Source organism: Streptomyces sp. NPDC005374 (assembly GCF_042872225.1).
In the GTDB taxonomy this organism is placed as follows: Bacteria; Actinomycetota; Actinomycetes; order Streptomycetales; family Streptomycetaceae; genus Streptomyces.
Window position 1 is genome coordinate 1 of sequence record NZ_JBIAKA010000011.1, and the last position, 113591, is coordinate 113591.

General features: G+C 70.7%; 99 protein-coding genes, 1 tRNA gene, 1 other RNA gene, 2 pseudogenes and 1 riboswitch (1 of these 104 running past the window's edge). Of the genes and pseudogenes, 49 read left to right on the forward strand and 54 right to left on the reverse strand.

Features of this window, described 5'->3' with window-relative positions:
- Positions 1-733 precede the first annotated feature (733 nt).
- From ACFYRX_RS26955 to ACFYRX_RS26965, 3 genes are all read right to left on the reverse strand, one after another.
- Positions 734-3304 carry a DUF262 domain-containing protein gene (locus tag ACFYRX_RS26955; protein WP_389104673.1) on the reverse strand — a complete coding sequence of 857 codons (2571 nt, stop codon included), beginning with the start codon at positions 3302-3304 and terminating at the stop codon, positions 734-736.
- Positions 3305-3772: 468 nt separating this feature from the next.
- Positions 3773-4762 (reverse strand): ABC transporter permease, encoded by a 990-nt coding sequence (locus tag ACFYRX_RS26960; protein WP_389104675.1) that lies wholly within the window; start codon positions 4760-4762, stop codon positions 3773-3775.
- A 9-nt stretch (positions 4763-4771) separates the two neighbouring features.
- Positions 4772-6433, reverse strand: coding sequence for an ABC transporter substrate-binding protein (locus ACFYRX_RS26965; protein WP_389104678.1), 1662 nt, complete (start codon positions 6431-6433; stop codon positions 4772-4774).
- A 246-nt stretch (positions 6434-6679) separates the two neighbouring features.
- On the opposite strand from ACFYRX_RS26965, the gene ACFYRX_RS26970 reads away from it, so the two are divergent.
- From ACFYRX_RS26970 to ACFYRX_RS26980, 3 genes are all read left to right on the forward strand, one after another.
- Positions 6680-9130, forward strand: a complete 2451-nt coding sequence (locus tag ACFYRX_RS26970; protein ID WP_389104681.1) for a glycoside hydrolase family 2 protein — start codon at positions 6680-6682, stop codon at positions 9128-9130.
- A 149-nt stretch (positions 9131-9279) separates the two neighbouring features.
- Positions 9280-11043, forward strand: coding sequence for a dipeptide/oligopeptide/nickel ABC transporter permease/ATP-binding protein (locus ACFYRX_RS26975; RefSeq protein WP_389104683.1), 1764 nt, complete (start codon positions 9280-9282; stop codon positions 11041-11043).
- Positions 11040-11888, forward strand: coding sequence for an ABC transporter ATP-binding protein (locus ACFYRX_RS26980; protein WP_389104686.1), 849 nt, complete (start codon positions 11040-11042; stop codon positions 11886-11888). Before ACFYRX_RS26975 ends, ACFYRX_RS26980 begins: the two co-directional genes overlap by 4 nt.
- A 24-nt stretch (positions 11889-11912) precedes the next feature.
- Here ACFYRX_RS26980 and ACFYRX_RS26985 read toward each other — a convergent pair whose 3' ends face one another.
- The gene (locus ACFYRX_RS26985; protein ID WP_389104689.1) at positions 11913-13157 is read right to left on the reverse strand and encodes an ROK family protein; all 1245 of its coding nucleotides are present in this window, start codon (positions 13155-13157) and stop codon (positions 11913-11915) included.
- A gap of 208 nt (positions 13158-13365) precedes the next feature.
- Here ACFYRX_RS26985 and ACFYRX_RS26990 point away from each other — a divergent pair, with 208 nt between their 5' ends.
- Positions 13366-14841, forward strand: a complete 1476-nt coding sequence (locus tag ACFYRX_RS26990) for a cellulase family glycosylhydrolase (protein WP_389105527.1) — start codon at positions 13366-13368, stop codon at positions 14839-14841.
- Positions 14842-15368: 527 nt separating this feature from the next.
- Here ACFYRX_RS26990 and rnpB read toward each other — a convergent pair.
- From rnpB to ACFYRX_RS27015, 5 genes and pseudogenes are all read right to left on the reverse strand, one after another.
- Positions 15369-15776: RNase P RNA component class A (gene rnpB, locus ACFYRX_RS26995), an RNA gene on the reverse strand.
- 133 nt (positions 15777-15909) lie between these two features.
- A pseudogene (locus ACFYRX_RS27000) lies at positions 15910-16692 on the reverse strand (DMT family transporter); the annotation flags it as partial.
- 19 nt (positions 16693-16711) lie between these two features.
- Entirely contained in the window at positions 16712-17527 is an 816-nt protein-coding gene (locus ACFYRX_RS27005; protein ID WP_389104691.1) for an AraC family ligand binding domain-containing protein, read from the reverse strand.
- 48 nt (positions 17528-17575) lie between these two features.
- Positions 17576-18154: a Uma2 family endonuclease gene (locus ACFYRX_RS27010; RefSeq protein WP_389104694.1), complete on the reverse strand. Its 579-nt coding sequence runs from the start codon at positions 18152-18154 to the stop codon at positions 17576-17578.
- Between the two features lie 139 nt (positions 18155-18293).
- Positions 18294-19724, reverse strand: coding sequence for an RNB domain-containing ribonuclease (locus tag ACFYRX_RS27015; protein WP_389104696.1), 1431 nt, complete (start codon positions 19722-19724; stop codon positions 18294-18296).
- Between the two features lie 75 nt (positions 19725-19799).
- Between ACFYRX_RS27015 and yaaA the strand changes: the two genes are divergently transcribed.
- Together yaaA and eda are read left to right on the forward strand one after the other, a co-directional pair.
- The gene (yaaA, locus tag ACFYRX_RS27020) at positions 19800-20582 is read left to right on the forward strand and encodes a peroxide stress protein YaaA (protein ID WP_389104698.1); all 783 of its coding nucleotides are present in this window, start codon (positions 19800-19802) and stop codon (positions 20580-20582) included.
- Between the two features lie 74 nt (positions 20583-20656).
- Positions 20657-21301, forward strand: a complete 645-nt coding sequence (gene eda / locus ACFYRX_RS27025) for a bifunctional 4-hydroxy-2-oxoglutarate aldolase/2-dehydro-3-deoxy-phosphogluconate aldolase (protein ID WP_389104701.1) — start codon at positions 20657-20659, stop codon at positions 21299-21301.
- Here the strand turns inward: eda and ACFYRX_RS27030 are convergent.
- Genes ACFYRX_RS27030 through ACFYRX_RS27040 form a run of 3 tightly spaced genes read right to left on the reverse strand, consistent with a single transcriptional unit; the run spans position 21284 to position 24078 of the window.
- The gene (locus tag ACFYRX_RS27030) at positions 21284-22486 is read right to left on the reverse strand and encodes a bifunctional RNase H/acid phosphatase (RefSeq protein ID WP_389104704.1); all 1203 of its coding nucleotides are present in this window, start codon (positions 22484-22486) and stop codon (positions 21284-21286) included. The genes eda and ACFYRX_RS27030 overlap by 18 nt on opposite strands.
- A 12-nt stretch (positions 22487-22498) precedes the next feature.
- A complete protein-coding gene (locus ACFYRX_RS27035) occupies positions 22499-23242 on the reverse strand; it encodes a zinc ribbon domain-containing protein (protein WP_389105529.1) in 744 nt (247 codons plus the stop codon).
- Complete coding sequence (locus ACFYRX_RS27040) at positions 23239-24078, reverse strand: Nif3-like dinuclear metal center hexameric protein (protein WP_389104707.1); 840 nt, start codon at positions 24076-24078, stop codon at positions 23239-23241. The genes ACFYRX_RS27035 and ACFYRX_RS27040 overlap by 4 nt, the downstream gene beginning before the upstream one ends.
- Positions 24079-24275: 197 nt before the next feature.
- Here ACFYRX_RS27040 and ACFYRX_RS27045 point away from each other — a divergent pair, with 197 nt between their 5' ends.
- Positions 24276-25508, forward strand: a complete 1233-nt coding sequence (locus ACFYRX_RS27045) for a hypothetical protein (RefSeq protein ID WP_389105532.1) — start codon at positions 24276-24278, stop codon at positions 25506-25508.
- Between the two features lie 97 nt (positions 25509-25605).
- Positions 25606-25758: a hypothetical protein gene (locus tag ACFYRX_RS27050; protein WP_389104710.1), complete on the forward strand. Its 153-nt coding sequence runs from the start codon at positions 25606-25608 to the stop codon at positions 25756-25758.
- A gap of 77 nt (positions 25759-25835) precedes the next feature.
- On the opposite strand, the gene ACFYRX_RS27055 is transcribed toward ACFYRX_RS27050, so the two are convergent.
- The 3 genes from ACFYRX_RS27055 to ACFYRX_RS27065 are packed head-to-tail and all read right to left on the reverse strand — an operon-like array spanning position 25836 to position 28753.
- A complete protein-coding gene (locus tag ACFYRX_RS27055; protein ID WP_389104713.1) occupies positions 25836-26774 on the reverse strand; it encodes a 3-oxoacyl-ACP reductase in 939 nt (312 codons plus the stop codon).
- Between the two features lie 14 nt (positions 26775-26788).
- A complete protein-coding gene (locus ACFYRX_RS27060; RefSeq protein WP_389104715.1) occupies positions 26789-27865 on the reverse strand; it encodes a Zn-dependent alcohol dehydrogenase in 1077 nt (358 codons plus the stop codon).
- Positions 27866-27895: 30 nt separating this feature from the next.
- Positions 27896-28753, reverse strand: coding sequence for a MaoC/PaaZ C-terminal domain-containing protein (locus ACFYRX_RS27065; protein WP_389104717.1), 858 nt, complete (start codon positions 28751-28753; stop codon positions 27896-27898).
- A 694-nt stretch (positions 28754-29447) separates the two neighbouring features.
- On the opposite strand from ACFYRX_RS27065, the gene ACFYRX_RS27070 reads away from it, so the two are divergent.
- The 4 genes from ACFYRX_RS27070 to ACFYRX_RS27085 all read left to right on the forward strand — a co-directional run bounded on the left by ACFYRX_RS27070 (position 29448) and on the right by ACFYRX_RS27085 (position 33435).
- Positions 29448-30374, forward strand: coding sequence for an ABC transporter ATP-binding protein (locus ACFYRX_RS27070; RefSeq protein ID WP_389104720.1), 927 nt, complete (start codon positions 29448-29450; stop codon positions 30372-30374).
- Entirely contained in the window at positions 30374-31090 is a 717-nt protein-coding gene (locus ACFYRX_RS27075) for an ABC transporter permease (RefSeq protein ID WP_389104723.1), read from the forward strand. Before ACFYRX_RS27070 ends, ACFYRX_RS27075 begins: the two co-directional genes overlap by 1 nt.
- Positions 31091-31104: 14 nt before the next feature.
- Positions 31105-32448 carry a sensor histidine kinase gene (locus tag ACFYRX_RS27080; protein ID WP_389104726.1) on the forward strand — a complete coding sequence of 448 codons (1344 nt, stop codon included), beginning with the start codon at positions 31105-31107 and terminating at the stop codon, positions 32446-32448.
- Between the two features lie 354 nt (positions 32449-32802).
- Positions 32803-33435, forward strand: coding sequence for a response regulator (locus ACFYRX_RS27085; protein WP_389105534.1), 633 nt, complete (start codon positions 32803-32805; stop codon positions 33433-33435).
- Between the two features lie 4 nt (positions 33436-33439).
- On the opposite strand, the gene ACFYRX_RS27090 is transcribed toward ACFYRX_RS27085, so the two are convergent.
- Entirely contained in the window at positions 33440-34222 is a 783-nt protein-coding gene (locus ACFYRX_RS27090; protein WP_389104728.1) for a hypothetical protein, read from the reverse strand.
- Between the two features lie 29 nt (positions 34223-34251).
- On the reverse strand, positions 34252-34791 hold the full coding sequence (locus ACFYRX_RS27095; protein WP_389104730.1) for a SigE family RNA polymerase sigma factor: 540 nt from the start codon (positions 34789-34791) through the stop codon (positions 34252-34254).
- Positions 34792-35128: 337 nt separating this feature from the next.
- On the opposite strand from ACFYRX_RS27095, the gene ACFYRX_RS27100 reads away from it, so the two are divergent.
- Positions 35129-36868 (forward strand): MFS transporter, encoded by a 1740-nt coding sequence (locus tag ACFYRX_RS27100; protein WP_389104733.1) that lies wholly within the window; start codon positions 35129-35131, stop codon positions 36866-36868.
- A gap of 232 nt (positions 36869-37100) precedes the next feature.
- Positions 37101-37751, forward strand: coding sequence for a class I SAM-dependent methyltransferase (locus ACFYRX_RS27105; protein ID WP_389104735.1), 651 nt, complete (start codon positions 37101-37103; stop codon positions 37749-37751).
- Between the two features lie 13 nt (positions 37752-37764).
- Here ACFYRX_RS27105 and ACFYRX_RS27110 read toward each other — a convergent pair whose 3' ends face one another.
- On the reverse strand, positions 37765-37980 hold the full coding sequence (locus ACFYRX_RS27110) for a chaplin family protein (RefSeq protein ID WP_389104738.1): 216 nt from the start codon (positions 37978-37980) through the stop codon (positions 37765-37767).
- A gap of 118 nt (positions 37981-38098) precedes the next feature.
- Between ACFYRX_RS27110 and ACFYRX_RS27115 the strand changes: the two genes are divergently transcribed.
- The 4 genes from ACFYRX_RS27115 to ACFYRX_RS27130 all read left to right on the forward strand — a co-directional run bounded on the left by ACFYRX_RS27115 (position 38099) and on the right by ACFYRX_RS27130 (position 41396).
- Positions 38099-39022, forward strand: coding sequence for an N-acetylmuramoyl-L-alanine amidase (locus ACFYRX_RS27115; protein WP_389104741.1), 924 nt, complete (start codon positions 38099-38101; stop codon positions 39020-39022).
- Positions 39023-39108: 86 nt separating this feature from the next.
- Positions 39109-39948 carry a hypothetical protein gene (locus tag ACFYRX_RS27120; RefSeq protein ID WP_389104744.1) on the forward strand — a complete coding sequence of 280 codons (840 nt, stop codon included), beginning with the start codon at positions 39109-39111 and terminating at the stop codon, positions 39946-39948.
- Positions 39949-40051: 103 nt separating this feature from the next.
- Positions 40052-41062, forward strand: coding sequence for an LLM class F420-dependent oxidoreductase (locus ACFYRX_RS27125; protein ID WP_389104746.1), 1011 nt, complete (start codon positions 40052-40054; stop codon positions 41060-41062).
- 40 nt (positions 41063-41102) lie between these two features.
- Entirely contained in the window at positions 41103-41396 is a 294-nt protein-coding gene (locus tag ACFYRX_RS27130) for a hypothetical protein (RefSeq protein WP_389104749.1), read from the forward strand.
- 179 nt (positions 41397-41575) lie between these two features.
- On the opposite strand, the gene ACFYRX_RS27135 is transcribed toward ACFYRX_RS27130, so the two are convergent.
- The 3 genes from ACFYRX_RS27135 to ACFYRX_RS27145 are packed head-to-tail and all read right to left on the reverse strand — an operon-like array spanning position 41576 to position 44771.
- On the reverse strand, positions 41576-42646 hold the full coding sequence (locus tag ACFYRX_RS27135) for a prenyltransferase (protein ID WP_389104752.1): 1071 nt from the start codon (positions 42644-42646) through the stop codon (positions 41576-41578).
- Entirely contained in the window at positions 42643-43377 is a 735-nt protein-coding gene (locus ACFYRX_RS27140) for a class I SAM-dependent methyltransferase (RefSeq protein WP_389104754.1), read from the reverse strand. Before ACFYRX_RS27140 ends, ACFYRX_RS27135 begins: the two co-directional genes overlap by 4 nt.
- Positions 43371-44771: a glycosyltransferase family 4 protein gene (locus tag ACFYRX_RS27145; protein ID WP_389104757.1), complete on the reverse strand. Its 1401-nt coding sequence runs from the start codon at positions 44769-44771 to the stop codon at positions 43371-43373. The genes ACFYRX_RS27140 and ACFYRX_RS27145 overlap by 7 nt, the downstream gene beginning before the upstream one ends.
- 230 nt (positions 44772-45001) lie before the next feature.
- Here ACFYRX_RS27145 and ACFYRX_RS27150 point away from each other — a divergent pair, with 230 nt between their 5' ends.
- Positions 45002-45655 (forward strand): TetR family transcriptional regulator, encoded by a 654-nt coding sequence (locus ACFYRX_RS27150; RefSeq protein WP_389104760.1) that lies wholly within the window; start codon positions 45002-45004, stop codon positions 45653-45655.
- Between the two features lie 210 nt (positions 45656-45865).
- Here the strand turns inward: ACFYRX_RS27150 and ACFYRX_RS27155 are convergent, their stop codons facing one another.
- The 3 genes from ACFYRX_RS27155 to ACFYRX_RS27165 are packed head-to-tail and all read right to left on the reverse strand — an operon-like array spanning position 45866 to position 48502.
- The gene (locus ACFYRX_RS27155) at positions 45866-46729 is read right to left on the reverse strand and encodes a tetratricopeptide repeat protein (protein ID WP_389104762.1); all 864 of its coding nucleotides are present in this window, start codon (positions 46727-46729) and stop codon (positions 45866-45868) included.
- A 39-nt stretch (positions 46730-46768) separates the two neighbouring features.
- Positions 46769-47041, reverse strand: a complete 273-nt coding sequence (locus ACFYRX_RS27160; RefSeq protein ID WP_389104765.1) for a ferredoxin — start codon at positions 47039-47041, stop codon at positions 46769-46771.
- A gap of 3 nt (positions 47042-47044) precedes the next feature.
- Entirely contained in the window at positions 47045-48502 is a 1458-nt protein-coding gene (locus ACFYRX_RS27165; protein ID WP_389104768.1) for an aldehyde dehydrogenase, read from the reverse strand.
- A gap of 184 nt (positions 48503-48686) precedes the next feature.
- Between ACFYRX_RS27165 and ACFYRX_RS27170 the strand changes: the two genes are divergently transcribed.
- From ACFYRX_RS27170 to ACFYRX_RS27200, 7 genes are all read left to right on the forward strand, one after another.
- Complete coding sequence (locus tag ACFYRX_RS27170; RefSeq protein WP_389104771.1) at positions 48687-49712, forward strand: MBL fold metallo-hydrolase; 1026 nt, start codon at positions 48687-48689, stop codon at positions 49710-49712.
- A 229-nt stretch (positions 49713-49941) separates the two neighbouring features.
- A riboswitch (cobalamin riboswitch) is annotated at positions 49942-50081 on the forward strand.
- A 114-nt stretch (positions 50082-50195) separates the two neighbouring features.
- Positions 50196-51392, forward strand: a complete 1197-nt coding sequence (locus tag ACFYRX_RS27175) for a prenyltransferase/squalene oxidase repeat-containing protein (protein ID WP_389104774.1) — start codon at positions 50196-50198, stop codon at positions 51390-51392.
- A gap of 32 nt (positions 51393-51424) precedes the next feature.
- Positions 51425-52033, forward strand: a complete 609-nt coding sequence (locus ACFYRX_RS27180) for an SCO2322 family protein (protein WP_389104777.1) — start codon at positions 51425-51427, stop codon at positions 52031-52033.
- Positions 52023-53138, forward strand: a complete 1116-nt coding sequence (locus tag ACFYRX_RS27185) for a CbiQ family ECF transporter T component (RefSeq protein ID WP_389104779.1) — start codon at positions 52023-52025, stop codon at positions 53136-53138. Before ACFYRX_RS27180 ends, ACFYRX_RS27185 begins: the two co-directional genes overlap by 11 nt.
- The gene (locus ACFYRX_RS27190; protein ID WP_389104782.1) at positions 53135-54871 is read left to right on the forward strand and encodes an ABC transporter ATP-binding protein; all 1737 of its coding nucleotides are present in this window, start codon (positions 53135-53137) and stop codon (positions 54869-54871) included. The genes ACFYRX_RS27185 and ACFYRX_RS27190 overlap by 4 nt, the downstream gene beginning before the upstream one ends.
- On the forward strand, positions 54868-55695 hold the full coding sequence (locus ACFYRX_RS27195; RefSeq protein ID WP_389104784.1) for an ECF transporter S component: 828 nt from the start codon (positions 54868-54870) through the stop codon (positions 55693-55695). The genes ACFYRX_RS27190 and ACFYRX_RS27195 overlap by 4 nt, the downstream gene beginning before the upstream one ends.
- Before the next feature lie 285 nt (positions 55696-55980).
- Positions 55981-56400: a transglycosylase SLT domain-containing protein gene (locus tag ACFYRX_RS27200; protein ID WP_389104787.1), complete on the forward strand. Its 420-nt coding sequence runs from the start codon at positions 55981-55983 to the stop codon at positions 56398-56400.
- Between the two features lie 12 nt (positions 56401-56412).
- Here ACFYRX_RS27200 and ACFYRX_RS27205 read toward each other — a convergent pair whose 3' ends face one another.
- Positions 56413-57663 carry an alpha/beta hydrolase gene (locus ACFYRX_RS27205; protein WP_389104790.1) on the reverse strand — a complete coding sequence of 417 codons (1251 nt, stop codon included), beginning with the start codon at positions 57661-57663 and terminating at the stop codon, positions 56413-56415.
- Between the two features lie 103 nt (positions 57664-57766).
- Here ACFYRX_RS27205 and ACFYRX_RS27210 point away from each other — a divergent pair, with 103 nt between their 5' ends.
- Positions 57767-58465 carry a YoaK family protein gene (locus tag ACFYRX_RS27210; RefSeq protein ID WP_389104792.1) on the forward strand — a complete coding sequence of 233 codons (699 nt, stop codon included), beginning with the start codon at positions 57767-57769 and terminating at the stop codon, positions 58463-58465.
- A 17-nt stretch (positions 58466-58482) separates the two neighbouring features.
- Here ACFYRX_RS27210 and ACFYRX_RS27215 read toward each other — a convergent pair whose 3' ends face one another.
- Positions 58483-59316: an alpha/beta fold hydrolase gene (locus tag ACFYRX_RS27215; RefSeq protein ID WP_389104794.1), complete on the reverse strand. Its 834-nt coding sequence runs from the start codon at positions 59314-59316 to the stop codon at positions 58483-58485.
- A 115-nt stretch (positions 59317-59431) separates the two neighbouring features.
- Here ACFYRX_RS27215 and ACFYRX_RS27220 point away from each other — a divergent pair, with 115 nt between their 5' ends.
- A complete protein-coding gene (locus ACFYRX_RS27220; RefSeq protein ID WP_389104796.1) occupies positions 59432-61708 on the forward strand; it encodes an ATP-binding protein in 2277 nt (758 codons plus the stop codon).
- Positions 61709-61817: 109 nt separating this feature from the next.
- Here the strand turns inward: ACFYRX_RS27220 and ACFYRX_RS27225 are convergent, their stop codons facing one another.
- From ACFYRX_RS27225 to ACFYRX_RS27240, 4 genes are all read right to left on the reverse strand, one after another.
- Complete coding sequence (locus tag ACFYRX_RS27225) at positions 61818-62237, reverse strand: hypothetical protein (protein WP_389104799.1); 420 nt, start codon at positions 62235-62237, stop codon at positions 61818-61820.
- Positions 62238-62366: 129 nt separating this feature from the next.
- Positions 62367-62831: a pyridoxamine 5'-phosphate oxidase family protein gene (locus ACFYRX_RS27230; RefSeq protein WP_389104802.1), complete on the reverse strand. Its 465-nt coding sequence runs from the start codon at positions 62829-62831 to the stop codon at positions 62367-62369.
- A gap of 376 nt (positions 62832-63207) precedes the next feature.
- The gene (locus ACFYRX_RS27235) at positions 63208-63831 is read right to left on the reverse strand and encodes a DUF6461 domain-containing protein (RefSeq protein ID WP_389104805.1); all 624 of its coding nucleotides are present in this window, start codon (positions 63829-63831) and stop codon (positions 63208-63210) included.
- Between the two features lie 38 nt (positions 63832-63869).
- Complete coding sequence (locus ACFYRX_RS27240) at positions 63870-65039, reverse strand: steroid 3-ketoacyl-CoA thiolase (protein ID WP_389104808.1); 1170 nt, start codon at positions 65037-65039, stop codon at positions 63870-63872.
- Between the two features lie 227 nt (positions 65040-65266).
- On the opposite strand from ACFYRX_RS27240, the gene ACFYRX_RS27245 reads away from it, so the two are divergent.
- The 3 genes from ACFYRX_RS27245 to ACFYRX_RS27255 all read left to right on the forward strand — a co-directional run bounded on the left by ACFYRX_RS27245 (position 65267) and on the right by ACFYRX_RS27255 (position 71594).
- The gene (locus tag ACFYRX_RS27245; protein ID WP_389104811.1) at positions 65267-66505 is read left to right on the forward strand and encodes a cytochrome P450; all 1239 of its coding nucleotides are present in this window, start codon (positions 65267-65269) and stop codon (positions 66503-66505) included.
- Positions 66506-66570: 65 nt separating this feature from the next.
- Entirely contained in the window at positions 66571-67407 is an 837-nt protein-coding gene (locus ACFYRX_RS27250) for a hypothetical protein (protein ID WP_389104814.1), read from the forward strand.
- Positions 67404-71594: a caspase family protein gene (locus ACFYRX_RS27255; protein ID WP_389104817.1), complete on the forward strand. Its 4191-nt coding sequence runs from the start codon at positions 67404-67406 to the stop codon at positions 71592-71594. The genes ACFYRX_RS27250 and ACFYRX_RS27255 overlap by 4 nt, the downstream gene beginning before the upstream one ends.
- A gap of 63 nt (positions 71595-71657) precedes the next feature.
- Here ACFYRX_RS27255 and ACFYRX_RS27260 read toward each other — a convergent pair whose 3' ends face one another.
- Positions 71658-73706 carry a bifunctional glycosyltransferase 87/phosphatase PAP2 family protein gene (locus ACFYRX_RS27260; RefSeq protein WP_389104820.1) on the reverse strand — a complete coding sequence of 683 codons (2049 nt, stop codon included), beginning with the start codon at positions 73704-73706 and terminating at the stop codon, positions 71658-71660.
- Between the two features lie 256 nt (positions 73707-73962).
- Here ACFYRX_RS27260 and ACFYRX_RS27265 point away from each other — a divergent pair, with 256 nt between their 5' ends.
- Complete coding sequence (locus tag ACFYRX_RS27265; RefSeq protein WP_389104822.1) at positions 73963-74634, forward strand: O-methyltransferase; 672 nt, start codon at positions 73963-73965, stop codon at positions 74632-74634.
- Between the two features lie 10 nt (positions 74635-74644).
- On the opposite strand, the gene ACFYRX_RS27270 is transcribed toward ACFYRX_RS27265, so the two are convergent.
- From ACFYRX_RS27270 to ACFYRX_RS27285, 4 genes are all read right to left on the reverse strand, one after another.
- On the reverse strand, positions 74645-75037 hold the full coding sequence (locus tag ACFYRX_RS27270) for a hypothetical protein (RefSeq protein WP_328746916.1): 393 nt from the start codon (positions 75035-75037) through the stop codon (positions 74645-74647).
- Positions 75038-75195: 158 nt separating this feature from the next.
- Complete coding sequence (locus ACFYRX_RS27275) at positions 75196-75813, reverse strand: hypothetical protein (protein WP_389104826.1); 618 nt, start codon at positions 75811-75813, stop codon at positions 75196-75198.
- A 5-nt stretch (positions 75814-75818) separates the two neighbouring features.
- Entirely contained in the window at positions 75819-76514 is a 696-nt protein-coding gene (locus ACFYRX_RS27280) for a hypothetical protein (RefSeq protein ID WP_389104829.1), read from the reverse strand.
- A gap of 506 nt (positions 76515-77020) precedes the next feature.
- A complete protein-coding gene (locus ACFYRX_RS27285; RefSeq protein ID WP_389104832.1) occupies positions 77021-79060 on the reverse strand; it encodes a DHA2 family efflux MFS transporter permease subunit in 2040 nt (679 codons plus the stop codon).
- Positions 79061-79220: 160 nt separating this feature from the next.
- On the opposite strand from ACFYRX_RS27285, the gene ACFYRX_RS27290 reads away from it, so the two are divergent.
- Positions 79221-80264 carry a peptidoglycan-binding domain-containing protein gene (locus ACFYRX_RS27290; protein ID WP_389104835.1) on the forward strand — a complete coding sequence of 348 codons (1044 nt, stop codon included), beginning with the start codon at positions 79221-79223 and terminating at the stop codon, positions 80262-80264.
- A 134-nt stretch (positions 80265-80398) separates the two neighbouring features.
- On the opposite strand, the gene ACFYRX_RS27295 is transcribed toward ACFYRX_RS27290, so the two are convergent.
- Both ACFYRX_RS27295 and ACFYRX_RS27300 read right to left on the reverse strand, forming a co-directional pair.
- Entirely contained in the window at positions 80399-81067 is a 669-nt protein-coding gene (locus ACFYRX_RS27295; protein WP_389104838.1) for an HAD-IA family hydrolase, read from the reverse strand.
- 186 nt (positions 81068-81253) lie between these two features.
- Complete coding sequence (locus ACFYRX_RS27300) at positions 81254-81835, reverse strand: TMEM165/GDT1 family protein (protein ID WP_389104841.1); 582 nt, start codon at positions 81833-81835, stop codon at positions 81254-81256.
- Between the two features lie 345 nt (positions 81836-82180).
- Here ACFYRX_RS27300 and ACFYRX_RS27305 point away from each other — a divergent pair, with 345 nt between their 5' ends.
- The 4 genes from ACFYRX_RS27305 to ACFYRX_RS27320 all read left to right on the forward strand — a co-directional run bounded on the left by ACFYRX_RS27305 (position 82181) and on the right by ACFYRX_RS27320 (position 86131).
- Positions 82181-82825, forward strand: coding sequence for an HNH endonuclease family protein (locus ACFYRX_RS27305; RefSeq protein WP_389104844.1), 645 nt, complete (start codon positions 82181-82183; stop codon positions 82823-82825).
- 71 nt (positions 82826-82896) lie between these two features.
- Complete coding sequence (locus tag ACFYRX_RS27310) at positions 82897-84546, forward strand: alkaline phosphatase D family protein (RefSeq protein ID WP_389104847.1); 1650 nt, start codon at positions 82897-82899, stop codon at positions 84544-84546.
- 329 nt (positions 84547-84875) lie between these two features.
- On the forward strand, positions 84876-85325 hold the full coding sequence (locus tag ACFYRX_RS27315; protein WP_389104850.1) for a DoxX family protein: 450 nt from the start codon (positions 84876-84878) through the stop codon (positions 85323-85325).
- Between the two features lie 242 nt (positions 85326-85567).
- Positions 85568-86131: a DedA family protein gene (locus ACFYRX_RS27320; protein ID WP_389105537.1), complete on the forward strand. Its 564-nt coding sequence runs from the start codon at positions 85568-85570 to the stop codon at positions 86129-86131.
- Between the two features lie 40 nt (positions 86132-86171).
- On the opposite strand, the gene ACFYRX_RS27325 is transcribed toward ACFYRX_RS27320, so the two are convergent.
- The 3 genes from ACFYRX_RS27325 to ACFYRX_RS27335 all read right to left on the reverse strand — a co-directional run bounded on the left by ACFYRX_RS27325 (position 86172) and on the right by ACFYRX_RS27335 (position 88238).
- Positions 86172-86402 (reverse strand): DUF2277 domain-containing protein, encoded by a 231-nt coding sequence (locus ACFYRX_RS27325; RefSeq protein ID WP_389104853.1) that lies wholly within the window; start codon positions 86400-86402, stop codon positions 86172-86174.
- Positions 86403-86472: 70 nt separating this feature from the next.
- Complete coding sequence (locus ACFYRX_RS27330; RefSeq protein ID WP_389104856.1) at positions 86473-87021, reverse strand: dihydrofolate reductase family protein; 549 nt, start codon at positions 87019-87021, stop codon at positions 86473-86475.
- 56 nt (positions 87022-87077) lie between these two features.
- The gene (locus ACFYRX_RS27335) at positions 87078-88238 is read right to left on the reverse strand and encodes an MFS transporter (RefSeq protein WP_389105539.1); all 1161 of its coding nucleotides are present in this window, start codon (positions 88236-88238) and stop codon (positions 87078-87080) included.
- Between the two features lie 166 nt (positions 88239-88404).
- On the opposite strand from ACFYRX_RS27335, the gene ACFYRX_RS27340 reads away from it, so the two are divergent.
- Complete coding sequence (locus ACFYRX_RS27340; RefSeq protein ID WP_389104859.1) at positions 88405-89370, forward strand: YihY/virulence factor BrkB family protein; 966 nt, start codon at positions 88405-88407, stop codon at positions 89368-89370.
- 207 nt (positions 89371-89577) lie between these two features.
- Here the strand turns inward: ACFYRX_RS27340 and ACFYRX_RS27345 are convergent, their stop codons facing one another.
- Positions 89578-90003: a DUF6003 family protein gene (locus tag ACFYRX_RS27345; RefSeq protein WP_389104861.1), complete on the reverse strand. Its 426-nt coding sequence runs from the start codon at positions 90001-90003 to the stop codon at positions 89578-89580.
- Between the two features lie 168 nt (positions 90004-90171).
- Here ACFYRX_RS27345 and ACFYRX_RS27350 point away from each other — a divergent pair, with 168 nt between their 5' ends.
- Positions 90172-90504 carry a hypothetical protein gene (locus tag ACFYRX_RS27350; protein WP_389104864.1) on the forward strand — a complete coding sequence of 111 codons (333 nt, stop codon included), beginning with the start codon at positions 90172-90174 and terminating at the stop codon, positions 90502-90504.
- Between the two features lie 45 nt (positions 90505-90549).
- On the opposite strand, the gene ACFYRX_RS27355 is transcribed toward ACFYRX_RS27350, so the two are convergent.
- Positions 90550-90621 (reverse strand) — tRNA-Val (locus ACFYRX_RS27355).
- A 220-nt stretch (positions 90622-90841) separates the two neighbouring features.
- Here ACFYRX_RS27355 and ACFYRX_RS27360 point away from each other — a divergent pair.
- The 4 genes from ACFYRX_RS27360 to ACFYRX_RS27375 all read left to right on the forward strand — a co-directional run bounded on the left by ACFYRX_RS27360 (position 90842) and on the right by ACFYRX_RS27375 (position 94135).
- Positions 90842-91612 carry a DUF4097 family beta strand repeat-containing protein gene (locus ACFYRX_RS27360; RefSeq protein ID WP_389104867.1) on the forward strand — a complete coding sequence of 257 codons (771 nt, stop codon included), beginning with the start codon at positions 90842-90844 and terminating at the stop codon, positions 91610-91612.
- A gap of 78 nt (positions 91613-91690) precedes the next feature.
- Positions 91691-93067: a hypothetical protein gene (locus ACFYRX_RS27365; protein ID WP_389104870.1), complete on the forward strand. Its 1377-nt coding sequence runs from the start codon at positions 91691-91693 to the stop codon at positions 93065-93067.
- Positions 93068-93107: 40 nt separating this feature from the next.
- Positions 93108-93326 (forward strand): zinc ribbon domain-containing protein, encoded by a 219-nt coding sequence (locus tag ACFYRX_RS27370; protein WP_389104873.1) that lies wholly within the window; start codon positions 93108-93110, stop codon positions 93324-93326.
- A 44-nt stretch (positions 93327-93370) separates the two neighbouring features.
- The gene (locus tag ACFYRX_RS27375) at positions 93371-94135 is read left to right on the forward strand and encodes a DedA family protein (protein ID WP_389104876.1); all 765 of its coding nucleotides are present in this window, start codon (positions 93371-93373) and stop codon (positions 94133-94135) included.
- Positions 94136-94197: 62 nt separating this feature from the next.
- Here ACFYRX_RS27375 and ACFYRX_RS27380 read toward each other — a convergent pair whose 3' ends face one another.
- From ACFYRX_RS27380 to ACFYRX_RS27390, 3 genes are read right to left on the reverse strand one after another with little or no spacing between them, the layout of a single operon-like run.
- Positions 94198-95040, reverse strand: coding sequence for an HAD family hydrolase (locus tag ACFYRX_RS27380; RefSeq protein ID WP_389104878.1), 843 nt, complete (start codon positions 95038-95040; stop codon positions 94198-94200).
- Positions 95040-97520, reverse strand: a complete 2481-nt coding sequence (locus ACFYRX_RS27385; protein ID WP_389104880.1) for a phosphoribosyltransferase — start codon at positions 97518-97520, stop codon at positions 95040-95042. Before ACFYRX_RS27385 ends, ACFYRX_RS27380 begins: the two co-directional genes overlap by 1 nt.
- A 24-nt stretch (positions 97521-97544) precedes the next feature.
- Positions 97545-98708, reverse strand: coding sequence for an HpcH/HpaI aldolase/citrate lyase family protein (locus tag ACFYRX_RS27390; protein ID WP_389104883.1), 1164 nt, complete (start codon positions 98706-98708; stop codon positions 97545-97547).
- 205 nt (positions 98709-98913) lie between these two features.
- Between ACFYRX_RS27390 and ACFYRX_RS27395 the strand changes: the two genes are divergently transcribed.
- Positions 98914-99696, forward strand: a complete 783-nt coding sequence (locus tag ACFYRX_RS27395) for a TerD family protein (RefSeq protein WP_389104886.1) — start codon at positions 98914-98916, stop codon at positions 99694-99696.
- Between the two features lie 16 nt (positions 99697-99712).
- Here the strand turns inward: ACFYRX_RS27395 and ACFYRX_RS27400 are convergent, their stop codons facing one another.
- From ACFYRX_RS27400 to ACFYRX_RS27425, 6 genes are all read right to left on the reverse strand, one after another.
- A complete protein-coding gene (locus tag ACFYRX_RS27400) occupies positions 99713-100450 on the reverse strand; it encodes a Tellurium resistance (RefSeq protein ID WP_389104889.1) in 738 nt (245 codons plus the stop codon).
- 112 nt (positions 100451-100562) lie between these two features.
- Complete coding sequence (locus ACFYRX_RS27405; RefSeq protein WP_389104892.1) at positions 100563-101711, reverse strand: DUF475 domain-containing protein; 1149 nt, start codon at positions 101709-101711, stop codon at positions 100563-100565.
- 127 nt (positions 101712-101838) lie between these two features.
- Positions 101839-102414, reverse strand: coding sequence for a TerD family protein (locus ACFYRX_RS27410; RefSeq protein WP_389104895.1), 576 nt, complete (start codon positions 102412-102414; stop codon positions 101839-101841).
- 99 nt (positions 102415-102513) lie between these two features.
- Positions 102514-103089 carry a TerD family protein gene (locus ACFYRX_RS27415; RefSeq protein WP_389104898.1) on the reverse strand — a complete coding sequence of 192 codons (576 nt, stop codon included), beginning with the start codon at positions 103087-103089 and terminating at the stop codon, positions 102514-102516.
- A 124-nt stretch (positions 103090-103213) separates the two neighbouring features.
- Positions 103214-103672 carry a peroxiredoxin gene (locus tag ACFYRX_RS27420; RefSeq protein ID WP_389104901.1) on the reverse strand — a complete coding sequence of 153 codons (459 nt, stop codon included), beginning with the start codon at positions 103670-103672 and terminating at the stop codon, positions 103214-103216.
- A 121-nt stretch (positions 103673-103793) separates the two neighbouring features.
- Positions 103794-104225: a DUF3052 domain-containing protein gene (locus tag ACFYRX_RS27425; protein ID WP_232646584.1), complete on the reverse strand. Its 432-nt coding sequence runs from the start codon at positions 104223-104225 to the stop codon at positions 103794-103796.
- A gap of 343 nt (positions 104226-104568) precedes the next feature.
- Between ACFYRX_RS27425 and aceE the strand changes: the two genes are divergently transcribed.
- Together aceE and ACFYRX_RS27435 are read left to right on the forward strand one after the other, a co-directional pair.
- Positions 104569-107301, forward strand: a complete 2733-nt coding sequence (aceE, locus tag ACFYRX_RS27430) for a pyruvate dehydrogenase (acetyl-transferring), homodimeric type (protein WP_389104904.1) — start codon at positions 104569-104571, stop codon at positions 107299-107301.
- 87 nt (positions 107302-107388) lie between these two features.
- The gene (locus tag ACFYRX_RS27435; protein ID WP_389104907.1) at positions 107389-108126 is read left to right on the forward strand and encodes a potassium channel family protein; all 738 of its coding nucleotides are present in this window, start codon (positions 107389-107391) and stop codon (positions 108124-108126) included.
- A gap of 338 nt (positions 108127-108464) precedes the next feature.
- Here the strand turns inward: ACFYRX_RS27435 and ACFYRX_RS27440 are convergent, their stop codons facing one another.
- Both ACFYRX_RS27440 and ACFYRX_RS27445 read right to left on the reverse strand, forming a co-directional pair.
- Positions 108465-108776: a small hydrophobic protein gene (locus ACFYRX_RS27440; RefSeq protein ID WP_389104909.1), complete on the reverse strand. Its 312-nt coding sequence runs from the start codon at positions 108774-108776 to the stop codon at positions 108465-108467.
- Between the two features lie 274 nt (positions 108777-109050).
- Positions 109051-110670 (reverse strand): MFS transporter, encoded by a 1620-nt coding sequence (locus ACFYRX_RS27445; RefSeq protein WP_389104912.1) that lies wholly within the window; start codon positions 110668-110670, stop codon positions 109051-109053.
- A 66-nt stretch (positions 110671-110736) separates the two neighbouring features.
- Here ACFYRX_RS27445 and ACFYRX_RS27450 point away from each other — a divergent pair, with 66 nt between their 5' ends.
- The 3 genes from ACFYRX_RS27450 to ACFYRX_RS27460 are packed head-to-tail and all read left to right on the forward strand — an operon-like array spanning position 110737 to position 113566.
- Positions 110737-111375 (forward strand): TetR family transcriptional regulator, encoded by a 639-nt coding sequence (locus tag ACFYRX_RS27450; protein WP_389104915.1) that lies wholly within the window; start codon positions 110737-110739, stop codon positions 111373-111375.
- Positions 111376-111429: 54 nt separating this feature from the next.
- Positions 111430-112650, forward strand: a complete 1221-nt coding sequence (locus ACFYRX_RS27455) for an alpha/beta hydrolase (RefSeq protein ID WP_389104917.1) — start codon at positions 111430-111432, stop codon at positions 112648-112650.
- A 58-nt stretch (positions 112651-112708) separates the two neighbouring features.
- The gene (locus ACFYRX_RS27460) at positions 112709-113566 is read left to right on the forward strand and encodes a DUF4429 domain-containing protein (protein WP_389105542.1); all 858 of its coding nucleotides are present in this window, start codon (positions 112709-112711) and stop codon (positions 113564-113566) included.
- A 1-nt stretch (position 113567) separates the two neighbouring features.
- Here ACFYRX_RS27460 and ACFYRX_RS27465 read toward each other — a convergent pair.
- Positions 113568-113591, reverse strand: a pseudogene (locus tag ACFYRX_RS27465) (aldo/keto reductase) (its annotated part continues 450 nt past the right edge of the window); the annotation flags it as partial.

Consider the following 113591-nt stretch of genomic DNA (forward strand, 5'->3'; position numbering starts at 1 on the left):
GCCCGCCGAATACGAAGCCAACTACTACCGAGCGACCACGAAACCCCAGGTCACAGTCAACATCTGAGATCTCTATTGAACCCGGAACGGTTCACCTCGACGAGCTGGTCACCACAAGTCGACCGCCCGTCACTCCGGCCGGCAAGAAAGCACGGAACAGGGCGTCGCCCCTCGGAAACAACCTGCCGTCGACGAATCTCCCGGACATTGCACACCCTCGTCTTGTCACGGCCCGTCGCCAGTGATCTTCACGGACACGATGCCGCGTCTGGCCGGCCGGGACACCACGGCGTCGGCCATGTCGTTCGTCGGGACGCAGATCGCGACGGACTCGCGGGCCACGCATGCACATGGTCTGCCACCACGTCGAGTTCCTGGTCCCAGGTCCCAGCAGGACGCAGCAGCAGCCGGGGGCCATGGACTACCGACCGGTAGACCGACAGGTCGTCGGTTTCGCCGTCGAGGTCGTCGTGGTCCGTGGCCTCCAGCTCTCCGGTAGGTCCTCCGTCGCCGGAGGCTCGGGACCACAGCCGAAGTCGGCGGATCGTCAGCACGGCGGCCGATACCAGGCAGGGCGTTCGGCATGACGACGGCTCAGTGACTCCACGAACCGTGGGCCTCCCTTGCGTGGCGTTGCGTTTGCCGGCCCCCGGCCGGACCGCCACTCCACCGCCCGGGCCGGTGCGAGCCGGGTAGTGCTCGCACCGGACGGTCCCCTCGTTCCCCCGGCGTCTCAGACGGGATCCCGGTCCTGCCAGCGGTCACGGAACCAGGTGAGCGTCTCGGTCAGCAGCTCTCGGTTGCCGCTCTCCGTCAGGTGCGCCAAGCGGAAGTTGGGCCGCAGTTCCAGCTTGCCCTCGGGGATGTCGACGCCCTCCAACTCGTTGAGCCGCGCCAGGAGTTCGGCGCGCAGTGCACGGTCAGTGAACGGCTCCCGGGTCGCCATGTGCTGGAACACCACTTCGGCCGTACCGCCCCGGCCGCCGCCCGGGTAGAGGGTCAGCGGCCAGACGCCACGTCCCGGGAGGCCCGCCTCGCCCAGCATCAGGAAGGCGCTGGTCGTAACCTTCCCCGTGCCGTAGCCGACCCAGCCGCCGAGTTCTTCCCATCGCGCCAGCACCTCACTCACGGCGCTCACGGTCTTCGCGCTGTCGTCCGCCGCGAGCTGCCGGAGGAACCGCGCGGCCCGGGTCTGCGCGGCCTGGCCCCCGGCGACGGGCCGTGCCACCTCCCCGACCGCCTCCGGCTCACCCTCCGCGTCGGCGACGAGCAGCGCGAGGTCGTCGCTGGTGAGCCGCTGGGCGGGATCGGCGGCCCCGTTGATCGTGAAGTGGATGCCGTCGGCTGTCAGCAGCGCGCGGACGTCGCCCTGGTCCTGGGAGCCCCAGCGGAAACCGTCGGCGACCTTGCCCTCCGCGTTGAGCACCCGGTACACGTTGGCCACGCCGGCGGTACCGGCAAGGTGGTTGCCCACGGCCTGGGCCCCGGAACCGATGAACCCCGCCAGATCGCCGTACGACGTCCAGGTGCCGTGCGGAAGCGCGGCGAGAACCTGGTGGGCCAGATGCCAGTCGCGGCTGCGCTCGGCACGTCCGACACCGCGCAGCGGAGCCGGCCACAACCTGATCGCCCGGTCGGCGAGATCGTCGGCCCGGGCCAGGATCTCCTTCACACCCCAGCGGTCGGTGGCGGCGATACGGCGGTTCATCTCCAGGTGGCTGCCCTGCAGCAGCCCTTGTTTCCTCTCGAAGGGGTGGTTGGACAACTCCGAGTTCACCGCGGTCAGGGTGAGGTTCCCGAGGGAGTGGATCAGCCGGGAGTGCAGGTCCTCCGCGCTTTCGCCGTCACCGGTCTCCTCCTCCAGCACGCTCATCCACTCCGGTCCGGGAGACTGGGGCATGACGTGCTCGATGGTGAGCTGCGCCGAGGCGAAGTCCACCGGCTCGGGGTGCCCGTAACTCTCCTCAAGGCGTTGCAGCACCCGCCTGCGCTGATGCGGGAGGCCGTACCGGTAGAAGGGCGCCTCCCGGACCTTCGTACGCAACTCCTCGTCGTCGGGCCAGAACCGGTTTTCCGCGGAGAGCAGTTGGTGCAGACCGTCCGCGACCGGGACACCCTGCGGGAACTGTGCGGGGACGGCCTGGAAGATCCTGCTCAGGTTGTTCGGCGGCACCCGGCAGATCGTCCGGCGTACGAGGAAGCTCTCGATGTACTCCATCGCCCGCGCCGTCTCCGCGGCGTCCGACTCCCCGCGTGCCCGGCGGTCGAACAGCAGCATCAGCGCGGGGTAGGCCACCACCGCCTGCCAGTGCTGCAGCCGGGTCAGATGACCTCGGACCAGCGGATCGGGTTCGTTCTCGGGGCGGACGATGCGGCGGAAGTGGGCGCTGCGGCGGTGGAGTTCCCTGATGTACGCCTCGATGTCGGCCTCGCTCACCTCCGGGCGCTCGAAGCGCTGCTGCTGCGCGGCATACAGATCCTGGCGGCGGACCCGGTCGTCGCCGTCGAGCACCAGTTGCAGCCACATGAGCTGTTCCAGCTCGCCGTTGCTGAGGCTGTCCTGCATGGGCAGCCAGTACGTTTCGTACACCTGCTCGCCGAGCGTCGGCAGCCGCATGAACAGGTAGTTCCGCAGCAGGTCCGCCTGACTGAGCTTCAGCCCGGTGTTGTTGAGGGACTCGAAGATGCGGTGGACGTTGTCGCCGCGTTCTGCGGTCACGGACACCAGCGTGAGGCGGGACGTGATCGCCTGCTCGATACGGAGCACGTTCTGGAACGCGGTCGGATCGTGCGCCTCGACAAGCTTGCGGCGGAAGAAGCGGTAGGCAGCGGCGACCCTGTCCCCCGCGCTCTGCTCCTCCTGGGCCACACGGATGTGAGCGGCGTACTGTGCGCGGTCCGCCTGCGTCGGCAGCAGACGGAAGTAATCGCTGCCGCGCTTGCGCTTGTTGATGAGGTACTCCTCGTCAATGCGCTCCGCCTCCTCCGGATGCGTGTCGGCGATGTGATCACGGATGGCGGCCAACGCCAAGGAGAGTGTGGTCAACCGCTGCTGGCCGTCGACAACGAGCCAGCGGGGAAAGGTCACTTCGTTCTGCGGGGAGGGCGCGAGCACGACCGAACCCAGGAAGTGCGTGCTCGCCATCCCACCGGACTCCAGCAGTTCGGCCTGCTCGAGGATGTCGCCCCACAACTGCGCCAGTTGCTTCTCCGTCCAGGAGTACGTCCGCTGGTAGAGAGGAACCTGGAACTGCTGAGCCCGTCCCTGCACAAGGTCGGCGAACAGAGTTTCTTTGGCCTGCATGACGTCTTGCACCCTCCGTCGCTTCACCCGGTTCACACCTGAGGCAGAGGAGCCCATAGTGCCTCAGTCGGCATGGGAGTCATGGCTGGTTCGCCCTCTGAGATCAGCGCACTGTGCGATGTTGAGAGTCGTGGCGCCTCGGGAGATGCGCCCCAACTGCAGGGTTCTCTTCACCTACCTGCTGAACGTCGACCACTGATCCATCAGCGCTGAAAGGAGCGTCCCGTGAGATTGGCAGCGGAGTCCGTCCGATTCCTGAACGAGGAAGCACGTGCCCCTCGTGGGCTTCCTGAGGTCGACCCGGTCGAGTTCCCGTCAGAGGCGGGAGACCTGGTCGAGCGGTTCGGTTCGCACCCCCGAGCTGCCAACAGGCCCGGCTGCCATGCGCCGACCCCCGCGCGATCACTCGATCAGGACCCCTCTTCGAGCAGGGCAGGCCGGCTCCGTGATCGATGAGCGGATGGCGACTCAGCCGCTGGTCCGGGTGCGGGGGTCGATGAGGCCGTAGAGCAGGTCGACGGCGAGGTTGGCGGCGAGCACCGTGACCGTGATGACCAGGAAGATGGCCTGCATGAGCGCGTAGTCGTTGTTCTGTACGGCCTGCAGCAGTTTCGACCCGATGCCGGGGTAGGCGAAGACCTGCTCGGTGACGATCGAGCCGGCGACGACGAAGCCGAGGGAGATCGCGAATCCGGCGACGGACGGCAGGACCGCGTTCCGCGCCGCGTACCGGATCATGACGCGTCGCTCGCTCAGGCCTTTCGCCTTGGCGGTGAGCACGAAGTCCTCGGCCATCGCGGAGACCATCATGTTCCGCGTGCCCAGCACCCAGCCGCCGACCGACGAGATCACGATCGTGGCCGCGGGCAGGATGCCGTGGTAGAGCGCGGACATGATGAAGTCGGTGTAGGGGCCGGGGGTGATGGCGACGTCGTACCCGCCCAGGAGGGGAAGCCAGCCCAGCGCCGACCCGAGGACGGCGACCAGGATGAGTGCCAGCCAGAAGTACGGCACCGCGGACAGTACGGTCGTCGCCGGCACCAGCGAGTCCAACCAGGTGCCGCGCCGCCACCCCACGAGCACGCCCAGCACGATCCCGGCCACGACCGCCAGGACGGTCGCGATCCCGACCAGAGCGATGGTCCAGGGCAGTGAGGTGGCGATGACCGTCGAGACGGGGGTCGGGAAGTCGCTCACCGAGATCCCGAAGTCACCGCGCAGCAGGTTGCCCAGGTACGCGATGTACTGCCTGAGCAGCGACTCGTCGGTGTGAGCACCGAGCAGAAGCTCGTACGCCCGGCGCGCGGCCGGGTCGACGCCGCCGCCGTGTTGTTGCAGCTTCGCCATGAGGATGTCCGCCGGATCGCCCGGCATCATCCGCGGGATGAAGAAGTTCAGCGTCACCGCCGCCCACAGGGCGACCAGATAGAAGGCGAGTTTGCGCAGGTAGTACCGCATGGGCCGGCCTCACTTCCCGGCGGGCTTGAGGCGCAGGTAGACCTCCGCGCTGTCGGGGTTCTGCCAGACCGCCGGGAAGGCGTAGGGGTCGCCGGCGGTCGGCCAGCCGGTGAACTTGGCGTCGTGGTAGACGCTGATCGTGCCCTGGGTGAGCACCGGGATGTACGGCATGGACTGCTCGATGCGGGTCTGGATGGTCTCCAGGTACGGCTGCCGCGCGGCGGTGTCGGTGGGGTTGATGTGCTTGAGCCCGTCGAGAGCCCGGTCGATCTGCGGATCGGAGAAGCGGCTGAAGTTCGAGCCGGGTTTGGCGCCGACCTTGGCGGTCTGCGCGGTGCTGAGGAAGTAGGTGTAGAGGTAGTACGGGTCCGGCGCGGGCCCCTGGTAGAGAGAGTCGATGATCAGCTGGTAGGAGCCGCGGTCCCTGGAGTCGACGAACTCGTTCCAGGACAGCTGCTGCGGGGTGACCTTGATGCCGGCCTTCTTGAGCTGCTGGCCGATCATGTTCACCGCGGTGATGTAGTCGGTCCAGCCGGAGACGGTTTTCACCGTCAGCGCCAGCGGCTTGCCGTCCTTGGCGTAGATCCCGTCGGAACCCTTGGTGTAGCCGGCGCTCTCCAGGATGTGCTGTGCCTCGGCCACGTCCGGCTTCTTCGGCGCGATCGCGTTCCGCAGCTTGCCGGAGATGAGGGCCCGGTCCCGGGTCGGCAGCAGGAGGCTGGGCGAGATGTCACCGGCCGTGTCGTCGAACGCCAGCGCGTTGAGCTGGGTCCGGTCGATGGCGTGGTAGATCGCCTGACGCACGGCCGGGTCGGTCTGCGGGCCCTGGCAGCCGAGATCGGCGTTGCTGCAGGTGTCCAGGACGATCTGGTTCACCGGGGTGATGACGGATTTGTAGCCGGGGTAGTTCTTCGCCACGTCCTTGACGCCCGGCACCGGCCCCGTCTGCCAGTCGATCTGCCCGGACTTGAGAGCGGTGACGCTGGACTGGTTGCCGGAGAGGGCGGGGTAGCGGATCCTCTTCACCGCGGGCTCCCCGCCCCAGTAGGCCGGGTTCGCCTTCAGCGTGTACGCCTGCGGCTTGAAGTCGTCGAGCAGGTACGGACCGGTGCCGACCGGGTCCTTCACGACAGCGACGGCCGGATCGGCGAGGTCCTTCCACTTGTGCTCGGGCACGATGTAGGTCTTGCCCAGGACCGACGGGCCGTCGACGAATGACGGTTTGTCGAACGCGATGGTCACGTGAGTGTCGTCGACCGCTGTGGCGTGACCCGCGTATCCGGCGTTGTTCATCCCCTTGTGCTTGGTGATCATGTCGAGGGTGAACACGACGTCGGCGGCGGTGAACCGCGCACCGTCGGACCACTTCACCCCGTCCCGGAGGGTGATCGACAGCTTGGTGCCGTCCGCGTTCCAGGAGAACGCCTTGCCCAGCCACGGCGTCGGAGCGTCTTTGCGGACGATGTTGTAGAAGAACAGCGTCTGGAAGATCGTCCCCGTCCCACCGATGGCCGTCGGCGCGAACGGGTTGAAGTTGATCTGATAGTCGCCGGCCTGCCCGGTGTACGCGATCAGCGTCGGGCTCTTGCCCTGGTTCGGCGTGCCTGACGACTGGCATCCCGCGACGGCCAGGGTCGAGGCGACCAGGATCGCTGCGGCACGCGTTCTCACGCCGCGATGTGTCGACAACATGGTGAAGTCCTCTCGTCGTGGCGCTCGGTGGGGCAGCGATGACGCAAGCACGCGACATTATTAAGTTGACAAAGAAAGCCGTCAATACTAATGACGCAAAGCCGCTGCCTCGCCCACGGCACCGGAAAGTTCGGCTCACATCCCTGCTGTTGACTTACTTAAATCGCCTACGTAAGCATTGCAGTCGTCTCATGGCCGTGCCGACGACCACCGGGGAGAGCGCGGATGATCAGGATGACGTTGCACGACGGCTGGAGCCTGCGGGCCGTGGGAGAGCAGGTGACGGAGACCCTCGCGAACCGGCAGGTGCCGGCCCAGGTGCCGGGAAGCACCCACCTCGACCTGCTGGCCGCCGGCCTCATCCCGGATCCGTACCTGGATGGCAACGAGGCGGCGCTGACCTGGATGCATCGCGTCGACTGGCAGTACACGACCACCTTCGAAGCCTCAGGGCCACGACCTGGCGAGCGAACGGATCTCGTCTTCGAAGGCATCGACACCATCGCCACCGTCGAGTTGAACGGGGACGTGCTCGGACACACCGCCAACATGCACCGCAGCTACCGGTACGACGTCCGTGGGTCGCTGCGCGAGGGCGTCAACGAGCTGACCGTGTCGCTGGGATCAGCGCTCACCCACGCCGAAGCGGCGGAGGCCGGGCTCGGCTGGCGGCAGCGTGCCTACCCCCATCCGTACAACGCCATCCGGAAGATGGCGTGCTCTTTCGGCTGGGACTGGGGGCCGGACCTGCAGACCGCCGGTATCTGGAAACCCGTGCGGCTGGAACGGTGGACGGCCGGGCGCCTGGCCCAGGTGCGCCCGCTCGTCACCGTGGACCCCGACGGCGGCGGCCGCGTCGACGTACACGTGGACGTGGACAGCGCCGACGACCGCGCGTACACCGTGGCCGTCACGATCGGCGACGACCAGGTACGGACAGCGGTCCGCGGCACCGCCGCGCGTGCCACCGTCCTCGTGCCGAACGCCCGGCTGTGGTGGCCGCTTGGCTACGGCGACCAGCCGCTGTACGACCTGACCGTCACGCTTCTGGCCGACGGGGAGCCCGTCGACACGAGCCGGCACCGGATCGGGTTCCGCACCGTCACCGTGGACACCGAGCCGGACGAGACCGGTACGCCGTTCACCTTCGTCGTCAACGGAAAACGGGTCTTCGCCAAGGGCGCCAACTGGATCCCGGACGACCACTTCCTCACCCGCGTCACCCCGGAGCGGACGGCACGCCGGATCGACCAGGCCGTCGACGCGAACATGAACATGCTGCGGGTCTGGGGTGGCGGCATCTACGAGACCGACGACTTCTACGACGCCTGCGACGAACGCGGTGTGATGGTCTGGCAGGACTTTCCCTTCGCCTGCGCCTTCTACGCCGAGGAGGAGCCCCTGCGCCACGAGGTCGAGGCCGAGGCCCGGGAGAACATCACCCGGCTCGTCACCCACCCGTCGCTCGTCCTGTGGAACGGCAACAACGAGAACCTTCCCGCCTACACGGACTGGGGCTGGCAGGACGGCCTGAAGGGGCGCAGCTGGGGGCTCGGCTACTACACCGAGCTGCTGCCCGGGCTCGTCGCCGAACTCGACCCCACCCGCCCCTACGCACCCGGCAGCCCTTACAGCCCCGGCGACCTGCCACCGAACGACGCCCATCACGGCACCCGCCACGAATGGGATGTGTGGAACGCGGTCGACTACACCCACTACCGCGACCAAGTGCCGCGGTTCTGCGCCGAGTTCGGCTTCCAGGGCCCACCCACCTGGACGACTCTCCGGCGCTGGATCCACGACGAGCCGATGACACCCACCTCCCCCACGCTCCTGCTCCACCAGAAGGCCGAGGACGGCAACGGCAAACTGCACCGCGGTCTGGAGCCCCACCTGCCGGTACCGGCCGACCTGGAGCGGTGGCACTGGGCGACCCAGCTCAACCAGGCCCGCGCCGTCAGGTTCGGCATCGAACACTTCCGCTCGTGGTGGCCACGCACCGCCGGGGCACTCGTCTGGCAGCTCAACGACTGCTGGCCGGCCGTCTCCTGGGCCGCGGTGGACAGCGACGAACGACCCAAACCCCTCTACTACGCGATCAAGCAGGCGTTCGCGCCGCGGCTGCTCACCGTGCAACCACGCGACGGCAGGCCCACACTGATCGCGGTGAACGACCACGACCAGCCGTGGACGGGCACCGCGCTCGCGACGAGGCAGACCTTCGCCGGCGAGGTGCTGGCCACCGCCGAACTGCCCCTCAGCGTGCCACCCCGGTCCACCGCCCAACTGGACCTGGCCGACGACCTGCTGAAGCCCGCCGACCCGCGCGGCGAAGTACTGGTCGCAGCCTTGGGCGATGCCCGCGCCCACCATCTGTTCGGCGAGGACCGCGACCTCGACTACGACCCGGCGCCGTTCACCGCCCGCGTCCTGCCCGTGGCCGGTGGCTACAGGATCGACGTACGAGCAACCTCCTACGTGCGCGACCTCGCCGTGCTGGCCGACAAGGTCGCGCCCGACGCGGTCGTGGACGACATGCTCGTCTCCCTGCCGGCGGGAGATTCCGTGAGTTTCCTCGTGCGCACGTCGACGAAGCTGCACGAGCCGGCCGCCTTGATACATCGGGACGTGCTGTGCTGCGCCAACACCGTGGCCACGGCCGTCGAGGACCTCTGAGGGATGGCGAGTCGGCCTGTCGCGGGCGCCGATCAGCCCCCGCAGCGTGCGGGGACGGCGCGGGGCGCGGCTGGGTGGGGCGGGGCCGGAGTGAGGCAGTCGAGTGCCCGCATCGCAACTTCTGTCAGGACCTCTAAGGCGGCACACAGATGACGAACATCAATCCCGACGTGCAGCCGCGCCTCCACAACGGCTGGCGCGTGCGCTGGTCGCCCAAGCTGGCCGTCGGAACCGTCCTGATTCTCGCGATCACCCTGTTCGGTCTCGTCGGCCCCCTGCTGGTCGACGACCCGGACCGGATCGACAACATGGGTCTGACCTCGCCGAGCGGCGGGCATCTGCTCGGCACCACCCAGACCGGTCAGGACGTACTCGCCCAGATGGCCTACGCCACCCGGGGCTCGCTCTACACAGGTGTCCTGGTCGGCGTCCTGGCCACCGTCCTGGCAGCGCTGTTCGGCATCGTCGGGGCCTACCTCGGTGGCATCGTCGACGAGGCGTTCTCGCTGTTCTCCAACGTGATGCTGGTGATCCCCGGCCTGCCCCTGATCATCGTGATCTCCGCGTTCGTCCCGCCGGAACAGCGCGGCGCCTGGACGATCGCGCTGGTGCTGGCGATCACCGGCTGGGCCGGGTCGGCCCGCGTCCTGCGCGCCCAGACCCTGTCCCTGCGCAACCGCGACTACGTGCTGGCCGCCCGTGTCGCCGGCGAAAGACCCTGGCGGGTCATCGGCGTCGAGATTCTGCCGAACCTCCTGCCCCTGCTCGCCTCCCAGTTCGTGTTCTCGGTGATCGCCGCGATACTGAGCGAGGCCGGCCTGTCGTTCCTGGGCCTGGGCGCATCCTCCTCGTCGACCCTCGGCACGATGCTCTACTACGCGCAGAACGGCTTCGCCCTCCAGCGTGGCGCCTGGTGGTGGTTCGTACCGCCAGGGCTGATCATCGCCCTGTTCGGCTGCGGTCTCGCCCTGGTGAACTTCACCATCGACGAGATCATCAACCCGACGCTGCGGAACCTCCCGCGGCGGGCACACGCGGTGGCCCACTCCGCCGGCGGCCTCACGCCGGATCCCGAGGACGACGTAGTGCTCAGCCTGACCGGCCTGTCCGTGGCCTACCAGGGCGAACAGCCGGTGCAGGCAGTACGGGACGTGTCCCTCACGCTGCGGCGGGGTGAGATCCTCGGCCTGGTCGGCGAGTCGGGCTGTGGCAAGACCACCCTCGCGTACGCGGTGAACCGGCTGCACCTGCCACCCGCCGAGGTCACCGGCGGCTCCGTGACCTTCCACGACCGTGAGGGCGGCGCGCTCGACGTGCTCGCCCTGTCCCCGGACGAGCTGCGCGCTTTCCGGTGGTCGAAGCTGTCCATGGTCTTCCAGGGCGCCATGAACGCACTCAACCCCGTCATGACCATCCGGGCACAACTGGAGGACGTGCTCACCACCCACCGGCCGGCGATGTCCCGCGCGGCCAGGAGGGCCCGCTGCGCCGACCTGCTCACGCTGGTCGGCGTCGATCCCCGGCGCCTGCGCTCCTACCCGCATGAGCTCTCGGGCGGGATGCGGCAGCGGGTGATGATCGCCATGGCGATGCTGCTCGATCCGCAGGTCCTCATCCTGGACGAGCCGACCACCGCACTCGACGTGGTCGTGCAGCGGGGCATCCTTCAGGAGATCATGCGTCTCCGCGACGACATCGGCTTCGCCGTCCTGTTCATCACTCATGACCTTCCCCTGCTGCTGGAGGTCGCGGACCGGATCGCGGTCATGCTCGACGGGCAGATCGTCGAGAACACACCGGCCGAAGCCATTCGGGACCGGCCACGGCACCCGTACACCCGCCGACTGCTCGACTCCTTCCCCAGCCTCACCGGCGAGCGCGGGGCGTTCGTGCGATCCGGAGGCGCGTCATGACGGTGCTGGAAGTGGCCGACCTGATCAAGGACTTCCGGATCCGCGGTGGCCTTCACCCCACCCGGCTGCGGGCCGTCGACCATGTCTCGTTCACCCTCACCCCGGGCCGCACGGTGGCACTGGTCGGCGAATCCGGATCGGGCAAGTCCACGATCGCCCGGATCATCGCCCGCCTCGAACGGCCCACCGGCGGCCGGGTCACCCTCACCGGAGCCGACGGCGCACCGGTCCCTGGTCGCGACTACCGCCATCACGTGCAGATGGTGTTCCAGGACCCGTTCGCCTCGCTGAACCCGTTCCACACCATCGCGCACCACCTGGCGCGCCCGCTGCGCCTGCACGGTCGCGCCCGGACCCGTACGGAGACCTGGTCCGCGGCAGCGGAACTGCTGGAGCGGGTCAGCCTGCCCGCCGCCACCGTCGCACACCGCCGGCCACACGAACTCTCCGGCGGTCAGCGCCAGCGCGTGGCCATCACCCGAGCACTCGCGCCCGGTGCGACCGTCCTTGTGGCCGACGAGCCGGTCTCCATGCTGGACGTCTCGATCCGGCTGGATGTGCTCAACCTGCTGGCCCGACTGCAGCGGGAGGAGAACCTCGCCGTCCTCTACATCACCCACGACCTGGCGACCGCGCGGCACTTCGCCGACGACATCCTGGTCCTCTACCGGGGACGAGTCGTCGAGCGAGGCCCCGCGGACAAGGTGATCCGCACCCCGCAACACCCCTACACCAAGCTGTTGGCCGCGGCGTCACCCAACCCGGCCGCACGGGGCCGGTTCGTGAACATCGACCCCGCGGAGGTGATCAGGGCAGGCGGCATGCCGCCGTACGAGCACAACTAGGCAGACATGTCAGGGGGGTTGGGTTCACCCGTGCCGGCGGGCAGCGGGCTGTACCCCGCCCTGCGGGTGGGCGAGGGTCAGCTCGCTCTGCAGGACCAGGACCGCCCCACCGATCGCCGCCGCGTCCGAGCCGTTGACCGACGGCACGACCCGCACCGGATGCACCCGGCGCGCGAACGTGCGCCGGTCCACCTCCTGTTGGATCACCGACTGGTAGATCGAGCCCGCCACGGCGAAGCTCGGCCCCGCCAGCACGATCGTGTCGACGTCGAACAAGGCGGACATCGTGACGGCGGCATACCCCAGATGGCGGGCCGACCGCTCCACGAGGTCCCGGGCCTCGGGGTCACCGGCGTTCGCGGCGGCCGCGATCCGCGCGAACTCCGTGAGAAAGCCGTCGTCGGTCGGGCCGAGCGCCAGCCGCTGGGCCAGCTCCGGCATCGCCATGGCCTGCCGGACCAGGGCGGAGGGGCCGGCGTAGTTCTCCAGGCAGCCGACGTTGCCGCACGTGCACTCCTCGCCATTGACGTCGATGGAGATGTGGCCGATCTCCACGCTGTTCGAGGAACTGCCGCGATACACCTCGCCGGCCACCACGACCCCGCCGCCGATGCCGGTGGCCATGTAGATGCAGCCATAGGTGCTGCGCGGGGCGACCGCTCCCAGCCAGTACTCGCCGATCGCGGCCGCGGCGGCGTCGTTGTCGAGCAGGACGGGAAGTCCGAGGCTCTCCGCGAGCCTCGGTGCGACCGGGTGGCCGAGCCACTCCTCGGTGGGCTGCGGGGTCAACAACGTACCCGCGTGCCGATCCTGCGGGCCGTAGCCGACCAGGCCGACGCCCAGCACCTTCTCGCGGTCGACCGCGGCGGTGGCCAGCAGCGCCTCCACCTGGGACGCCACCAGCGGCAGCGCCCGCTCCGGCGGCATCACCGCGGTCCCCTGGAACGATGTCCGGGCCACCTGACGGCCGGTCAGATCGACCACCACGATCACGCACGTGTTGCGTTCGAGTTGAACTCCGACGCTGTACCGGGCCTGCGGGTTGAGCTGGACGAGCGTGCGCGGCTTGCCGCCCGTCGGCGCGCCGCGGCCGACTTCGACGACCAGGCCGTCGGCGATGAGTTCACGCACGACCTCGGAGATCGTCGCACCGGTCAGACCCGTCGCCGCCGCGAGCTCCACCCGGCTGGTCGCGCGCGCCGACCTGATCACATCGAGGACCAAGCCGCGCGTCTTCAGCCGGCTCGCCCAGAGTGGACTGGTCGCCACGTGTACTCCTTAGTTCCGTGCTTTGCCAGCTTAGTTTACTTAGGCCGCGCAGGACCTTTCGCTCCGGCCGCCTCCCGGTCTCCAGAAGCCGGTCGCAGGCACCTTGACTTTCATAAGTCGCCGAATTAACGATGGATGCATCGCTCCCATCGCTTCCATCGGTCCCTTACGGCAACGAGGAGATCAGGTGAAACGTCGTCAAGCCTTGATGGCCACCGGCGCCGCCGGTGCGCTGATCCTGGGTGGCCTTGCCATCGCCACCCTGCCCGCGTCGGCAGCCGACACCGGCTGCTCGGTCACCTACACGGTGCAGAGCCAATGGTCGGGCGGGTTCAACGCGGACGTGGCCATCACCAACCTCGGCGCCGCCGTACGGGGGTGGAAGCTGACGTTCGACTTCCCGGACTCCGACCAGAAGGTCACCAACGGCTGGAGCGCCACGTGGGCACAGTCCGGCGCCCATGTGTCCGCCGCCAGCCTCGACTGGAACGGGGCGCTGGATACCGGCAAGTCCGCCTCCATCGGGTTCACCGGTGCGTGGAAGAGCGCCAATCCGAAACCCGCGTCGTTCGCGCTCAACGGCGTGACCTGCACCGGCTCGGTGACAACCCCGACCCCCACCCCCACCCCCACTCCGCCCGGTGGCCCCGGCGGGCCGGCCCCGAAGCTGAAGGTCTCCGGCAACAAGATCGTCACCGACAGCGGCAAGCAGTACCGGCTGCTGGGTGTGGACCGCTCCAGCGGTGAATACGCCTGTGTGCAGGGCAAGGGGCAATGGGACAGCGGCCCGGTCGACCAGGCGTCCGTCGACGCGATGAAGACCTGGAACATCCATGCGGTACGCGTGCCGTTGAACGAGGAATGCTGGCTCGGCATCAACGGCTCGCCCAGTGGAGCCACCTACCAGCAGGGCGTCAAGGACTACGTCAACCTGCTGGTGGCCAACGGCATCACCCCGATCCTCGACCTGCACTGGACCCGGGGCGCCTATACCAACGGGCCGGACTGGCACTGCAAGGACGCCACCGCGACCTGCCAGAAGCCAATGCCGGACGCGCAGTACGCCCCTCAGTTCTGGACCGGTGTCGCAGGCGCGTTCAAGGGCAACGACGCCGTCGTCTTCGATCTGTTCAACGAGCCGTACCCGGAGGTCGCCAGCGACTGGGACAAGACCCTCGGCTGGACGTGCTGGCGTGACGGCGGCACCTGCACCGGCCTGCCCTACGAAACGGCCGGCATGCAGGACCTCGTCGACGCGGTCCGGGCCACCGGCGCGACCAACGTCCTCATGCTGGGCGGCCTGGAGTGGGCCAACGACATGCGCGAGTGGCTGACGTACAAGCCGACCGACCCGCTGAACAACCTCGCCGCGTCCTGGCACTCGTACAGCTTCAACGCCTGCGCGACCGAATCCTGCTGGGACAGCCAGGTCGCGCCGCTCGCGCAACAGGTGCCGGTCGTCATCGGCGAGTTCGGCCAGGACAACTGCGGCTTCGACTACATGCAGCGGTTGGTGGACTGGGCCGACGCGCACGGCATGGGTTATCTCGCGTGGACCTGGAACCCGTGGGGCTGCAGCACCGGTGGCGTGCTCATCAAGGACTGGGCCGGCACCCCGGAGCCCGGCGTCGGCGAGGGCCTGAAGGCCCACCTCCTCAGCCAGGACCCCTACACGACCCCGTAACCGCCGAGCACCCAACGGCTGCCCCAACCGAAGACGAAGCCGCCCCGGCCGGATGTGCCCATGGCACACCTCGGCGGGGGCGGTTTCGCCCAGACCACCACGAGTGCGTCGCGGGCGGTGGGGCGTGTACAACGCGGCCCTGGCGATGCCGGAGTCGGGGATCTGAACCGCTGCCGACACAAACGCCGCGGACGCCTCTCGCATGGGGGAAGATCCTGAAGTGGTTTCGCCGAGCCGTGGCGCCGCCGCATACGCGGCCGACGGCGATCCTGCTCGGTCGAATGCACGCCGGCCCCTCAAGTCGTGTCAGGCCTACACGATTCTGTAGCTGCGGCCTCGACCACCCCGTCCAAAACACTGATCACACCGACCTGGTGCAGGCGTCCGACGGTTCGTGGTGGCCGTACGACTCGGTGTGCGACCAAGTGGGGACCGGCCCCGGACCACGAACCCCCCACCGCAGACCACCTCCTACCTCAAGGCAGCTGCAAACCCGAACCAGCCCGAGGCAAAGCCGCAGGTGGCGGCAGACGAGCAGGGCTGTACGCCGGGTTCTGTCGCCCGGCTGCCTCGCGGCGGCCGGGGAGACGGCCATCCATCTAGGACCGGCGTTGCCGCCGGTCTCGTGCGGTCTACCCGGGGACTCGGGCGGGCAGCCCTCGAACGTCCCCGCAGGGCCACCATTACAGCGGCCCCTTTTGACCTTGCTCCGGGTGGGGTTTACCTAGCCGCCTGAGTCGCCTCAGGCGCTGGTGGTCTCTTACACCACCGTTTCACCCTTACCGAGGACCGAAGTCCCCGGCGGTTTGTTTTCTGTGGCACTGTCCCGCGGGTCACCCCGGGTGGCCGTTAGCCATCACCCTGCCCTGTGGAGCCCGGACGTTCCTCGGGGAGTCCTCCCAGGGAGGATTCCACGCGGCCGTCCGCCCGGCTCGTCTGCCGTGGGGACCATGGTACCGGGGACTCGGGGCACGACGGTTCCGCGGTGACCTTGACCGGGCCCGCCGTGGCCAGCACCGAGCCCGTCAGGATCAGGGCGAAGGCCACGCCCACACCGAACGTCAGCGGCTCGGAGAGGAACAGCACGCCCGCCACCACCGCCACCGCCGGGTTGACGTACGTGATCACTGTCGCCCTCGTCGGACCGACCTCCTTGATCAGCTCCAGGAAGGCGACGAAGGCCACCGCCGTGCAGATCACTCCCAGGCCGGCGAGAGCGGCGAGGACCGGGGCGGAGGGCATCGAGGAGGGCCAGGTCAGTGCCGCGGCCGGGGCGTACACCAGGGCCGCCAACGCCAGGCAGGGGGCCGTGAGGTGGAGGGACGGGATGTCCTTCAGGTGGCGCGCGGCTATCAGCGGTGCCGTCGCGTAGCCCAGCACCGTCACCAGCACCTCCGCCATCGACTTCGCGTCGCCCCCGGTGAGGTGCGGGACGGTCAGGACACCTACTCCCGCGAGGCCCAGGCCCAGGCCCGTCACCCGCCGCACGCCCAGGCGTTCCGTGTCGCCGAAGAAGCGGGCCAGGACCACGCCGACTATCGGTACGCCCGCGATCAGCAGGCCGGCCGTGGAGCTGGAGAGGTGGCGTTCCGCGTCCGTCAGCGTGTACCAGGGGCCCATGATCTCTATGACGGCGAAGGCCAGCATGGGGCGCCAGTGCGACCGTACGGTCGACGGCAGGCCGCCCTGCCGGAACGCGAACGGCAGCAGGAGCAGCGCGCCCAGGGCGCAGCGCACGAACACCACCATCGCTGCCGACAGCGGGGCGTCCACCGCCACTTTGATCATCAGGTAGGGAATGCCCCAGACCACTCCCATCAGGGAGAACAGGAACCAGCCGCGTGCAGTCATGCGGACATCGTCGGTGCCGTCAACGGCTCGCGTCTTGAACGCTGTTGCGGTACGCCGCCGGAGTCACCCCCAGGACGCGGCGGAACCAGCGCGTCAGGTGTGCCTGGTCCGCGAAGCCGACCAGGGCGGCCACCTCCGATGGGCGCAGGCCGGATTCCAGCAACCCCCTGGCCCTGCCGACCCGGTGCTGGGCCAGCCAGGCGTACGGCGGTATCCCCATCGTCGTACGGAAGGCTCTGAGGAGTTGGTAGCGGGACAGGCCCAGGTCCGTGGCCAGGTCGGCGAGGGACGGGGGTGACAGGAGCTCGTCGGCCAGGCGGTCGCGGACCGCTCTCGCCACCGCCTCCGCTCCGGGGATCACGCAGGTCGTCACGCGGGCCGTGGAGTGGCGGCAGGCCAGGGCCGCCAGGAGCCAGGGGAAGCGGGACTCCACCTCCAACGGGTCGGGGCAGACGCTGAGTTCGGAGTGGGCGGAGAGGAGAGCCGCGGCCAACTCCGGGTCGTCCAGGAGTGGTTCGCGGAAGTGGGGGAGGTCGACGTCGGCCGACATGAGGTAAGGCGCCGCGTACAGGGCGCGGTACGCGTAGCCGTCGGTCGTGGTGCCGGGGCCGCCGGTGTGGATCTCGCCCGGGGCCAGGACGACGATCGAGCCGGGGCCCGTGCGGATGTGGCCGCCGCGGTAGTCGATGAGCTCCGTGCCGCCCACGCAGACGCCGATCGTGTACTCGTCATGGGCGTGCGGGGCGTAGACGTGGCGGTCGAAGCGGGCGGTCAGGAGGTCGAGCGGGGGGCCGCAGCGGCCAAGTCGTGCCCGCGTCCACAGTGCCTGCTCCATGCGACGCCGCCCCCTGTCCAACGTTTTCAGGGTGCAACGCCGCAGCGCTCACAGAAAGTCCGCTGTCTCCATGTCGAAGGCGAAGGGCTCGGGGAGGGTGATCGGCTTGCCGAAGGGCCGGGTACGGAGTTCGCGGTAGTCGTCCCTCTCCGGGTCGCTGAACAGCGTGACCGAGGCTGCGTCTCGGTCGACCAGAAGGTAGAGGGGAATGCCACCGCGCGCGTAGCACCGGCGCTTGGCCTCACGGTCTGCCTTGGGCTTGGTGGACGTCACCTCCAGGACCATGGCGACGCCGTCGCAGGGCATCCAGGAGTCGGCATGCGCGAAAAGGTCGAGGTCAAGAGGCGCGAACGTGACATCCGGGACCACGTGGTTCTTAGGACAGGCCTCTCCGCTCTTCAGCAGGAGCCCCTTGTTTCCGGAGAAGTCCATGTCCGTCCGGGACCGCTTGATCACTTGCCTCACGAGCCTGCTGATGTACTTCTCGTGATCCCCGTCCGGCGGCGGCGTCACAACGATCTCCCCCTCGATAAGCTCCGCCCGGAAACCCTCCGGAGCGTCCAGAGCGAGGAAGCCCTCCAGCAGGACCTCTTCCTGCGTGAGCGGCTCGTGGGCCATGGCAGTCATGTCACGCCCCTCCTTCTGTCGCTCGCCAGGCTGGGACATAGGAAGATCACCTGTCCGGGAGATCGGGAACCGTTCCCTCGATCGTGGCACACGATCACGAGCGACGTCAGGCGCAGCGCCCGCCGACCGACCGACCGACTCAAGCAGGAGCGAACCGCACCGTCGGCGCCCCCGGATCCGCCTCCGTGAGCCGTACTCGCAACCGCTCCCCCAGTTGCAGCCCCGCCCCCTCCAGCCGCCCGATCACCGCCGGTGTCTCCAACTGCACCGTCCCCGTCGTCGGGTGGTGCTCGTCCAGGTCCACCACGCAGCCGTCGAACACCTCCCCCACCCGGTCCTTCAGCAGGGCCGCCTCGACGAGGTCGACGCACTCCCGTTCGGCCTTGTTGGCTCGCCGCGAGCCCTCGGCCATCTCACCCGGCAACGCGTCCAGCGCGGCCCGCACCCAGTCCGGCACCGGCTCCCCCGCCACCGCCGCGAGGCAGATCTCCGACGCGTAGCGGTCGACAAGGCGGCGAAGAGGGGCCGTGCAGTGGGCGTAGGGAGCGGCCACGGCCGCGTGGGTGGTGAGGGGCGGGAGCTCGCCGTCCCGGAAGACCGTGTAGCCGGCGCCGCGCAGCAACGTCGTGCACTCCAGGAGGAAGGCCGCGTGATGAGGGGTCGCCGGGTCCAGGGACCGCACCAGCGCCGCGTACGACATGTGGTGCGGCCAGTCGATGTGCAGCGCGTGGGCGGTACGGCGGAGGCGGCCGACCGCGCCGTCCGGGGCGGCGGGGAGCGTGCGGAGCACTCCCGTGCCGTACTCGAGCATCAGGTCCGCCGCGGCCATGCCGGTGAGCAGGGAGATCTGGGCGTTCCAGCCGTCGGCGGGCACTCCGGCGCGGTACGTCAGCTCGTACGTGCCGTCCCGCTCGACGATCTCCTGCTCGGGGACCCGGAGCGAGATCCCGCCGCGCTCGACCTCCAGCGCCTCCCGCAGTCGGCCCACTTCCGCCAGCAGCACCAGCGGTTCCTCGGCCGTGCCGGAGTCGATCGCCTGCTGTACGCCCTCGTAGGCGAGCTTGGCCCGGCTGCGGACCAGGGAACGGCGGACGTCGGCCGCGGTCGTACGGCCGTCCGCGTCGAGGTCGATGGTCCACAGGGCGGCGGGGCGGATCCGGTCCGGGAGCAGGCTCGCGGCACCCTCGCTGAGTACCGGCGGATGCAACGGAACGCGTGAGTCCGGGAAGTACAGGGTCATCACGCGCCGGTGGGTCTCCGCGTCCAGCGCCGATCCGGGGACGACGAAGGCGGCGACGTCGGCGATGGCGTACCGGAGGCGGTAGCCGGTGCCCCGCCGGGAGAGGTGCATCGCCTGGTCGAGGTCCAGGGAACCGGGCGGGTCGATGGTGAAGAGGGGGAGGTCGGTGGCGTCGTCGTAGGCCTTCGGCGGAGGGACCCGTTTCGCCTCTGCCACGGCCTCTGCCGTCACCTCGGGCGGGAAGTCCGACGGCACGCCGAGTTCGGTGCGCAGGGCGGTGAAGGCAGCCCGTAGCGGGACGGCGGTCGCGCGTATGCGGCGGCGGGGCATACAGCGAGCGTAGGGCCGGGCGCGCCGACGGGCACGCCGTACGCTGTGGCGGAGTTCAACAGAAGGAGATCTTCCGTGCTGGTCCTGCTGCCTCCCTCCGAAGGCAAGGCGTCCTCCGGTCGTGGCGCCCCGCTGAAGCTGGAGTCGCTGTCGCTGCCGGGGCTCAACGAGAGCCGGGAGGCGGTCCTCGACGCGCTCGTGGAGCTGTGTGCCGGGGACGAGGAGAAGGCGCGCGAGGTGCTCGGGCTGAGCGAGGGACTGCGGGGCGAGGTCGCGAAGAACGTCGGACTCAGGACCGCGGGAGCACGGCCCGCCGGGGAGATCTACACGGGTGTGCTCTACGACGCCCTCGACCTGGCGTCCCTGGACGCGGCCGCGAAGAGGCGGGCCGGTCGTTCGCTGCTGGTGTTCTCGGGGCTGTGGGGTGCTGTCCGGGTGACCGACAGGATCCCCTCCTACCGTTGCTCGATGGGGGTGCGGCTGCCGGGGCTCGGGGCGCTGGGCACGCACTGGCGTACACCGATGGACGGCGTTCTCACCGAGGCCGCCGGGAACGGGCTCGTCCTCGATCTGCGGTCCTCCGCCTACGCCGCCGCGGGGAAGCCGAAGGGTGAGGTCGCGGGGCGGACCGCGACCGTGCGGGTGCTGCACGCGCCGACCGGGAAAGTCGTCAGCCACTTCAACAAGGCGACGAAGGGGCGGATGGTACGGAGTCTGCTGTCGGCGGGGCTCGCGCCGAAGAGCCCGGCCGAGCTGGTGGAGGCGCTGCGGGAACTCGGGTACGTCGTGGAGGCGCAGGCGCCCGCGAGGGCGGGGCAGGCGTGGGCCCTGGATGTGCTGGTGGACGAGATCCACTGAGGCCCCCCTCCGGCTGCATTGCAGAGGGCGCAATGCCCTTTGCGCAGCACGCATCGCTTCGGCAGGATGACGCCATGGCCTCCTCCTCCCTGCCGCTGCTCGACATCGCGCCCGTCGTCCCCGTCGTCGTCCTGGCGGACGCGGCCGACGCCGTGCCGCTCGCCCGGGCGCTGGTCGCCGGAGGGTTGCCCGCGATCGAGGTGACGCTGCGGACACCGGCCGCACTCGACGCGATCCGGGCCATTGCCGGTGAGGTGCCGGAAGCGGTCGTCGGGGCCGGGACGGTCATCACGCCGGCCCAGGTGAGCGACTGCGTGGCGGCCGGGGCCCGTTTCCTGGTCAGCCCGGGGTGGACGGACGTACTGCTGGAGGCGATGCGGGAGTCGGGGCTGCCGTTCCTGCCCGGGGTGTCGACCACGTCGGAGGTCGTGGCGCTGCTGGAGCGGGGCGTGCGGGAGATGAAGTTCTTCCCCGCGGAGGCGGCGGGCGGTACGGCCTATCTGAAGTCGCTCGCCGGGCCGTTGCCGGGGGCGCGGTTCTGCCCGACCGGCGGGATCGGGCCCGGCAACGCGGCCGAGTACCTGTCCCTGCCCAACGTCGGTTGTGTGGGCGGGACGTGGATGCTTCCGGCGGACGCCGTCGCCGCGCGGGACTGGGGGCGGGTGGAGACGCTGGCCCGCGAGGCCGCCGCGCTCAGGACGCTACGGGCGCAGGTGTGACGTGTCGTTGAGCAGTCGCACGCTCGCGTTGCCGTCGGCGTAGTGGGCCACCACGGACACGGAGGCCGCCGAGAGTTCCATGCGGAACAGGGACTCGGGCGGGGCGCCCAGCGCGAGGCGTACGAAGGTCTTGATCGGGGTGACGTGGGTGACGAGCAGAACCGTGCGGCCCGCGTACGCCGCGACGAGTTTGTCCCTGGTCGCCGCGATCCGGGTCGCCGTGGCCGCGAAGCTCTCGCCGCCGCCGGTCGGCCTGGCCTCCGGGTCGGACAGCCAGGTGTTCAGGTCGTCCGGGTAGCGCTCGCGCACCTCGCCGAAGGTGAGGCCCTCCCAGGCGGCGAAGTCGGTCTCGATCAGGCCGTCCTCGACGGTGACCTCGAGACCGAGCCGGTCGGCCACGGCGGCGGCGGTCTCCCGGGTACGGGTGAGGGGGGACGCGAGGATGTGCTGGATCGTGCCTCGCCGGGCCAGGGCTTCGGCGGCTCTCTCCGCCTGTTCCCTGCCGACGGCGGAGAGGGCGGGGTCGGTACCGCCGCTTCCCGAGAACCGCTTCTGGGGGGTCAGCGGGGTCTCGCCGTGCCGCAGGAGCACGAAGGTGGCGGGCGCCCCCATGTCGGCCGGGGCCCAGCCGGGGGCGGCGACGGCCTGGGCGGACGGCAGGTCGGTCCCGGCCTTGGCCGCGATCGCCTTGGCAGCCCGCACGTCGGCGTCCGCCTTGGCGGAAGAGGGCTCGTGCGTCGCCCCCTCGGCAGAAGTCGGCTTCCGTACCGAACTTGCCGACGTCCCCGAGTCCATTGCCTCGTTGGCCAGCCGGTCCGCGTGCTTGTTCCGCTCGCGCGGGATCCACTCGTACGTGACCTGCCCGGGTGGGTAGATCCGCCCCGCTTCCAGGGCCAGCGGCTTCATGTCCGGGTGCTTGATCTTCCAGCGGCCCGACATCTGCTCGACGACCAGCTTGGAGTCCATGCGGACGTGCACCCGGGCCGACGGGTCCAGATCGCGGGCCGCACGCAGGCCGGCCAGCAGCCCCCGGTACTCGGCCACGTTGTTGGTGACGACGCCGAGGTATTCGTACGCCTCGACCAGCGTCTCCCCCGTCACCGCGTCCAGCACCACGGAACCGTACCCGGCAGGCCCGGGGTTGCCCCGCGAGCCGCCGTCGGCCTCGACGATGAACTCCCGCACGCCTGAAGCTCCTTACAGACCGGACTCGGACGTGCGCACCAGGATCCGGCGGCAGTTCTCGCAGCGCACCACGGTGTCCGGCGCGGCGGCGCGGACCTCGTTGAAGTCGGTGATCGCGAGCTCCTGGCGGCAGCCCTGGCAGGTGCGCTGGTACAGCTTGGCCGCGCCGACGCCGCCCTGCTGCTCGCGGAGCTTGTCGTAGAGCTTGAGGAGGTCGGCGGGGACGGTGCCCGCGACGACCGAGCGCTCCTTGGTCGCCGTGGCGGCGTCGGCGTCCAGCGCCGCGAGCGCCGCGTCCCGGCGGGACGTCGCGTCGTCGATCTTCGTCTGGACGGAGGAGACGCGGTCGGTGAGTTCGGCGACCCGCTCCTGGGCGGACTCGCGGCGCTCCATGACCTCCAGGACGATGTCCTCCAGGTCACCCTGGCGCTTGGCGAGGGAGACGATCTCGCGCTGGAGGTTCTCCAGGTCCTTGGGCGAGGTCACGGCACCGGAGTCCAGGCGCTGCTGGTCGCGGGTGGCACGCTGGCGGACCTGGTCGACGTCCTGCTCGGCCTTGGTCTGCTCGCGGGCGGTGTCGCTCTCCTCGGTCTGGGCGGCGACCAGCAGGTCGCGCAGCTGGGTGGCGTCCTTGGTGAGCGCTTCGATCTCGGCGTGCTCGGGCAGCGACCTGCGCTTGTGCGCGAGCTGCTGGAGGCGGCTGTCTAGGGCCTGGACCTCGAGGAGGCGGATCTGGTCGGCGGGCGCGGCGTTCAGTTGGGGGCTCCAGGTGAAGGGGAGTGACTGGTCCAGGGGTCGGTGACCGTCTTGGAGACGTGCACGCGCAGGTCCCAGCCGTGGCGGTCGGAGATCTCGTCGAGTTGGGCGGCGGCCAGCTCGCACCAGGGCCACTCGGTGGCCCAGTGCGCCGCGTCGAGCAGCGCGAGAGGGCTTCGGGCGACGGCTTCGGAGACCGGGTGGTGGCGCAGGTCCGCGGTGAGGAAGGCATCGACGCCGGCCGCCCGGACCTGGTCGAAGAGGCTGTCGCCGGAGCCTCCGCTGACGGCGATCGTCCGTACGACCGCCTCGGGGTCTCCGGCGACGCGGATGCCCTGCGCGGTGGCGGGCAGGCGTGCGGCGGCCCTCGCGGCCAGCTCGCGCACGGTCGTCGGGGGGTCCAGCTCGCACACGCGCCCAAGGCCCCGGCGACCGGACGGATCCGTCGGATCCGGTACGAGGGGCCGTACGACACGGAGGTCCAGGGCGCCTGCGAGCGCGTCGGAGACACCCGGGTCGGCGGTGTCCGCGTTGGTGTGGGCCACGTGCAGGGCGATGTCGTTCTTGATCAATGTGTGCACGACGCGGCCCTTGAAGTGCGAGGCCGCCACGGTCGTCGTGCCGCGCAGGTAGAGGGGGTGGTGGGTGACCAGCAGGTCCGCGTCCAGCTTCACCGCCTCGTCGACGATCTCCTGGACCGGGTCGACGGCGAACAGGATCCGCGTGACCTCCTGGTCGGGATCGCCCACGACGGTGCCGACCGCGTCCCAGGACTCGGCCCGCTCGGCGGGCCACAGATCCTCCAGCGCGGCGATGACTTCAGACAGACGGGGCACGGGGAAAGGCTACCTGCCTGTTCTTCCCGGTAGAACCTGTGCCGCCGGTCCGCGGGAACCCGTGCCCCGGCGAGCACAGTCGTCCCGGTTTCCTCAGGCGAATCGTTCCTGGGCCATCCCTTTGTGTGAAGCGAAAGCCTGCCGATCCCACGCCTGTGCGTGCGAAAACTAGTTTCGTGGCCGGAGGTGACCAGACGATGACGGCCTGTGCCATCGAGCCCACGGCGGCGGACGAGGACGGGGACGATGACGGGGAGAGCCCGCGGACGGATTGCGTGATCACCGTCGACGGCTCCTACGCGGCCCGCCTCGCCCGGAACGGCGACTCCTGGTTCCCGGAGCGCTGGACCCTGGACGGCCCCGAGCCGTACGCGGTGCCGCTGCCCGGCAACCAGCCCGAGGAACCCGGCACCGAAGTGCACCCGATGGGCGACGGACGGGTGTTGATCAGGCGGTTCGCGGACGGGCGGCACAACTTCTCGCTGCTGTACCCGACCGGCCCCACCACCGGCGAGCTGCCGCTGGGCGCGGTCGAGTGCCCGGACCAGGAGACGGTTCTGCGGCTGCTGCCGCCGGCGCCGGGCGGCGAGAAGGCGTACGCCCTCGCCGTGGGCCGTCGCTCCAGTGCCGTGTGGCTGGTGGCGGGCGGTGCCTTCGGGCCCGAGCACCTCGCGGAGATCCCGGGGCGCTGCTCGGGCGGGGTGTGGCTGGACAAGGCGGGGCGGATGCTCGTGCTCGACCGGGAGGTGGGTGGCCGCACCAAGGCGATCGTGGTCGATCTGGAGCGGGGCGGGGAGGTGTCGCCGCTGCTGCAGATCGCCGACGGCAGCGACGACCGGCTGCTGCTGGCCGACCCGGACAGCGGGCTGCTGCTGATCTCCTCGGACGCCCCCTCGCCGGGGCGTGAGCGGCTGGGGTGGGGGGTGCTGGGCAGCACGCTGCCGGTGCGTTTCCCGGAGTGCCTGCGGGTGCCGGACTGTGCGGTGACGCCGTTCGCGATCCAGCCGGGGCAGGTGCTGATGCCGGAGAGCTGCGGGGTGGCACTGCGTGTCGACGGCCCGATGGGCAGCTGGGTGGGTGTGTGGCGGCCCGCGGCCCGGCAGGTCGAGCATCTCCCGGCGCCCGAGGGGTGGTTGGCGGGCACGGGCCTGTGGACCGAGGAGGGCGAGCTGCTGCTGCCGTACGCCACGGCGGACGCGCCGTGCGGGGTGGCGCGGTGGGCGGCGGCATCGAGGAACGGGGCCCTCGGCGGGGAAGCCGGGGACCCGGGGGAAACGGGGGCGGGGGACGCGGGCCCGGAGGATCCGGAAGGGGACGGTGACGGCGGCGGCAGGGGCGCCGGGTCGCCGGAACCGGGTCCTCCGGAGCCTGTCGTGGCACGTCCGGTGCCCTTGCAGCAAGCCCCGTTGGGCAATCTTGTAACGAAGTAGTGCCGGTTGGTCCGGCCGTCTGGATCAGCCCTGTGGTCGGCTGGTTAAAATCGCCCCGCTGTAAGAAAGATCATGTTGACGGGGTGAATTACTTCCGATGAGCGACGCCAGCACGAACCAGAGGACTGCCGACGTCCAGGAGCCCACCGGCCACGGTAAGCACCGGGGTCCGGTCTCGGTCCAGGACAGCGAGTCGGCCCCGCGTGGCCGTCACCGCAAGTCGGCCGAGCAGACCGAGGTCGCGGCCTGACGGCAGACGACACACACGGCCCCGCCTCTCGTGAGAGGGGCGGGGCCGCTTCGCGTCCACCGAGCCGGAAACCCGGCCTACTCCCGTTTGAGTCCCAGCACTTCCGCCGCCGCGAACGTCTCCCCCGCCGGCCGTCGCGCGTAGTGCGGGGTGAGCAGCGCGTCCAGCTCGTCGTAGGTGAACGCGTCCTGCTTGCTGTCGAACTTGGCCTGCACCCGCGGCCGTTCGACGACCACCACCATCCCTCCGTGCACGACGAGCAGCTGGCCGTTGACGCGCTCGGCGGCGGGCGAGGCCAAGTAGCCGACGAGCGGGGCGACATGCTCGGGGGCGAGGGGGTCGAGTCCCGACTCGGGCTGCTCGAAGCCGGCGAAGACGTCCTCGGTCATCCGGGTGCGGGCGCGCGGGCAGATGGCGTTGGCGGTCACGCCGTACTTGGCGAGCGCGAGCGCCGTCGAGGTGGTGAGCCCGACGATCCCGCCCTTGGCGGCCGCGTAGTTGGGCTGTCCGGCGGAGCCGGCGAGGAAGGCCTCCGAGGAGGTGTTCACGATACGGCCGTACACCGGACCGTTCGCCGCCTTGGACCGCTCCCGCCAGTGCGCGGCCGCGAACCGGGTCGTGTTGAAGTGGCCCTTGAGGTGGACCCGGATCACCGCGTCCCACTCGCCCTCGGTCATGGAGAAGACCATGCGGTCGCGGAGGATCCCCGCGTTGTTGACGAGGATGTCGAGCCTGCCGAACTCGGCGATCGCCGACTCGACCAGTTTTCCCGCCTGATGGTGGTCGGCCACGTCTCCGGTGTGGGCGGTCGCCCGTCCGCCCGTGGCCCGGATCTCCTCGGCGACCTGCTCGGCGGGGCCCGCGGAGGCCGCACCGGAACCGTCCCGGCCCGACTGTCCGTAGTCGTTGACGACCACGGCCGCGCCGAGCCGGGCCAGTTCCAGCGCCTCGGCCCGGCCCAGCCCCCGGCCTGCGCCGGTGACGATCGCCGTGAGTCCCTCGAGTGGCAGTGGCATCGCCATCGCGGCCCTCAGATCTCGATGCATGTGCGCAGGGAGGTACCCGTGCGCATCTGGTCGAGTGCCTCGTTGATCTCGCTCAGCGACACCCGGTGGGTGATCAGGCCGTCCAGGTCGACGCGGCCGGCCCGCCACAGGGCGATGGTCCGTTCGTAGGAGCGCAGGACGTCGCCGCCGCCGTACATGGACGGCAGGATGCGCTTCTCGTCGAAGAACAGCTCGAACATGTTGAGCTGGAGGTTGTCGTCCATGGCGCCCGCGCCGACGACGACGAGGGTGCCGCCGCGCCGGGTGGTGTCGTACGCCGTGCGGGCGGTCGCCGACCTGCCGACGACCTCGAAGACGTAGTCGAAGCCCTCGCCCGCGGTGACCTGCTGCTTGGCGTCGGCCAGTTCCTCCGGGGAGACGGCCCGGGTGGCGCCGAACTTCAGGGCGGCCTCCCTGCGCGAGGCGACCGGGTCGACGGCGACGATCTCGGCGGCGCCCTTGAGGCGGGCCCCCTGGATGGCGGAGATGCCGACACCGCCGCAGCCGATCACGGCGACCGACGAACCGGCCTCCACGTCGGCGGTGTTGAGCGCGGCCCCGAGTCCGGTGGTGACCCCGCAGCCGATCAGCGCCGCTATGTCGAAGGGCACGTCGTCGGGGATCGGCACCGCGCAGCCGGCGTCGACGACGACCTCCTCGGCGAAGGTGCCGGTGCCTGCGAAGCCGAAGATGTCCCCGGTGGGGCGCCTGAAGTTGGGGGTGCCCGCGTTCATGAAGCCGGCCAGGCACAGTTCGGTCTGGCCGCGCTTGCAGGCGGGACAGACTCCGCAGGCGGGCAGCCAGCAGACGACGACCCGGTCGCCGGGCTTCAAGTGGCTGACGCCTTCGCCGACTTCGAGGATCTCACCTGCCCCCTCGTGCCCGGGGACGAAGGGCGCGGGCTGCGGGAGGACCCCGCCCATCGCGGACAGGTCCGAGTGGCACAGCCCCGTGGCCCGTACCCGGATCCTGACCCGGCCCGGGCCGAACCCCACCGCCTCGACGTCGTCGAGGACTTCGAGCTTTTCCTGACCGATCTCGTGCAGTACGGCTGCGCGCATGGTGCGGCTCCCCTCAGGGTCATCCAGGGTTCAGGAGTGTTCGACGATGGTGTCGGCGAGGACGGGCGCGTCGTCCCGCTCGATCGCGCCGACGGCGACCCGGGTGGACCCGGCCATATGCCACATACGGATCCGCAGGGTCTCCCCCGGATACACGACCCCGGCGAACCGGGTGACGTAGGACCGCACCCGGGTCACGTCCCCGCCGAGCAGCGTGTCGACGACCGCCTTGAGCGTCATGCCGTAGGTGCACAGCCCGTGCAGGATGGGCCGTTCGAACCCGGCGACCTTGGCGAACTCCGGGTCGGCGTGCAGCGGGTTCCAGTCGCCGGAGAGGCGGTAGAGCAGGGCCTGGTCCTCGCGGATCCGGCGCTCCACGATCCGGTCCGGCTCGCCCACCGGGGGTTCCAGGCGGGCGGAGGGGCCTCGGTCGCCGCCCCAGCCGCCCTCTCCGCGTACGAAGATCTGGGCGTCGTTCGTCCACAACGGGCCCTCGGCGTCCGCCACTTCGGTCCGCATCACCAGGACGGCGGCCTTGCCCTTGTCGTACACGGCGGCGATCCGGTTGGTCGCGGTGGCGGTGCCCGTGGCCGGGAGGGGACGGTGGGTCACGAGACTCTGCCCGCCGTGCAGGACGCGGGCCAGGTCGACCTCGATGCCCGGCATCGACAGTCCGCTGATCACTCCCGGCGAGCCCGAGCCGGCGACGGTGGCGAAGCTGGGCAGGACGTGCAGCCGGGATTCGAGGGTGTAGCGCAGTTCGTCGGGGTCGGTCGCGGGGGTCCCGGCGCCGATACCGAGGTGGTAGAGCTGGACGTCCTTCGAGGTCCAGGAGATCTCGCCGGTCCGGGGTTCGGCGGCGAGGGCTGTGGCGGCATCGATGGGCATACGGCTCCTGACAGTGGCGGAGTCAAGACCCCGGTGCGGCCGTCCGCACCGTCGGCCGCACCGAGGTCGTCGCGGGCCGATCTAGAACGCGTTCCAGTCCGGCGACCTCTGTATAGCCGAGCACACCGCACTTGTGAAGGCTCCTGACGGGGTGTCAGGTCTGTCGGCCCCCATCGGTCTCCAGCTCTGCCGGTGCCCCCTGCTTGGCCGTCCCCAAGGTCCTTCGGGCCCAGGTGTGGCGGCCTCCATCGGTCTCCAGGTCTACCGGTCCCCCTGGCTTGTCCGTCCCCAAGGCCCTTCGGCCCCAGGCGTGTCGGTCCCCTGGCCTGTCCGTCCTGAGGGCGTGTCCAACGCGGGCTTGTCGGTTCCCGGACCCGTCGGTTCCAGGTCTGTCGGTCCCGAGGAGTGTCTGTCCGGGGTCTGTCGGTCCCAGGTGTGCCGGCCTCCCGGCCAGTCCGGCCCAAGGACGCGTCCAGCCCAGGCCTGTCGGTTCCCGGGCCCGTCGGCTCCAGATCTGTCCGTCCCGAGGACGCGTCCATCCCCAGGACTGTCCGTCCCCAAGGCTGCCGGTTCCCGGGCCCGTCGGTCCAAGGGCTGTCCGTCCCTCGCGTCCGGCACCCGTGACATTTGTCCTGCCGGATTCCGTACAAGCGCATCTGCCGGGCGGGCGGGGCGAGTTCGTAGCGTCGACGTCATGACAGCGACCAGCACAGCCATCGCCTTCGCGGGGGCGGTCAAGACCTTCGGCGCCGTGCGCGCCGTCGACGGGATCGACCTGGAGATCGCATCCGGCGAGACCGTCGCGCTGCTCGGCCGCAACGGGGCCGGCAAGTCGACGACGATCTCTCTGCTGCTCGGCCTGAACGAGCCCGACGAGGGCACGGTACGGCTCTTCGGCGCGGCCCCCTCCGACGCGGTGCGGACCGGCCGGGTGGGCGCGATGCTCCAGGAGGCGCGGGCGGTTCCGCGCGTCACCGTCCGCGAGCTGGTCGCCTTCGTGGCCGGCCGCTATCCGGCACCATTGCCCGTCACCGAGGCTCTGGAGCTGGCCGGGATCACCGAGCTCGCCGGGCGGCGCGTGGACAGGCTCTCCGGCGGCCAGACCCAGCGCGTGCGGTTCGCCGTCGCCCTGGCCGGCAATCCCGCGCTGATCGTCCTGGACGAGCCCACCGCGGCCCTGGACGTGGAGGCACGGCACGCCTTCTGGGCCTCGATGCGGGGGTACGCCCGCCGGGGCCACACCGTCCTGTTCTCCACCCACCATCTGGAGGAGGCGGACGCGTTCGCCGACCGGATCGTGGTCGTCGACCACGGCCGGATCGTCGCGGACGGCACGGGCGAGCAGCTGCGGCGGTCGGCGGGCGGCAGTCTCGTCGCCGTGGACGCGGCCGGCCGTGACACCGCGGGCTTCGGGCTGCTTCCGGGCGTCCGGTCGGTGGAGGTGCGCGCTGGACAGGCCCGGCTGCGCACCGACGACTCCGACGCGACGGTGATCGCCCTGGCCCGGCTGGGGGCCATCCGGGGCCTGACGGTCGCCCCGGCCTCGCTGGACGACGCGTTCCTGGCACTCACCGCACAGCAGTCCCCGCAGGTCACCTCGTCGGTCCCGGAGGCGGTGTGATGCTCGACTACCTGCGGCTGGAGACCCGTCGGACCCTACGGGACACCTGGTTCGTGATCGGCGGGATCGCGATGCCCGTGATGATGTACCTGCTGTTCACCAACCTCGGTGCCGACGAGTCCGGTTGGAGGACCGGCGCGATGGTGGGCATGGCAGCGTACGGCGCGGTCGGCTCGGCGTTGAACACCGGCGGCGGGGTCGCCGAGGACCGGGCGATCGGTTGGCTGCGGCAGCTGCGGGTGACACCGATGCCGCCGCGCCAGGTGGTACTCGGCCGGGCCTTGACCGGTTCGGTGACCGTCCTGCCCGCGATCGTGGCGGTGCTCACGGCGGGCGGGCTGGTCAACGGCGTACGGCTCGCACTCTGGCAGTGGGCGGCGATCGCGGTGCTGCTGTGGCTGGGCTCGGTGCCGTTCACCCTGCTGGGTCTCGGCAACGGCTACCGGCTGACCGGGCAGACCACCAGCGTGGCGAACATGGTCTGCAACCTGGGCCTCGCGGTGCTCGGCGGCCTGTGGTTCCCGGTCGCCCTCTTCCCCGACTGGCTGCGCACGCTGTCCGCGTACACCCCCACCAACCGCTTCGCCCAGCTGGGCGCGTCGGTCGCGGCGGGACACGCGCCCACTGCCGGTGCCGTCCTGGTGCTGGGAGGGTGGCTGCTGCTGTTCGGTTCGTACGCTGTCCTGTCGTACCGGCGGCACGCCGGGAACGTGTGAGCGGAGGAACGGTCATGTCCTGGTCGCGCAGACTCTCGTGCCGCGTGGACGAGATCCGCGAGGGGGCCTGGGGAGCCCGGGAGCACCAGCGGTACTACAAGGCGAACAAGAAACGCCTCAATGCCGAGTACAAGGCCGCGCAGAGGGCCGGGGAGATTCCCGCGAACGCGGTCGTGGGCAGTAACGGCTTCGGACTGCTGCCGTGGCTGCTGCTGGGGATGGGAGCCTTCTCCAATCTCTTCCACGGCGAGACCCCCAACGCCTGGATCGGCGCCTTCGGACTGCTCGCCTTCAACTCGCTCTACATCTACGTCGCCTTCCGTGCCTTCCACCAGAAGACCCGGGACGCGCTCTCCACGCGGGTGGCACTGGTCCTGATGGGGCTGGTGACCTGCGGTCTGGCGATCGGATACGGCGGCAACTGGCTGCTGTTCTTCCCTCTGTTCGGGCTCGCGACGGGCGCGGTCGTACGGTTGCCGCACCTGCGCTGGGTCGGTGCGACGGTGACCGTGGTCGCGGGCGCCGCCTCCGTCCTGCACGACGGCTGGGGCGGCCTCGACACCGCGTACGGCACGTGGATCTCCACGATGGTGACGGCCGCGATCATGTCCCTCTCGGAGGCGGTACGGCAGTTGCGGGAGGCCCGCGAGGAACTGGCCCGGCGTGCGGTCGAGGAGGAACGGCTGCGGTTCTCCCGCGATCTGCACGACCTCCTCGGCCACACGCTCTCCGTGATCGTGGTGAAGTCGGAGGCGGCCCGCCGGCTCGCCCCACGCGACCTGGACGCCGCGCTCCTCCAGGTCACCGACATCGAGTCGGTCGGCCGCCAGGCGCTCACCGAGATCCGCGAGGCGGTCACCGGCTACCGCGAGGGCAGCCTCAGCACAGACCTCGACCGGGCCGCCTCGGCGCTGCACGCCGCGGGCATCGAGCCTGTCGTACGGCGTTCCGGACCCCCGCTCGCCGCCCAGACCGAGGTGCTGCTCGGCTGGGTGGTGCGCGAGGCGGTCACCAATGCCGTACGGCACAGCGGGGCTCGGCGATGCGAGATCTCCGTGGAGGGCTCGGCGGAACGGGTGCGCCTGCGCGTCTGGGACGACGGGCCGGGTGCGCCTGCGGGTACGGGGACGCCCGCTGCTGAGAGCGACCGCGCGGAAGAGCCGGTCACGGCTCCCGCTCCCGCTCCAGGCATTGGCGGCACCGGTCTCAAAGGGCTCACGGAGCGGCTCGCCGCGGCCGGCGGTCGGCTGGAGGCCGGGCCGGGGCCGCGCGGCGGGTTCGTGGTGCGGGCCGAGTTGCCGGTCGAGTCGGTGACGCCCGTGGGGTCGGCGGGGGCCGGGGCCGATGCACCTCGATGACCGGGCGAGACCCATGTGCGAGGACCGGGCCGGATGCGGCCGGGGACCTGCCCGGATGATGCCGCATCAGCCCAGCCGCTCCTCGGCCACTGGCCGCTCTCGCCCGCCTTCCGCTCCTCGGCCGCTCCCCGCCCCGTCCATATGCTCACCGGCTCCCCGTCCGCTCTGCGCCGATCCAGCCCGCACCTCAACTCCCCCGACCACTCCCCGCCGATCCCGACCACGCCCCGCCGATCCAGCCCGCTGCCCGAAAGCCGTCCGCTCTTCAGTTCTCAAGGACCCTGCGCGTCAGCGCAACGGAGTTGCAGCCCCGCCGCTCCCGGTCGTGCGCCCTACGCTTGGGCCGTGAACGAGATGCCGCGGGATCACCGGCCCGCCAAGTCCATCCGCGTACTGCTCGCCGAGGACCAGGGCATGATGCGCGGGGCGCTCGCGCTGCTGCTCGGGATGGAGCCGGACATCCTGGTGGTGGCGCAGGTCGCGGCGGGGGACGCGATCGTGGACGCCGCGCTCCTCCACCGCCCGGACGTGGCGCTTCTCGACATCGAACTGCCGGGCATGAGCGGTCTGGATGCCGCCGCCGAGCTCCGCGACCAGGCGCCGGACTGCCGGGTGCTGATCCTGACCACCTTCGGCCGGCCCGGTTACCTCCGCCGCGCGATGGAGGCGGGCGCCGCCGGTTTCCTCGTCAAGGACGGCCCCGTGGAGGAGCTGGCCGCCTCGATCCGCCGGGTGCTGACCGGCGAGACCGTGATCGATCCCGCGCTCGCCGCGGCTGCCCTCAGTGCCGGCCCGAACCCCCTCACCGCCCGTGAGTGCGACGTCCTGAAGGCCTCCACGGACGGCGCGACGGTCGCCGACATCGCCGAACGGCTCCACCTCTCCGAGTCCACCGTCCGCAACTACCTCTCCTCCGCCATCGGCAAGACCGGCACCCGCAACCGGATGGAGGCGGTACGGGCGGCCCGGCAGCAGGGGTGGCTGTGAGCGCCTACCCGATCACCTCCGTCGTCCTGTACTCGGTGCTCTTCGGTGCCAGGCACACGAACCAGTCGTAGGGCGAGCCCTGCGGGGAGCGGATCGCCGGGATGTCGGTGCCGGCCCCGGCGGCGGCCCGCTCCACCACGGTCGCCGTCCCGTTCGTCCAGGTGCAGTTGACGCGGTGGGCGGTCTTGGCGACATAGCCGATGACCAGGCGCACGTCCGCCTTGCCGTCGGGGTCCAGCGGGAGAGAGCCGGAGGTGAGATCCGTTCCGGTCATGGTGTCCGACTCGGGGACGGTGTTCTCCATGACCTTGGTCGTCTTGTCGCCGTAGCCCCGGTACACGAAGTAGGTGATCGTGCCGATGAGGTCGGAGGCCTTGCCGCCGTCCGGCGGAGTTTCGCCGTACCGGGCCATCGCACTGCGCAGGGTCTCGGCCTGGGCCTCGTCGTGAGGGGCGTCCCAGACGTTGATGAGGACCTTCCACTTCGTGCCGCCGTCGGTTCCGGTCGCCAGCGTGGAGCGGTGGGGCTTGTCGTGGAAGACATGCGACGGAGTCGGCTTCGACTGGGTGGCCGGCGGCGCCACCTGGCGCCCGCCCCCATCCGGCAGCCCCGCCACCGCGAGCGTCGCCGAGGAGCCGGCGAGCACCAGTGCCGTGGCCGCGGCGACCGCCCAGCGGCGGGCCCGGCGCCGACGGCCGCCGCGGATCACCGCCTCGTAGGGGGCTATGCCGATCTCGACCCCGTCGGCGGCGTCGGCCAGCAGGAGGGCGATGTCGCTGTCGCTCATGTCGTGGTTCCTCTCGCGGTCCGCGCTCATCACTTACGCCCTCCGTGCGTCACCATGTCGGCCAGTCCGGGTATGGCGCGAAGTTTCGCGATCCCCTTGGCCGCGTTGCTCTTCACCGAGCCGACCGAGCAGCCCATCGCCTCGGCCGTCTGCGTCTCGGTCAGGTCCTCCCAGTACCGCAGGACCACCGCCTCCCGCTGCCTGGGCGGCAACTGGGCCAGCGCCTTCAGCAGGGCGCTGCGGTCGTCGGCCTGGGCGATGCGGTCACCGGTGTCGGCGACCTCCCGCACGAACCCCGAGTCGTCCTTGGGCGCCAGGAACTCCCTGAGCTTCCTGCGGTGCTTGCGTGCGTGCGCGTTGACCATCACGCGCCGGACATACGCCTCCGGATCATCCGCCGAGCCGACCCTGCGCCAGGCCACGTAGGCCTGTTCGAGCGTCGACTGGACCAGATCCTCCGCGGCGTGCTGCTCCCCCGTGAGGAGAAATGCCGTTCGCATCAGCCGTGGCCAGCGGCCGATGACAAAGCTCTGGAACTCCTCGTCCCGAGCCTCTTTCCGATCCCCCATGGGCACCTCCTAGATGTCTAAAGGAGTCCATGAGCTGCCAGGACCGTTGCCTCACCCGCAGAGAATCTTCTCCAGCCCGATGGCCACCGGTGACTCACCCCCGTGCCCCGCTCACCCCTGTGACCCGCTCACCCCCGTGCCCCCCTCGCCCCCGTGCCCCCTCACCCCTGTGACCCGCTCACCCCGCGCCCCCTCACCCCCGCGCCCCGCTCACCCCGGTTTCCCCAAGAGAACATAAAGAAATCGTTAGTAAGCCGAAGCATCGGAATAGTTGCCCATGCATACGTAGTTCAAGCCACACGTAACCCGATCTTCCAGGCCCGGAGGCCTCCCTCACATGACGCACACACCGACCGACCAGCCGCCCACCCGGAGAGCGTCCGGCGCTGTCGTCCCGGTGCTCGCCTTCGCGGGCATCGTGGTCGCGGTGATGCAGACCCTGCTCGTCCCGGTCATCAAGGACCTGCCGCAACTGCTGGACACCGCGCCCAGCAACGCCACCTGGGTCCTGACGTCCACGCTGCTCTCGGGCGCCGTCGCCACCCCGATCATGGGCCGCCTCGGCGACCTGTACGGCAAGCGCCGCCTGCTGATCCTCAGCCTCGCCGTGATGGTGGTCGGCGCCCTGGTCAGCGCGCTCACCAGCGACCTGCTCACCATGATCGCCGGCCGTACCCTCCAGGGCTTCGCCATGGGAGCGATCCCCCTCGGCATCGGCCTGATGCGGGACATGCTGCCGCGCGAGAAGCTCGGTTCGGCGATGGCCCTGATGAGCTCCTCGATCGGCGTCGGCGGCGGTCTCGCCCTGCCGCTCGCGGCCCTGATCGCCCAGCACGCCGACTGGCACGCCCTCTTCTACGGCGCCGCGGGCCTCGGCGCGCTCGCGATCGTCCTCACCCTCCTCGTCGTACCGGAGTCCCCGGCTCGCGCCGAAGGCACCTTCGACGTCGCCGGTGCGATCGGTCTCTCCGCCGGCCTCGTCCTCTTCCTCCTGCCGATCACCAAGGGCAGCGACTGGGGCTGGACCTCGGGCACCACGCTCGGTCTCTTCGCCGCTTCCGCGGTCGTCCTCGTCCTGTGGGGCGTCATGGAGCTGCGCCTGAAGGCCCCGCTGGTCGACCTGCGCACCACGGCCCGCCCTGCCGTCCTCTTCACCAACCTCGCGTCGATCATGGTCGGCGTCAGCTTCTACGTCGTCTCGCTCGTCCTCCCCCAACTGCTCCAGCTTCCGAAGGCGACCGGCTACGGCCTCGGCCAGTCGATGGTCACCGCGGGTCTGCTCGTGGCCCCGCTCGGCCTGACGATGATGTTCACGGCGCCCGTCTACGCCCGGCTGTCGGCCAAGTACGGCCCCAAGGTCACCCTGATCCTCGGCATGCTGATCATCGCGATCGGCTACGGCGCCGGGCTCGGCCTGATGAGCGCCGCCTGGCAGAGCCTCGTGATCGCGGTGGTCCTGGGCGCCGGTATCGGTCTCGCCTACTCCTCCCTGCCCGCGCTGATCGTCGGCGCGGTGCCGGCGTCGGAGACAGGGGCGGCGAACGGCCTCAACACGCTGATGCGTTCCATCGGTACGTCCGTCTCGAGCGCCGTGATCGGCATGGTGCTGGCGAACACGGCGAACAACGTCGGCGGCGTCGCCGTACCGACCATGCACGGCTTCCGGGTGTCCTTCCTGATCGCGACCGGCGCGGTGGCGATCGGCCTGCTGATGGCCCTTTTCCTGCCGAAGCCGAACCGGGCGCCGCAGCTGCGGGCCAGCAGCGAGGAGGACGCCAACCTGGAACGCGCCGAGGAGACGCTCAGCGGTTTCCGCGGCCGCGTCCTGGACTCCGCAGGCACTCCGGTCCCGCGGGCCAAGGTCACGCTGATCGACCGGCGCGGCCGACAGGCGGGCGCGACGCTCTCCGCCGAGGACGGCAGCTACACCCTCGTCGTTCCGGCCCGGGGCGCCTACGTCCTCGCCGCCCGCGCCAGCGGCCACGGCCCGCTCGCCTCCTCCGCGACCCACGCCGGAGACGACAACGCGGTCGACATGGACCTGTCGCTGCCGTCAGACACGGCCGCGGTTCACTGACCCAGCCCTTCCTCCGCCCCGCCCCGGGTCCCTCCGCCGAGTACGACGGCCGAGAATCCTGGCGGGGCGGAGTCGGCAACAGGCTCCCCGCACCAAGGTGAACAAGCTGGACATCTCCAACGCCCCCTGACCGCTGTCCGCCACCCCCCGCCGTACCCCCTGTCGCCCGCCGACCAGGGGGTACGGCAGCATGTGGGGCCCAGACACCCGTACGACCGGAAGGCCTCCGCCCATGACCGCGGCACCCCAGCCCGAGATCCTGGCCGCGTTCGAGGCCGCCAAGGGATTCATGCCGCCGGACGAAGGGCTGGCCCTCCACTCGGCGGCCCTGGAGGCCGGGCGGCTCGGGCTGCCGCTCCTCGAAGTCGGTACGTACTGCGGGCGTTCCGCGATCCTGCTCGCCGACGCCGCCCGCGCGGCCGGGGTCACGGCGCTGACCGTGGACCACCACCGTGGCAGCGAGGAGCAGCAGCCCGGCTGGGAGTACCACGACCCGGACACGGTGGACCCGGAATTGGGAGTGATGGACACGCTTCCGGCGTTCCGTAGGACGCTGTACCGGGCCGGACTGGAGGAGCACGTCGTCGCTCTGGTCGGGCGCTCCCCGCAGATCGCCCGGGTCTGGAACTCCCCTCTCGCCCTCGTCTTCATCGACGGCGGCCACACCGACGAGCACGCGAGCGCCGACTACGAGGGCTGGGCGCGGCACGTCGCGGAGGGCGGGCTGCTGCTCATCCACGACGTGCACCCGGACCCGAAGGACGAGTTCACCGGCCAGGCGCCGTACCGGATCTATCTGCGGGCCCTGCGGTCGGGGGCGTTCACCGAGGTCTCCGCCACCGGAACGCTGCGCGTGCTGCGGCGGGTGAGTGCGGGGATCTGAGGCGCTGCGGTCCTCAGGGCTTCACGTTGATGTCGATGTCGACCGGGGTCTGGATGACATTGCCCGTTCCGACGCCCGGCTGACCGTAGATGTAGTCGACGGCACAGGCGTCCTCCGGCGGGGTGCAGGGGAACGGGGCGGCCTGGGCCATCGGCGCACCCAGTACGACCGCCCCGGCGACGGCGACGGTGGTGAGGACGCTGGACATGACACGCACAGGTGATCTCATGGGCGATTCTCGGCATATCGGTCGGCCGTGAGCGACATCGGCGGTGCCGTTCGGATGAAGCGACCGCTCGCCGACCACCGCCCTGCCGTGCCGGTGACTGGCCGCTAGGGTGGCTGTCGTGTCGTACGTAGGCCCGGACTTCGATCCTCCCCAGCCCCGCCGTCCCCGGCGCCGTCCGTTCGCCGTCGCGCTCGCCGTGCTCGTGCCGGGCGCGCTGCTCGGGTGGCTCGTGCACGCGGGGGTGGGCGGCGCGGCCGACGGAGGCGGCGCCGACGGGAGCGGGGTGGCCGTGTCCACGCCGGCGGCCTCCGCGGTCGCTCCCCCGACCGTCTCCTCGACCACCGCCGACGACAAGGGCGCCGCCGCCACCCCGCTCAGGGGCAAGGTCGTCGTCATCGACCCGGGGCACAACCTCACCAACTTCCGGCACACCGCCGAGATCAACCGCAAGGTGGACATCGGCACGAACCGCAAGGAATGCGATACGACGGGGACGTCCACCAACTCCGGTTACGCGGAGGCCAAGTTCACCCTCGATGTCGCCCACCGGCTGCGCGCGCTGCTGGAGAAGCAGGGCGCGACCGTCAAGCTGACGCAGGACGGCGACCGTCCCTACGGTCCCTGCGTGGACGAGCGGGCCCGGATCGGGAACAGGGCGAAGGCCGACGCGGTGGTGTCGATCCACGCGGACGGCGCGGCCGCCGGACAGCGCGGCTACCACGTGATCCTCCCGGGCGCCGTCCACAAGGGCATCGCCGACACCCGCCGGATCGTCGCCCCCTCCGCCACGCTCGGCAGGTTCGTCGCGGCCGGCTTCCGGCACGTGACGGGCAGCGGGCCCTCCAACTACGTCGGGGACGGCACCGGTCTGGTGACCCGCACCGACCTGGGCGGTCTCAACCTGTCGACGGTCCCCAAGGTGTTCATCGAGTGCGGCAACATGCGCGACGGCAAGGACGCCGCCCAACTCACCAGCGGCGCCTGGCGGCAGAAGGCCGCGCAGGGAATCTCTGAGGGAATCGTGAGATTCCTGCGCGGGTGACGATCAGGGCTCCGATCCCGTCGTACGCTCCGCACGGGCGGACGATAGGGTCTACCGACGACGAGACGACCTACGAAGGACTTGAAGTGAATATCCGCTCCCTCACTCGAGGCGACGGCGTGGTGATCGGAGCAGCGGTATTGCTGCTCATCGCGTCGTTCCTCGATTTCTACTCGGTCGACGGGGCCTCCGACGACGCCGATCTCCCGAGCGCCTGGGCGAGCGGTCCGTTCGTGATGGGAGTCGTCCTCGCCGGCATCATCGGTGCCGCCCTCGTCGTAGCGGCGCGTGGCCTGCCGCAGCTGCCCAAGCCGGCGGGGCTCGACCTCGGCCAGGTGGGCACCGCGTTCACGGTCTTCGCCGCCTGGAGCGCGCTCGGCAACGTGTTCGACCCGCTGAGTGCCGCGGACTACGGCTCCAGTTCGGACACCATCAGCGCCGGCATCGGCCTGATCCTTTCCCTCGTCGCGACCGTGGTCATGGCCGGCGCAGCGGTCGCCTCCCCGCTCGTCCCGGCCCTGAAGGCTCCCCTGGTCCCGGCTCCGAAGCCGCCCCAGCCGCAGCCCTACGGCGCCCAGCCGCCCGGCGGTTACGGCTACCCGGGCGCCCAGCAGCCGGGCCAGCCCGGACAGCAGGGCCAGCCGGCGCAGCCCTACGGCGGTCAGCCGCAGCCGGGGCAGCCGTTCGGCGCGCAGCCCCAGCCGCAGGCCCCGCAGCCGCCGGCCGCGGAGTTCTCGCCGTTCTGGTTCGCCGTGCCGGTGCCGCGTCCGCTGTTCGCGGAGGACGGTTCGCCGACGCCGATCGCCGAACTCGCCCCGGGTACCTGGTACCTGGCCGTCGAGCAGCGCGGCCCGAGCCTGGTCGCCCAGACGCAGGACGGCCGCCGTGGCGTGCTCCAGGACACGAGCGGCATCCAGCGCGGCTGAGCCTCTCCAGGTCGTACGACGGCCCCTCGCCCCTTCCGGGCGGGGGGCCGTTGCCGTACATTCGCGAGCGGCCCGAACAACTGACATACCGTCAGGAGGCGTCGTGCGACTCGGACTTGCGCTCGGCTACTGGGGCCGCGGCCCCGCCCCCGGCCATGTGCCGCTGGCCCAGGAGGCGGAGCGGCTCGGCTACGACTCGGTGTGGACGGCCGAGTCCTGGGGGTCGGACGTGTTCACGCCGCTCACCTGGATCGCGGCGCACACCTCAACGATCAAGCTGGGTACGGCGGTTGCCCAGATGGCGGCCCGCTCCCCGACCACCACCGCCATGCACGCCCTCACCCTGGACCACCTCTCCGGCGGCCGGGTGATGCTCGGCCTCGGACTGTCCGGCCCGCAGGTCGTCGAGGGCTGGTACGGCCGCCCGTTCCCGAAGTCGCCGCTGACCGCGACCCGGGAGTACGTCGAGGTCGTACGGCAGGTGCTGCGGCGGGAGGCGCCGGTCGAAGTGGACGGCCGCTTCCATCCGTTGCCGTACCGGGGACCGGACGGCACGGGTCTCGGCAAGGCGCTGAAGCCGATCACCCACCCGCTGCGCACGGACCTGCCGATCCTGCTGGGCGCCGAGGGCCCGAAGAACGTCGCCCAGACGACCCGGATCGCCGACGGCTGGCTGCCGTTGTACTGGTCGCCGACCCGGCCCGAGGTGTACGCGGACTCGCTCGCCGACGCCCCGGAGGACTTCCTCATCGCGCCCATGACCCAGGTGCGGGTCTGCGACGACGTCGCCGAGGGGCTGCTGCCCGTCAAGACGATGCTCGGGTTCTACATCGGCGGCATGGGCCACGCGGCCCGCAACTTCCACGCCGACCTGATGGCCCGCATGGGGTACGAGGAGGAGGCGCGCAGGATCCAGCGGCTGTTCCTCGAGGGCCGCCGCGAAGAGGCCGTGCTCGCCGTCCCGGACGCCTTCGCCGACGAGATCTCCCTGGTCGGCCCCCGCGAACGGATCGCCGAGCGGCTGGAGTCGTGGCGCAAGGGCCCGGTGACGGACCTGCTGGCGCTCGCGCCCGATCCGCACAGTCTGCGGGTGCTGGCGGAGCTCAACGCGTGACGCCAGGTTTCACCCGGGAAATCGCGGCCATTCGAACACCATGTCCACTCACACACGCGGTGGTGCCAATTCCGCCGGGACGGTCATAGCGATCGTCGCCGACATCATGGCCCTCATCCTGGGCCTGTGGATCCTGATGTACCTGCTGGACGCCAACCCCGGTAACGACTTCGTGCAGTTCATCCACGATGCCGCCCGTTGGCTCGCCGGCTGGTCCTACGACCTGTTCACCTTCGACGAGGCCTGGGCACGCGTGGTCGCGGGCTACGGCCTGGCAGCGGTCGTCTACCTGTTCGTCGGCCACGCCATCGCCAACCGGGCCCACCGCCACTGAACGCTCCGCTGGAGGTAGCGGGGAGTTCTGCGAGAGGGCGAGTGCGGGTTGTGTGTGGTTGCTCGCGCCGTTCCCCGCGCCCCTGAGTGGGTGCCGCTAGGCCGACCCAGGGGCGCGGGGAACTGCGCGACCGGCCACGAATCACCCGCACCCGCCGACGAACAAGACCCCCCGAGCTCTCAGGCGCAGCAGTCCGGGTCAAGCCCCACCGGCAGGCGGTCGCCGCCGAACACCGCGCAGGTGGCCTCGTGCCCCCCGAGCGCGGCGACGGCCAGCAGCAGGGACCCGGCGGTCCACGTGGTCAGCTCCCGCGGCCAGATCGCCGAGTCCTCGAACACGTACCCGGTCCAGTACAACCCGCTCTCCGGGTCCCGCAGATGCTGGATCGACTGCAGGATCTCCAGCGCCCGGTCGGACTCGCCCGTCACCCACAGGGCCAGGGCGAGTTCGGCCGACTCGCCGCCCGTCACCCACGGGTTGGGGACGACGCAGCGCACTCCGAGTCCGGGTACGACGAAGCGGTCCCAGTCGGCCTCTATCCGGGACTTGGCCTCCGCGCCGGTCAACGCGCCGCCCAGGACCGGGTAGTACCAGTCCATCGAGTAGCGGCCCTTGTCGAGGAAGCGTTCCGGGTGCCGGCGGATCGCGTGCCGCAGCGCGCCCACCGCCAACTCCCAGTCCGGCTGGGCCTCTTCGCGCTGCTCGGCGATGGCGAGGGCGCAGCGCAGCGCGTGGTGGACCGAGGACGACCCGGTCAGCAGCCCGTCGGGGACCGCCGTGCCGTCGCCCTCCCGCTTCCATCCGATCTGCCCGCCCGGCTGCTGGAGTTCGAGCACGAACTCGGTCGCCGCGTACACGGTCGGCCACATCCGGTCGAGGAACGTGTCGTCGCCGGTGGACAGGTAGTGGTGCCACACTCCTACGGCTATGTAGGCGACGAAGTTCGTCTCGCGCCCCCGGTCGGTGACGTCCGCGAAGTCCCCGTCCTGGTACGCCGCGTACCAGGAACCGTCCTCGTTCTGGTGCCGTGCGAGCCACTCGTAGGCCCGCTCGGCGGCCTCGTGCTCGCCGGCCGCGTCCAGCGCCATCGCGGCCTCGGTGTGGTCCCACGGGTCGAGGTGATGTCCCCGGAACCACGGGATCGCCCCGTCCTCCCGCTGCACGGCCAGGATCCCGGCGACGGTGACGGCGGCCTCGTCGGCGGTGAGGACTCCGGGCAGGACGAGGTGTTCGGTACGGGGAGTGGTCACCGCGCGTCCACGACGGGCAGGTGCGGCTTGGTCGCGTAGGCCACGAAGCTCTTGCCGATCAGCGGATTCAGCGCCTGCTCGGCGACCCGGGTCGCCAGCGGCTTCTTCATGATGTCCCAGACCAGCAGCTTGTGGTACGCCTGCACCGGCAGCGCCTTGTCGTTGTCGACGCCGAACGCGCACTTCAGCCACCAGTACGGCGAGTGCAGGGCGTGCGCGTGGTGGGTGCCGTACGGCTTGAGGCCGGCCTCGCGGATCTTCGCGAGCAGTTCGTCCGCCTTGTAGATGCGGATGTGGCCGCCCTCGACCTCGTGGTAGGCGTCGGACAGCGCCCAGCAGACCTTCTCGGGGCCGTAGCGCGGGACGGTGATGGCGATCCGGCCGCCGGGCTTCAACACCCGGACCATCTCGGCGAGTACGCCCTTGTCGTCGGGGATGTGCTCCATCACCTCGGAGATGATCACGACGTCGAAGGACTCGTCGGGGAAGGGCAGGGCCAGGGCGTCGCCCTCCATCGCCGTGGCGGTGGCGCCCTCGGGTGCCTCGCCGGCCTCCTTCATCGCCGCGAACCACTTGGCGACCTCGCTGATCTCCTCGGCGTTCTGGTCCAGTGCCACGACCTGCGCGCCCCGCCGGTAGCACTCGAACGCGTGCCGGCCGGCCCCGCAGCCGAGGTCCAGGACGCGGTCGCCCGGCGCGAGCGGGAACCGGGAGAAGTCGACGGTCAGCACGTGGCCCTGCTTTCGGGATAGACACCGGTGTCTGTGGTCGGGGGTGCGAGTTCGGCGCCCCGGGAGGCGGCGGAGCGGCCGGGGGCCTTGGCCGCGGAGTCGGCGATCGCCTCGCGGTACCGGGACACCGTGCCCTCGGCGGCCTTCGCCCAGGTGAACCTCGTCAGGACCCGCTCACGGCCGGCCCGGCCGAGTCGGGCCCGCAGGTCCGGGTCGCCCAGGAGGCGGCTCAGGCCCGCCGCCAGTGCCCCGGCGTCCCCCGGCGGCACGGCGAGGCACGTCTCGCCGTCACGGCCGGCCACCTCGGGGATCGCGCCGCCCGTCGTCGCGACCAGCGGGGTGCCGGTGGCCATGGCTTCCGCGGCCGGCAGCGAGAAGCCCTCGTAGAGGGAGGGCACGCAGGCGACCTCCGCCGAGCGGACCAGGTCGACGAGTTCCGCGTCCGAGATGCCCTTGACGAAGTCGACGGCGCCCTGGAGGCCGTAGCGCTCGATCGCACCGGCGACCGGGCCCTCCTCGGGCCGTTTGCCGACGACCACGAGGTGCGCCCCGGGGTGTTCCGTGCGCACCTTGGCGAGCGCCTCGACGAGGAAGACCAGGCCCTTGAGGGGGACGTCCGCGCTGGAGGTGGTGACGATCCGGCCGGGGACGACCCGCACGGACGGATCCGGCGAGAACTGGTCGGTGTCGGCGCCGATGTGGACGACGTGGATACGGTCGTCGCGCACGCCCAGGTGGTCGGCTATCTCCTGGCGGGAGGTGCCGGAGACGGTCAGCACGGACGGCAGTCGGCGGGCCACCCGCTTCTGCATGCGCGTGAACGCGTACCAGCGGCGCTTGGACCAGCGCTGCTGCCGGCTCTCGGCGGCGTCGATCTCCAACTGCCGGTCCACGGTGATGGGGTGGTGGATGGTGGTCACCAGGGGCGCGCCGATGTCGCCCAACAGGCCGTAGCCGAGCGTCTGGTTGTCGTGGACCACGTCGAACTCACCGGTGCGGGCCCGGAGATGGCGTCGGGCCCGCAGGGAGAAGGTGAGCGGCTCGGGGAAGCCGCCGGTCCACATCGTGGCGACTTCCAGGGCGTCGATCCAGTCCCGGTACTCGTCGCGTTTCGGAGTGCGGAAGGGGTCCGGGGAGCGGTAGAGGTCCAGGCTCGGCAGCTCGGTCAGGCTCAGCTTCTCGTACCCGGGGTCGAGGACCGGGTAGGGCTGGGAGCCGATGACCTCCACCCGGTGGCCGAGGCGGGCCAGTTCGCGCGACAGGTGTCGTACGTAGACGCCTTGGCCCCCGCAGAACGGGTTCCCCTTATAGGTGAGGAGCGCGATACGGAGCGGTCGCTCGCCGTCGGCGGCCAGGTCCTCGAAAGACCCCGCCTGACTGGCCTCAGCGGTCACTCTGCGCCCCCTTCTGCCTGCACTGTCCCGCGAGATTACGACGAGACGGTAATCTAGAACAAGTTTCAGACTTGATCGTTCAGGAGGCTCTGAATCTACCGGCAGGTAGGGGCCCTGTGAGGGGTGGATCAGGTGATTCACGCCACGAACGCCGAGACCGCCCCACGACCCGGCACCCTGCCATGCTGTGTGATCGCAAACCCTCACGGGCCGTCACGGAAACGGGTTCCATGACCACGGAGACCAAGGTGGACAAGGTGGCCAAGTCGGGCAGAGTGGAAGCCAGTACCGCACGATCCGACGCCGCGCCGCTGACCGAGCGGCAGGAGGCCCGGCGCCGCCGGATCCTGCACGCGAGCGCGCAGCTGGCGAGCCGGGGCGGGTTCGACGCGGTGCAGATGCGGGAGGTCGCGGAGTCCTCGCAGGTGGCGCTCGGCACCCTCTACCGCTACTTCCCGTCCAAGATCCATCTGTTGGTCGCCACGATGCAGGACCAGCTGGAGCACATGCACGGCACGCTCCGCAAGAAGCCGCCGCAGGGGGAGACGGCGGCCGAGCGGGTGGCGGAGACGCTGATGCGGGCCTTCCGGGCGCTTCAGCGCGAGCCGCACCTGGCCGACGCGATGGTCCGCGCGCTGACCTTCGCGGACCGCAGCGTGAGTCCGGAGGTCGACCAGGTCTCCCACCAGACCACGCTGATCGTCCTGGACGCCATGGGCCTCGAGGACCCGACCCCCGAGCAGCTCTCGGCGGTCCGCGTCATCGAGCACACCTGGCACTCGGCCCTGATCACCTGGCTCTCGGGCCGCGCCTCCATCGCCCAGGTGAAGATAGACATCGAGACGGTCTGCCGACTCATCGACCTCACGGAGCCGAAGGACTGACCCGGCCGGCCGGGTCGGCACCGGCACGTCCGCCGAGGCCCCGGGCGTCCTGTCGGGCCCGGCCACTCAAGCCCGGCTCGCCTCCCGCTCGACCACGTCGACGTATGCGACGGGCAGCGGGGCAGCCGTGACGCGCATCGGGCCCGCCCGTCGCTCACCGTCCAGCAACCGACGAGCCCGGTTCAGCCCTCTCCGCGCGGCCGACGTCCCCTACCCCACGGCCGAAAGACCGCTCCAGCTCCGCCCGATCGCCGCCTCGCCCGCCCACCGCTCCAGGAGCTGACGGGCCTCGTCCTCGGGGGCGGCGAGGGAGACCTGCTGGGCGCCGGCGTCGACGGCGCGTCGCTGTTCGTGGGTGCCCTCGCTGCAGCAGGCGCACAGGAGGCGGACGCTGCTGGCGGGCTCGGCGCCGAAGCCGTGCTCGGTGAACAGGTCGACGAGTGCCTCCAGGTCGGCCGCCTCGCCCGCCGCCACCGTGACCTCCAGGGTGGGCAGTTGAGACGCCTCGAAGAGCAGGAGTTCGTCGAAGACGGGGTAGGTGGAGCCGTCGACGACCCGCTCGCCCTTCGGTTCGCCGTCGTGGACGACGATCTCGCCGTAGCGCCGTCCGCCCGAGACGGGCACGCTGACGACCCGGCCGCGGGTCGGGCACAGCCGCTCGATCCAGACGACCTCGCGCTCGCCGCCGGAGTCGAGCCGTACGCAGGCGACGCCGAAGCGGCCGTCGATCTGCCCCTCGCCGTCCGGGAGTTCGATGCCGAAGCCGGTCCAGGCCTCCCGTGCCGTCGCCCAGTCCCGCTGGATCGTGGCGGCGATGCCGAGGTTCCAGTACGCCGGGTCGCCCTCGCCGCGCGGGGCCCGGGCCGCGGCCTCACGGCCCAGCTCGTACGCCTTGGCCCAGTTGCGCAGGAACTTGTGGGCGAGCGCGGCGTCGTACCACCACACCGCGCTCGCGTTCAGGTCCGGGTAGTGCGCGAGCACCCGCTCGTATAGTTCGGCGGCGCGCAGCCACTCCTCGGCCTCCCAGGCCGAACGCGCCCGCTCGATCAGCTCCTTGGCCTCGGACTTCTCCATGCCACCCCGCTCCTACGACGACCGCAGGAGCGTATGTCCTCACTCCTCGGGCGGGAACACCGGCTCCCCGCTGCCCAGCAGGGAGATCATGATGGCCTCGACCGGGCAGTTCTCGGCGGCCGCGAGGATCTTCTCGTTGGCGTCGGTCTTCGGGTCCGCGGGGTGCGACTGGCGGGCGGTGTCCAGGCGGAAGCCGTCGGGGGCGGTGTGCACGCACTGCGCCGAGCCGATGCAGAGCGAGCGGTCGACCTCGACGTGCCAGCGGTCCCCTGTCCCCACGTCCGGGTTGGCCCGCGTGGGAGGCGCCTCCATCTCTCACGCCTCCCAGCCGGCCGGCAGGTGGATCATCTTGTGCTCCAGGTACTCGCCGTATCCCTCCGGGCCGAACTCCCTTCCCAGGCCTGAGTTCTTGTAGCCGCCGAAGGGGCCGAGCATGTCGAGGCTGAAGGTGTTGACGGAGTAGGTGCCGGTGCGGACCTGCTTCGCGATCTCGATGCCGCGGGCGGTGTCGGCCGTCCACACGCTGCCGGACAGGCCGTAGTCGGAGTCGTTGGCGATCTTCACGGCCTCGGACTCGTCGCCATAGGGCAGCAGGCAGATGACCGGGCCGAAGATCTCCTCGCGGGCGATCCGCATCGAGTTGTCGACATCGCCGAAGAGTGTCGGCTCGACGTACCAGCCGCGGTCCAGGCCCGCCGGGCGTCCGCCGCCGGTGAGGATCTTGGCGCCCTCCTCCTGGCCGATGCGGATGTAGTCGAGGTTGCGGCGCTGCTGGCGTTCGGCGACCAGCGGGCCGACCTGGGTGGCCGGGTCGAGCGGGTCGCCGACGACCAGTGAACTGGCCGCCGCGGCAAGGGCTTCGGCGAACTCGTCGTAGCGGGAGCGGGGCAGCAGGATGCGGGTCTGGGCCACGCAGGCCTGGCCGTTGTTCATCCAGGCGTTCGGAACGATCCCGGCGACGGCCGCCTCGACGTCCGCGTCCGGCAGCACGACCGCCGCCGACTTGCCGCCCAACTCCAGTGTCACGCGGGTGAGGTTGCGGGCGGCGACCTCCATCACGCGCTTGCCCGCGCCCACCGAGCCGGTGAAGGAGACCTTGTCGATGCCGGGGTGTCCGACCAGGTACTCGCTGACCTCGCGGTCGGCCGGGAGGATGGACAGGACGCCCTCCGGCAGCCCGGCCTCCTTGGTGATCTCGGCGAGGATGTAGGCGTCCAGCGGCGTCTCGGGGGACGGCTTGAGCACCACCGTGCAGCCGGTGAGCAGCGCGGGCGCGAGCTTGGCGGCGGCCACGAACTGCGGGACGTTCCAAGGCACTACGGCGGCCACGACCCCGACCGGCTCGCGGCGCACGAGGATCTTCCCGAGGACTCCGTCGCGGGTCTCCTCGTAGGTGAAGTTCCGGGCGACCGTGATCGCCGAGTCCCAGACCATCATCGCGCCGAGAGCCTGCGCGAGGACGCTCCAGGAGTACGGCGAGCCGTTCTCGGAGGAAATCATGCGGGCGATCTCCTCATGCCGTACCAGGATGGCGTCCTTGATCCTCGACACGACCTCGATGCGCTCGTCGAGGGACATCCGCGGCCACGGTCCCTCGTCGAAGGCGGTGCGCGCGGCGGCGACCGCCGCGTCCACGTCCGCCCGGGAGGCGTGCGGCACCCGTCCGATGACCTCCTGGGTGTGCGGGGAGATCACCTCGATGACGTCCGTGCCCAGGGGGTCGGTCAACTCCCCGCCGATGAACAGCTGTCCGTGTTCCAAGAGCTCGGCCATGGCGACTGCCTCCCTGAGGCGGCTTACTGACGATCCATCAGATACGGAACTGATACCAGTTCCAGTCGGAGGAGTCCACGGCCCGCGCACCACGGCTGTTGGTGACCTCGGGCTCCCATCGAAACCTGTTCTAGTTATAGTGTCCGGAACGCGGGGATGCGGGGAAGCGGGGATTGGGGAGCCCATGGCGCAGGTGCACGACCACGGCGGCGGTGTCCGGTCCGTCCAGGTCCCCATCCCCGACAACCCCCTCGGCCACACGCTCGTGTACGTCGTCGACACCGACCGCGGGCCGGTGCTGGTCGACACCGGCTGGGACGACCCGGCGTCCTGGGACACCCTCGCCGAGGGGCTGACCGCGTGCGGGACCGACGTCGGCGAGATCCACGGCGTGGTCATCACCCACCACCACCCCGACCACCACGGTCTGTCGGGCGCGGTGCGGGAGGCCTCCGGCGCCTGGATCGCCATGCACGCGGCGGACTCCGCGATCGTGCGCCGGACCCGGGAGACCCGTGCCGAGCGCTGGTACACCTATATGACGGCCAAGTTGGAGGCGGCGGGCGCCCCCGAGGAGCACGTGGCTCCCCTGCGCACCGCCCGTCGCCGTGAACTCCCCGGCTTCTCCCCCGCGTTGCCCGACCGCGAGATCGTCCCCGGTGAACTCCTCGACCTCCCGGGTCGCAGGCTCCGCGCGATCTGGACCCCGGGGCACACACCCGGCCATGTCTGCCTGCACCTGGAGGAGGATCACCCGGCCCAACTCCCGGGCCACGGCCGCCTGTTCTCCGGCGACCATCTGCTCCCCGAGATCACCCCGCACATCGGCCTGTACGAGGACCCCGACGACACCACCGTCACCGACCCCCTCGGCGACTACCTCGACTCCCTGGAACGCGTCGGCCGCCTCGCCCCCGCCGAGGTGCTCCCCGCCCACCAGCACGCCTTCACCGACGCGGCCGCCCGGGTACGGGAGTTGCTCGCCCACCACGAGGAACGCCTCACCGACCTGCACTCCCTCCTCGCCAAGCCCCTCACCCCCTGGCAGCTCGCCGAGCGCATGGAGTGGAACCGGCCCTGGGAGCAGATCCCGTACGGATCGAGGACCATCGCGGTCTCGGAGGCCGAGGCACATCTGCGGCGGCTGGTGAAACTGGGCCGGGCGGAGGCGGTGACGGGGAGCGAACCGGTGACGTACGTGGCTGTTTAGGCGACGTGCGCGCAGCGCCGGCATCAGGGGCGCGGGGAACTGCGCGACCAGCCACAGCGGCGCCGCAGTCCGACGACTTCCCGATCCGGCACCCCCGTCCGCCGCCGTCGAGGCCCTCGCTCCCCACGCCGCTCCCAACACCCGGCACCCGGCACCCCGCACCCGGCGTCGAGTTCGCCGAATCGGGCAGGCGTCGCGCCATGGCCGCACAGGCGGCTCTCAGCGGCCTCCCTACGGGCGAGTAGAGTGGCCGGGTCGTCATCACACCCGTACAGGGGGAAGCCGGTGCAAATCCGGCGCTGACCCGCAACCGTAAACCGCCTTCCACCCGCGGTGAGCCGGACTGCCCCGCACGGTTCGTGACCGGCTCACGTGCACCGGCAACCGGCCGGTGCGCGGCACCGTCGAGGTATACGGAGCCGAGCCGCCCGGGGGTCCTCCCGTGCTGTCCGGCTCCTTCCGTGAGAAGGGCATCCGCCGATCATGCACGTCCGCCGCAGCGCCGCGGTCCTGGCCGCCACCGTCGTGATCGGCACGGCCGCGCCCGCCGTCGCCGCCTCCCCGTCCCCGGTACCGGTCCCGTCCGGGTTGTACGGCAGCACCGATCCCACCTACGACGGGGTCTGGCGCCAGTCCCTCGCCCTGATCGCCCTGCACCGGGTGGGTGTCGGGCCCGCCGCCGCGGCCGTCGGCTGGCTGGCCGGGCAGCAGTGCGCGAGCGGGGCGTTCGCGGCCTACCGCGCCGATCCGGCCAAGGCCTGCGACGCCAAGGTCATGGTCGACACCAACAGCACCGCCGCCGCCGTCCAGGCCCTGTCCGCGCTCGGCGGGCACGACCCCGCGGTCAGCAAGGCGGTGACCTGGCTGAAGTCCGTCCAGAACAAGGACGGCGGCTGGGGCTACACGCCTGGCGGGGCCAGCGACGCCAACTCGACGTCCGTCGTCATCGGCGCGCTGAACGCCACCGGTGCCGACCCCGCCGAGGTCCTCAAGGACGGCAAGTCGCCCTACGAGGCCCTGCTGAAGCTGTCCCTGCCGTGCGCCGACGGGGGCGCCTTCGCCTACCAGCCCGACAAGAAGGGCCGGCTCACGGCCAACGCGGACGCCACGGCGGCGGCCGTCGTCGGTGCGCTGGGCCTGGGCATGGCCTCGGCGAAGCCCGGCACCGCGACGGACCTCACCTGCGCCGACGCGGCCCGTCCCACCCCGGAGCAGGCGGCGGCCAACGGCGCGGCGTACCTGGCGAGGACGGTCGCGAAGGAGGGCTACCTGAAGTCCGTCCTCCCCGGCGCCGAGGACCAGCCCGACTACGGCAACACGGCCGACGCGGTCGTGGCGCTGGCCGCGCGGGGCGGGACCGCGGCGGCCGCGGGACCGCTGCACTGGCTGGAGCGGAACTCCGCGAAGTGGGCCGAGCAGAGCGGCCCGGCGGCCTACGCCCAGTTGATCCTCGCCGCGCGGGTCGGTGGCGCCGACCCCCGCGACTTCGGCGGCACGGACCTGGTGAAGCAACTGACCGCGACGGGACCGACACCGGCGCCGGCGCCGACGCCCACGCCGGCCGCCAAGTCGCAGGACGACTCCGGCACGTCCGTCTGGTGGATGGTCGGCGCGGGTCTCGCCGCCGGGGCCGGCATCGGCTTCCTCCTCAGCAACCGCAACAAGAGGAAGCAGCCGTGACCCGCCGGGGACCGGCGGTAGGACCCCTCCTCGTGGGACTGCTCCTCCTGGTGGGACTCCTCCTGTCGGTCACGACCCCGGCCCACGCCGCCGGCTACCGCTACTGGTCCTTCTGGGACCGCACCGGCCCGACCTGGACCTACGCCACGCAGGGCCCGTCGACCTCGGTTCCCTCCGACGGAGACGTCCAGGGCTTCCGCTTCGCGGTGAGCGCGGACTCGGGTGATGTCCGAAAGCCCCGCGGGACGGCGTCGTTCACGGCGATCTGCGCGGACACACCGGCTAGGGACGGCCGTAAACGCGTGGCGCTGGTCATCGACTTCGGGACGGCTTCGGACGCCCCCTCCGGCGAGACGCCCCCGGCGGGCCGCACGGAGTGCGCGGTGGTCCCCCGGGAGGCGACGACGGCGGAGGCCTTGGCGGCGGTGGCCAAACCCCTCCGTTACGGCTCCGACGCGCTGCTGTGCGCGATCGCGGCGTATCCGGAGGCCGGGTGCGGGGACCAGGTGACGGGGAAGGGGAAGGGGCCGGCCCGGTCGGACGGGGGCCCGTCCGTTGGCTTGTTCGCGGGCCTGGCGGCGATCGCCGTACTGGGAGCGGCGGCGGTGTGGCAGACGAGGCGGCGCAGGAATGCCGCCTAGCCCAACCGCTCAGCCGGCGTCCCCGCACCCCGTTCAGCCCGCGTCCCTGCACCCCGGGGCCTGGTGGCTCTGGTCCCTCTCCCTCGGCATCGCGGCCACCCGCACCACCAACCCCCTCCTGCTGACCCTCCTGATCGTCACCTCCGCGTACGTGGTGGCGACCTGCCGCCGCCGGACCCCCTGGTCCCACTCCTACGCCGCCTTCGTCAAGCTCGCCCTCGCCGTCCTCCTCGTCCGTCTTCTCTTCGCGATCACCCTCGGCTCCCCGATCCCGGGCACCCATGTGCTCGTCACGCTCCCCCAACTCCCGCTGCCCGACTGGGCCCAGGGCATCCGCCTCGGCGGCCGGGTCACCGCGGAGTCCCTCGTGTTCGCCCTCTACGACGGCCTGAAACTGGCCACCCTCCTGATCTGCGTAGGCGCGGCGAACGCCCTCGCCAACCCGCACCGCCTCCTCAAGTCCCTCCCCGGCGCCCTCTACGAACTCGGCGTCGCGGTGGTCGTGGCGCTCACCTTCGCCCCTCACCTCATCGCCGACGTCCAGCGTCTGCGCGCCGCCCGCCGTCTGCGCGGCCGCCCCGACTCCGGTGTGCGGGGCCTTCTCCAGGTCGGACTCCCGGTCCTGGAGGGCGCGTTGGAACGCTCGGTCGCCCTCGCCGCGGCCATGGACGCCCGTGGCTACGGCCGTACGGCACAGGTTCCGCCCCGAGTACGCCGTACGACGACCGCCCTCACACTCGGCGGCCTGCTCGGCGTCTGCGCGGGAACGTACGGCCTGCTCACCGCCGAGGGCGGCACGTACGGCATCCCCGTCCTCCTCGCCGGCCTCGCCGCCGCTCTCGCGGGTCTGCGGCTGGGCGGTCGCCGTACTCCGCGCACCCGTTACCGCCCGGACCGCTGGAACCTCCGTTCCTTCCTGATCGCAGGGTCCGGCGTGGCCGTGGCGGCGGCGATGTTCCTCGCGGGCGTCACCGATCCGGCGGCCCTGCATCCCGGCGTGGTTCCTCTGGTCGCCCCCACCCTCCCCGTCCGGCCCGCCGCAGCCGTCCTCCTCGGTCTGCTGCCGGCGTTCCTCGCCCCCGCCCCCAAGGAGCCGTCGTCGTGATCCGCTTCGAGGACGTCTCCGTGACGTACGACGGCGCTGCCGAACCCACCGTGCGGGACGTCGACTTCGAGGTGCCGGAAGGTGAACTGGTCCTGCTCGTGGGCCCCTCAGGTGTCGGCAAGTCCACGATCCTCGGCGCGGTGAGCGGGCTCGTCCCGCACTTCACCGGCGGCACCCTGCGCGGGCGGGTCACGGTGGCCGGCCGCGACACCCGTACCCACAAGCCCCGCGAACTGGCCGACGTGGTGGGGACGGTGGGCCAGGACCCCCTGTCCCACTTCGTGACGGACACCGTGGAGGACGAACTCGCCTACGGCATGGAGTCGTTGGGCGTACCGCCGACGGTGATGCGCCGCCGGGTGGAGGAGACCCTGGACCTCCTGGGCCTGGCCCCGCTCCGCGACCGCCCCCTGGCCACCCTCTCCGGCGGCCAGCAACAGCGTGTGGCGATCGGCTCGGTCCTCACCCCGCACCCCGAGGTCCTGGTCCTGGACGAACCGACGTCGGCCCTGGACCCCGCGGCGGCCGAGGAGGTCCTGGCGGTCCTCCAACGCCTCGTCCACGATCTCGGCACCACGGTCCTCATGGCCGAACACCGCCTGGAACGCGTCATCCAGTACGCCGACCAGGTCGCCCTCCTGCCCGCCCACGGGGAACCACCGGTGCTCGGCACCCCGGCCGAGATGATGGCCGTGTCCCCGGTGTATCCGCCGGTGGTGGACCTGGGACGGCTGGCGGGCTGGGCCCCGCTGCCACTGACGGTGCGGGACGCGCGCCGCAGGGCGGGGGAACTGCGGGAGCGACTCGCCACCCGCGTGCCGACAGGCAACGTACCCGCGGCCGCCGACGGCGAGGCAGCCCCACAGGGGCCACCCGCACCCGACCACGAAACCCTCACGGGTGGTGCGGGTGGGAACAAAAACCCGGCCGAAGGCCGGTTCCGCCGACCCCGCCGCCCCAAGCCGCCCGCACCCACCACCTCCCACCTCGCCGAGGCCCGCACCCTCTCCGTCCGCCGAGCCCGCGTCCAAGCCCTGAACCACATCGACCTCACCATCCGCCCCGGCGAGATCATCGCCCTCATGGGCCGCAACGGCGCCGGGAAATCCACCCTTCTCAACACCCTGGTCGGCCTCGTGGAACCCTCCGCCGGAACAGTCCGGGTCGGCGGCGCCCAGCCACACCGCACCACCCCCCGCGACCTGGTGAAACGCGTCGGACTCGTCCCCCAGGAACCCCGCGACCTCCTGTACGCCGACACGGTCGCCGCCGAATGCAGGGCCGCCGACACCGACGCCGACGCGCCGAGCGGCACCTGCCGCGCGCTGGTCGACGACCTGCTCCCCGGAGTGACCAACGAGACCCACCCCCGGGACCTCTCCGAAGGGCAGCGCCTCGCCCTCGCCCTCGCGGTGGTCCTGACCGCGCGTCCGCCCCTCCTGCTCCTCGACGAACCGACCCGTGGCCTGGACTACGCGGCGAAGGCCCGCCTGGTCGCCCTGCTGCGGGACCTCGCCGCCACCGGTCACGCGATCATGCTGGCCACCCACGACGTGGAACTGGCCGCCGAGCTCGCCCACCGGGTGATCCTGCTGGCCGAGGGAGAGGTGATCGCCGACGGCCCGGCGGCAGAGGTGCTCACGTCCTCCCCCTCGTTCGCCCCGCAGGTCAGCAAAGTCCTGGCCCCGCAGCGGTGGCTCACGGTCGCCCAGGTGAGGGAGTCCCTGGCATGACGCACGCCCCTGGCACGACCCGGGCCGTCCGTCTCGGCCCCCGCTCCCTCATCACCCTCGCCCTCGTCAGCGCCGTGGGAGTCGTCGCCTTCGGCTGGCCCTTCCTCGCCCCGCCCACCTCCCAGGTCGGCACCCACACCCAGGACGCCCCCTGGCTCTTCGCCGGCCTGCTCGTGCTGCTCGTCGCGGTGGTCGCCGCGGCGATCGCGGAGTCCGGCCTGGGCCCCAAGGCGGTGGCGATGCTCGGCGTGCTCGCTGCGACCGGTGCCGCACTCAGGCCGATCGGCGCCGGTACCGCCGGGATCGAGCCGATGTTCTTCCTGATGGTGCTCAGCGGCCGGGTTCTCGGCCCGGGTTTCGGTTTCGTGCTCGGCAACGTCACGATGTTCGCGTCGGCCCTGCTCACGGGCGGGGTGGGCCCGTGGATGCCGTTCCAGATGCTGGCGATGGGCTGGTTCACGATGGGCGCCGGGCTGCTGCCGGGCCCGGATCGCGTGAGGGGACGCGCCGAGGTCCGCCTCCTCGCGACCTACGGCTTCCTCGCCGCCTTCGCCTACGGCACCGCGATGAACATGGCCGGCTGGCCCTTCATGGGCGCCCTCGCCTCGAACATCGCCTTCGACCCGGATGCCGGGGTCCCCGCGAATCTGGCCCGCTTCGTCACGTACTGCCTGGCCACGTCCCTGGGCTGGGATCTCGGCCGGGCCCTGGTCACCGTCGTCCTGACGCTCACCCTCGGCCCGGTCCTCCTCAGGGCGCTGCGCCGGGCCACCCGCCGTGCGGCCTTCGAGGCCCAGGTCACATTCGAGGCGCCCGAGCGGTGAAGCACCCCACATGACCCAGCTCACCTACTAACGGGAACAGTAGGAACATTTCAGACATAACATCCCAGTCGCACCCCTTCTGACCTGCACTTTGAGAGCCGGGTCACACGGTCGACCTTTCCCGGCGATTCGACCACAACTAGTAAAAGGGGTCATTGCGGACGCTCTCCGAGCCTGTTTCTCTGGATCACGTCGCACGGCGCCGACAAGCCCACGGGCCTCGGCGCCGCCGCATGTCCCCCGGGACTGCGAGCGACGCCCCTGTCCCCGAAGAAAAGGTTCTCCGTGTCCGTCTCCCGTATCGCCCGCCGCATCGCTTCCCCGAAGAAGGCCATCACCACCGTCGCGATGGCCGCCGCCACCGCCGGTCTGGTACTGACCGCGGCGCCGGCCCAGGCGGCCACCACCAACTCCTCCGCCCAGGCCAAGGTCATCGCGCACAAGATGATCCCGAACGCCGCGCAGTACAACGCGTTCAGCAAGATCGTCGAGCACGAGAGCGGCTGGGACGTCGACGCCACCAACTCCTCCTCCGGCGCCTACGGCCTGGTCCAGGCCCTGCCCGGCTCCAAGATGGCCTCCGCCGGTTCGGACTGGAAGAGCAACGCCAGGACCCAGATCAAGTGGGGCCTGGACTACATGAACTCGCGCTACGGCAGCCCGACCGCCGCCTGGGCCTTCTGGCAGGCCAACGGCTGGTACTGAGCCGACCCCGGTTCACCGCCGTACGCCGTCGAAGAACCGCACCACCTGGGGGGCCGAGACCGCCGCCGAGCCGAAGTGGTCCACGGCCCCCTGATCGACCACCCGCACCCTCGTTCCCTGACCGGCGAGGGTGCGGGCGCATGTCCGGGTGTTGCCGATGGGCACGTCGGTGTCGCCGTCACCGGCGTACAGCCGCACCGGTACGTCCGGCTTCCAGGCGCAGGTGTGGTCGGCGGCCCGCATCGCGTCCAGCACGGCGCCGGACGGGTGCCGCAGACGGTCGTAGAAAGCGGGCGTGAGCAGCCGCCGCACCGAGGGTGCGAGTCCCCGTACGACGTCCTCCTGGTCGTGGCTCCCGTCGAGAAGGCTCTCCACCCGGCTCGCGTACGGCGCCCGGAAGGCGTCGGACGGGTCCTTGTAGAGGGGGTGCAGACGGTTCTGCGCGACCAGCCAGTACGTGATGTAGAGGACCCCGCTGACGTCGTTGACGCGGCCGTCGAACAGGGCGGGCATCTCCTGGCCCTCCAGGTCGTACGGTCCGCTGACCGGCGCCAGTGCCCGCAGCCGGAAGTGCCGGTCGACGCCCTGTTGCAGTGCCTTTCCGAGCGCCATCGCGACCTGGCCGCCCTGGGAGAAGCCCGTCGCGTACACGTCCCCGGTGAGCGGGCGACCGAGCCGGTCCGCGGCCGTACGGGCGGCGCGCAGCATGTCGACGGAGGCGGTGACGGACGAGGCGGTGTCCATGTACGGATGCGGGCCCGGGCCCCCGCCGAGGCCGAGGTAGTCGGGAGCGGCCACGGCACGTCCCGCGCTCGCGTTCAGATACGACGGCACCCGCCCGAAGTCCTCGCTCGCCGAGGGCGCGTAGTCACGGTCGACCATCGTGCCGTGGGTGTCGGAGACCAGGTCGAGATGGTGGGCGCCGCCCTTGGGCAGCGTGAGCAGCCCGGTCGCGGTGGTGGGTCCGCCGTACGGGTCGGCGGTCCGGTATGTCAGCCGGTATCCCCGTACGCCGTACCGCACGGAGTCGGCGGCGACGTCCTGCCCGCCCAGGAACGCCCGGACGGCCCCCGCGTCCCGGTCGGCGACCGGGGTGACGGAGACCAGCTCACCGCGTCGCGTCTGCTGCGGATGCCGGTCGGCGGCTGTGGCCGCCGGAGCCGCGGCGAGCCCGGCGAGCAGCAGGGCCGCCGCTCCGGCGAGTCCCCGCCACGTCCGTCGACTCGCCCTGTTCTCATGGCATTTACGCGTCTCATCACTCATGTCCCCGACGCTACGGACGCGCGTCTCACCCCGGCATCCGAGAGTCCCCCGCATCCGTGGTGGACTTGAGTGCACCCTGCCCGTCCGGCCGTCCGGAGACTCGATGAGCGAACAGAGCAGCACCGGCACGAAGGCGGCCGACGATCCCGAGGAGCGCGGACTGCGCCTGGTGTTCGTGCTGTTGGGGCTGACGGTGGTCAGCGGGCTGATCGACGCGGTCAGTTACCTGGGCCTGGAACACGTCTTCACGGCGAACATGACCGGCAACGTGGTCGTGCTCGGCTTCGCCGCGGCCGGTGCGCCCGGCTTCTCGGTGCCGCACACGCTCACCTCGCTGGCGTCCTTCGTGGTGGGCGCGGTCGTCGGCGGCCGGGTCGCCGTACGCCTCGGCGGCGGCTCCCGCCGGACCTGGGCCCGGCTCACGCTCGCCGCCGAAGCGGTCCTCCTGGGCGTCTCGGCCGTGGCCGCGTTCGCCGCACCCGGCACCACGGCCACCGCCTACACCCTGATCGCGGTCACCGCGTTCGCGATGGGCCTGCGCAACGCCACGGTCCGCAGGCTCGGTGTCCCTGACCTGACGACGACCGTGCTGACCATGACGTTGACCGGCCTCGCCGCGGACTCCCGGGCGGCCGGCGGACCGGGCACCCGCTCCCCCCGCCGTACGGCGTCCGTGATCGCGATGGTCGCCGGGGCCGCGCTGGGCGCGTGGCTGGTGCTCCATCACGGTCTGGGCATTCCGCTGGCGATCGCGGCGGGGCTGGTGGCCCTGCTCGCGGTGATCGCCTCGGGGCGCGAGTAACCCCCGCTTTTTGCGGGCTACTTGGCCAGGAAGGCCAGCAGCGCCGCATTGACCTCCTCGGCGTGCGTCCACAGCAGACCGTGCGGCGCACCCTCGATCTCGACGTACTCGGCGGACGGCAGCAGCGCGTGGAAGGGCCGTCCGGTCGAGTCGATCGGCAGGATGCGGTCGCCGGTGCCGTGCACGATCAGCGCCGGTACGTCGATCTTCGCCACGTCGGCCCGGAAGTCGGTGATCCAGGTCGGCACGCAGGCCACCGAGGCGTGTGCCGAGGAACCCGCGGCAACGTTCCAGCTGTTGCGCAGGGCCTCCTCGCTGATCCGGCTGCCCAGCGTCTCGTCCAGGTTGTAGAAGTCCTGGTAGAAGGCGCTGAAGTAGGCGTACCGATCCTTGGTGACCGCCGCCAGGATCCCGTCGAAGACCTCCTGGGGAACACCGGTCGGGTTGTCGTCGGTCTTCAGCAGGAAGGGCTCCAGCGAGGCCAGGAAGGCGGCCTTCGCGACCCGGCCCGAGCCGTAGGCGCCCAGGTAGCGGCCCACTTCGCCGGTGCCCATGGAGAAGCCGACCAGGACCGCGTCCGTCAGGTCCAGGCTGGTCAGGACCTTGTCGAGGTCGGCGGCGAAGGTGTCGTAGTCGTAGCCCGTGGTCGGCTGCGAGGAACGGCCGAAGCCGCGGCGGTCGTAGGTGATGACCCGGTGGCCGGCCTCGAGCAGCTCCGGGACCTGGCGCTCCCAGGAGTGTCCGTCGAGCGGGTAGCCGTGGATCAGCACGACGGGCTGTCCGGTGCCGTGGTCCTCGTAGTAGAGCTCGATCGGGGCGCTGTTCTCTTCACCGACTGTGATGAACGGCATGTGTGTTCGTCCTCTCGTTGTGGAGCCTCCAGCTCACCACGGGTGGCCCGAGGGAACCAGGCAGAAGTACAGGCGGAAGTGCGGGCGGAAGTAGAGAGCGCTTGTTCTAATTGTCATGATGACCAGTCATGATCCAGAACCAGCACAGTCCGATGTCCCGCACGGCGGCACCGCCTTCGGCGTGATGCTGCGCTCCCTGCGCCGGGCCGCCCGGCTCACCCTGGAGGAGTTGTCCGAGGCGTCCGGGGTCAGCGTGCGCGCACTCGGTGACCTGGAGCGCGGCCGCAGCCGGGGGCCGCAGCGCCGTACGGTCGACGCGCTCGCCGCCGCCCTCCGGCTCGACGGGGAGCCGCGCGAGCGCCTGCAGCGGCTGGCCGACACCGGCCGGGAACGCGGGGGCCCGCCGGCCGCGCCGTATCTCCTGCGGACCGTCCCGGACTTCACCGGCCGGGAGCAGGAACTGGCGGATCTGAAGAACCTCGCCACCGGCACCCGTACCCGTGCCGCGGTGCTCTTCGGGCCGGGCGGACAGGGCAAGACGACGCTCGCCGCGGAAGTGGTACGACGGCTGGCCGGGTCCTTCCCGGACGGCTGTGTCTGCGTCCAACTGCACGGCATGAGCGACACCCCGCTGCCCGCCGACGAGGCGCTGGTCCTGCTGCTGACGGCGCTCGGTCATCCGCACGACCGGATACCGGTCGACCCCGCCGCCCGCGAGGCCGTCTACCGGGCCACCCTGGCCGGCCGGCGGACCCTGGTCGTCCTCGACGACGTGGCCGACGAGGCCCAGGCGAGGCGACTGCTGCCGGACGCCGAGGGCGGTTTCGTGCTGCTCACCAGCAGGCGGCCGCTGGCCGGTCTCGAAGGGGTGCGGCGGATCAGGCTCGGCGGGCTCAGCGGCGGGGAGTCGGCGAGGCTCCTGGAGCGGATCCTCGGCGCCCGGCGCACCGACGGACAGTCCGAGGCGATCACCCGGCTGACCGAGCTGTGCGGGCATCTCCCGCTGGCCCTGCGGATCGTCGGCAACCGCCTCTCCAGCCGCCCGGGGTGGACACCGGACCGGTTGGCCGCCCAACTCGCCGACGAAGAACGCCGGTTGGGCGGCCTGATCGCCGGCGACCTCGCCGTCCGCGGCGCACTGGCCCTCTCGTACGGCCAACTCACCGACTCGCACCGGCTGTTGTTACGCCGGCTCGCCCTGCTGCCCGGCCGCGACACCGGCCCGGACCTCGCGGCCGTACTCGGCGGCGAGGACGCGCTCACCACCGAGGACTCCCTCGACCTGCTCGTCGACCGGGGCCTGCTGGAGGAGACGACACCCGGCCGGTACGCCCTCCACGATCTCGTGCGGCTCTTCGCACGTGAACGACTGCGCGAGGAGGAGGAAGCCCCGGACACGCTCCCCCTCCACATGGCGGACTGGCTGTTGCGTTCGGCCTCGACGGCGGGCCGCCTGTTCGAGGCACCGGGCGCGCCGGAGCCCTGGGCGGGCGAGCCCGCACCGTTCGGCCCCGCGTCCACCGACGAGGCCGAGGAGTGGCTGATGACCGAACGCGCCCACTGGGCAGGCGCGTTGCCGGTGATGTTCGCGGCGGGCCGGCACCGGGAGATCCTCCACACGGCCCGCACCCTGTACTGGTTCTCCGACCGCTGGGACTCCTGGCCCGAGTGGCGCACCCTGTTCTCCTACGGCGTCCGGTCGGCGGCCGCGCTCGGCGACCGGGCGGCCGAGGCCCACCAGCTCAACTGCCTGGCCTGGACGTACTCGGTGAGCGACGGCCGGCACCGGGAGGCCGAGGAACACGCCCGCCGCGCACTGGAGTTGGCGACAGCGGTGGGCGACATCGCGCAGCAGGCCTGGGCGTCGACCTACATCGCCGGGGCCTGTATGAGTCTGGACCGCCACGAGGAGGCGGTCGAGGCCGCCGATAACGCCGTACGGCTCTTCGCGGCCACCGGGGACGAGCCGGGACAGGCGGTCTCCCGACGCGTCCTCGGCAGCGCCCTGCGCGGGGCGGGCCGCGCCGAGGAGGCACTGTCCGTCCACCGGGCCCTGCTGGGCGCCCGGACGGGAGACGTGCCCGGGTTCCAGGAGTTCGCCGAGGCCATTCTCCGCCACCAGATAGCCCGCGACCTGCTCGCCCTGGAACGGTGGCCCGAGGCGGCGGAGGCCTTCCGTGCCGTCATGACCCCCATCACCCACGGCGGCACCGACCGCTTCCAGGCCCGAGCCCTAGCCGGCCTCGCCACGGCTCTGGAGCACTGCGGCGAACTCACCGAGGCCCGCGCCCACTTCACGGAGGCCCACCGCCTGTTCACCACGACCGGCGACACGGCCTCCACCGCCGAGACGGCGACCGCCCTGGCGCGCCTCGCGGGGATCTCCGGTTGAGGCCGACACGGCTCACGCCGGAACACGCGAGCACGCCGAAGTCCTCCCGGCCACCGGACGTACGACGGCGAGGGCAAGCCCGCCCTCGCCGACCTGCCCGCACACCTCGTCAGGCCCAGGGCGTCGTCCGCACCGCGGAGCGCTGCGCGGCCGCCGCCTCCGCCCGCTTGCGACGGCCCGCGACCAGGCCACCCGCCGCGCCCAGCGAAACCACGCCCATCGCGGAGGCGGCGATGATCCCGTCCGTCCCGCCGAGGACGAAGTACAGGGTCACGGCCATGCCGCCGTTGAACAGGAACAGGAACCACAGCGTGCCGGGGCGTGACAGGAAGGCCGCGATCCTCGGCTTCCTCGCGATCCGCGACCCGGCGATCAGCGCGACGACGCCACCGGCGTAGGTGGCCACGTCCTTCTGCGTACCGTCGAGCACGGATCCGGCCCCGGCGCTCGCGGCGAGACCACCGGCGAAGAAGATCCAGAGCAGCAGGTTGGCGAAGAGGGACTTCCCTGAGGTGCGCGGAGAGGACACGGGATCTTCCTTAGGAATGGGGTGACCTGGGCTGACGGATCCGTTGCGATCCGTGATCCACGATCCCGTCCCACGCCCGCCGCCACGATGGACCGCACTCCCGAACGCGTGGTGGAGCCCACTACACCCTCACCCAGGATCGACCGCCACCCGATGATCGGGCCGCCCGTCCTTCGCGAGCATCGAGTGCGCTTCGGCCACCGCCCGGTACAGCCGGATCCCTGAGTCGCCGCGCACGTCGTCGAGGGTCCAGACGTGCCCGCCGTGCCGTACCGACCGCCGCGAGAAGACCTCCAGCGCCCGCTCGGCCTCCGTACCGTCGACGACCTCGCCCGCGACGGCCGACATGTACACCCCCTGCCCGGTGCCGATCTCCACCGAGGAGTCGAAGACCGCGATCCCCGTCTGCGGCCGCACCGCGATGTTCCGCGAGTGGACCGCGTCCGGCGAGGACACCCAGAAGAACTCCCGCCACCCGACGTGCGCGAAGTAGACCGGCGTACTCCACGGCCGCCCCTCCGCGTCCGCCGTGGCGAGCACCAGGTACCGGCTCGCGTCGACGATCCCGCGCGCGACCTCCGCGGTGGGCTTCATCTCAACAGCTCCTTCGATACGTCAGTCCGAAATCCGGCTCCCACTCCGCCGACCCGTGGATGGTGCCCCCGTCGCCACTCATCCGCCCGGTGGGGGCTGGCCGCGCAGTTCCCCGCGCCCCTGAGTGGGTGCAGTGAAGGCGCATCGAGCTGTACCCACCTGTCTGGGAACCGACCAGCCCCCACGCGCACCCCTGAGCCCGTCGAGCTGTACCCACCTGTTGGGGGCGCGGGGAACTGCGCGACCAGCCCCCACCGGCCCGCAGCTGCCCAGTGAACCGCTGCCGGAAGGACAACGGCGAGCCGCCACCGCTCCAGTGCCGCGTCCATCGCGCACACCTCCCTCTCCCAAGGGAGACCGCGGGCCCGCACGAAACTCATCGGTCGGTCGTCGACAACCCCGCCGCCGGCAGCCGCGATGCCTCCGAGTTCTTCGGCAGCCACAGCCCGAACCGGGTCGCCAGCTCCTCCAGAACCTGCGCCGACTCCATGCCCTCGCGGAACGGCGGGCCGAGGGCCGACGGTTCGGCCCCGTCGTCGTAGGCCGGAATCAAGGGGTCGAAGGACGACAGCACCCGCCCGTCCACCGCGTACTCCACCCGCTGCACGGCGTTCACGTCCCGGCAGGCGGTGACGACGCGGGTGCCCCGGGAGAGTGCGGGAAGGTATCCGACGGCGGAGACGTACGACGTGGAGGCCTGGACGGCGAAGGCCCAGCCCTCGATCGTCCCTGCCCGCACGACCGCGTCCACCGAGCGCCGCAGGAAGCCCAGTTCCTCCACCCTCTCGACGTCCAGATCCTCCAGGTGGTCCAGATCGAACGGCTCGTCCATCGAGTTGCGGACCTCGATCTCCTGGGCCTCGTGCCGGGTCAGCGGAAAGAGGGACCCCAGCCGGGCGCCGAGTCGCCGGAGCACCTCCTCCGGCGTGAGGCCCTCGCAGAAGACGAGGCTGTACCCGAAGGGATATGCGTCGGAGACCCAGCGAAGTCCGTCGGTCATGTCTCCATCATGGGGTCCGCCCTCGAACCGGACGTCGGCTACAGCCGCTGGATGATGGTGCCGGTGGCCAACCCGCCCCCCGCGCACATCGTGATCAGTGCGAACTCCTTGTCCGCGCGCTCCAGTTCATGCAGGGCCGTGGTGATGAGCCGCGCCCCGGTGGACCCCACCGGGTGTCCGAGGGCGATCGCGCCGCCGTTGACGTTGACCTTCTCCAGGTCCTGTCCGAAGACCTGGGCCCAGCTCAACACCACGGAGGCGAAAGCCTCGTTGATCTCGACGAGGTCGATGTCCTTCAACGACATGCCCGCCTTGCCGAGCACGGCACGAGTCGCGTCGATGGGCCCGTCGAGGTGGAAGTGGGGGTCGGCGCCGACCAGGGCCTGCGCCACGATCCGCGCCCGCGGCTTCAGTTTCAGCGCCCGCGCCATCCGCTTCGACGCCCACATGATCGCCGCCGCGCCGTCGCTGATCTGGGACGAGTTGCCCGCGGTGTGGATCGCCGTCGGCATGACCGGCTTCAGACGAGCCAGCGCCTCCATGGACGTGTCGCGCAGCCCCTCGTCCCGGTCGACGAGCCGCCACATGCCCTGCCCGGCCCGCTGTTCGTCCTCGGTGGTCGGCACCTGGACCGCGAACGTCTCCCGCTTGAAGCGCTCCTCGGACCAGGCGACGGCCGCCCGCTCCTGGGAGATCAGCCCGAGGGAGTCGACGTTCTCACGGGTCAGTCCCCGGTGCCGGGCGATGCGTTCGGCCGCCTCGAACTGGTTGGGCAGGTCGACGTTCCACTCGTCCGGGAACGGCTTCCCCGGTCCGTGCTTGGACCCCGAGCCCAGCGGCACCCGGGACATCGCCTCGACACCGCAGCTGATGCCGACGTCGATGACCCCGGCCGCGACCATGTTGGCGACCATGTGGGAGGCCTGCTGCGAGGAGCCGCACTGGCAGTCGACGGTCGTCGCCGCCGTCTCGTAGGGCAGCCCGACGGTCAGCCAGGCCGTGCGCGCGGGGTTCATGGACTGTTCGCCGGCGTGCGTGACCGTGCCGCCGACGATCTGTTCGACCGCGTCGGCGGGGATGCCGGTGCGGCCGAGGAGTTCACGGTAGGTCTCGCCCAGCAGATAGGCGGGGTGCAGATTGGCGAGCGCGCCGCCGCGCCTGCCGATGGGGGTGCGGACAGCTTCGACGATCACGGGTTCGGCGGCCATGGGTGCGGGTCCTCTCCTCCGAACGGATCCCTCAGAACTGAGAACTAGTACGTGTTCTAGTTGGCGCTGCTTGCAGTCTGCTGACGAGCCACCCACCACCGCAAGGGTCGTGCACACAATTGGGGCCTCCGCACCCCTTGCCTCTTATAGAACCCGTTACTACCTTCACGGCAGCTCTGTTCCTGATGGTTCGTCAGAAAGCTTCCAGACAGCTGGAGTGAGTGCCGATGACCTGTCCAGCGCTTCCCGACGGGTTCGACTTCACCGACCCCGATCTGCTGCAAAGCCGCGTACCGCTGCCGGAGTTCGCCGAACTGCGCCGGGCCGAACCGGTGCGCTGGATCCCCCAGTCGGCCAACATCGCCGGTTTCCAGGACGAGGGGTACTGGGCGGTCACCCGGCACGCGGACGTCAAGTACGTCTCGACGCACCCCGAGATCTTCTCCTCCTCCCTCAACACGGCGATCATCCGCTTCAACGAGCGCATCGAGCGGGACGCGATCGACGCGCAGCGCCTGATCCTGCTCAACATGGACCCGCCGGAACACACCCGCGTCCGCGGCATCGTGCAGCGTGTGTTCACCCCGAGGGCCATCCGGGCCCTGGAGGAGCGCCTTCGCAACCGCGCCCGAGCGATCGTCGAGGCGGCGCGGGCCCACCCCGGCGACTCCTTCGACTTCGTCACCCAGGTCGCCTGCGAACTGCCTCTCCAGGCGATCGCCGAGCTCATCGGCATCCCGCAGGACGACCGCGCCAAGATCTTCGACTGGTCCAACAAGATGATCTCGTACGACGATCCCGAGTACGCGATCAGCGAGCAGGTCGGCCAGGAGTCGGCCATGGAGGTCATCGCCTACGCGATGAACATGGCGGCCGACCGCAAGCAGTGCCCGGCCAAGGACATCGTCACGACACTGGTGTCGGCGGAGGACGAAGGCAACCTGGGCTCCGACGAGTTCGGCTTCTTCGTGCTGATGCTGGCGGTAGCGGGCAACGAGACGACCCGCAACGCGATCACCCACGGCATGCACGCGTTCCTGACCCACCCCGACCAGTGGGACCTCTACAAAAGGGAGCGCCCCGCCACCACCGCCGAGGAGATCGTCCGCTGGGCGACCCCCGTCAACTCCTTCCAGCGCACGGCCACCCAGGACACGGAGTTGGGCGGCAAACACATCAAAAAGGGCGACCGCGTGGGCATCTTCTACGCCGCCGCCAACCACGACCCCGACGTCTTCGACAACCCCGACGTGTTCGACATCACCCGCGACCCCAACCCCCACCTCGGCTTCGGCGGCGGAGGCCCGCACTACTGCCTCGGCAAATCCCTGGCAGTCCTCGAAATCGACCTGATCTTCAACGCGATAGCCGACGCGATGCCGAACCTCCGCGCGGCAGGCGACCCACGCCGCCTGCGCTCGGCGTGGATCAACGGCGTCAAGGAGCTCCAGGTCACCCTCGGATGACATGAACCCGGTCCCGCGAGGTTCCTCTACAGTGGGTGAACCTTGCGGGACCCGGGGGACGAGGCATGGCGCGGATCGTTGGTGTGCATGGTGTGGGGAAGCAGCGGCTGGGCGGCAACACGCTGCTGAAGGACTGGCAGCCGGCTCTCGCCGACGGCGTCGAGCGTGCGGGTGGCCCGCGTTTGACCGCGGCCGACCTGCACATGGCCTTCTACGGCGACCTGTTCCGCCCCCCGGGCAACACCTTGTCCATCGGCGACCCGATGTTCACCGCCGATGACGTCGACCCGGCCTTCGAGGCCGAGCTCCTGCTGGAGTGGTGGGAGGCCTGCGCCCGCACCGACCCGGCCGTGCCGCCACCGGGCGCGGACACCCTGGCCCGCTCTCCCCGTGCCGTACAGACCGCTCTGCGGGTGCTGCAGAACTCGCGCTTCTTCGCCCAACTCTCCCTGCGCGCCCTCGTCTTCGATCTGAAGCAGATGCGCAGCTATCTGACGGACCCCGCGCTGCGATCGGAGGCCCGGAGCCGGGTGGAGGGGGCCATCGGACCGGACACCCGGGTCGTGATCGCGCACTCGCTCGGTTCCGTGGTGGCCTACGAGGCGTTGTGCGCCCGCGCGGCCGACCATCAGGTACAGGTGTTGGTGACGCTGGGCTCGCCCCTGGGCATGCGGATGGTGTTCGACCGCCTGCGGCCTGAGCCGGGCAGATGGCCGGGGGTCCCGCGGTGGACGAACATCGCGGACGAGGGCGACGTGGTGGCGGCCGTGAAGGATCTCTCCCCCCGCTTCGGCACGGGGGTCGCGGGGAAGGTCGTACACAACGGCTCGCACGCTCATGACGTCACGCTGTACCTGACCGCGCGGGAGACGGGCGAAGCCGTCACGGAAGGCCTGGCATGAGCGATCCACGCCGGTTCCTGATCGCCACGGCTGTCAGCCACTATCCGCACGCCCCCGAGTGGGACCGCCCCGGTCTGGTCGAAGCGCGCCGCAAGATGGTGGAACTGTTCACCGGCAGACTCGGCTACGAGCACGTGTCCGACCTGGGCACCAATCCGACACAGCACCAACTCCTTCGAGAGCTGCGGGAGTTCTGCCGGTCCCCCGACCGGCGTCCCGACGACGTCGTCGCCGTCTACATCGCCGGGCACGGTGAGCGCCTCGACAACGAGGAGTACGTCCTTCTGACGTCGGACACCAACCCGGACGACCTGTACGACGCGCTACAGCCCGGCACGCTGGCCCGCAAGATCCTCGCCGGGACGAAGGTGCGGCGGCTGCTGCTGATGCTGGACACGTGCTACTCGGGGCAGGGCGGCAACGAACTGCTGTCTTCCATGGCCAAGTTGAAGGGCAACTGGCGGGGGAAGGACGCGGGGTTGGCGGTCATCACATCCGCCCAGCCGAACGAACTCGCCCGGACCGGCGCCTTCCCCGACCTGCTCTCGGAAGCGGTGACGAGCCTGGCCACCGCCGGCTACACGCCCCAACTCCTCTCCCTGGACGCGGTGGTGAACGCCACGCGCGCCAATCCCAAGCGCCCCGACTTCCAGCACATCGGTCTGGAGATCATCGGTCTGACGGGTGAGATCCCGCCCTTCCTGCCCAACGCCAAGCACAGCCCTCGGCTGTCCCACACCGACATGGCCCTGCAGCAGGCCGAGGAGTGGCGCGAGCAGGACCAGCAGCGCGACGTGGAGTTCCGGACGCGTTTGTTGCGGCGGGCCATGGGACACCGGGACGAGACCCTGGTGGGGTGGTGGTTCTCGGGGCGGCACCGTGCGCTGGAGGACATCACCGGGTGGCTGAACGACCTGCCCGACGAGCGGCCCGCACTGGTGGTCACCGCCGACCCGGGCTCGGGCAAGACGGCGGTCCTGGGCCTGCTGGCGACGATGAGCGATCCGGAACATCGGCGCACCGTGCCGGTCGCGAGCCTGGGGCTGAGCGACGGGCAGCTGCCACCGCCGAAGGCGATCGGCACGGCGGTCTATGCCCAGAGCCTCACCGACCAGCAGGTCGTGCGCGCGCTCTCCGCCGCGCTGCGGTTGCCGCCGACGGAAGCGGTCGCCGACCTGTTGAACCACCTCAACTCCCTTTCCGAACCGGACCGTCCGCACGTCGTGCTGATCGACGGTGTGGACGAGGCGGCCACACCAACGACGCTGTGCGGCCAGGTACTCCGCCCCGTCATGGAGTTGGCCGGTCCCCACCTGCGGCTGCTGCTGGGTACCCGCCCCCACCTCCTCGATCCGCTCGGCCTCGACCGCCGTGACCAGGTCGACCTCGACGCGGCTCGCTACGCGGACCCCGACGCCGTACTGGCCTACACCCTCCGCAACCTGATCGACGCCCACCCCGAAAGCCCCTATCTCGGCTGCTCGCACGACGACCGGCTCGCCGTGGCCGAGGCCGTCGCAGCGGCGGCCGGCCGCTCGTTCCTGGTCGCCCGGATCACCGCCGGCACCCTCGCGGCCACTCCGGAACTGCCCGCACCCGAAGACCCCGGCTGGCGGCTCTCCCTGCCCAGTGCGGCGGCCGACGCCATGCGCAACGACCTGCACCAGCGCTTCGGCGAGGGAGCGCGGCGCATCCTGGACCTGCTACGGCCGTTGGCGTACGCGGAGGGGCAAGGTCTGCCCTGGGAGGACGTCTGGGCCCCGCTCGCCTCGCTGCTGTCCGGGCACCGGTACACCAACGAGGACCTGCACCGGCTGCGGCGGGACGCGGGCGCGTACGTCGTGGAGGCCGCCGAGGACGGGCGGTCGGTGTACCGGCTCTACCACGAGGCCATGGCGGAGTACCTGCGCCAGGGACAGGACACCGAGGCGGCACACCGGGCGTTCACCACGACCCTGCGACGAGCCGTGCCGTACGGGTTGGACGGAACTCCGGACTGGGCACGGGCCCACCCCTATGCCCTGCGCCACCTCGCGACCCATGCATCTGCCGCGGGGCTGATCGACACCCTGCTCACCGACCTGGCATACCTCGTCCACGCGGACTGCGACGGCCTCGCGCCACACCTACTGAAGGCCGAGAGCGACACCGCGCGACTCCATGCAGCTATCTATCTCAACTCCCTCCACGTCCACCGCGGCATCGACGTGACGAGCCGTCGCCGACTCCTCGCGGTGGACGCCGCCCGCTTCAACGAACCGGCCACCCTGGAGGCGCTCAACAGCCGGGCGCCCGAACAGGCATGGAAGCCCGTCGCCGCGTCCGGTTTCCAGGTGTCGGCCAATCTGCTGCACGTCTGCGCGGCCCACACCCAGGGCGTGACCGCGGTGGCGTGCACGGAGTTGAACGGCCGCCCGGTCGCCGTCTCCGCCTCCCAGGACGACACCCTGCGGATCTGGGACCTGACTACCGGTCGGCCCGTGGGGGAGCCCCTCATCGGCCATACCAGCTCTGTGGACGCATTGGCATGCACCACGGTGGACGGCCGCCCGGTCGTCGTCTCCGGCTCCAGCGACAACACGGTGAGGGTCTGGGATCTGGCCACCGGCCGACCTGCGGGGGCACCGCTGACGGGTCACATCAGCAGTGTGGACAAGCTCCTGTGCACAGAGCTCGACGGTCGTCCGATCGCACTCAGCGGCGCGAGGTCCGATGGGGTGCGCATCTGGGATCTGGCAACCGGGCAGCCTGTGGGCGAGCCGATGACAGACATGGACTTGCTGGGATGCGCGGTCGCGGGTGACCGCGCAGTTGTCGTGACGAGTTCGCGGTCAGAACTGACTGTGTGGGACTTGAAGACGCGAACTCAACTGGGTCAGCTGGAAGCCGTCCCCCATTTCGAATGCGAGGTGCTGGCATGTACGGAGTTGGACGATCATCCTGTCGCTGTCGCCCTGACACGAAAGGGAGTCGGGTACATTTGGGACCTGAACACCCATCGGGTCGTGGCCAGGTTGCAGTATTCCAGCGGCCGGCCGAAAACCCTGGCTTTCACTGAGCTGGACGGACATCGCGTCGCGGTCGTCGGATTCGCTGGTGACGCCATGGTACGGATCTTCGCCCTGACACATCATCAGCACGTAGTGCCCCTCTTGAACGGGCAGAGTTCTGACGTGCGGGGGGTGACATGCTCGTCGCTGTCCGGGCAGCCGGTAGCTGTCACCGGATCGGGCGACGGCACGGTCCGGGTCTGGTCCCTGTCTCCCCGTCAGGTCGTCGGTAAGCCTGTCGTCGCTCACACCGACACAGTCACCGACGTGCAGCTCGCCGTGGTGAACGGGCGTCCGGCCTTCGTCACCGCTTCCGCCGACAAGACGGTGCGCCTGTGGGATCGTTCGACGTGTCGTCCTCTGGGTCCGCACATCGATCCAGTTGTCGACCTGAAAGCGCCTGAGGTGTCCTGTGCGGTACTCGGCGTCCGCCCGGTGGCTGTCTCGCTCAGCAAGTTCAACCAAAGAGTCAAGGTATGGGACCTGGAAACCGGCCGACTCATGCATTCGTCGACTCAACTCGTCCACTTCCCTTTTGGAATTGTGGCATGCACTGTCGTAAACGATCGCCCGATCGCGATCGCCAACTCCGAGCAGAACACACTTCTGGTGTGGGATCTCATAACAGGAAAAGAGCTGTACAAACCCCTGGAAACCGATACCGGCCAGATAATCAGGCTGTCCTGCGTCGACTTGGACGGTCGGCCTATAGCCGTCACCAGTTCGTTCGACGACACCCTGTGTGTCTGGGATCTTGCCACGGGACGTCCCCTGGGCGTCGGCTTGCCCACAGGCTGGGGTCCCACCGCCTTTACCGTGCTGGATGGCCGCGTGGTGGCTGTGAGCTCGGACGGCAATACGATGCACGTCCTGGATATACGAACCGGTCAATCCGTCGGCGATCCGATGGCTGGTCACACCCATGATGTCTCAGCTCTGGTGTGCGCACAGTTGGACGGCCGCCCAGTGGCCGTGGCCGGCGCCCATGACAACACCGTACGCATCTGGGACCTCCGCACCGGCGCCCTCATCGACGTCATCCACGTACCCGGCCCGTGCGGGGCACTGGCCTTGGACGAAACCGGCCTACTGATCTGCAGTTTCGGCAGCGACGTAGGAGTCTTCCGAAGGCATTGATCCGACGTGGACGAAAGCGCCCCCAAGGCGGCGCGGGGAACTGCGCGGTAAGCCACGCCGACGCTACCTCTTCACCAAGGCCCGTTCTTCATCAACTTCCGCCACCAGCTTCACCACTCGAGCCCGCGGCCCCTGGAAGACGTACGACAACCCGAACCCACCCGCGACCACCGCCGCACCCCCCGCCGCGTCCAGCACCCAGTGGTTCCCGGTGGCCACGATCGCCGACACCGTGAAGAACGGATGCAACAACCCCAGCGCCTTCATCCACCACCTGGGCGCGATGATCGCGATGACGACCCCGCACCACAGCGACCACCCGAAGTGCAGTGACGGCATCGCCGCGTACTGGTTGGTCAGCGCGGTCAGGGTGCCGTAGTCCGGCTTGGAGAAGTCCTGCACCCCGTGCACCGTGTCGATGATCCCGAGCGCCGGCATCAACCGAGGTGGAGCCAGCGGATACAGCCAGAACCCGACGAGGGCCAGCAGGGTCGCGAACCCGAGGGAGGCCCGCGCCCACCGGTAGTCCACCGGTCGCCGCCAATAGAGAACAGCCAGCACGCTGAGCGGCACCACGAAGTGGAAGGACTCGTAGTAGAAGTCGAAGAAGTTGCGCAGCCAGTCGACCTTGACGACCGTGTGGTTGACCCAGTGCTCGATGTCGATGTGCAGCCAGCGTTCAAGGTCGAAGATCTGCTGCCCGTGCTTCTCGGCGGTGGCGCGTCCCGCGGAGTTGGTGCCGCCGGTCGCCGCGAGCCTGACCTGCTGGTAGGCGGCGTAGGTGACACGGATGAGCAGCAGTTCCAGGAGCAGGTTCGGCCGGGTCAGCACCCGACGCAGGAACGGCAGCAGCGGCACCCACCCGAACCGTGCGGGGACCGGCGCCGCGTACTCGGTGGGGATCGGCGTCCGGTAGTACGGCGAGGTCCGCGACAGGAAGGGGATCATGGTGGCGGCGGCGAGCGCGGCCAGCAGCACCACGTTGTCCCGCAGGGTGTACAGCGCCGAGATGTGCGGCAGCAGCATCTTCGCCGGGAGGGTCATCACCACGACGACGGCCACCGGCCACACGTACCGGTCGGAGGCCCGCTTGCCGACCCGCCCGACGACCGCGAGCAGCACCCACAGCAGCTGGTGCTGCCAGGTGGTCGGCGACACGGCGATCGCCGCGCAGCCGGTGATCGCGACGGCGAGCAACAGCTGCCCGTCGCGCCCGTAGCCGACGGCCCGGCGTACGCCCAGGGTGGCGACCGCCGCGCCCAGCACCAGGAAGAGCCCGATCTCCAGCGGCCCGTTCAGACCGAACCGCAGCAGCAGTCCGTGCAGCGACTGGTTGGCGAGGTCGTCGGCGGGGCCGCCCAGGCCGGTGCCCGCGATGTGGTGCACCCAGTAGGTGTACGAGTCGTGGGGCAACGCGGCCCAGGCGAGCGCGGTGCTCGCGGCGAAGGTCACGCCCGAGGTCAGGGCGGCCCGGCGGCGGCCGGTGAACCAGAGCAGGGCCGCGAAGAGCAGCACCGTGGGCTGGAGAGCGGCGGCGAGGCCGATGAGCAGACCGCTGACGCGCTCACCGCGGACGGCGAAGCAGGCGACGAGGACCAGCAGCACCGGGATGATGCTGGTCTGCCCGAGGTAGAGCGTGTTGCGCACGGGCAGCGACAGCATCAGCAGGCTGATCGCGACCGGCGCGGCGAGCAGTGAGGTACGGCGGCCGACCGGCTGGGGCAGGGCGCGGGCGGCGACCAGGCCGAGGGCGACGACCAGGAGCAGGGTGCCGAAGGTCCAGCCCCAGCCGAGGGCCTGTTCCGCCGCCCGGGTCAGCGGCTTCAGGACAAGTCCCCCGAACGGGGTACCGGTGAACTGCGTCGAGTCGTACAGCGAGCCCTTCACATGCAGGACACCGTCCGGGCCGACCCAGGTCTCCAGGTCCGTCAGGCGCTCGCCTCGGGGAGTACTGAGGACGACGGCCACCTGTCTCACCGCGAGGACGGCCGCCACGAGCCACAGGGCGAGCCTGGTCGCGCGCAGCCGCGCCTGGATCTCGGTGGCCGCACCGACAGCCGTCGCTCCGCCGAACGCCTCCGCCGGTCGCCCTCTGTGCTCCGCATTCGCCACGCCGCGTCGGCCTCCCGCCCCGTCGTTTTCCTTTGCGAACCCTGTGAGGGGCCGCGATCACCCCCTGGGAGAGACGCAGGCAACCCGCTCTTCACCTGACGTCCGTTCTCGTTTTGTCCGGATGACGATAGTCCGCGCAGGATGCGGTCGCGCGCGGGGGGCGCGGGAAATCCCCTGACAGGACGCAGGAGCGCGACTATATTCGTTAGCGCAACTAGTTAGCGGATCTAACTAGCCATACGAAAGGCTTCGGTGCATGAGCGAGTCGCAGCTCTGGAACGACGTCGACGACTACTTCACCACCCATCTCACACCGGAGGACGAGGCGCTCCGGGCGGCCCTGCAGCACAGTGAGGCCGCCGGCCTCCCGCCGATCGCCGTCACGGCGCCGCAGGCCAAGCTCCTCCAGCTCCTCGCCCAGATCCAGGGAGCCCGTACGATCCTGGAAATCGGCACCCTGGGCGGCTACAGCACCATCTGGCTGGCCCGCGCCCTGCCCGCCGACGGTCGCCTGGTCTCCCTCGAGTACAGCCCGATCCACGCCGAGGTCGCGACCCGCAACCTCGCCCGCGCCGGCCTCGACGACATCGTCGAGGTACGGGTGGGCGCCGCCCTGGAGTCGCTGCCCCGGCTGGCCGCCGAGAACCCGCCCCCCTTCGACATGGTCTTCATCGACGCCGACAAGGGCAACAACCCGCAGTACGTGGAGTGGGCCCTCGAACTCACCGGCGCAGGCAGCCTGATCGTCGTGGACAACGTCGTACGGGACGGCCGGGTCGCCGACCCGGACAACCCGGCCCCCGACGTCCGGGGCACCCGCACGGCGCTCGAACTGATCGGAAAGCACCCGAGGTTGAGCGCCACGGCGATCCAGACGGTGGGCAGCAAGGGCTACGACGGCTTCGCGCTGGCAAGGGTGCTGCCGTAACGCCGGTCCCTCAGATCTCGTGGTAGAAGCCGACGTTGACGCTGCGCGGGGCGGTGCGGTCACGGATGACGATCTCGCCGTTGCCGCCCCGGGGCAGTGTCACGCTGCCGCCGTAGACGAGCGGCTGCGCGTAAGCCCCGGCCACCAGCTGTACCTCGGACGAGGGATCGGGCTGCGAGCCCTGGAGCCAGGTGACCTGCCAGACGCCCTCGGGCCCGCACAGGAACTCCAGGTGCACCCGGGAGACGAACAGCCAGTCGTCGGGCGTGGCGAGCCGGCAGACGGTCTTGTCCCGGCCCACGCGCAGCACGGTGCCCGGGTCACTGGGCGCGTCGGTCATCTGCATCCCGGCCGTGGCACCCTCCTCCGCCGCGGTGACGACGGCCATGGTGAGTTCGAGCACGTGCGCTCCTCCGATAAGGTCCTTGCGCGGCGACCCCGTTGAACCACCGCCGCCGCATGATAAATCGCCCGGCACGGCGGTGTCCGGTGCAAGGTACCCAGGAACGGCCTGCCGCCCGACTCCGGGCAACAGGCCGTTCGTACGGTGTCCGCAGCGCGTCAGCTGCGCAGCAGCCGCTCCGCCAGCTCGCGGTAGTCCCGCAGAACGAGCCGGAGTTGCTCGGTGTCGGTGGCGTTCGCGGCCTTGTCCTGGCCGCCGTCGCCGCTCTGCCAGGAGTTGCGCAGCGTACGGCGACGCTGCTTCACGGCGTCGGCGATGCGGGCCGCGGCCTCCTCCAGAACCTGGTCGGCCTCCTCGACGGCGGACCGGGGCTCGTCCACGAACCCTGCGACGGCGTGCTGGAGCCGCGTACTGAGCTTGTCGGACTCGTCGTGCGACAGCAGCCCGGACTCGTGAGCGGACTCCTTGTGTACGCCGGTCCCGGCGCCGGTGGCGGATTCGGGCCCCGCGCCCCGGCCGAGGCCGGCCTCACGGCCGGTGGTGCCCCGAAGACCCCGCTCGGCGTCCTGGCCGGAGCCGCGACCGACTCCGGAGCCCCTACCACCGCTGCTGAGGTCAGGGTCGCGCACGCCCTCGTCACCCCGCGACGTGCTGGTGCTGGTCCGACGTTCCGTCGCCGACCCCAGGTCCGGTGCCTCGGTCTCGGTGGGGGTCACCAGGGGGCTGTGCCCGCTCCGGTCGCCGTCGGCGCCCGACTTGTTCGTGGCCTCCGTCATGTCACTCAACTCCCCTTCGCGTGACGCTTGTTGAATGCCCAGGGCAGGTGGCCCCGGCCGTCGCTGCGACCGTCGCGCGGCTGACCAGCGCGCAGCTGGGACTCGTCGGTCGATGTACGGGACTCCTCGCGGCTGCGCGGCGGACCGACGAGCTCGTCGAAGAGGGACCGCGCCTCGACCATGGCCGCGCGCATGTCCTCCGTGTCCACGCGGCCGTCGCCGTCCCGGTCGGCGTTCGCGCGGGCACCGGCCACCGAGTGCACGCGCCGGTAACCGTGCACATGGTCCGCGTGGTGCACGGACAGCGCGGCGAACTGCTCCTCGTACTGTCCGCCGCCCGGGAAGCCCCGGGCCTCGGCGAGTTCGGCGAGCAGCCGGTCGGCCTCGGCGACGGCCTCCCGAGGGGAGTCGACGAAGCGTTCCTGGGCGGCCGTCCAGCGGTCCTCGTAGCGCTGGCGCTCGGCCGGTTCCAGTGGCTGCTCGCGCAGGGATCCGTGCCGCTCCACGCGCTCGGTGAGTTCGCGTTCGGCGGCCTTCTCGTCCCCGTTGTGGCGGGCCACGGTCCGGCCGTACTCGGGCCCGAAGCGTCGCTTCAGGCCCCGGCCGTGCTGCGGGCCCCGGCCACGCAGGGTCAGGACGGCCGCCACAACGAGGACGGCCGCCACGATCACGATCAGAGCGATGATCAGGCCTGTTGACATATCAACCGGGTTGCCGTGAACGCCGTCTCCAAACCGTCTCCGCACATGTGTACGCGACAATCACCGCACGGAGGTCCTGCAGCGGCTGCGGGCAGCTGGCGCTGGGCTTGGGCCCAAGGGGGTGCCCCGCTGCGCCGGTCGGCGGGTGCGGGTCCGTCGTGGCTGGTCGCGCAGTTCCCCGCGCCCCTAGGAGGTTGCAGTCACCCGCGCCACAACGGGCCGCAAGCCGCCAGCGGCGTGAAGGGGCCGGGGGGTGTCCGCCCGCAGGGGCGGAACCGCGCGCCACTACGGGCCGCAAGCCGCCGACGGCGGGAAGGGGACGGGGTGGGGGGTGTCCGCCCGCAGCGTCCGGCGTCCGGAACCGAGCACTGCTCAAGGAGCCGAGCCGCCGGACCGAGGACGGACACCCCCCACCCCGGCCCCGACCCACAACGCACCGCAAGCACAAAGGGGCGCGGGGAACTGCGCAAAACGCCAGCCCCCACCGAACCCGCAGACAACAGACGTCACCGAGCCGCCGCCCCACCATGCGGCTGCTCCCGATCCGAACCACACAACTCATCGTTCAGTTCCTTCACCAATCGGGCGAGATCCGTCGGCCGGTCGGGCCCCCACCAGTCCCCCAGCAACTCCGCCAGTGACGCCTCCCGAGCCTCCGCAAGCCGCTCCGCGACCTCCCCGCCCCGCGAGGTGAGCCGCAGCTCCGGCCCCCGCCGCTCGGCAAGCCCCCGCTCCTCCACCTGCCGAGCCGCCTTGATGATCACGCTCAACGGCACGGAGGTACGCCCGGTGAGCAACGCCGGCTCCACCCACCCGTACCGCCGCGTCCGCAGCACCAGCCAACTCGCCGCGGGCAACAGGTCGTACCCCGCCCGAGCCGTGATCTCCCGGTAGACCTCCCGCCGCCCCTCCCGCGTCCCCAGCAGGGACAGCGCCCGGCTCACCTCGTCGTACGAGGACCGCTCCACCGGATTGCTGGCCAGCGTCTCGGTGACGTCGGGCGCCGTGACGGACGCCCGCAGCCGGTCCTCCTTGAGGAACCAGGCGAGCACGAACCCGAGGAGGGCGACGGGAGCGGCGTACAGGAAGACGTCGGTGATCGACGAGGCGTAGGCGTGCAGCGCAGCGGGACGCACCGCGGCCGGCAGCTCCGCGAGCCCGCGCGAATCGGACTCCAGCCCCGAGACCGAGACGCCGGGCGGCAGTTGGACCCCGCGCAGGGCGTCGGCCAGCTTGTCCCCGAGCCGGTTGGCGAAGACGGTCCCGAAGATCGCGACGCCGAACGACGCCCCGATGGACCGGAAGAAGGTCGCACCCGAGGTGGCGACGCCGAGATCCTCGTACGAGACGGCGTTCTGCACGATCAGCACGAGCACCTGCATGACCAGCCCGAGTCCGACCCCGAACACACAGAAGTACGCGCTCATCACCCAGGTGGAACTGCTCTCGTCGAGCCGGTGCAGAAGCAGCAGCCCCACCGCGGTGACCGCGGTCCCCGCCACCGGGAACACCTTCCAGCGCCCGGTGCGGCTGACGATCTGCCCGGACACGGTCGAGGACAGCAGCAGCCCGAACACCATGGGCAGCATGTGCACACCGGACATGGTCGGCGAGACCCCCTGCACCACCTGGAGGAAGGTCGGCAGATAGGTCATCGCGCCGAACATCGCGAACCCGACGATGAAGCTGATGACCGCGGACAGCACGAAGGTCCGCACCCGGAACAGCTTCAGTGGCAACACGGGCTCCGCGGCCCGCCGTTCGACCGCCACGAACGCGACCGCCAGCAACATCCCCAGGACGGCGAGCCCGACGATCTGCGGCGAGGACCACCCCCAGGTCGTCCCGCCCAGCGACGCCACCAGCACCAGACATGTGGCGACGGAGGCGATGAGGAGGGTCCCGAGGTAGTCGATGACATGCTTCGTGGACTTGCGCGGAATCCGCAGCACGACCGCGATCACGGCGAGCGCGACCGCACCCACCGGCAGGTTGACGTAGAACACCCAACGCCAGCTCAGATGCTCGGTGAACAGCCCGCCCAGCAACGGCCCCAGCACGCTCGTCGCCCCGAAGACCGCCCCGAACAGCCCCTGGTAGCGCCCGCGTTCACGCGGCGGAACGAGATCGCCGACGATCGCCATGGACAGCACCATCAGCCCGCCGCCCCCCAGCCCCTGCAGGGCCCGGAAGGCGATCAGCTGGGCCATGTCCTGAGCCATGCCGCACAGCGCCGACCCGATCAGGAAGATCACGATCGCGGTCTGGAACAGCCGCTTGCGCCCGTACTGGTCCCCGAGCTTGCCCCACAGCGGGGTCGCCGCGGTGGAGGCAAGGAGATACGCGGTCACCACCCAGGACAGATGGTCCATCCCGCCGAGGTCGCTGACGATCGTGGGCAGTGCCGTGGACACGATCGTCTGGTCCAGCGCGGCGAGCAGCATCCCGAGCAGCAGGGCCCCGATCGAGACGAGGACGTTGCCGGACACGTGCTCTTCCCGCGTGTCCGGCACATTCCCTGTCCTACCGTGCGCATCCGCGGTCATGCAGACCTCCTGGGGCTCTCGTTACGTCTCCATCGTGGTCGGTGTAACCGCTTATGGCCCGTTGAGTCCTGTTGGAAGCCGGTATTCCGGGGGCTTGTGACCGGTGGCCGTGGAGGGGTTCTGCATAATCTCTGGAGTTTGTGAGGGGAGGGACGAACACATGGCGGAGTCGAACAGTCATCTGTGCCCGGAGTGCGGGGCACCCAGAGGAGCCGACAACACCCCGTCCTGCGGGTGCACACAGCGCGCGTCGGACGCGCTGCGCGACGCGCGCACGGCGGAGGCGGCCGCGGCGGAGGATTTCGATCCGCTGCGCATACGGCCGTACGTGGAGCTGGACGACGAGACGGCCCCGCTGCCGAGGGCGCCCGGGCCGCCCCCCGCCCCCACCGGACCCACGTCGGCCCCGGACGCCACGATGCAGTTGCGTGCGGTGACCCCTGAGACGTCGGCGCCCGACGCGACCTCGGTGCTCCCCACCCCCCTGGCACCCCGGCCGACGACCGCGAGCACCACCGATCTGCGCCTGTTCGAGACCGGCGGACACCCGTCCGCCCCCGCCCTCGTCCCCGCCCCGGACAGCGACGCGCAACCGCGCCGGGTCCACCGCCGTACGGTCCTCCTCGCCACGGCCGGAGCGGTCGTGGCGGTGGTCGCTGCGGCCGGCTTCGCCAGCGGGCTGTTCGCGTACGAGTCGCCGGTGCGGGACGAGGCGGCTCAGCAGGACGTACGGCCGGCGGTCCCGGACTCGACGACGACCCCGGCGTCGGCCTCGCCGTCCACGGCCGCGGCATCCGTACGACCGTCCTCCGCGCTCCCGTCCCCCACGGCGAGCGCGAGCCCGTCGGCCTCCGCGTCCCCGTCGAGGTCCAGTGCCTCCCCGACGCCGTCCCTGTCGGCCGCGCCGACTGTCACCCCGACCGCCTCCACCGCGACGGACGGCGCGGCGAACGGCTCGGACGCGGTCCGCGAGGCGGCTCCGCCGGTGCTGCGGCGGGGGTCCGAGGGCCCGGAGGTCGTCGAGCTCGAACTGCGGCTCACCCAGGCAGGCCTGTACTCGCGGAAGGCGAGCGGGCACTACAACGAGGGCGTCGAGGACGCGGTGAGCCGGTACCAGGCGACCCGGGGCATGCAGGTGCCGGAGTACGGGGTGTACGACCTGGCGACACGCCAACGGCTGGAGTCGGAGACCAGGGAGCCGTAGCGCGGGCCGGCCACACCCCGGGGAGATCCACCTGCCGGCGATCACATCACGCGGCCGCCCGGAAAGCCCACCCGCCGAAGAACCGGATCGCCCCGCCGTCCAGGGCGGTCTACCCGGCCGCCGTCCAGGGCGGTCTACCCGACGAAAAGCCGGATCGTGCCGTCCTCCCCGGCTTCCACGCGCACCTGCTCAAGGTCCCGCACCACCACGTCAGGACCGTGCGCGCCGGCCCGTGACCCGACGCCCACCACCCGCATCCCGGCCGCCTTCCCCGCCGCGATCCCCGCCCCGGAGTCCTCGAAGACGATGCAGTCGGCGGGCGCGACACCGAGTTCGGCCGCCCCCTTGAGGAAGCCCTCGGGGTCGGGCTTGCTCGCTCCGACGGACTCGGCCGTGATCCGGATCCCGGGAAGCCCGAGCCCGGCCGCCGTCATGCGGGCCGTGGCCAGCGCGACATCGGCGGAGGTCACCAGCGCGTGCGGCAGCCCCCGCAGGGACGCCAGAAAGTCGGACGCGCCGGGAATCGCCACGACGCCGTCCGTGTCGGCGGTCTCCTCCGCGAGCATGAGCGCGTTGTCGGCGAGGTTGCGCTCCACGGGCCGGTCGGGCAGCAGGATCGCCATCGACGCGTGGCCCTGGCGGCCGTGGGCGACCTTCATGACGTCGTCGCCGTCGAGTCCGTGCCGGTCGGCCCAGCGGCGCCAGATGCGCTCCACCACGGCGTCGGAGTTGACGAGGGTGCCGTCCATGTCGAGCAGGAGGGCGCGGGCGGTGAGCACGGTGGGGGCGGCGGTGGCCGTCATCGGCAGCTCCAGGACGCGAGGTGGGGGGGCGGCTTCGGGGGGTCTCCCCCAGCGCACCCCCGAGGGACAAGGCGGCCCCGCCCGCCGGTCAGGGAAAACGGGCGGAGGCCACTTTGTTCATCCACGGTACAAAACGAGAGGCGGTTCCCGCCACCGCTTCCCCGAACAGTTCACTCACCGTTCAGCTCAGCCGGCCACGGCCTCCCACAGGCTCCACAGCCCGAGCCCCAGCATCAGCAGGGCCGCGATCCTGGTGATCAGCTTCAGCGGAACCCGCTTCATCAGGGCCTTTCCGCCGACGATGCCGAGGCCGGCCACCGCCCACAGCGCGAGCACCGCACCGAGGCCGACGGAGAGCGGGTCGTCGTACCGGGCGGCGAGGTTCGCCGTCATGATCTGCGTCAGGTCCCCGAACTCGGCGACGAGGATGAGCATGAACCCGGCCCCGGCGACCTTCCAGAAGGACTGGTCCTCGGGCCGGCGGATCTCCCCGTCGTCATCGTCCTTCTTCAGCAGCAGGACGGCCGCGCCACCGAGGAAGAGCACACCTGTGAGCGCCTGCACGATCTGCTGGGGCAGCAGGGTCAGCACGCTGCCGGCCGCGACGGCGAGCGCCACATGCAGCGCGAAGGCCGCGGCGACACCGGCGAAGACGTAGGAGGCGCGGTAGCGGGTGCCGAGGACGAGGCCGGCGAGCGCGGTCTTGTCGGGCAGTTCGGCGAGGAAGACGACGCCGAAGACGACGGCCGTCACGGTGAAGCTGATCAAGGGTCCTCAATCGGTCGGGGCCGCCCCACCGAGAGTGTTTTCGCGAAACGACGCCTCGGCACGGCAGCACACAGTCAGTGCACTACTGGCCGAAGGTCTCGCTGGCCGATCCCTGAAGACCTGCCTCCGGGCGCCGGCTCAGACGAGCTGAGCAGTATGTCGACGGTCCGGCGAAGAGCTACTCCCCTTCAACACCGTCAATCGTACGTGATCGTTTCGTCGTAAACCTTGTCGTGTCATGCACGCGTCATTAACTTCTAACCCAACGCACACCTCCCCGCAATGCGGAGCCGCGAGCATTCGAGCGCTCGCACTCCAAAACCCCCGCCCCCCAAGGGAGTTCGCATGCCGAAGTTCTACGCGCGTCGACGGCTCAGCATAGTCGGAGCGCTCACCGCGCTCATAGCCTCCGTCGCGGTTCTCAACGGCCCGTCCGCCTCCGCCGCCCTCCCCACCCCGGTCAGCGCGGCCACCGCCCGCACCTACCTCGCCTCGCTCACCGTGGCCACCGAGAACCGCACCGGCTACGCCCGGGACCTGTTCCCGACGTGGATCACCATCAGCGGCACCTGCAACACCCGTGAGTACATCCTCAAGCGGGACGGCACGAACGTCGTCACCGACTCCGCCTGCGCCTCGACCAGCGGCAGCTGGTACTCCCCCTACGACGGCGCCACCTGGACCGCCGCATCCGACGTGGACATCGACCACCTGGTCCCGCTCGCCGAGGCCTGGGACTCCGGCGCCAGCGCCTGGACCACCGCCCAGCGCCAGGCCTTCGCGAACGACGTCACCCGCCCGCAGCTCCTCGCGGTCACCGACAACGTGAACCAGTCCAAGGGCGACCAGGACCCGGCGACCTGGATGCCGTCCCTCACCTCGTACCGCTGCACCTACGTCCGCGCCTGGGTACAGGTGAAGTACTACTACGACCTCTCGGTCGACTCGGCGGAGAAGACCGCACTGACGAACTACCTCGCAAGCTGCTGACGATTCCGTAACGGAACCTCCCCGCGGACCTCCGTCGTTCCGTACCGTACGGGGCGACGGAGGAGGATCACGTGACGGATCTGCGGCTGGGCCCGCTGCTGAGGTACGTCGACGGCTCGTCCGCGACCGTCTGGGTCGAGACGAGCCGTCCGTGCGCCGCCGAGGTGCGCTGCTCGGACGGCACCGGTGGCGAGACCCGCACCTTCCAGATTGCGGGCCACCACTACGCCCTAGTCCCGGTCGACGGCCTCGCGCCGGGCACCGAGCGGTCCTACGAGGTGTTCCTGGACGACACACGCGTGTGGCCGCTGCCCGACGCCCCGTTCCCGCCGTCCGTCATCCGCACGCCCGAGCCCGACGGCACCGTCCGCGTCGCCTTCGGCTCCTGCCGCTGGGCCGCGCCCCCGGAGGGCGAGAAGGACCCCGTCGGCCCGGACGCCCTGGACACCCTCGCGGCCCGCATCGCCGCCGAGCCGGACGGCGAACGGCCGGACGTGCTCCTGCTGTTGGGCGACCAGGTCTACGCCGACGAGACCTCCCCCGCCACCCGCGGCTGGCTGGCCGCCCGCCGCGATCCGCGTGACCCGCCGGGCGACCAGGTGGCGGACTACGAGGAGTACACCCACCTCTACTACGAGTCCTGGCTCGACCCCGAGGTGCGCTGGCTGCTGTCCACCGTGCCCAGTTGCATGATCTTCGACGACCACGACGTCATCGACGACTGGAACACCTCCGCGTCCTGGGTCGAGGACATGCGCGAAGTCCCCTGGTGGCAGGAGCGGTTGCTGAGCGGCCTGATGTCGTACTGGGTGTACCAGCACCTCGGCAACCTCGCCCCGGCCGAGCTGGCCGCCGACCCGCTCTACGCCGCCGTACGCGAATCCCCCGACGGTACCGACGAGTTGCGCGCCTTCGCCTGCCGTGCCGAGGCCGACGCCGCCTCCGTGCGCTGGAGTTACCGGCGCGACTTCGGCCGGGTGCGGCTGCTCATGGTCGACTCCCGCGCGGCCCGCGTCCTCGACGAGGAGAGCCGTTCGATGCTCGACCCCGGCGAGGCCGAGTGGCTGCGCGGACAGGCGCTGGAGGAGCGCGATTCCTACGACCACCTCCTGATCGGCACCTCGCTGCCCTGGCTGCTGCCGCACCTGGTGCACGACGCCGAGGCGTGGGACGCCGCGCTGTGCCGGGGCGATCGCGGGGTGCGCTGGGCCCGGTTCGGCGAGGATCTGCGGCGCAAGGCGGACCTGGAGCACTGGGCGGCGTTCCCGGCGTCCTTCAAGGCGCTGGCGGACCTGATCGCCGAGGTGGGGTCGGGGCCCGAGGCGCCGGCGACGGTGCTGGTGCTGTCGGGGGACGTGCACCACGCGTACGTGGCCGAGCCGAAGTGGCACACCGGCGGTCCCGACGCCCGTGTTCTCCAGCTCACCTGCTCCCCCGTCCACAACTCCGTCCCCCGCTGGATCCGGTTCGGCTTCCGCTTCGGCTGGAGTGCGACGGCGCGGGCGCTGGGGCGGCGGCTCGCCCGGCACGGAGGCTGCGAGCGGCCGCCGGTCTCCTGGCGGCACACGGGCGGTCCCTGGTTCGGCAACCAGCTCATGACGCTGACCCTGAGCGGGCGTTCGGCGCAACTGCGGCTGGAGCAGGCCCGGGCGGGGAAGGGCGACGGGGACCAGGGACGGGCCCGGCTGCGGACGGTCACGGAGTCCCGACTCACCGGGTGAGGCAACGTCGCCTGATGCACCGTCAGAAATCCATCCAGGCAAGCTGGTTGACGTTCGAACCGCCCATAAGGAGCGCGCACCGCGGGCGGTCGGCCCTGTGTGCATTCGGTCACGCTTTCGGACGCACTTTCGGAAGCGCGTCGCGATGGCGAAAGCCGTTCCACGTGCGGCTACGGCTGAAACGGCAGAGGCAGTTGAGGCAAACGGATGGCTAAATGTTGAACTTGCAAGCATGAATCAGGCGCCCCTACCGTGGATGGCTCACTCGGTTCCATCCCCCCTGGGGCGACCCCCCTGTGGGACCGACCCGACCGAAGGAGTCCCCCACAATGACCGGACGCCTCAACAGCGCCCAGCCATACGCCCTCGGCCTGTACCGCATCGTCGTCGGCCTGCTCTTCCTCTGTCACGGCGCCGCCGCCCTCTTCGGCGTCCTCGGCGGAGCCTCCGGCACCGACGGCGGCACCGTCGGGACCGGCACCTGGCCCGGCTGGTACGCGGCCGTGATCCAACTCGTCGGCGGCGCCCTCGTGCTGCTCGGCCTGGGCACACGCATCGCCGCGTTCATCGCCGCGGGATCCATGGCGTACGCGTACTTCCACGTGCACCAGCCGATGGCCCTGTGGCCCATGGAGAACGGTGGCGAGGCCGCCGCGATGTTCTGCTGGGCGCTGGTCCTGCTGGTCTTCACCGGGTCCGGCGCGTTCGGCCTGGACCGGCTGTTCACCCATCGCTCGGCGCAGGAGCGCGAGCCGGCCGCGGAGCCGGTGACGGTCTGAACCGACGCCACACGGTGTCCTCCCCGCGTTCCTCGAGTCCGCGGGGAGGACACCGGCGCGTGCGGACCACGTCGTCCTGCGACGCGGCAGCCGGGTGAACATGCCGCGCCCATCCCATGCGGCCCCCGTGAATCTCCTGTCACACCCGGGCGTACGCTGTATGGCTGTGCACGGGGGAATCACGGGGAGTCGCGGTGCTGGAGAATCTGGGGTCACTGACCGGCAGTCCATGGATCTACGCCATGGTCGCGCTGTCGGTGCTCCTCGACGTGTTCGTGCCGCTGCTGCCGAGCGGTGTGCTGGTCATCACGGCCGCCACGGCGGCTGCCGCGGGAAGCGCGGCGACCGGCCGGGTCCCCGACGTCATGTCCCTCATCCTCTGCGCCACGACGGCCTCCGTACTGGGTGACCTGGCGGCCTACCGGCTCGCCTGGCGCGGCGGCGAACGTCTCGACCGCGCGATCGCCCGCTCGCGCCGTCTCACCACCGCGCAGGAACGTCTCGGCGGCGCACTGACAGCGGGAGGCGGGGCCCTGGTGGTCCTCGCCCGTTTCGCCCCCGCCGGCCGCTCGGTGGTCTCCCTGCTGGCCGGCACGGCCCACCGCCGGGCCCGCGACTTCCTCCCCTGGTCCGCCCTCGCCGGCCTCTCCTGGGCCGCGTACAGCGTCGCCCTCGGGTACTTCGGCGCGCACTGGCTGGGAGCGACCTGGCTGGCGACGGCGGTGTCGGTGGCGGCGCTGTTCGGCGCGGGGGCGGGCGCAGCGTTCGTGATGCGGCGACAGCCGGTGGGCGCCGAGGCGCGGTAACACGGGCACTGGGCCCCGGGTCCGGGGCCCCCGGTGCGGCTCAGCCCGCCTCGCGCCGAGCCGCCCCTCGCACCTCGAGCCCGGCGAGCAACTCCGCCGTCGCCTCCGCGATCACCTCCACGGCCCGTTCGAACACCTCCTGGTTGTGCGCGGCCGGCGCCCGAAAGCCCGACACCTTCCGCACGTACTGAAGCGCGGCGGCCCGAATGTCGTCCTCCGTCGCCTCCTCGGGCAATACAGGCGGACGAAGCGTCTTGATACTGCGGCACATACCGACAGTCTCCCTCCACCGACGGAATACCGCTCCCGCCTCCGGCGAAATGGACCGTCGGGCCTCACCGTCACCCGGCCGGGCGGTAGCGCACGTCCACCGCGGCCATGGGGTCGTCCCCGCCGAGGAGTTCGAGGCGGACGGGGGTGCCGCCGGGGTTGTCGAACAGCCGGATTCCGTCGCCGAGCAGGACAGGCGCGATGTGGAGGTCGATCTCGTCGATCAGCCGGCGTTCCAGGAGCTGCCGGCCGATCGTGGGTGAGAAGACCTCCACATTCTTGCCGCCGGCGGCCTCCAGCGCGATCCGGACGGCCTCCGCGGCGTCGCAGTTCAGGAAGGTCACACCGGCCGCGGGCCGTACGTCCTCGAGGTGGTGCGTGAGGACGAACAGCGGCCCCTGCCACGCGCCGCCGTAGATGGCCCCGGGATCGGGAAAGGCGTCCCAGCCGTCCCGGCCGCCCAGCACGGCCCCGGTGGTCCCGGTGTACTCCTCCACGAGGCCGGGCCGGAACGCGACCCCCGTCATCCAGTCCATCGCATGCCCGGGCCCCGCCACGAACCCGTCCAACGACATCGTGAAGTGCCAGAGCACCTTGCCCGCGGCGGTCTGCGCTTCCATGGTCGATCCCCTCTCGACGGCTCCCGTCACCTGGAGACCCGCCGCACCGCCGAAAGTCACCGCACCCGCCCCGTCGGCCGGGCCAGGTGCACGGCGACGCCCATGACGGCGACCGAGGCCAGGACGATGCCGGCGCCGACGTAGAGCGGTGCGGTGTAGCCGAAACCCGCCGTGATCGCGAGGCCGCCGGCCCAGGCGCCCAGCGCGTTGCCGAGGTTGGAGGCGGACACATTGGCACTGGCGGCCAGTGCGGCGCCCTGCGCGTAGTCGGTGACGCGGGTGATCAATCCGGGTACGCCGGCGAACCCGAACACCCCCATCAGGAACACCAGCACCACCGACGCCAGGGCGTCGGCGGCCAGCAGTCCGAACAGGGCCAGGGTGACGGTGAGGCCGGCCGGCGCGAGCAGCAGCGCGCGGTCACGGTCGTGGTCGGCGGCCCGCCCGCCGACCAGGTTCCCGACGACCAGGCCGACGCCGTACACCATGAGCAGCCAGGAGACGTCCGCCGAGGAGAAGCCGCCGACCTCGGTGAACGTGTAGGCGAGGTAGCTGAACGCGCCGAACATCCCGCCGTAGCCGAGCGCGGTCGCCAGCAGGGTCAGCCACACCTGCGCCGACCGGAACGCGCCGGCCTGGGCGCGCAGCGCGGTGGGTCGCGGGGTCTCTCCCGCGCGCCCCGGCACGAAGGCGACGACACCCGCGAGCGCCACCAGCCCGATCGCGGTGACCGCCCAGAAGGCCGCCCGCCAACCCCAACGCTCCCCGACCAGGGCGCCGAACGGCACGCCCAGCACGTTCGCGACCGTCAGTCCGGCGAACATGACGGCCACCGCGCGGGACTTCCTCTCCGGCGCGACCAGGCCGCGCGCGACCAGTGAGCCGATACCGAAGAACGACCCGTGGCACAACGCCGCGACGATCCGCCCGAGCATCATCAACCGGTAGTCGGGCGCGATCGCGGACAGCAGGTTACCGACGACGAAGAGGACCACCAGGCCGACCAGGACCTGTTTCCGGGGCAACCGTGCCGTCGCCGCGGTCAGGGCGATCGCACCGACGGCGACACTCAACGCGTATCCGGAGATCAGCCGGCCCGCGGCCGCCTCGGACACCGCGAAACTCGACGCCACCTGCGGCAGCAGCCCCGCGATCAGGAACTCGGTCAACCCGATCCCGAACCCACCGACCGCCAACGCGACGAGCCCCCTGGGCATCCGTCGCCGTTCCGCGAGTTTCGCGTCCATCCCCCGACCCTCGCGCCACGGCCGCGGGCGGGTCCATGGACAAAGAAGCGACGGCGCTTGGACATACGAGGTCGGGATGGGGGGATCACGGGGCAGGCGGACAGCAAGCAGTCGTACGACAAGGAGCGTCCACGCCATGGGAACCGCCGTCACCGTTCCGCAGACCCGGGACATGATCGGGGACGAGCTCTCCGGAGACGAGGCGTTCACCGCCCTGCGCCACTACGGGGGGCTGCGGCTGTTCGCCGACTCCTTCGCGCGGTTCCGTTACGCGGACGGCTTCACCAACGCGCGGGCCCTCGCCTTCCAGGTGGTGCTCGGGCTGGTTCCGTGCACCGTGGCGCTGGTCGGGCTGGCCACGTCGGTGCACACCGAGGGCGTGGGCCGGATCATCGAGCTCACGCTCGGCCGGATCGTGCCGGGCGCCAGCGCCGAGATCGTCGAGGACGCCTTCGAGGGCACGCGGCGTACCGCGCATGGCGATGTCTGGAGCACGCTCGCCCTCTGGCTCGGCCTGGGCTTCGCGCTGTTGAACCTCGCCTCGGCCATGGGCCAGATCGAACGCGGCGCCAACCGGATCTACGGCATCGAGCGCGACCGCCCCTTCCCGCGCAAGTACGCGCGCGGGATCGTGCTCGCGCTCGCCGCCGGTCTGCCCCTGGTGCTGGGGTTCGTCGTACTCGTCGCCGGCGAGGCCGTGGGTGACGCGGTGGCGGAATCCACCGGCCGGGCGGGGAGCGGACCGCAGTGGTGGAGCGTGCTCGACATCCCCGTGGGACTCGCGCTGGCCTGGGTCGCCTCCGCCGTGATCTTCCGCTGGTCTCCCCGCCGAGTGCAGCCCGGCTACACCTGGCTGGCCTTCGGTTCGGCCGTACATCTGCTGCTGTGGGTGGCGGCCACCTGGCTGCTCGCGCTGTACGTCGAGGAGAGCGGTGCCTTCGGCGCCGTGTACGGGCCGCTCACCGCGTTCATCGCCCTGTTGCTGTGGGCCAACCTCACCGCGGTCGCGCTCTTCCTCGGCATCGCCTTCGCCGCCCAGCTGGAAGCGGCCCGCGCGGGCGTGGAATCAGCCGTCCACCCGGACCCCGGCCCGGGTGTCTGACCCCGAACGACAGCCGACACCACTCCGCGTCCTCCGACCGACCCACGCGACCGGCCACCTGCGCCGGCGGCAGCACGCCCCGCCGACCGTCTGCCGCACCGACAGAGACGCGCCCCGCCGACGTCCGCCGCCACCGGTCACCCGAACCCTCGCCGCCGGCCGACCGCCCGCCGCAAAGCCGTCAGCCGTCCGCCGCACACCCCGCCCTCACCCCTCCGCCGCCGCCGTCACCGTCGCCGGGTCCACTCCCGTCAGTTCGACGATGCGGTGCGGGGCCACGCCGGCGGCCAGTGCGCGTCCGATCAGGTCGTCCCGGCCGTCCGCGCTGTCGCGGTAGGCGAGCAGTTCCTCCTCGACACCGGCGAGGGACTGCGGTGCCATCGCGTGGCGGACCCGGCTCAGTTCCTCGTCGCTCAGTGGGACGGGCAGCCGTTCCGCTCCCTCGGGCACCGCCGCCGTCTCCTCCGGCGGCAGCAGCCGCAGATGCGGGGAGGTCGGCGTGCTGCCCTGCGCGTCCAGCCACGCGCGGACCGCGGGAGTGTCCATGCAGGCGAGCTCACCGACGGCCGCGGGGGCCACCCCGAGCTGTACGGACGCGTCGTCAAGCAGGAACAGGTAGGCGTCGTCGGTCATCCTCGGCTCCTTCTCAACAGGTGCTGATCGACGTGCCATTACCCCGCCTGACCCGGATTACCGCGGCTCCGGGCCGGCCCCGCCCGAGCCCGCCCGGCGGCACACCCGTTCGCATGAACCTCCCGAAGCCGCTCGCAACTCAAAATCGAACAGGCGTACCATTGCGCCGTGGCTGAGACCTACGACTTTCCGAGTGACCTCCTCGCCGGTCAGGAGGAGCTGCATCAGGTCCGGGCCGAGCTGTCGGCCCTGCTCAAGCGGCTGCCCTGGTCGGTCGCGCCGCTGGACGGCTTCAGCGACGACCACGGCTGGCGCAAGGTGGAACGCCCCGCCTCGCCCGGCTGGACCCCGGACGAACAGGCCGAGGTGGAGAAGCTCCGGCAGCGCGAACACGAACTCGCGGTCTTCGTCACCACCCACCGCTTCTGGACGGAGGTGGCCGCACCGGAACGCGTGGATGCCCGCTCCAGGCTGAAGCACGCGGACCGGGAGACCGGGTGAACGACAGAGGACCCCGGCCGAGATCGGCCGGGGTCCTCTCCGGTGTGGGCGCGGACGGTTTCGAACCGCCGACATCCTGCTTGTAAGGCAGGCGCTCTACCCCTGAGCTACGCACCCGGGACGAGTCGCAGCCTACCTTGCCCGGGCCCATGCCCCGCAAACCCTTACTCGGGGACCGCCGGAGTAAGGGTCGGTACCAGGGTTGATACGGGGGAAAACCCCACCCCGAATCCGGGAGCGGCCCGGATCCCCCGCAGGAGCCGCGGTCCCTAGGGTCGAAGCAGGGTCGCGGAGTGCCCGCGGCCGCCCGTCAGGGGTAGATCAGGGGGAGATCGTCATGGTCCGTTCCGTTCCCGTACGTGCCGCCGCAGCGGCCGGGGTCGTCGCGCTCGTCGTCGCGGGGGCCACCGCCTGCGGTGCCTCCGCAGGGGACGACAAGACCCCCGACCACCGCTCCTTCGCCCTCCAGGGCCGCACCCTCACCGTCGACTCCGACGACTCGGCGCTGGAGATCGTCGCCGCCGACGCGAACAAGTCGGGCACGGTGGAGGTCACCCGCTGGTTCCAGGGAAGCGTCGCCTTCGGCAAGGACCCGAAGGTGACCTGGTCGATGAAGAACGACCGGCTGGTGCTGCGGATGAAGTGCAGCGGTGTCGTCGCCGACTGCGCGGCCAAGCACCGTATCGAGGTGCCGCGGGACATCACCGTGAAGGTCGAGGACGGGGACGGGAGTGTCCGCGCCCGGGGCTTCACCCAGCCGCTGAGCATCAGCACCGGCGACGGTTCGGTGCGGGTCACCGACTCCAGCGGACCGCTGGACCTGCGCACCGGCGACGGATCGATGCGCGCGGCGGTCACCTCCCGCCAGGTGACCGCCCGCACCGGGGACGGCTCGGTCCACCTCGAACTCGGCGCCGTACCGGACCGGGTGGAGACCCGCAGTGGCGACGGCTCGGTGACCATCGAGGTGCCGAAGGCCACCTACCGCGTGGACACGAAGACCGGTGACGGCGGCGTCGACGTCTCCGTGCCCCGGTCCGACTCCAGCGGCCACCTCGTGTCCGCCCAGAGCGGAGACGGCAAAGTCACGGTCCGAACGGCGAACTGACCGGCCCGTGTGTTCGTTCCTTACCGGTGGGAGAATGACACCGGGCACGCCAGGGCGGACACAGCACGGGAGAGGGATGTGACGGCGACACCATCGCAGTCGTACTCGTCGTCGATGGTGCCGCGCGCACACCGTCAGGCGCTCAGGGACACCCTCACTCTCGTCGGTCTGCCGCTGCTGGCCGCCCTCGCGCTGTCGGCGGCGTTCGCCGGGGGTGGCACCCGGCGCTGGTTCGGCGGGCGCTCGGAGAGCCAGCGGGCCGAGGCGCAGGCTGCGAAGGACGCCGCCGCGGCCGCGTTCTACGAACTGGACACCGCCCAGCGGGATCTGCGGATCTCGATAGAGACCATCACGGCTGTCGACGACTCCCCCGCCGCCCGGCGGGCGGTCGCCGACTTCCAGGCGATCAGCGGGCGGATCGACGAGGCCAGCGGGCGCTACATCGAGGCCGTCGACGCCCATGACCTGGACCGGGACGAGCTGGAGGCCTCGGTCGCCACACGCGCGCGTGCGGAGCTGACCCGGGCCAAGGACGACCTCGGCAACGTCAAGAAGGAGCTGGACCGTTTCGGCGACAGCCTCGGTCCGCTGCTCGGCAAGGCCGAGACCCAGCTCGCCCGACTCGCCCCGGCCGTCGAGCGGGCCCGGCAGGGCCTGTTGGCCGCCTCCAACGCCCTGGACGCGGTAAGGGAGTCGGGGCTGAAGGCGGACGACCTCGCGGCCCGGCTCGCCGCCCTCGGGCCGGAGCTGACCAAGCTCAACCAGGGCGCCGGGCAGCACGGCGTGCCGGAGACCCTGGAGCGCGCCGAGCGGGTCGCCCGCGAGGCCGGGTCGGTCCGGGCGGAGGCCGAGCGGCTGCCGGAGCGGGCCGCGGAGATCGACCACCGGCTCGTCTCCCTGCGCACCCGCGCCGAGGCCCTCACCACCCGCGCGGGCCAGGTCGACCCGGTGCTCAGCGAGCTGCGCCGCCGGTTCACGGCCGCCTGCTGGCAGGACCTCCAGCACGTCCCGGACCAGGCCGCGCAGAACGTGGCCCAGGCCGAACTGAAGCTCCGGGAGGCCCGGGCCGCGCGCGACGAACAGCGCTGGCCGGACGCGGCCTCCCTGCTCTCCACGGTCCGGGCCCTGCTCAACACCACCGACGAGTCCGTCTCGGCCGCCGGCGACCGGCTGCGCCGGCTGAACGCCGTCCAGAAGGACCCCCAGCAGGAGATCGACCGCACCCGCTTCGCCCTCCGTGACGCCCAGCGTCTCGCCATGAGCGGCCGCACCACCCCCGACCCCCGCGACGCGCGCCCGCTGGACGAGGCGGTGGCACGCCTGGACCGGGCGATCGGCACCCTGGAGGGCCGCCACCCGGACTACTGGCACTTCCTGACCGAGACGGAGGCGGTACGGCAGGCGGTGGCGCGGGTGGTCTCCCGGATCCGCGAGGAACGCGGGGGCGCACACTGACGGCCTACGACGATCCCGGATCGCCGGTTAACCTGTGCGCATGCCTCGCTACGAGTACCGCTGCCGGACCTGCGGCGACACCTTCGAACTGAGCCGTCCCATGGCCGAGTCCTCCGCCCCCGCCGACTGCCCCTCCGGCCACGACGACACGGTCAAGCTGCTGTCGACGGTGGCCGTGGGCGGCACGGCGTCCGCGTCGGCCCCCGCACCCCAGGCGGGCGGTGGAGGGGGCTGCTGCGGCGGAGGCTGCTGCGGCTGACCCGCTTCAGGCTGCCTTCAGGTGCGCCCGCCTAGCGTGGGCCCATGTCAGTCACCGACTGGGTCAACGGCCTCATGGACACGCTGGGCGCGCCCGGCGCCGGGATCGCCGTCGCCCTGGAGAACCTCTTCCCGCCGATCCCGAGCGAGGCGATCCTGCCGCTCGCGGGTTTCGCGGCGAGCACCGGCCGGATGAGCCTGGTCGCCGTGCTGCTGTGGACGACGGCGGGCTCGGTGATCGGCGCCCTCGCGCTGTACGGCGTCGGCGCGCTGCTCGGCCGGGACCGCACGGTGGCACTCGCGGCCCGGCTGCCGCTCGTCAAGGCCGCCGACATCGAGCGCACCGAGGCCTGGTTCCGACGGCACGGCACCAAGGCGGTGTTCTTCGGCCGGATGATCCCGGTCTTCCGCAGCCTCGTCTCGATCCCGGCCGGCGTCGAACGCATGCCGCTGCCCGTGTTCCTGACGCTGACCACGCTGGGCAGCGCCCTGTGGAACACGGCGTTCGTGCTCGCGGGCCACGCCCTGGGCGCCAACTGGACCCAGGTCACCGATGTCGTGTCCGCGTACTCGAAGGCCGTCCTGGTGGCCGCCGTAGCCGCGGTCGCGGTCTTCGTCGTCGTACGGCTACGGCGGCGGCCGGCGCCCGCTTGGGCCTGTCCGGCGGATCAGGCCGGCTCCAAGGAACGGCGCCTTGTCAGCGCAGGTGAGCGGGGCCTGGTGCGTGCAGCTGCAAGGCGGAGGAGGGAGTCGACGCGGAGCGATGGGGGCCCCTCCCGCTCGAGCGAAGTCGAGAGTGGGGGAGAGTGACGACAACGCCGCAGATGTGCGCACCAGGCCCCGCGCCGCCGGCATGATCCGCCGGACAGACCCTAGGGACGGGACGCCTTCAGGAACTCCCGCAGGATCCGCTCCCCCGCCAGCACCCCCCGCTCGGGCAGCGCGCTGATCGCCGGAGCCGTCCAGCCCGCGTCCGCCAGCTCCCCGTGCCCCGGCCGCCAGCCACGGTCCGCGGCCAGCAGCAGGTCGGCGTCGAGGAGGGAGTCGCCCGCGGCCAGCGTCAGGGTGGCCCCCGTGCGCCGGGCCACCTCGCGCATGGCCGCGCTCTTGGTGAGCGGCTTGGGGACGGCGTAGATCTTGCGGCCCTGGAGGGAGACCGTCCAGCCGCGGTCCTCGGCCCACACCGCGAGCTCCTTCACCCAGTCCTCGGGCAGCAGTTCGCGCTCGACGACGAGGTAGACGAAGAGGTCCTCGGCGAGGCGGTGCTTGCGCACCCAGAGCGGATCGGCCGTCTTCTCCAGATGGGCGCGGACCTCGTCCAGCGGGGCGCACTCGTCGGCGAGGCGGGCCGTGACGCGGGTGTGCCAGTCGAGGTCGGTGACGCCGTCGACGAGCAGGTGGCCGCCGTTCGCGCAGATCGCGTAAGTGGGCGGAGGGCCGGGGAGGTTGATGCGCTGGTACTGCTTGCGGGTACGGGTCGTCGTCGGCACGAAGACCGCCGCGTCGCCGAGTTCGGAGAGCAGCCCGGCCGCCGTCTCCGTCATGTACGACAGCGGTCTGCTCTCGTGCACCTCGACGCAGAGCAGCCGGGGCGCCCGCGCGTCCGGCATGGTGAGCGCGAGGGCGGCGGCGGAGTAGATGAGCGTGCGGTCGAGGTCGCTGGCGACAAGCACCGGAGCCTGGGGCGTGGGCTGGGGCTGAGCCTGAGTCGCCATCAGAGGGCCACCGCCCTGCCGTCGGCACCCGTCGCGCCCCGCGTGTACTGGGGATGGATCAACCCCACGCAGGTGTACGGGAGTTCGGCGACCTCTTCGACCGGGACACCTCGCTGTCCGGCCAACAGGCGTACGTGGTCCAGGTCGGCGCCCGCCCCGGCCCGCGCCAGGATCTTCCAGGGCACCCGGCGCAGCAGCACCCGGGTGGTCTCGCCGACGCCCGGCTTGACGAGGTTGACATCGTGGATGCCGTACTCCTCACTGATGCGTTCGACGGCCGCCCAGCCCTCCCAGGTGGGCTCCCGGTCGCTGGAGAGGAGTTCCTTGGCCTGCGCGCCGACCGCCTCGGCGACCTCGGGGAAGCGGGCGGCCACGGCGTCCAGGAAGTCCACCGACACGTCCGCACCGGCGAGTTCGCGGTAGAACTTCGCGCCGTGGAAGTCGTCCGGGCCGACCAGGTCGGCGCGCAGGACCGTACGCGAGATGAGGCCGGACACCGTGGAGTTGAGACAGGCGGAGGGGATGAGGAAGTCCTCCCGGGTGCCGTACGTCCGCACACACGAGCCCGGGTCGGCCAGTACGGCGATCTCCGGGTCGAAGCCGACGGGACCGCCCTCGGCCTCGAACTCCTCGATCGCGGCGGCCAGTTCGCGGGTGATGGCGCCCTTGCCGGTCCAGCCGTCGACGAAGACGACGTCGGCGGGGTCGTGGTGTTCGGCCAGCCAGCGCAGGGCGTTGGCGTCGATGCCGCGGCCGCGGACGATCGAGACGGCGTAGTGCGGCAGGTCCAGGCCGTGCCTGAACTGGGCCCAGCGGCGCATCAGGACGCCCACGGGGGTGCCGGCGCGGGCGAGGGAGACGAGGACCGGGCGGGGCGAGCGCTCCTGGAGCACGATCTCCGTCACGGCACCGACCGCCTCGGCGAGCCTGGCGGAGGACTCCTTCAGGGCCGTGTGGAACAGCTCCTGGTACTGCTCGCTCGGCTGGTACTCCACCGGCAGCGACTCCGCGTAGTGCGCGCCGCCGCTCTGGATGGCCTCCTCGCGCTCCTCGGTCGGCGCCTCCAGCGTGACGTCCGAGAGGTCCTGGAGCAGCCAGCCGACGTCCTCCGGGGCGTACGAGGAGAAGGCGGGGCCGCGGAGGGGCTCGGGGAGCATGGGGGGCCTTTCGGGGGTGTGGCTGGGGAGGACCACGAGGACGACGTGCGGGGTGTGCGCGGTCAGTTGTGCGAGCAGGCCGTCGGGGGCGTGCAGTTCGGGGGTGTCGGCGGTGGAGTCGACGACGGCGACGATCGCGTCGAAACCGGCGCCGGCCACGTTGTAGGCGTAGCGGTCGCCGGGGCCGTCCGCGGGGGTGTCGTGGGCGGGGAAGGTGAGGCGGGTGCGGATCGCGTATCCCGCGTCGTCCACGGCCAGTACGGGGCTGCGGGTGGTGGTGGAGTAGGTGACCTGTGTGCCCTGGGCGACCTGTTCGAGTTCTCGGGCGAGCCTCAGAGGGGCGTACATCAGCTCTTCGAAGCCGAGGACGTGTACGCGGTTCGCCTCCGGCGGGAGGGCCTCGGCCAGGCGGGCGGCCATCGTGGGGAGGGCGGATTCCAGGCGTATTCGATGCTTGGGGGTGAATCCGTGGCGGCCGCCGTCGGGGAGGTCGCGGGGCCACGAGAGGTCTATGCGGTTGATTGCCGGGTGCGGGTGTGTGGGGGCTGGTCGCGCCCGCGCGGCGGTAGCCGCAGATTCGATACAGCCCCGCGCCCCTAGGGCGCTTTCGTACTGGGCGACCAGATGTTGCCCTTTCTCCAGCACGCCCTCGGGCAGGCGTACGGTGCCCGATGCCGCCGCCACCAGGTCGACCCGCGCGCCGATCTCCTCGGCGAAGGACTCCAGGCGCCCCGCGTCCGCCTCCGAGCGCATGTCCACCAGAGCGACCACCACGTATCGGTCTCGCGGATAGCGGGCGTGCAGATCCCTGATCGTGTTCAGGACCGTGTTGCCCGTCGAGAACTCGTCGTCGACCAGGACCAGGGGGCCGTCGCCGGCCAGGAGCGAAGGGTTCTCCGGCAGCAGGAGGTGGCTCGTGGCGTGGGAGTGGGACTCCTCGAAGCCGCCCGCGGGGGTGACCCCGGGGACGGGGCGGCGGGTGGAGTGGAGGTACGGGGCGAGGGCGATGCCGTCGGCGACGGAGTGGCCCAGCCCGGTGGCCGTCTCCGCGTAGCCCAGGACGACCGCGCGGGCGGCCTCCTCGTCGCCCAGCAGCTCCCGTACCCGGCGGCCCAGGGCGAACCCGTGGCCGTAGACCACCGACGGCGACTGCGGTACGTGCTTGCCGAGCACGTTCGAGACCAGGAGGTGGGCCCGCTTGGGGTTGCGCCGCAGCGCGAGGCCCAGGAGGTCCGTCAGCCGGCTGTCGCCCACGAGCTCGACGCCGAGCCGGTCGGCGACCCATGTCCCCGACCACACGTCGTCGTTCACTGCCTTGTTCATACGTCCCTTGGTGTTCACAGACGGTCAGCCGGGTATTCCGGCGGCGAGCAGCTCGACGAAGCCGATGTCCTCGTTGGCCACTCCGAAGACCTCGGCGCGCAGCAGGGTGCGCTCGGCCCAGGCGCGGTGCGGCTTCACTTCGTTCATCTTGTTCGTGTACTGCGACCTCAGCACGCCCCCGCCGCCGCGCTCGGGCCGCAGGATGTCCTGCGCGTCGCTGAACTCCTCGTGGCTGACCACGGACAGCGCGTGCACGGGCAGTACGTGGGAGGGGTGGATGCAGGTCTTGCCGAGCAGGCCGTTGGCCTGGTCGAGGGTGATCTCGCGCAGCAGTCCGTCCATGGCGTGCTCGATGAGCGCCTCGCGCAGCTCCTCGGCCTGGCCCTCCAGGAAGGGGCTGCGGCGCAGCTGGGGCTTGAACATGCGCTCCTGGACCCGGAAGTACTCCCAGACGGGGCCGGTGACGGTGAACCCGGTGCCGTCGGCGCGGCCCAGCATGTTCACCACGTCGGCGATGACGGAGGCGATGATCTGGACGTCCCAGGCGGTCATGTCGGGGGCGCGGCGCAGGCCGTAGGAGGAGCAGAAGTCGGTGACGCCGAGGCGGACCGCGAGGACCCGCTCGCGGTACTTGTCGACCGCGCGGGAGATGCCCTCCAGGGTTTCTACGCGCGTCTCCCGGTACAGCAGCTCCGGTGACTCCAGGACGGGCATGGCGAACAGCCGGTGTCCGCTCGCGGCCTCGGCGGCGGAGATCGCCTCCAGGAAGGGGATGCCGCGCTCCTCGGTGAACTTGGGGAGCACAAATCCGGAGAGCAGCCGGACGGCGGGGCCGAGCCGTCGTACGAGATCGGGGATCTGCTCGGGGAAACGGACCCGGATGAAGAGCAGCGGAAGGTCCACGCCGCGCTCCGCGAGGTCCGTGAACTGCCGGACGAGGTTCTCCTCGCCCTCGGCGACATCGTCGTCACCGATCGAGTCCTCCAGGCACAGCACCATCGAGACCACGCCGCGTCCGGTCTGCTTGACGATGTCGTCGGCGAGCCGCGGCCGCGTGGCCGGACTGTAGAGCGTGGCGCCCAGGGCCGCGGAGAGCAGCCGGGACGGGGAGTCCGCGGTGAACTCGCAGGGCTCCTGGTGGAAGAGGCGCTGGCGCACCTCAGGGGCGATGTGCCCGAAATGACGCATATGACTCCCCCGTGGCAGCTGTGCAACCTGTGAACGGTTCACAGGTGGCCGGTAATAGTACGTAGGTACCCATGTCTGAGGTTCCCACCGGGCATGAATTTCAGGTAACGCAGACATACACGGCCATGTCGATGCCGGTACGACATGAACCGGGACCTTCACCCCCACGTTGTCGTGACCAGGACCGAGAGGGCAGGATGACCGCATGACGCACGCGATGCTGAAGGGGTCGAACATCCCGCTGGAAGCCACCACGGTACGTGCCGTGCTGCGCTGGGCGCCCGCGCAGGGGGTTCCGCCCGTCGACGCCTCGGCGCTGCTCCTCGGCCCCGACGGCCGCGTGCGGTCCGACGAGGACTTCGTCTTCTACAACCAGCCCCGGCATCCCTCCGGGAAGGTCTGGCTCCTCGGCAAGAAACGCGTCGCCGAAGGCCTCACCGACACGATCCAGACAGAGCTGACCGGTGTCGAGCCCGACATCAGCCAGATTCTCCTGGTCGCTTCGGCGGACGGCGCCACCTTCGACCGCGTACAGGGCCTGCGCATCCTGCTGTACGACGCCTCCGCCACCGACGCCGAGCCGCTGGTCCACTTCGACATCAAGCCGGAGACGGGCCAGGAGACGGCCCTGATCTGCGGCGAGCTCTACCGTCGCGGCGAGGGCTGGAAGTTCCGCGCCCTGGGCGAGGGCTATGTGGACGGCCTCCAGGACCTGGCCACCGAGTTCGGCATCACGGTGGAGGACTCGGACTCCGCGGAGAACCCGGCCCGGCCCGAGCCCACGTCGTTCCCCCTCCCCCCGGAACAACCGGCCCAGTCGGCCACGTCGGTGCCCACCCAGCAGGCCTACGGCTACCCCCAGACGCCGACTCCGGCGACTGCCCCGGTACCGGCGGCATCCGGCTACGGCTACCCGCAGCCGGTGGCTCCGGCAGCGGCAGCGGAGTTCCGTATGCCTCCGCAGGGCCCGCAGTTCATCGGACGGTAGGGACGCGCCGCGCGGCTCACCTGTCGGCCTTCGCCTTGTAACCGCGCCCCCACTGCAGTCCCCACCCGTACAACCGGTCCAGCTCCCCCTGGAAGCCGTACACGAACTGCACCTCGCGCCGCACCACGAGTTCGTCCTTGACGTTCTCGATCATCACGACCGCGCAGGACCGCGCCTGAGGATGCCGCTCGTCGAGACCTATCTCGATCCGCGGCCCGTTGCTCGGGTACAGCGTCACGATCGCGTGCGTACGGTCGAACGCCGGCGTCTGGTCGTAGATGTACACGAAGACCAGCAGCCTCTTGATCGCCTCCCGGTGATCGAGGTTGACGTACATCGTCTCGCCGGACGCCGACCCGAACCGGTCGTCCCCGCTGAGCTTCACGTACGGCGGCGCGTTGACGTCACCCAGCAGCCCGCCCAGCGGCTGGACGACCCCCTTCGTCCCGTCGGCCAGCTCGTACAGGCAGCCCAGGTCGAGGTCGACGTTGACCATGCTCTGGCTGTGCCCGAGGACCTCCGGCGGCCTGAGTGCCTTGAAGGGGTGCCGCAGCAGCGACTCGCGCTGCGAGCCCCCGATGTCGGACGTCCGCATCCGCCAGGTCAGGTTGACGCGCAGGTTTCCGGTCGCCGCGCCCTGTTTGGTGAGCGAGACCCGGTTGTGCCGCTTGGTCAGTTCGATCGCGTTGCTGGCCGCGCTGCCCGAGTCGAAGTCGACCTCTCGGCCGCCCCGGAGCCCGTCGAAGAAGCCCATTCCCGCCCCCACGTTCGCGTTGGAAAACCGGCGTCACGATGTCACCGGGAAAACCGGCGGGGCGGCCGGTGGTCGGCCGCCCCGCTCAGAGCGTTCCTCATCGGGGAGGGTGTCACACCCCGGACGAGACCTCAGTCTTCTCGTCCGAGCCCCGGGCTTTTCCCTCGGCGGCCGCGAGCGCGTTGTTGCGGCGCACGGAGGACCAGAAGGACCAGCCGATCAGGACGACACCGACGAGACCGGTGATGATCTCGTTGATCTCGTACCGGATGGTGACCATGAGGATCACCGCGAGCGCGCCGATCGCGTAGTGGGCGCCGTGCTCCAGGTAGACGTAGTCGTCCAGGGTGCCCTGGCGGACCAGGTACACGGTCAGCGAACGGACGTACATCGCGCCGATACCCAGACCCAGCGCCATCAGCACGATGTCGTTGGTGATGGCGAACGCGCCGATCACGCCGTCGAAGGAGAACGAGGCGTCCAGCACCTCCAGGTACAGGAACATGAAGAACGCGGCCTGACCGGCCATCAGGACGGCCGACTTGGGCTTGCCCTCGCGCTCGGCCCGCTCCTCCTCCTCGTGCTCGCGTTCCTCTCCCTCTTCGAGTTTGTCCTCGAAGTAGCCGGAGAGGCCGCCGACGACCATGTAGGTGATCAGACCCGCGATACCGGCGATCAGGACCGTCTGCGCCTTGTCGACATGCGCGCCGCCGTGCTGGTGGGCGTGGGTCGCGAAGGTGAACGCGGTGATCAGCAGGACGACGAGCGCAATGCAGACCGACAGCATGTCGACCTTGCCGAGCTTGGCCAGCGGCCGCTCGATCCAGCGCAGCCACTGGATGTCCCGGTCCTCGAAGATGAAGTCCAGGAAGATCATCAGCAGAAACATGCCACCGAACGCGGCGATCGCCGGGTGCGCGTCGGTGACCAGCTCCTGGTAGTGGTCCTTGTTGTTGAGGGCGAGGTCGACCGCCTCGATGGGCCCCATCTTCGCGGTGACCGCGACGATCACGACGGGGAAGACCAGCCGCATGCCGAAGACGGCGATCAGGACGCCGACGGTAAGGAAGATCTTCTGCCAGAAGGCATTCATCTTCTTCAGGATCCCGGCGTTGACCACCGCGTTGTCGAACGACAGCGAGATCTCGAGGATGGAGAGGATCGCCACGACGCCGAAGCCCTCCCACCCCCCGTAGAGGACGGCGACGACAAGGCCGAGCGCGGTGACCGCGAACGACCAGCCGAAGGTTTTGAGAACCACTGGCTACCCAATCCGTACGTGTACGGGGTTCCCCCGTGCCGCACTCGGCTTTACGAAGACTTTGAAGCCGAAGTCTAGTGGGCCCCCCTTCGGAGCCCACCCGCCCCCGGCTTTTGCTCATATCGCGTTATGAGACGTTGACCCCGAAGTCGAGCGCGATGCCGCGCAGGCCGGACGCGTACCCCTGCCCGACCGCCCTGAACTTCCACTCGTTCTGGTAGCGGTAGACCTCGCCGAAGATCATCGCGGTCTCGGTGGAGGCGTCCTCGGAGAGGTCGTAGCGGGCGAGCTCCTGGCCGTCGGCCTGGTTGACCACGCGGATGAAGGCGTTGCTGACCTGGCCGAAGGTCTGGCCGCGGTTGTCCGCGTCATGGATGGAGACCGGGAAGACGATCTTGTCGCACTGCGCCGGCACCTTGGAGAGGTCGATCAGCAGCGACTCGTCGTCGCCCTCGCCCTCACCGGTGAGGTTGTCGCCGGTGTGCTCGACCGAGCCCTCCGGGCTCTTGAGCTGGTTGTAGAAGACGAAGTACTCGTCACCCAGGACCCGCCCGCCCCCGCACATCAGGGCGCTGGCGTCGAGGTCGAAGTCGGCTCCGGTGGTGGAGCGCGCGTCCCAGCCGAGCCCGACCAACACCTGAGTGAGGTTGGGTGCGGCCTTGGACAGGGAGACGTTTCCCCCCTTGGCGAGCGTGACGCCCATCTGCTGTTCCCTCCCCGAGAGTGTGCTTCTGTGCTGTTCCTGCACGTCCGGCGCCGCACGCAAACCGTGCGGCGCCGGACGAGGGGGCCGGGGCCGGTCCTAGACGTTGACGCCGAAGTCCTGCGCGATGCCGCGCAGGCCCGAGGCGTAGCCCTGGCCGATGGCGCGGAACTTCCACTCGGCGCCGTTGCGGTAGAGCTCGCCGAAGACCATGGCGGTCTCGGTCGAGGCGTCCTCGGAGAGGTCGTAGCGGGCGATCTCGGCGCCGCCGGCCTGGTTGACGACGCGGATGAACGCGTTGCGCACCTGGCCGAAGGACTGCTGGCGGTTCTCGGCGTCGTAGATCGAGACCGGGAAAACGATCTTGTCGACGTCGGCCGGGACGCCTGCGAGGTCGACCTTGATCTGCTCGTCGTCGCCCTCGCCCTCACCGGTGGTGTTGTCGCCGGTGTGCTCGACCGAGCCGTCCCCGCTCTTGAGGTTGTTGAAGAAGACGAAGTTCGAGTCGCCGGCGACCTTGCCTGCCGCGTTCACCAGCAGGGCGCTGGCGTCCAGGTCGAAGTCGGTGCCGGTCGTGGTGCGGACGTCCCAGCCCAGACCGACGATGACCGCGGTCAGGCCCGGGGCCTCCTTGGTCAGCGAAACGTTGCCGCCCTTGCTGAGGCTGACTCCCACGGGTCCTCCATTTGATGTCCTGGGGCCGGGAGCCCCGTAGTGCGTTCGATGTCGGATGCTGTCGGATCAACGATTCGATCCTAGTGAGGGGTTCCCGGCCCACGCAGTCCCTGGAGGCGAACAATCACAGGGTGTCGAGCGCCTTCACGTACTCGTTCAGGTCACGGGCGTCCGGCAGGGCGTTGACGACGGTCCAGCGGACCACGCCCTCCTTGTCGATGACGAAGGTGCCGCGCACCGCGCAGCCCTTGTCCTCGGCGAAGACGCCGTAGGCGCGGGAGGCCTCGCCGTGCGGCCAGAAGTCGCTCAGCAGCGGGTACTCCAGGCCCTCCTGCTCGGCGAAGACGCGCAGGGTGTGGATGGAGTCGTTGGAGACGGCGAGCAGCTGGGTGTCGCGGTCGGAGAACTGCGGCAGGTTGTCGCGCAGCTCGCACAGCTCACCGGTGCACACGCCGGTGAAGGCGAAGGGGTAGAAGAGCAGCACGACGTTCTTGTCGCCGCGGAAGTCGGACAGCTTCACGGTCCTGCCGTGGTTGTCCTTGAGCTCGAAGTCGGGGGCCTTTTCGCCGACCTGGATCGCCATCGCGTGGATGTCCCTTCGGGGGGCTGTTCGAGTGACGGAACCACCCTACGCAGCGATCACGGCACGGAAGCGGACGGGCCGGTCGCGCCGGCCCGTCCGGTTCCACGGGGTTGCTTCAGGGCTACTTCTTGGACTTGGCCGCCTTGGGCGTCACCAGCCGGCTGCCGCTCCAGTCCTTGCCCACGCTGACGCTCTTGGAGGCGGACAGCCCCGCCGTCGTCGCGGCTTCGGAGATGTCGCTCGGCTCCACGTAGCCGTCACGGCCGGTCTTCGGCGTCAGCAGCAGGATCGAGCCGCCCTCCTCGATGTACGTGGTGGCGTCCACCAGCACATCGGTCAGGTCGCCGTCGTCGTCACGGAACCAGAGCACCACGGCATCGGCGACGTCGTCGTAATCCTCGTCCACAAGGTCGCTGCCGATGACTTGCTCGATGGCCTCGCGGAGTTCCTGGTCTACGTCGTCGTCGTAGCCGATCTCCTGGACCACCTGCTCGGGCTGGAACCCCAGCCTTACGGCAGGGCTCGTCTCCGCGTGGTCCGCGGTCGCGCTCACGGGTTGCCTCCTGATCATGTCTTGATGATTGTCTCAGCCACGCGCGTGCGCGCAGCGTTGGCCGTAGTCCACACGGGCGGGACGGATCGCGCAAGTACCCGGCGATTCCGACCGCCGAAACGGTGACGTTCCGGAACGTGTCGGCCCAACTCCAGGCACATCATCCCGCTCGTGTCGTGACGCACGCCACACCCTTCTGCCCTCTTTGCGTGTTTGGGAACCATACCCGGGTGCGGCACCTCGGGTTACCCCGGAGTAGAGATGACGTTTGGCCCCCCGAGGTACACGATGGGGAGCGGTGCAGACATACAGAAATACGGCCCTCTGACAGGTAAGGAACAGCGTGGCTTCCGGATCCGATCGCAATCCGATCATCATTGGTGGCCTTCCGAGTCAGGTTCCTGACTTCGATCCCGAGGAAACCCAGGAGTGGCTCGACTCCCTCGACGCCGCCGTGGACGAGCGCGGCCGGGAGCGGGCCCGCTATCTGATGCTGCGGCTGATCGAGCGGGCCCGCGAGAAGCGCGTGGCCGTGCCCGAGATGCGCAGCTCGGACTACGTCAATACGATCCCCACCAGGGCGGAGCCGTTCTTCCCGGGCAACGAGGAGATCGAGCGCAAGGTCCTGAACGCCACCCGGTGGAACGCGGCCGTGATGGTCTCGCGCGCCCAGCGTCCCGGGATCGGCGTCGGCGGACACATCGCCACCTTCGCGTCCTCCGCGTCCCTCTACGACGTGGGCTTCAACCACTTCTTCCGCGGCAAGGACGAGGGCGACGGCGGCGACCAGGTCTTCTTCCAGGGCCACGCCTCGCCGGGCATCTACGCCCGCGCGTTCCTGCTGGACCGCCTCAGCGAGCAGAACCTGGACGCGTTCCGCCAGGAGAGGTCGAAGGCGCCGCACGGCCTGTCCTCGTACCCGCACCCGCGGCTGATGCCGGACTTCTGGGAGTTCCCGACCGTGTCGATGGGCCTCGGCCCGATCGGCGCGATCTACCAGGCGCGGATGAACCGTTACATGCACGCGCGCGAGATCGCCGACACCAGCAAGTCGCATGTGTGGGCGTTCCTCGGGGACGGCGAGATGGACGAGCCGGAGTCGCTCGGCCAGCTGACCATCGCCGCGCGCGAGGGCCTGGACAACCTGACCTTCGTCGTCAACTGCAACCTGCAGCGCCTCGACGGCCCGGTGCGCGGCAACGGCAAGGTCATCCAGGAACTGGAGTCGGTCTTCCGGGGCGCCGGCTGGAACGTGATCAAGCTGATCTGGGACCGCAGCTGGGACCCGCTGCTCGCGCAGGACCGCGACGGCATCCTCGTCAACCGGATGAACACCACCCCGGACGGCCAGTTCCAGACGTACGCCACCGAGTCCGGCTCCTACATCCGCGAGCACTTCTTCGGCGACGACCAGCGCCTGCGCGCGATGGTCGAGGGCATGACCGACGACCAGATCCTGCACCTGGGCCGCGGCGGTCACGACCACAAGAAGATCTACGCGGCGTTCAAGGCGGCCGTGGAGCACAAGGGCCAGCCGACGGTCATCCTCGCCAAGACCGTCAAGGGCTGGACGCTGGGCCCGAACTTCGAGGGCCGCAACGCCACGCACCAGATGAAGAAGCTGACCGTCGCCGACCTCAAGGGCTTCCGCGACCGTCTGCACCTGCCGATCTCCGACAAGGAGCTGGAGTCGGGCGCGCCGCCCTACTACCACCCGGGCCGGGACTCGGAGGAGATCCAGTACATGCACGACCGCCGGCTGGGTCTCGGCGGGTACGTCCCGACCCGTGTCGTGCGCGCCAAGCCGCTCGCGCTGCCGGAGGACAAGACGTACGCGAGCGTGAAGAAGGGTTCCGGGCACCAGTCGATCGCCACCACCATGGCGTTCGTACGGCTGCTCAAGGACCTCATGCGGGACAAGGAACTCGGCAAGCGGTTCGTACTGATCGCGCCGGACGAATACCGCACCTTCGGCATGGACTCGTTCTTCCCGAGTGCGAAGATCTACAACCCGCTCGGCCAGCAGTACGAGTCGGTGGACCGCGAACTGCTGCTCGCGTACAAGGAGTCGCCGACCGGGCAGATGCTGCACGACGGCATCTCCGAGGCGGGCTGCACGGCCTCGCTGATCGCCGCCGGTTCGGCCTACGCGACCCATGGCGAGCCGCTCATCCCGGTGTACGTCTTCTACTCGATGTTCGGTTTCCAGCGCACCGGCGACCAGTTCTGGCAGATGTCGGACCAGTTGGCGCGCGGTTTCGTCCTGGGTGCGACCGCCGGCCGTACGACTCTGACCGGTGAGGGGCTGCAGCACGCGGACGGCCACTCGCAGCTGCTCGCCTCGACCAACCCGGGCTGTGTCGCGTACGACCCGGCGTTCGGGTTCGAGATCGCGCACATCGTGCAGGACGGTCTGCGCCGGATGTACGGCCCGGACAGCGAGAACGTCTTCTACTACCTCACCGTCTACAACGAGCCCATCCAGCACCCCGCCGAGCCGGAGAACATCGACGCCGAGGGCATCCTCAAGGGCGTCTACCGCTTCAGCGAGGGCACTTCGGGGTCGATCCCGGCGCAGATCCTGGCGTCCGGTGTGGCCGTGCCGTGGGCGGTCGAGGCGCAGAAGCTCCTCGCCGAGGACTGGAACGTCAAGGCGGACGTCTGGTCGGCGACCTCCTGGAACGAGCTGCGCCGCGAGGCCGTGGCCTGCGAGGAGCACAACCTGCTGCACCCCGAGGAGGAGCAGCGGGTGCCGTACGTGACGCGGAAACTGGCCGGGGCGCAGGGGCCGTTCGTCGCGGTCTCCGACTGGATGCGGGCGGTTCCGGACCAGATCGCGCGATGGGTGCCGGGCACCTACCAGTCACTGGGCGCCGACGGGTTCGGCTTCGCCGACACCCGGGGTGCGGCGCGGCGGTTCTTCCACATCGACGCCCAGTCGATCGTGGTGGGCGTGCTGACCGAGCTGGCGCGGGAGGGCAAGGTGGACCGGTCCGTGCTGAAGCAGGCGATCGACCGGTACCAGCTGCTGGACGTGTCGGCGGCGGACCCGGGAGCGGCGGGCGGCGACGCGTAGCCGCTGCGCTCGGCGCGAGCCTTGAGCGGTGAAGGGCGGTGGGGCCTTGTGGTCCCGCCGCCCTTACTGTTTCTTTACGATGCCCTCATGCACCAACAATCGGCGCAGGACCGGTGGGAACAGTGGACGCAACGGCCTCTTCTGGGGCTGGCCGTGGTGTTCGCCGTCGCCTACGCGGTACCGATCGTGGACCCCTCTGCCGGGCCGTCGGTGACGTTCGCGTGCACGGTGGTCGAGTGGGTGGTCTGGGGGACGTTCGCCGCGGACTACCTGGTGCGGCTCGCGCTCACTCCTCGCCGGCGGGAGTTCGTCCGCACCCACTGGATGGACCTGGGCGCGGTCGTGCTGCCGCTGCTCCAGCCCCTTCGTCTGCTGCGTCTCGTCTCCACACTGATGCTGGTGGGGCGGCGGGCGCGGATGGCCTCGCAGATCCGGGTGACGACCTACGTCGGCGGGGCGGTCGTCGGGCTGCTGATGTTCGGGTCGCTCGCCGTGCTCTCGGTGGAACGGGACTCCCCGAACGGGAACATCCGCACGCTGGGTGACGCGGTGTGGTGGTCCTTCACGACGATGACGACCGTCGGGTACGGCGACCACGCCCCGACCACCGGTCTCGGCCGGATGATCGCGGTCGGGCTCATGCTGTCCGGGATCGCCCTGCTGGGTGTGGTGACCGCGAACATCGCCGCCTGGTTCATCGAGCGGTTCGAGAAGGACGACGTGGAGGAACGCCAGCAGACGGAGGCGATCCGCGCGCTGACGGACGAGGTACGGGCGCTGCGAGCCGAGGTCGAGGCCCTGCGCAAGACGTCCGTCGGGGGCTGAGCGCACTCCGCTCCCGCGCGTGCGCAGGGCGGCGCCCTCAGAGTTCTCACTCGGCCCCGGCGAACGTCGTGCGACAGGGGACTCCGAGGACGCGGCCAACGCTCGCAGCGGTCCGGCGTGCCCGACGGCGTGTATCGGACGCTCGCCGGCTGGCGGGTGACGCCGGGATTCCCGCACCCCCACGGTGGGACGCCACAAGGTTCCGGGTCCCTGGAAAGAGCTCAGCCGCGGGCCGGGCGAGCGCTTCGAGGGCGCGGCCGGCCCACGGGGCGTCGCTCCTGGCACGCGGGCGGGCCCCCGGTCGTCCCACCGGGGGCCCTTCCCTCACGCGCCCCGGGTCAGAACAGCCCGCTGCCCGGGGTGGCCGCTCCGACGAGCCAGATGATCGCCAGGAGCGTGTCGATGGCGCCCAATATGAAGGCGACCAGGGCCGGCCAGGCGCGGTTGCCGCCTGACCAGGTGCGGCCCATGGCGAGCCAGCCGCAGACGATCGCGATCGGGCCGAGGATGATCCCCAGCACGAAGAAGCCCGCGATCGCGCAGATGACTCCGATGATTCCGAGCGTCGCGCGATCCGGCCCGCTCCGTGACCATGTCCGGCCATGTGATCGGGGGTACTTGCGCGTTCCGTGTCCGAAGCCCGCCATCATCAACTCCCTGACACCCTTGGTTGGTTGGGTTCGTCTCGGGTTCAACGATGCGAGTACCCCGGTCTCCGCCGTTAATCCTCCGGCCTTGCGGCGCGCCGCCCCCCTCCGGCAGCGCGCCGCAGCGCCGTCCGTCCTCCTCGTCGCACGAGCGTGCTGTGCGGAGGACTTGACCCACTGTGACCTGCGGCGCGTACCGGAGGCGAGAAATCTTTAGCCCCTTCACCCTGATAGGGGAAGAACGCTGACGTCTCGTCAGGCGTGACCTGCGGGTTCCTCAGATGTGACCGACGCCCGCGCCCGCTTCCGCGTTCTCGCCGCGCTTGGTGAGCAGGGCGACGAACACCGCCACGACCGCGACACCGGCGGCGACCAGGGACGCGAGGCTCATGCCGGAGATGAAGGTGTCGTGGGCGACGTCAGTGATCTTCGCGACGATCGCCTCCGGGGTGCCCTTGGCCACCGGCGCCACACCGACCTGGACCGCTTCCGAGGCCTGGTCGAGCTGGGCCGGGGTGAGCGGCGGCAGGCCCGCGTCCTTCCAGTTGGCCGCGAGGTCGCCGTCGACCTTGGAGGCCATCACGGCGCCGAGGACGGCCGTACCGAGGCTGCCGCCGATCTGCATCGCGGCCTGCTGGAGACCGCCGGCCACACCGGAGAGCTCCATGGGGGCGTTGCCGACGATGACCTCGGTGGCGCCGACCATCACGGGCGCGAGGCCGAGACCGAGCAGGGCGAACCAGAGCGACATGACGGCGCTGCCGGTGTCCGTCTCCAGCGTGGACATCCCGAACATGGCGATCGCGACGGAGGCCATGCCGCCGGCCAGGGGGATGCGCGGGCCGAGCTTGGTGATCATCGCGCCCGCGAGCGGGGAGCCGACGATCATCATCCCGGTGAGCGGGAGCAGGTGGAGACCGGCGTCGATCGGGCTCATACCGTGCACGTTCTGGAGATAGAAGGTCACGAAGAACAGGCCGCCCATGAACGCGATCGCCATCAGGACCATGAGGACCACACCCGCCGACAGTGCGACGGACCGGAAGAGCGCGAGCGGGATCAGCGGTTCCTTCACCTTGGTCTCCCAGAGGGCGAACAGCGCGAAGCCCACGGCGGACACGGCGATGAAGGTCCAGGTCAATCCGTCGCCCCAGCCCCAGGTCGGGGCCTTGATGAGCGCCCAGACCAGGCAGAACATGGCGCCGGACAGCAGGGCTATGCCCAGGATGTCGAAGGAGCGCGGGGCGTTCTCGGCACGGTGGTCGAGGAGGATCAGCACGCCGAGGACGAGGGCGAGGACGCCGACCGGCACGTTGATGAAGAACACCGACTGCCAGTTGACGTGCTCGACGAGGACGCCGCCGAGGATCGGGCCGCCCGCGGTGGAGGCACCGATGACCATGCCCCAGATGCCGATGGCCATGTTGAGCTTCTCGGCCGGGAAGGTGGCCCGCAGCAGGCCGAGCGCGGCCGGCATCAGCAGGGCGCCGAACAGGCCCTGGAAGACGCGGAAGGTGACGACCGCGGAGATGCTGCTGGACATGCCGATCGCGCCCGAGGCGGCGGCGAAACCGACGACACCGATCAGGAAGGTCTGGCGGTGGCCGAAGCGGTCACCCAGCTTGCCCGCGGTGATCAGGGCGACCGCCAGCGCGAGGAAGTAGCCGTTGGTGATCCACTGGACGTCCGCGAAGCTCGCCTTCAGGTCCGACTGGATGGCCGGGTTGGCGATGGCCACGATGGTGCCGTCGAGGGCCACCATCATGACCCCGACGGCCACGGTCAGGAGGGTGAGCCACGGGTGGCCGCGCAGTCCGGAGGCGGGTGGCTGATCCGACGGGGACTGTGACGCCCTGTCCCCCGGCCCCGTCGTATCGATGGTGGTCTGACTAGTCATGTGTTCGAGGCTAGTGACAGCCACTGACAATTGACAAACCAATTCACAAGTCGGTAACTGACACCAATGGAAACTCTGCGCGAACGCAAGAAACAGCGCACCCGGGAGTCGCTGCTGCGGGTCGCCATCGAGCTGTTCACCACCCGGGGCTACGAACAGACGACCGTCGACGACATCGCCGACGCGGTCGGGGTCTCGCAGCGCACCTTCTTCCGCTACTTCGCCGGCGGCAAGGAGGAGGCGGCGCTCGCCCTCGACGAGATGACGGTGGCGCACTTCGTCGACGGCGTACGCGCGCGCCCCGCGCACGAACCTCCGCTGGAGGCGCTGCGCCAGGCCGTACTGGACGGCTGGGACACCCTGCAGGAGGTCGTCGAGTCGGTCGCACCCGTGGAGTGGTTCCTGGACATGTACCGGGTGATCGAGTCGACACCTGTCCTGCTCGCCGCCCATCTGCGGCGCTCCGCGGAGATCGAGGAGGTCCTCACGCGGGTGCTCGCCGAACGCGAGGGCCTCGACGCGGGCACCGACCCACGGCCCAGGCTGCTGGTGGCCGTCTTCAGCGGCGTGATGCGGGTCACGGAGCGGCAGTGGCTGGTCGACGGGGAGTTCAGCCTGGAGGCGATGCGCGAGTTGACCGCCTCCTACCTCGAACTGCTGGGCCCCGCCCTGACCGGCAAGTGGTCCCCTTACACCAAAACGTGATCCCCGTCACTCGATTAACCCGAGACCGTCTCGTTCTCCTAGTGTGTCCTTTCAGTGACTTCCTTCGACACCTCCCCGCAACTCAACGTCTGGCGCGCACTGCTCGCGCTGGCCGTGGTGTTCGTGATGCTGGCGACCACCGGCTGGACCGCACTGCGCAACCAGAGAGAGGCCACCCCGCTCCAGGCCTCCCTCGAGTCCTGGGCGCACGGCCACCTCCACGGACACCTGCTGCCGGACCCGGACACCGCCTCCCCCGCCCAGCTCACCCGGTTCTTCGCCTCGCTCACCTCCCAGGACCGGGTCCACCTCGCCCAGCGCTACCCGCTCGCGGTCGGCAACATGAACGGCGCCCCCGTGGGGCTGCGCTACCAGGCCAACCGCCTCGCGCTCCTGAAGGCCCGGGGCATCGAGCGCAAACGCATGCACGACCCCCGGCTCACGCCCGAGGGCCAGCAGGAGGCGGGCCGCCGTATGCACCGCTTCGAGTCGCTGACGGCCCCTGAGCGCCACATCCTCGCCTTCGACCCGGACGGCTCCGGCCGGGTCGCCGAGGTCTTCGGCGACCTGCGCACGGCGCAGCGGGTGTCCGTGATCGTGCCCGGCGTCGACACCGACCTGCTCACCTTCCAGCGCACCAAGCGCAGTTACTCCGCGCCCGTCGGCATGGCCAAGGCCCTGTACCGGGCCGAGCGCGAGGCGAGTCCCGCCACCCGTACGGCGGTGATCGCCTGGGCCGACTACACGGCACCCGCCGGACTCGGCATCGACTCGGCCACCGCGATGCGCGCCGAGGGCGGCGCCGTCCGCCTGAACGCGCTGGTGCGCGCACTGCCCGGCACCGCGCCGGTCTCCCTGTTCTGCCACAGCTACGGCTCCGTGGTGTGCGGTGTGGCCGCGCACGCGCTGCCCCGCCGGGTGGCCGACATCGCCGTGGCCGGCAGCCCCGGCATGCGGGTCGCGAACGCCTCCCACCTGCGCACCTCCGCACGGGTGTGGGCGATGCGGGACGCCGACGACTGGATCCAGGACGTGCCGTACCTGGAGGTCGGCGGGTTCGGCCACGGGGCCGACCCGGTGTCCTCCGCGTTCGGCGCGCGTGTGCTGTCCGCCCGGGGTGCCGACGGGCACGCCGGCTACTTCGAACCCGGAACGGAGAGTCTGCACAACTTCGCCGAGATCGGCATTGGCGCGTACCGCTCGGTGCGGTGCGCCCACGAGGACGAAGCCTGTCGCGCCGGTTTGTCCGGCACGGCCACGGCCGGACGCGCGTAGAGACTGCAGGAAGTGCGGTCTGCGCGAGGAGGGGACGAAGGAGCTCGTGCCGAATACGATGACCCGCATGGGTGACGTACTGGCCGGATTTCATGCCGCCTGGGAGTTCGAGTCCGACTCCGTGCTCATCCGCTACGAACGGGGGATTCGCACACCGAAGCTCTTCCAGGCGCTGGGCGAGCGACGGATCCCCCTGGAGGCGATCTCCGGGGTGACGCTGACTCCCGGGAAGCGGGGCACGGTGGTGCTGCACGCCGAGCCGCGGCCCGGGGCGGACCCGCTCATGGAGGCGGCGGCGGGGCAGTTGAAGGAAGGGTGCGATCCGTACCGGCTGGTGCTGCCGGCCGACAAGGAGACGCTCGCCGAGTACTACGCGGACGAGCTGCGTGCGCTGCTGAGCGAGGACGACGAGCCCGCCGACAGGTTCCTGGTGCCGGCGCCCGAAGTGCCGTTGCAGTTCAAGGCGTACGACGGGAAGGCGTCCTTCGACGGCCGGACGGTGCGCTTCCGCTGGTTCTGGACGGGAGCGTCCTCGGCGAAGTGGAAGGCCGGTGACCAGAGCTTTCCGGTGTCCGAGCTGACCGGGGTGGAGTGGCGGTCGCCGGAGGTGCTCGAGGGGCATCTGCGGCTGCTGCGCGGGGAGCAGGGACCCGCGCAGGCGGACCAGGATCCGGCGGCGGTGGTGTTCGGGCTGGGCTACGGCCCCGTGCACGAGTCGTTGCCGTTCGCGGCGGCGGTCCTGGCGGCCGTACGGCAGCGGGGGCCGGGGGCAGCGGTCCCGGCGGTGAGCGTGCCGCGCCGGGACCCTGCCGACATCGCCGAACGGATCCGCCATCTCGGGGAGTTGCATCAGGCCGGGTTGGTCACTGACGAGGAGTTCTCCGTGAAGAAGGCGGAGTTGTTGGCGGAGCTCTAGCTCATTCCCGGCCCGCTGAAGAGAA

Coding starts and splice junctions, on each gene's coding strand:
- ACFYRX_RS26955 (WP_389104673.1), bottom strand. CDS start 3,304: ATGCAGGCCAAAGAAACTCTGTTCGCCGACCTTGTGCAGGGACGGGCT.
- ACFYRX_RS26960 (WP_389104675.1), bottom strand. CDS start 4,762: ATGCGGTACTACCTGCGCAAACTCGCCTTCTATCTGGTCGCCCTGTGG.
- ACFYRX_RS26970 (WP_389104681.1), top strand. CDS start 6,680: ATGATCAGGATGACGTTGCACGACGGCTGGAGCCTGCGGGCCGTGGGA.
- ACFYRX_RS26975 (WP_389104683.1), top strand. CDS start 9,280: ATGACGAACATCAATCCCGACGTGCAGCCGCGCCTCCACAACGGCTGG.
- ACFYRX_RS26980 (WP_389104686.1), top strand. CDS start 11,040: ATGACGGTGCTGGAAGTGGCCGACCTGATCAAGGACTTCCGGATCCGC.
- ACFYRX_RS26990 (WP_389105527.1), top strand. CDS start 13,366: ATGGCCACCGGCGCCGCCGGTGCGCTGATCCTGGGTGGCCTTGCCATC.
- ACFYRX_RS27005 (WP_389104691.1), bottom strand. CDS start 17,527: ATGGAGCAGGCACTGTGGACGCGGGCACGACTTGGCCGCTGCGGCCCC.
- ACFYRX_RS27010 (WP_389104694.1), bottom strand. CDS start 18,154: ATGACTGCCATGGCCCACGAGCCGCTCACGCAGGAAGAGGTCCTGCTG.
- ACFYRX_RS27015 (WP_389104696.1), bottom strand. CDS start 19,724: ATGCCCCGCCGCCGCATACGCGCGACCGCCGTCCCGCTACGGGCTGCC.
- eda (WP_389104701.1), top strand. CDS start 20,657: ATGGCCTCCTCCTCCCTGCCGCTGCTCGACATCGCGCCCGTCGTCCCC.
- ACFYRX_RS27045 (WP_389105532.1), top strand. CDS start 24,276: ATGACGGCCTGTGCCATCGAGCCCACGGCGGCGGACGAGGACGGGGAC.
- ACFYRX_RS27050 (WP_389104710.1), top strand. CDS start 25,606: ATGAGCGACGCCAGCACGAACCAGAGGACTGCCGACGTCCAGGAGCCC.
- ACFYRX_RS27055 (WP_389104713.1), bottom strand. CDS start 26,774: ATGCCACTGCCACTCGAGGGACTCACGGCGATCGTCACCGGCGCAGGC.
- ACFYRX_RS27060 (WP_389104715.1), bottom strand. CDS start 27,865: ATGCGCGCAGCCGTACTGCACGAGATCGGTCAGGAAAAGCTCGAAGTC.
- ACFYRX_RS27065 (WP_389104717.1), bottom strand. CDS start 28,753: ATGCCCATCGATGCCGCCACAGCCCTCGCCGCCGAACCCCGGACCGGC.
- ACFYRX_RS27070 (WP_389104720.1), top strand. CDS start 29,448: ATGACAGCGACCAGCACAGCCATCGCCTTCGCGGGGGCGGTCAAGACC.
- ACFYRX_RS27075 (WP_389104723.1), top strand. CDS start 30,374: ATGCTCGACTACCTGCGGCTGGAGACCCGTCGGACCCTACGGGACACC.
- ACFYRX_RS27080 (WP_389104726.1), top strand. CDS start 31,105: ATGTCCTGGTCGCGCAGACTCTCGTGCCGCGTGGACGAGATCCGCGAG.
- ACFYRX_RS27085 (WP_389105534.1), top strand. CDS start 32,803: ATGCCGCGGGATCACCGGCCCGCCAAGTCCATCCGCGTACTGCTCGCC.
- ACFYRX_RS27090 (WP_389104728.1), bottom strand. CDS start 34,222: ATGAGCGACAGCGACATCGCCCTCCTGCTGGCCGACGCCGCCGACGGG.
- ACFYRX_RS27095 (WP_389104730.1), bottom strand. CDS start 34,791: ATGGGGGATCGGAAAGAGGCTCGGGACGAGGAGTTCCAGAGCTTTGTC.
- ACFYRX_RS27100 (WP_389104733.1), top strand. CDS start 35,129: ATGACGCACACACCGACCGACCAGCCGCCCACCCGGAGAGCGTCCGGC.
- ACFYRX_RS27105 (WP_389104735.1), top strand. CDS start 37,101: ATGACCGCGGCACCCCAGCCCGAGATCCTGGCCGCGTTCGAGGCCGCC.
- ACFYRX_RS27110 (WP_389104738.1), bottom strand. CDS start 37,980: ATGAGATCACCTGTGCGTGTCATGTCCAGCGTCCTCACCACCGTCGCC.
- ACFYRX_RS27130 (WP_389104749.1), top strand. CDS start 41,103: ATGTCCACTCACACACGCGGTGGTGCCAATTCCGCCGGGACGGTCATA.
- ACFYRX_RS27150 (WP_389104760.1), top strand. CDS start 45,002: ATGACCACGGAGACCAAGGTGGACAAGGTGGCCAAGTCGGGCAGAGTG.
- ACFYRX_RS27155 (WP_389104762.1), bottom strand. CDS start 46,729: ATGGAGAAGTCCGAGGCCAAGGAGCTGATCGAGCGGGCGCGTTCGGCC.
- ACFYRX_RS27160 (WP_389104765.1), bottom strand. CDS start 47,041: ATGGAGGCGCCTCCCACGCGGGCCAACCCGGACGTGGGGACAGGGGAC.
- ACFYRX_RS27165 (WP_389104768.1), bottom strand. CDS start 48,502: ATGGCCGAGCTCTTGGAACACGGACAGCTGTTCATCGGCGGGGAGTTG.
- ACFYRX_RS27170 (WP_389104771.1), top strand. CDS start 48,687: ATGGCGCAGGTGCACGACCACGGCGGCGGTGTCCGGTCCGTCCAGGTC.
- ACFYRX_RS27175 (WP_389104774.1), top strand. CDS start 50,196: ATGCACGTCCGCCGCAGCGCCGCGGTCCTGGCCGCCACCGTCGTGATC.
- ACFYRX_RS27185 (WP_389104779.1), top strand. CDS start 52,023: ATGCCGCCTAGCCCAACCGCTCAGCCGGCGTCCCCGCACCCCGTTCAG.
- ACFYRX_RS27195 (WP_389104784.1), top strand. CDS start 54,868: ATGACGCACGCCCCTGGCACGACCCGGGCCGTCCGTCTCGGCCCCCGC.
- ACFYRX_RS27205 (WP_389104790.1), bottom strand. CDS start 57,663: ATGAGTGATGAGACGCGTAAATGCCATGAGAACAGGGCGAGTCGACGG.
- ACFYRX_RS27210 (WP_389104792.1), top strand. CDS start 57,767: ATGAGCGAACAGAGCAGCACCGGCACGAAGGCGGCCGACGATCCCGAG.
- ACFYRX_RS27215 (WP_389104794.1), bottom strand. CDS start 59,316: ATGCCGTTCATCACAGTCGGTGAAGAGAACAGCGCCCCGATCGAGCTC.
- ACFYRX_RS27220 (WP_389104796.1), top strand. CDS start 59,432: ATGATGACCAGTCATGATCCAGAACCAGCACAGTCCGATGTCCCGCAC.
- ACFYRX_RS27230 (WP_389104802.1), bottom strand. CDS start 62,831: ATGAAGCCCACCGCGGAGGTCGCGCGCGGGATCGTCGACGCGAGCCGG.
- ACFYRX_RS27235 (WP_389104805.1), bottom strand. CDS start 63,831: ATGACCGACGGACTTCGCTGGGTCTCCGACGCATATCCCTTCGGGTAC.
- ACFYRX_RS27240 (WP_389104808.1), bottom strand. CDS start 65,039: ATGGCCGCCGAACCCGTGATCGTCGAAGCTGTCCGCACCCCCATCGGC.
- ACFYRX_RS27245 (WP_389104811.1), top strand. CDS start 65,267: ATGACCTGTCCAGCGCTTCCCGACGGGTTCGACTTCACCGACCCCGAT.
- ACFYRX_RS27250 (WP_389104814.1), top strand. CDS start 66,571: ATGGCGCGGATCGTTGGTGTGCATGGTGTGGGGAAGCAGCGGCTGGGC.
- ACFYRX_RS27255 (WP_389104817.1), top strand. CDS start 67,404: ATGAGCGATCCACGCCGGTTCCTGATCGCCACGGCTGTCAGCCACTAT.
- ACFYRX_RS27265 (WP_389104822.1), top strand. CDS start 73,963: ATGAGCGAGTCGCAGCTCTGGAACGACGTCGACGACTACTTCACCACC.
- ACFYRX_RS27275 (WP_389104826.1), bottom strand. CDS start 75,813: ATGACGGAGGCCACGAACAAGTCGGGCGCCGACGGCGACCGGAGCGGG.
- ACFYRX_RS27280 (WP_389104829.1), bottom strand. CDS start 76,514: ATGTCAACAGGCCTGATCATCGCTCTGATCGTGATCGTGGCGGCCGTC.
- ACFYRX_RS27285 (WP_389104832.1), bottom strand. CDS start 79,060: ATGACCGCGGATGCGCACGGTAGGACAGGGAATGTGCCGGACACGCGG.
- ACFYRX_RS27290 (WP_389104835.1), top strand. CDS start 79,221: ATGGCGGAGTCGAACAGTCATCTGTGCCCGGAGTGCGGGGCACCCAGA.
- ACFYRX_RS27295 (WP_389104838.1), bottom strand. CDS start 81,067: ATGACGGCCACCGCCGCCCCCACCGTGCTCACCGCCCGCGCCCTCCTG.
- ACFYRX_RS27305 (WP_389104844.1), top strand. CDS start 82,181: ATGCCGAAGTTCTACGCGCGTCGACGGCTCAGCATAGTCGGAGCGCTC.
- ACFYRX_RS27315 (WP_389104850.1), top strand. CDS start 84,876: ATGACCGGACGCCTCAACAGCGCCCAGCCATACGCCCTCGGCCTGTAC.
- ACFYRX_RS27320 (WP_389105537.1), top strand. CDS start 85,568: ATGGTCGCGCTGTCGGTGCTCCTCGACGTGTTCGTGCCGCTGCTGCCG.
- ACFYRX_RS27325 (WP_389104853.1), bottom strand. CDS start 86,402: ATGTGCCGCAGTATCAAGACGCTTCGTCCGCCTGTATTGCCCGAGGAG.
- ACFYRX_RS27330 (WP_389104856.1), bottom strand. CDS start 87,021: ATGGAAGCGCAGACCGCCGCGGGCAAGGTGCTCTGGCACTTCACGATG.
- ACFYRX_RS27335 (WP_389105539.1), bottom strand. CDS start 88,238: ATGCCCAGGGGGCTCGTCGCGTTGGCGGTCGGTGGGTTCGGGATCGGG.
- ACFYRX_RS27340 (WP_389104859.1), top strand. CDS start 88,405: ATGGGAACCGCCGTCACCGTTCCGCAGACCCGGGACATGATCGGGGAC.
- ACFYRX_RS27345 (WP_389104861.1), bottom strand. CDS start 90,003: ATGACCGACGACGCCTACCTGTTCCTGCTTGACGACGCGTCCGTACAG.
- ACFYRX_RS27360 (WP_389104867.1), top strand. CDS start 90,842: ATGGTCCGTTCCGTTCCCGTACGTGCCGCCGCAGCGGCCGGGGTCGTC.
- ACFYRX_RS27370 (WP_389104873.1), top strand. CDS start 93,108: ATGCCTCGCTACGAGTACCGCTGCCGGACCTGCGGCGACACCTTCGAA.
- ACFYRX_RS27375 (WP_389104876.1), top strand. CDS start 93,371: ATGTCAGTCACCGACTGGGTCAACGGCCTCATGGACACGCTGGGCGCG.
- ACFYRX_RS27380 (WP_389104878.1), bottom strand. CDS start 95,040: ATGGCGACTCAGGCTCAGCCCCAGCCCACGCCCCAGGCTCCGGTGCTT.
- ACFYRX_RS27385 (WP_389104880.1), bottom strand. CDS start 97,520: ATGAACAAGGCAGTGAACGACGACGTGTGGTCGGGGACATGGGTCGCC.
- ACFYRX_RS27390 (WP_389104883.1), bottom strand. CDS start 98,708: ATGCGTCATTTCGGGCACATCGCCCCTGAGGTGCGCCAGCGCCTCTTC.
- ACFYRX_RS27395 (WP_389104886.1), top strand. CDS start 98,914: ATGACGCACGCGATGCTGAAGGGGTCGAACATCCCGCTGGAAGCCACC.
- ACFYRX_RS27400 (WP_389104889.1), bottom strand. CDS start 100,450: ATGGGCTTCTTCGACGGGCTCCGGGGCGGCCGAGAGGTCGACTTCGAC.
- ACFYRX_RS27410 (WP_389104895.1), bottom strand. CDS start 102,414: ATGGGCGTCACGCTCGCCAAGGGGGGAAACGTCTCCCTGTCCAAGGCC.
- ACFYRX_RS27420 (WP_389104901.1), bottom strand. CDS start 103,672: ATGGCGATCCAGGTCGGCGAAAAGGCCCCCGACTTCGAGCTCAAGGAC.
- ACFYRX_RS27435 (WP_389104907.1), top strand. CDS start 107,389: ATGCACCAACAATCGGCGCAGGACCGGTGGGAACAGTGGACGCAACGG.
- ACFYRX_RS27440 (WP_389104909.1), bottom strand. CDS start 108,776: ATGATGGCGGGCTTCGGACACGGAACGCGCAAGTACCCCCGATCACAT.
- ACFYRX_RS27445 (WP_389104912.1), bottom strand. CDS start 110,670: ATGACTAGTCAGACCACCATCGATACGACGGGGCCGGGGGACAGGGCG.
- ACFYRX_RS27450 (WP_389104915.1), top strand. CDS start 110,737: ATGGAAACTCTGCGCGAACGCAAGAAACAGCGCACCCGGGAGTCGCTG.
- ACFYRX_RS27460 (WP_389105542.1), top strand. CDS start 112,709: ATGACCCGCATGGGTGACGTACTGGCCGGATTTCATGCCGCCTGGGAG.